108 protein-coding genes and 2 tRNA genes (2 of these 110 running past the window's edge) are annotated in these 115,343 nt (G+C 44.0%); 46 read left to right on the top strand and 64 right to left on the bottom strand.

From position 1 onward, the window contains the following. Together CLV25_RS02320 and CLV25_RS02315 are read left to right on the top strand one after the other, a co-directional pair. Window positions 1-1,204 carry the end of a T9SS type A sorting domain-containing protein gene (locus CLV25_RS02320; protein ID WP_131838021.1) on the top strand. 7,502 nt of this gene lie to the left of the window's left edge, so the window shows 1,204 of its 8,706 coding nt (coding positions 7,503-8,706); the start codon falls outside the window, past its left edge; its stop codon occupies window positions 1,202-1,204. 353 nt (window positions 1,205-1,557) lie between these two features. Beyond that, the gene (locus CLV25_RS02315; protein ID WP_131838020.1) at window positions 1,558-2,136 is read left to right on the top strand and encodes a shikimate kinase; all 579 of its coding nucleotides are present in this window, start codon (window positions 1,558-1,560) and stop codon (window positions 2,134-2,136) included. A gap of 10 nt (window positions 2,137-2,146) precedes the next feature. Here the strand turns inward: CLV25_RS02315 and CLV25_RS02310 are convergent, their stop codons facing one another. Further along, on the bottom strand, window positions 2,147-2,872 hold the full coding sequence (locus CLV25_RS02310) for an outer membrane beta-barrel protein (RefSeq protein WP_131838019.1): 726 nt from the start codon (window positions 2,870-2,872) through the stop codon (window positions 2,147-2,149). A gap of 193 nt (window positions 2,873-3,065) precedes the next feature. On the opposite strand from CLV25_RS02310, the gene CLV25_RS02305 reads away from it, so the two are divergent. From CLV25_RS02305 to CLV25_RS02260, 10 genes are all read left to right on the top strand, one after another. After that, a complete protein-coding gene (locus tag CLV25_RS02305; protein WP_131838018.1) occupies window positions 3,066-3,665 on the top strand; it encodes a TetR/AcrR family transcriptional regulator in 600 nt (199 codons plus the stop codon). A 13-nt stretch (window positions 3,666-3,678) separates the two neighbouring features. Continuing rightward, window positions 3,679-4,929 carry a TolC family protein gene (locus CLV25_RS02300; protein ID WP_207895570.1) on the top strand — a complete coding sequence of 417 codons (1,251 nt, stop codon included), beginning with the start codon at window positions 3,679-3,681 and terminating at the stop codon, window positions 4,927-4,929. A 9-nt stretch (window positions 4,930-4,938) separates the two neighbouring features. Further along, complete coding sequence (locus tag CLV25_RS02295) at window positions 4,939-5,820, top strand: HlyD family secretion protein (RefSeq protein ID WP_131838016.1); 882 nt, start codon at window positions 4,939-4,941, stop codon at window positions 5,818-5,820. Between the two features lie 33 nt (window positions 5,821-5,853). Continuing rightward, window positions 5,854-6,774, top strand: a complete 921-nt coding sequence (locus CLV25_RS02290) for an ABC transporter ATP-binding protein (protein WP_131838015.1) — start codon at window positions 5,854-5,856, stop codon at window positions 6,772-6,774. A 20-nt stretch (window positions 6,775-6,794) separates the two neighbouring features. Beyond that, window positions 6,795-7,523, top strand: coding sequence for an ABC transporter ATP-binding protein (locus tag CLV25_RS02285; protein WP_131838014.1), 729 nt, complete (start codon window positions 6,795-6,797; stop codon window positions 7,521-7,523). A gap of 208 nt (window positions 7,524-7,731) precedes the next feature. Next, window positions 7,732-8,841, top strand: coding sequence for an ABC transporter permease (locus CLV25_RS02280; protein ID WP_131838013.1), 1,110 nt, complete (start codon window positions 7,732-7,734; stop codon window positions 8,839-8,841). 153 nt (window positions 8,842-8,994) lie between these two features. Next, window positions 8,995-10,104, top strand: coding sequence for an ABC transporter permease (locus tag CLV25_RS02275; RefSeq protein WP_131838012.1), 1,110 nt, complete (start codon window positions 8,995-8,997; stop codon window positions 10,102-10,104). A 24-nt stretch (window positions 10,105-10,128) separates the two neighbouring features. After that, entirely contained in the window at window positions 10,129-10,749 is a 621-nt protein-coding gene (locus tag CLV25_RS02270) for a TetR/AcrR family transcriptional regulator (protein WP_131838011.1), read from the top strand. Between the two features lie 66 nt (window positions 10,750-10,815). After that, window positions 10,816-11,091: a LysO family transporter gene (locus tag CLV25_RS02265; RefSeq protein ID WP_131838010.1), complete on the top strand. Its 276-nt coding sequence runs from the start codon at window positions 10,816-10,818 to the stop codon at window positions 11,089-11,091. A 3-nt stretch (window positions 11,092-11,094) separates the two neighbouring features. After that, complete coding sequence (locus CLV25_RS02260; protein ID WP_131838009.1) at window positions 11,095-11,697, top strand: lysine exporter LysO family protein; 603 nt, start codon at window positions 11,095-11,097, stop codon at window positions 11,695-11,697. 113 nt (window positions 11,698-11,810) lie between these two features. Here the strand turns inward: CLV25_RS02260 and CLV25_RS02255 are convergent, their stop codons facing one another. The 9 genes from CLV25_RS02255 to CLV25_RS02215 all read right to left on the bottom strand — a co-directional run bounded on the left by CLV25_RS02255 (window position 11,811) and on the right by CLV25_RS02215 (window position 23,805). After that, complete coding sequence (locus CLV25_RS02255) at window positions 11,811-12,080, bottom strand: endonuclease domain-containing protein (RefSeq protein WP_207895569.1); 270 nt, start codon at window positions 12,078-12,080, stop codon at window positions 11,811-11,813. 520 nt (window positions 12,081-12,600) lie between these two features. After that, window positions 12,601-12,951: a helix-turn-helix domain-containing protein gene (locus CLV25_RS02250; protein ID WP_131838008.1), complete on the bottom strand. Its 351-nt coding sequence runs from the start codon at window positions 12,949-12,951 to the stop codon at window positions 12,601-12,603. A gap of 559 nt (window positions 12,952-13,510) precedes the next feature. Continuing rightward, a complete protein-coding gene (locus tag CLV25_RS02245) occupies window positions 13,511-16,465 on the bottom strand; it encodes a PD-(D/E)XK nuclease family protein (protein WP_131838007.1) in 2,955 nt (984 codons plus the stop codon). 172 nt (window positions 16,466-16,637) lie between these two features. Then, window positions 16,638-18,278, bottom strand: a complete 1,641-nt coding sequence (locus tag CLV25_RS02240) for an NAD+ synthase (protein ID WP_131838006.1) — start codon at window positions 18,276-18,278, stop codon at window positions 16,638-16,640. 113 nt (window positions 18,279-18,391) lie between these two features. After that, window positions 18,392-19,177, bottom strand: a complete 786-nt coding sequence (gene ccsA, locus CLV25_RS02235) for a cytochrome c biogenesis protein CcsA (RefSeq protein WP_131838005.1) — start codon at window positions 19,175-19,177, stop codon at window positions 18,392-18,394. Then, a complete protein-coding gene (locus CLV25_RS02230) occupies window positions 19,167-20,426 on the bottom strand; it encodes a cytochrome c biogenesis protein ResB (protein WP_131838004.1) in 1,260 nt (419 codons plus the stop codon). Before CLV25_RS02230 ends, ccsA begins: the two co-directional genes overlap by 11 nt. 106 nt (window positions 20,427-20,532) lie before the next feature. Continuing rightward, window positions 20,533-22,029, bottom strand: a complete 1,497-nt coding sequence (nrfA, locus tag CLV25_RS02225) for an ammonia-forming cytochrome c nitrite reductase (RefSeq protein ID WP_131838003.1) — start codon at window positions 22,027-22,029, stop codon at window positions 20,533-20,535. Window positions 22,030-22,037: 8 nt separating this feature from the next. Beyond that, window positions 22,038-22,631 (bottom strand): cytochrome c nitrite reductase small subunit, encoded by a 594-nt coding sequence (gene nrfH, locus CLV25_RS02220; protein WP_131838002.1) that lies wholly within the window; start codon window positions 22,629-22,631, stop codon window positions 22,038-22,040. Window positions 22,632-23,112: 481 nt separating this feature from the next. After that, a complete protein-coding gene (locus tag CLV25_RS02215) occupies window positions 23,113-23,805 on the bottom strand; it encodes a porin family protein (RefSeq protein ID WP_131838001.1) in 693 nt (230 codons plus the stop codon). 210 nt (window positions 23,806-24,015) lie between these two features. On the opposite strand from CLV25_RS02215, the gene gldB reads away from it, so the two are divergent. Both gldB and CLV25_RS02205 read left to right on the top strand, forming a co-directional pair. Beyond that, window positions 24,016-25,050, top strand: coding sequence for a gliding motility lipoprotein GldB (gldB, locus tag CLV25_RS02210; RefSeq protein ID WP_131838000.1), 1,035 nt, complete (start codon window positions 24,016-24,018; stop codon window positions 25,048-25,050). Between the two features lie 40 nt (window positions 25,051-25,090). Next, on the top strand, window positions 25,091-26,761 hold the full coding sequence (locus tag CLV25_RS02205; protein ID WP_131837999.1) for a formate--tetrahydrofolate ligase: 1,671 nt from the start codon (window positions 25,091-25,093) through the stop codon (window positions 26,759-26,761). A 92-nt stretch (window positions 26,762-26,853) separates the two neighbouring features. Here the strand turns inward: CLV25_RS02205 and CLV25_RS02200 are convergent, their stop codons facing one another. Next, on the bottom strand, window positions 26,854-28,389 hold the full coding sequence (locus CLV25_RS02200; protein WP_131837998.1) for an AbgT family transporter: 1,536 nt from the start codon (window positions 28,387-28,389) through the stop codon (window positions 26,854-26,856). A gap of 320 nt (window positions 28,390-28,709) precedes the next feature. Between CLV25_RS02200 and CLV25_RS02195 the strand changes: the two genes are divergently transcribed. Beyond that, entirely contained in the window at window positions 28,710-30,002 is a 1,293-nt protein-coding gene (locus CLV25_RS02195; RefSeq protein WP_131837997.1) for an L-cysteine desulfidase family protein, read from the top strand. Between the two features lie 59 nt (window positions 30,003-30,061). Here the strand turns inward: CLV25_RS02195 and CLV25_RS02190 are convergent, their stop codons facing one another. Further along, window positions 30,062-30,829: a hypothetical protein gene (locus tag CLV25_RS02190; protein ID WP_131837996.1), complete on the bottom strand. Its 768-nt coding sequence runs from the start codon at window positions 30,827-30,829 to the stop codon at window positions 30,062-30,064. A 169-nt stretch (window positions 30,830-30,998) separates the two neighbouring features. Here CLV25_RS02190 and CLV25_RS02185 point away from each other — a divergent pair, with 169 nt between their 5' ends. Together CLV25_RS02185 and CLV25_RS02180 are read left to right on the top strand one after the other, a co-directional pair. Beyond that, window positions 30,999-32,030 (top strand): AAA family ATPase, encoded by a 1,032-nt coding sequence (locus CLV25_RS02185; RefSeq protein ID WP_131837995.1) that lies wholly within the window; start codon window positions 30,999-31,001, stop codon window positions 32,028-32,030. 15 nt (window positions 32,031-32,045) lie between these two features. Continuing rightward, a complete protein-coding gene (locus CLV25_RS02180) occupies window positions 32,046-32,672 on the top strand; it encodes a DUF3226 domain-containing protein (protein WP_131837994.1) in 627 nt (208 codons plus the stop codon). Between the two features lie 140 nt (window positions 32,673-32,812). Here CLV25_RS02180 and ahcY read toward each other — a convergent pair whose 3' ends face one another. Further along, window positions 32,813-34,234 carry an adenosylhomocysteinase gene (ahcY, locus tag CLV25_RS02175; RefSeq protein ID WP_131837993.1) on the bottom strand — a complete coding sequence of 474 codons (1,422 nt, stop codon included), beginning with the start codon at window positions 34,232-34,234 and terminating at the stop codon, window positions 32,813-32,815. Window positions 34,235-34,412: 178 nt separating this feature from the next. Here ahcY and CLV25_RS02170 point away from each other — a divergent pair, with 178 nt between their 5' ends. Continuing rightward, window positions 34,413-35,036 (top strand): hypothetical protein, encoded by a 624-nt coding sequence (locus CLV25_RS02170; RefSeq protein WP_131837992.1) that lies wholly within the window; start codon window positions 34,413-34,415, stop codon window positions 35,034-35,036. Here the strand turns inward: CLV25_RS02170 and trxA are convergent. Then, window positions 35,031-35,348, bottom strand: a complete 318-nt coding sequence (trxA, locus tag CLV25_RS02165) for a thioredoxin (protein ID WP_131837991.1) — start codon at window positions 35,346-35,348, stop codon at window positions 35,031-35,033. The two genes, CLV25_RS02170 and trxA, sit on opposite strands and share 6 nt — an antisense overlap. Window positions 35,349-35,447: 99 nt before the next feature. Further along, window positions 35,448-38,942, bottom strand: coding sequence for a DNA polymerase III subunit alpha (gene dnaE, locus CLV25_RS02160; RefSeq protein WP_131837990.1), 3,495 nt, complete (start codon window positions 38,940-38,942; stop codon window positions 35,448-35,450). Between the two features lie 346 nt (window positions 38,943-39,288). Here dnaE and CLV25_RS02155 point away from each other — a divergent pair, with 346 nt between their 5' ends. The 3 genes from CLV25_RS02155 to CLV25_RS02145 are packed head-to-tail and all read left to right on the top strand — an operon-like array spanning window position 39,289 to window position 41,116. Then, the gene (locus tag CLV25_RS02155) at window positions 39,289-39,822 is read left to right on the top strand and encodes a 30S ribosomal protein S16 (RefSeq protein WP_131837989.1); all 534 of its coding nucleotides are present in this window, start codon (window positions 39,289-39,291) and stop codon (window positions 39,820-39,822) included. Between the two features lie 12 nt (window positions 39,823-39,834). Further along, entirely contained in the window at window positions 39,835-40,365 is a 531-nt protein-coding gene (gene rimM, locus CLV25_RS02150; RefSeq protein ID WP_131837988.1) for a ribosome maturation factor RimM, read from the top strand. A 49-nt stretch (window positions 40,366-40,414) separates the two neighbouring features. After that, window positions 40,415-41,116, top strand: a complete 702-nt coding sequence (locus tag CLV25_RS02145; protein WP_131837987.1) for a head GIN domain-containing protein — start codon at window positions 40,415-40,417, stop codon at window positions 41,114-41,116. A 50-nt stretch (window positions 41,117-41,166) separates the two neighbouring features. Here the strand turns inward: CLV25_RS02145 and CLV25_RS02140 are convergent, their stop codons facing one another. From CLV25_RS02140 to CLV25_RS02105, 8 genes are all read right to left on the bottom strand, one after another. Then, complete coding sequence (locus CLV25_RS02140) at window positions 41,167-42,312, bottom strand: glycosyltransferase family 4 protein (RefSeq protein ID WP_131837986.1); 1,146 nt, start codon at window positions 42,310-42,312, stop codon at window positions 41,167-41,169. Window positions 42,313-42,319: 7 nt separating this feature from the next. After that, on the bottom strand, window positions 42,320-42,886 hold the full coding sequence (locus CLV25_RS02135; protein WP_131837985.1) for a Sua5/YciO/YrdC/YwlC family protein: 567 nt from the start codon (window positions 42,884-42,886) through the stop codon (window positions 42,320-42,322). Window positions 42,887-43,055: 169 nt separating this feature from the next. Further along, complete coding sequence (locus CLV25_RS02130; protein ID WP_131837984.1) at window positions 43,056-43,877, bottom strand: 2,3,4,5-tetrahydropyridine-2,6-dicarboxylate N-succinyltransferase; 822 nt, start codon at window positions 43,875-43,877, stop codon at window positions 43,056-43,058. An 84-nt stretch (window positions 43,878-43,961) separates the two neighbouring features. Continuing rightward, a complete protein-coding gene (locus CLV25_RS02125; protein WP_131837983.1) occupies window positions 43,962-45,080 on the bottom strand; it encodes an endonuclease/exonuclease/phosphatase family protein in 1,119 nt (372 codons plus the stop codon). Then, window positions 45,077-45,949 carry a rhomboid family protein gene (locus CLV25_RS02120; RefSeq protein ID WP_131837982.1) on the bottom strand — a complete coding sequence of 291 codons (873 nt, stop codon included), beginning with the start codon at window positions 45,947-45,949 and terminating at the stop codon, window positions 45,077-45,079. Before CLV25_RS02120 ends, CLV25_RS02125 begins: the two co-directional genes overlap by 4 nt. After that, entirely contained in the window at window positions 45,949-46,758 is an 810-nt protein-coding gene (locus tag CLV25_RS02115; RefSeq protein ID WP_131837981.1) for a rhomboid family intramembrane serine protease, read from the bottom strand. Before CLV25_RS02115 ends, CLV25_RS02120 begins: the two co-directional genes overlap by 1 nt. Before the next feature lie 11 nt (window positions 46,759-46,769). Then, the gene (mutL, locus tag CLV25_RS02110) at window positions 46,770-48,635 is read right to left on the bottom strand and encodes a DNA mismatch repair endonuclease MutL (protein WP_131837980.1); all 1,866 of its coding nucleotides are present in this window, start codon (window positions 48,633-48,635) and stop codon (window positions 46,770-46,772) included. Window positions 48,636-48,649: 14 nt separating this feature from the next. Beyond that, complete coding sequence (locus CLV25_RS02105; RefSeq protein ID WP_131837979.1) at window positions 48,650-48,940, bottom strand: hypothetical protein; 291 nt, start codon at window positions 48,938-48,940, stop codon at window positions 48,650-48,652. Window positions 48,941-49,180: 240 nt separating this feature from the next. Here CLV25_RS02105 and CLV25_RS02100 point away from each other — a divergent pair, with 240 nt between their 5' ends. After that, the gene (locus tag CLV25_RS02100; RefSeq protein WP_131837978.1) at window positions 49,181-50,719 is read left to right on the top strand and encodes a YifB family Mg chelatase-like AAA ATPase; all 1,539 of its coding nucleotides are present in this window, start codon (window positions 49,181-49,183) and stop codon (window positions 50,717-50,719) included. Between the two features lie 206 nt (window positions 50,720-50,925). Then, window positions 50,926-52,248, top strand: coding sequence for a peptide MFS transporter (locus CLV25_RS02095; protein WP_131837977.1), 1,323 nt, complete (start codon window positions 50,926-50,928; stop codon window positions 52,246-52,248). Between the two features lie 53 nt (window positions 52,249-52,301). Here the strand turns inward: CLV25_RS02095 and CLV25_RS02090 are convergent, their stop codons facing one another. Further along, entirely contained in the window at window positions 52,302-52,727 is a 426-nt protein-coding gene (locus CLV25_RS02090) for a Rieske (2Fe-2S) protein (protein ID WP_131837976.1), read from the bottom strand. A gap of 259 nt (window positions 52,728-52,986) precedes the next feature. Between CLV25_RS02090 and greA the strand changes: the two genes are divergently transcribed. Next, a complete protein-coding gene (greA, locus tag CLV25_RS02085; RefSeq protein ID WP_131837975.1) occupies window positions 52,987-53,460 on the top strand; it encodes a transcription elongation factor GreA in 474 nt (157 codons plus the stop codon). A 12-nt stretch (window positions 53,461-53,472) separates the two neighbouring features. Then, complete coding sequence (locus CLV25_RS02080; RefSeq protein ID WP_131837974.1) at window positions 53,473-53,868, top strand: HIT family protein; 396 nt, start codon at window positions 53,473-53,475, stop codon at window positions 53,866-53,868. 692 nt (window positions 53,869-54,560) lie between these two features. Here the strand turns inward: CLV25_RS02080 and CLV25_RS02075 are convergent. From CLV25_RS02075 to rplU, 8 genes are all read right to left on the bottom strand, one after another. Beyond that, window positions 54,561-55,598 carry a glycosyltransferase family 9 protein gene (locus CLV25_RS02075; protein ID WP_131837973.1) on the bottom strand — a complete coding sequence of 346 codons (1,038 nt, stop codon included), beginning with the start codon at window positions 55,596-55,598 and terminating at the stop codon, window positions 54,561-54,563. Between the two features lie 181 nt (window positions 55,599-55,779). Next, window positions 55,780-56,385: a DUF4254 domain-containing protein gene (locus tag CLV25_RS02070; RefSeq protein WP_131837972.1), complete on the bottom strand. Its 606-nt coding sequence runs from the start codon at window positions 56,383-56,385 to the stop codon at window positions 55,780-55,782. 116 nt (window positions 56,386-56,501) lie between these two features. Beyond that, window positions 56,502-57,068, bottom strand: a complete 567-nt coding sequence (gene ruvC / locus CLV25_RS02065; protein ID WP_131837971.1) for a crossover junction endodeoxyribonuclease RuvC — start codon at window positions 57,066-57,068, stop codon at window positions 56,502-56,504. After that, complete coding sequence (locus CLV25_RS02060) at window positions 57,069-57,956, bottom strand: DMT family transporter (protein ID WP_131837970.1); 888 nt, start codon at window positions 57,954-57,956, stop codon at window positions 57,069-57,071. 6 nt (window positions 57,957-57,962) lie between these two features. Further along, the gene (locus CLV25_RS02055; protein ID WP_131837969.1) at window positions 57,963-58,274 is read right to left on the bottom strand and encodes a DUF4286 family protein; all 312 of its coding nucleotides are present in this window, start codon (window positions 58,272-58,274) and stop codon (window positions 57,963-57,965) included. Between the two features lie 81 nt (window positions 58,275-58,355). Beyond that, window positions 58,356-59,633, bottom strand: a complete 1,278-nt coding sequence (serS, locus tag CLV25_RS02050; RefSeq protein WP_131837968.1) for a serine--tRNA ligase — start codon at window positions 59,631-59,633, stop codon at window positions 58,356-58,358. 98 nt (window positions 59,634-59,731) lie between these two features. Continuing rightward, window positions 59,732-59,992 (bottom strand): 50S ribosomal protein L27, encoded by a 261-nt coding sequence (rpmA, locus tag CLV25_RS02045; RefSeq protein ID WP_131837967.1) that lies wholly within the window; start codon window positions 59,990-59,992, stop codon window positions 59,732-59,734. Between the two features lie 19 nt (window positions 59,993-60,011). Further along, a complete protein-coding gene (rplU, locus tag CLV25_RS02040) occupies window positions 60,012-60,323 on the bottom strand; it encodes a 50S ribosomal protein L21 (RefSeq protein WP_047449184.1) in 312 nt (103 codons plus the stop codon). A 201-nt stretch (window positions 60,324-60,524) separates the two neighbouring features. Between rplU and CLV25_RS02035 the strand changes: the two genes are divergently transcribed. Then, window positions 60,525-61,136: a bifunctional nuclease family protein gene (locus tag CLV25_RS02035; protein ID WP_131837966.1), complete on the top strand. Its 612-nt coding sequence runs from the start codon at window positions 60,525-60,527 to the stop codon at window positions 61,134-61,136. 69 nt (window positions 61,137-61,205) lie between these two features. Here CLV25_RS02035 and CLV25_RS02030 read toward each other — a convergent pair whose 3' ends face one another. The 3 genes from CLV25_RS02030 to ribF all read right to left on the bottom strand — a co-directional run bounded on the left by CLV25_RS02030 (window position 61,206) and on the right by ribF (window position 63,942). Next, entirely contained in the window at window positions 61,206-62,207 is a 1,002-nt protein-coding gene (locus CLV25_RS02030; RefSeq protein WP_131837965.1) for a hypothetical protein, read from the bottom strand. 77 nt (window positions 62,208-62,284) lie between these two features. Then, a complete protein-coding gene (locus tag CLV25_RS02025) occupies window positions 62,285-62,932 on the bottom strand; it encodes an HAD family hydrolase (RefSeq protein WP_131837964.1) in 648 nt (215 codons plus the stop codon). 71 nt (window positions 62,933-63,003) lie between these two features. Then, window positions 63,004-63,942, bottom strand: a complete 939-nt coding sequence (ribF, locus tag CLV25_RS02020) for a riboflavin biosynthesis protein RibF (protein ID WP_131837963.1) — start codon at window positions 63,940-63,942, stop codon at window positions 63,004-63,006. 127 nt (window positions 63,943-64,069) lie between these two features. Between ribF and CLV25_RS02015 the strand changes: the two genes are divergently transcribed. From CLV25_RS02015 to CLV25_RS01980, 8 genes are all read left to right on the top strand, one after another. Further along, complete coding sequence (locus CLV25_RS02015) at window positions 64,070-65,308, top strand: TlpA family protein disulfide reductase (RefSeq protein ID WP_131837962.1); 1,239 nt, start codon at window positions 64,070-64,072, stop codon at window positions 65,306-65,308. A 14-nt stretch (window positions 65,309-65,322) separates the two neighbouring features. Further along, window positions 65,323-66,456, top strand: coding sequence for a TlpA disulfide reductase family protein (locus CLV25_RS02010; protein ID WP_131837961.1), 1,134 nt, complete (start codon window positions 65,323-65,325; stop codon window positions 66,454-66,456). Between the two features lie 3 nt (window positions 66,457-66,459). Further along, window positions 66,460-67,209: a UDP-2,3-diacylglucosamine diphosphatase gene (locus tag CLV25_RS02005; RefSeq protein WP_131837960.1), complete on the top strand. Its 750-nt coding sequence runs from the start codon at window positions 66,460-66,462 to the stop codon at window positions 67,207-67,209. Then, window positions 67,209-68,147 carry a nucleoside recognition protein gene (locus CLV25_RS02000; protein WP_131837959.1) on the top strand — a complete coding sequence of 313 codons (939 nt, stop codon included), beginning with the start codon at window positions 67,209-67,211 and terminating at the stop codon, window positions 68,145-68,147. Before CLV25_RS02005 ends, CLV25_RS02000 begins: the two co-directional genes overlap by 1 nt. Then, window positions 68,144-68,938 carry a thymidylate synthase gene (locus tag CLV25_RS01995; RefSeq protein ID WP_131837958.1) on the top strand — a complete coding sequence of 265 codons (795 nt, stop codon included), beginning with the start codon at window positions 68,144-68,146 and terminating at the stop codon, window positions 68,936-68,938. The genes CLV25_RS02000 and CLV25_RS01995 overlap by 4 nt, the downstream gene beginning before the upstream one ends. Beyond that, the gene (locus CLV25_RS01990) at window positions 68,935-69,420 is read left to right on the top strand and encodes a dihydrofolate reductase (RefSeq protein WP_131837957.1); all 486 of its coding nucleotides are present in this window, start codon (window positions 68,935-68,937) and stop codon (window positions 69,418-69,420) included. The genes CLV25_RS01995 and CLV25_RS01990 overlap by 4 nt, the downstream gene beginning before the upstream one ends. A 51-nt stretch (window positions 69,421-69,471) precedes the next feature. Beyond that, entirely contained in the window at window positions 69,472-70,260 is a 789-nt protein-coding gene (locus CLV25_RS01985) for a hypothetical protein (protein WP_131837956.1), read from the top strand. Window positions 70,261-70,859: 599 nt separating this feature from the next. Next, complete coding sequence (locus CLV25_RS01980; RefSeq protein WP_131837955.1) at window positions 70,860-71,630, top strand: DUF6261 family protein; 771 nt, start codon at window positions 70,860-70,862, stop codon at window positions 71,628-71,630. Between the two features lie 68 nt (window positions 71,631-71,698). Here the strand turns inward: CLV25_RS01980 and clpX are convergent, their stop codons facing one another. The 8 genes from clpX to CLV25_RS01940 all read right to left on the bottom strand — a co-directional run bounded on the left by clpX (window position 71,699) and on the right by CLV25_RS01940 (window position 80,198). Continuing rightward, a complete protein-coding gene (clpX, locus tag CLV25_RS01975; protein ID WP_131837954.1) occupies window positions 71,699-72,922 on the bottom strand; it encodes an ATP-dependent Clp protease ATP-binding subunit ClpX in 1,224 nt (407 codons plus the stop codon). Between the two features lie 82 nt (window positions 72,923-73,004). After that, the gene (clpP, locus tag CLV25_RS01970; protein WP_131837953.1) at window positions 73,005-73,682 is read right to left on the bottom strand and encodes an ATP-dependent Clp endopeptidase proteolytic subunit ClpP; all 678 of its coding nucleotides are present in this window, start codon (window positions 73,680-73,682) and stop codon (window positions 73,005-73,007) included. 39 nt (window positions 73,683-73,721) lie between these two features. Next, entirely contained in the window at window positions 73,722-75,053 is a 1,332-nt protein-coding gene (gene tig, locus CLV25_RS01965) for a trigger factor (protein ID WP_131837952.1), read from the bottom strand. Window positions 75,054-75,276: 223 nt separating this feature from the next. Next, window positions 75,277-75,358, bottom strand: a tRNA-Leu gene (locus CLV25_RS01960). Window positions 75,359-75,571: 213 nt separating this feature from the next. Continuing rightward, window positions 75,572-75,653, bottom strand: a tRNA-Leu gene (locus CLV25_RS01955). 117 nt (window positions 75,654-75,770) lie between these two features. Further along, window positions 75,771-76,496, bottom strand: a complete 726-nt coding sequence (gene lptB / locus CLV25_RS01950; protein ID WP_131837951.1) for an LPS export ABC transporter ATP-binding protein — start codon at window positions 76,494-76,496, stop codon at window positions 75,771-75,773. Between the two features lie 26 nt (window positions 76,497-76,522). Further along, entirely contained in the window at window positions 76,523-78,988 is a 2,466-nt protein-coding gene (locus tag CLV25_RS01945) for a DUF5686 and carboxypeptidase-like regulatory domain-containing protein (protein WP_131837950.1), read from the bottom strand. A 244-nt stretch (window positions 78,989-79,232) separates the two neighbouring features. Beyond that, window positions 79,233-80,198, bottom strand: a complete 966-nt coding sequence (locus tag CLV25_RS01940) for a KpsF/GutQ family sugar-phosphate isomerase (RefSeq protein ID WP_131837949.1) — start codon at window positions 80,196-80,198, stop codon at window positions 79,233-79,235. Window positions 80,199-80,424: 226 nt separating this feature from the next. On the opposite strand from CLV25_RS01940, the gene recQ reads away from it, so the two are divergent. Then, the gene (gene recQ / locus CLV25_RS01935; protein ID WP_131837948.1) at window positions 80,425-82,623 is read left to right on the top strand and encodes a DNA helicase RecQ; all 2,199 of its coding nucleotides are present in this window, start codon (window positions 80,425-80,427) and stop codon (window positions 82,621-82,623) included. A 701-nt stretch (window positions 82,624-83,324) separates the two neighbouring features. On the opposite strand, the gene CLV25_RS01925 is transcribed toward recQ, so the two are convergent. The 9 genes from CLV25_RS01925 to CLV25_RS01885 form a co-directional block, all read right to left on the bottom strand. Then, the gene (locus CLV25_RS01925; protein WP_243649581.1) at window positions 83,325-84,479 is read right to left on the bottom strand and encodes an ABC transporter permease; all 1,155 of its coding nucleotides are present in this window, start codon (window positions 84,477-84,479) and stop codon (window positions 83,325-83,327) included. 17 nt (window positions 84,480-84,496) lie between these two features. Next, complete coding sequence (locus CLV25_RS01920; RefSeq protein WP_131837945.1) at window positions 84,497-85,633, bottom strand: glycosyltransferase; 1,137 nt, start codon at window positions 85,631-85,633, stop codon at window positions 84,497-84,499. Between the two features lie 52 nt (window positions 85,634-85,685). Next, entirely contained in the window at window positions 85,686-86,402 is a 717-nt protein-coding gene (gene aat, locus CLV25_RS01915) for a leucyl/phenylalanyl-tRNA--protein transferase (RefSeq protein ID WP_131837944.1), read from the bottom strand. A 40-nt stretch (window positions 86,403-86,442) separates the two neighbouring features. After that, on the bottom strand, window positions 86,443-87,342 hold the full coding sequence (locus CLV25_RS01910) for a DMT family transporter (RefSeq protein ID WP_131837943.1): 900 nt from the start codon (window positions 87,340-87,342) through the stop codon (window positions 86,443-86,445). A gap of 23 nt (window positions 87,343-87,365) precedes the next feature. After that, window positions 87,366-88,238, bottom strand: a complete 873-nt coding sequence (locus tag CLV25_RS01905; RefSeq protein WP_165876961.1) for a diacylglycerol/lipid kinase family protein — start codon at window positions 88,236-88,238, stop codon at window positions 87,366-87,368. Between the two features lie 253 nt (window positions 88,239-88,491). Continuing rightward, a complete protein-coding gene (locus CLV25_RS01900) occupies window positions 88,492-90,135 on the bottom strand; it encodes a lytic transglycosylase domain-containing protein (RefSeq protein ID WP_131837941.1) in 1,644 nt (547 codons plus the stop codon). Window positions 90,136-90,159: 24 nt separating this feature from the next. Beyond that, window positions 90,160-91,110: a DUF5683 domain-containing protein gene (locus CLV25_RS01895; protein WP_131837940.1), complete on the bottom strand. Its 951-nt coding sequence runs from the start codon at window positions 91,108-91,110 to the stop codon at window positions 90,160-90,162. A gap of 17 nt (window positions 91,111-91,127) precedes the next feature. After that, a complete protein-coding gene (locus tag CLV25_RS01890; protein WP_131837939.1) occupies window positions 91,128-92,039 on the bottom strand; it encodes a ParB/RepB/Spo0J family partition protein in 912 nt (303 codons plus the stop codon). Window positions 92,040-92,066: 27 nt separating this feature from the next. Next, window positions 92,067-92,864, bottom strand: a complete 798-nt coding sequence (locus CLV25_RS01885; RefSeq protein WP_131837938.1) for a ParA family protein — start codon at window positions 92,862-92,864, stop codon at window positions 92,067-92,069. A 207-nt stretch (window positions 92,865-93,071) separates the two neighbouring features. Between CLV25_RS01885 and CLV25_RS01880 the strand changes: the two genes are divergently transcribed. Then, the gene (locus CLV25_RS01880) at window positions 93,072-94,019 is read left to right on the top strand and encodes a diacylglycerol/lipid kinase family protein (RefSeq protein WP_131837937.1); all 948 of its coding nucleotides are present in this window, start codon (window positions 93,072-93,074) and stop codon (window positions 94,017-94,019) included. Here CLV25_RS01880 and CLV25_RS01875 read toward each other — a convergent pair whose 3' ends face one another. Then, complete coding sequence (locus CLV25_RS01875) at window positions 94,020-94,997, bottom strand: lysylphosphatidylglycerol synthase transmembrane domain-containing protein (protein ID WP_131837936.1); 978 nt, start codon at window positions 94,995-94,997, stop codon at window positions 94,020-94,022. Between the two features lie 59 nt (window positions 94,998-95,056). Here CLV25_RS01875 and rsmA point away from each other — a divergent pair, with 59 nt between their 5' ends. Further along, on the top strand, window positions 95,057-95,842 hold the full coding sequence (rsmA, locus tag CLV25_RS01870; protein WP_131837935.1) for a 16S rRNA (adenine(1518)-N(6)/adenine(1519)-N(6))-dimethyltransferase RsmA: 786 nt from the start codon (window positions 95,057-95,059) through the stop codon (window positions 95,840-95,842). A 55-nt stretch (window positions 95,843-95,897) separates the two neighbouring features. Here rsmA and CLV25_RS01865 read toward each other — a convergent pair whose 3' ends face one another. Beyond that, entirely contained in the window at window positions 95,898-97,169 is a 1,272-nt protein-coding gene (locus CLV25_RS01865; protein WP_131837934.1) for an ABC transporter permease, read from the bottom strand. A gap of 200 nt (window positions 97,170-97,369) precedes the next feature. Here CLV25_RS01865 and purH point away from each other — a divergent pair, with 200 nt between their 5' ends. The 8 genes from purH to CLV25_RS01825 all read left to right on the top strand — a co-directional run bounded on the left by purH (window position 97,370) and on the right by CLV25_RS01825 (window position 107,181). After that, entirely contained in the window at window positions 97,370-98,893 is a 1,524-nt protein-coding gene (gene purH, locus CLV25_RS01860; protein ID WP_131838110.1) for a bifunctional phosphoribosylaminoimidazolecarboxamide formyltransferase/IMP cyclohydrolase, read from the top strand. A gap of 26 nt (window positions 98,894-98,919) precedes the next feature. Further along, on the top strand, window positions 98,920-99,942 hold the full coding sequence (locus CLV25_RS01855; RefSeq protein ID WP_131837933.1) for a rod shape-determining protein: 1,023 nt from the start codon (window positions 98,920-98,922) through the stop codon (window positions 99,940-99,942). 15 nt (window positions 99,943-99,957) lie between these two features. After that, window positions 99,958-100,788 (top strand): rod shape-determining protein MreC, encoded by an 831-nt coding sequence (mreC, locus tag CLV25_RS01850; RefSeq protein ID WP_131837932.1) that lies wholly within the window; start codon window positions 99,958-99,960, stop codon window positions 100,786-100,788. Continuing rightward, complete coding sequence (gene mreD, locus CLV25_RS01845) at window positions 100,778-101,287, top strand: rod shape-determining protein MreD (RefSeq protein WP_131837931.1); 510 nt, start codon at window positions 100,778-100,780, stop codon at window positions 101,285-101,287. The genes mreC and mreD overlap by 11 nt, the downstream gene beginning before the upstream one ends. A 14-nt stretch (window positions 101,288-101,301) precedes the next feature. Next, on the top strand, window positions 101,302-103,311 hold the full coding sequence (mrdA, locus tag CLV25_RS01840; protein ID WP_131837930.1) for a penicillin-binding protein 2: 2,010 nt from the start codon (window positions 101,302-101,304) through the stop codon (window positions 103,309-103,311). A gap of 4 nt (window positions 103,312-103,315) precedes the next feature. After that, window positions 103,316-104,734, top strand: coding sequence for a rod shape-determining protein RodA (rodA, locus tag CLV25_RS01835; protein ID WP_131837929.1), 1,419 nt, complete (start codon window positions 103,316-103,318; stop codon window positions 104,732-104,734). 413 nt (window positions 104,735-105,147) lie between these two features. Beyond that, window positions 105,148-106,503, top strand: a complete 1,356-nt coding sequence (locus tag CLV25_RS01830) for a cyclic 2,3-diphosphoglycerate synthase (protein ID WP_131837928.1) — start codon at window positions 105,148-105,150, stop codon at window positions 106,501-106,503. A gap of 108 nt (window positions 106,504-106,611) precedes the next feature. Continuing rightward, on the top strand, window positions 106,612-107,181 hold the full coding sequence (locus CLV25_RS01825; RefSeq protein WP_131837927.1) for a hypothetical protein: 570 nt from the start codon (window positions 106,612-106,614) through the stop codon (window positions 107,179-107,181). Window positions 107,182-107,323: 142 nt separating this feature from the next. Here the strand turns inward: CLV25_RS01825 and CLV25_RS01820 are convergent, their stop codons facing one another. Genes CLV25_RS01820 through CLV25_RS01810 form a run of 3 tightly spaced genes read right to left on the bottom strand, consistent with a single transcriptional unit; the run spans window position 107,324 to window position 110,279 of the window. Continuing rightward, window positions 107,324-108,478 (bottom strand): cytochrome d ubiquinol oxidase subunit II, encoded by a 1,155-nt coding sequence (locus CLV25_RS01820; RefSeq protein ID WP_131837926.1) that lies wholly within the window; start codon window positions 108,476-108,478, stop codon window positions 107,324-107,326. A gap of 1 nt (window position 108,479) precedes the next feature. After that, window positions 108,480-110,039: a cytochrome ubiquinol oxidase subunit I gene (locus CLV25_RS01815; protein ID WP_131837925.1), complete on the bottom strand. Its 1,560-nt coding sequence runs from the start codon at window positions 110,037-110,039 to the stop codon at window positions 108,480-108,482. A 6-nt stretch (window positions 110,040-110,045) separates the two neighbouring features. Then, window positions 110,046-110,279: a DUF4492 domain-containing protein gene (locus CLV25_RS01810; RefSeq protein ID WP_131837924.1), complete on the bottom strand. Its 234-nt coding sequence runs from the start codon at window positions 110,277-110,279 to the stop codon at window positions 110,046-110,048. A 175-nt stretch (window positions 110,280-110,454) separates the two neighbouring features. On the opposite strand from CLV25_RS01810, the gene CLV25_RS01805 reads away from it, so the two are divergent. Next, the gene (locus CLV25_RS01805) at window positions 110,455-110,754 is read left to right on the top strand and encodes a hypothetical protein (protein WP_131837923.1); all 300 of its coding nucleotides are present in this window, start codon (window positions 110,455-110,457) and stop codon (window positions 110,752-110,754) included. A gap of 83 nt (window positions 110,755-110,837) precedes the next feature. Here the strand turns inward: CLV25_RS01805 and CLV25_RS01800 are convergent, their stop codons facing one another. The 7 genes from CLV25_RS01800 to ftsH all read right to left on the bottom strand — a co-directional run. Next, entirely contained in the window at window positions 110,838-111,368 is a 531-nt protein-coding gene (locus CLV25_RS01800; RefSeq protein ID WP_131837922.1) for a methylated-DNA--[protein]-cysteine S-methyltransferase, read from the bottom strand. A 46-nt stretch (window positions 111,369-111,414) separates the two neighbouring features. Continuing rightward, a complete protein-coding gene (locus CLV25_RS01795) occupies window positions 111,415-111,954 on the bottom strand; it encodes an O-acetyl-ADP-ribose deacetylase (protein ID WP_131837921.1) in 540 nt (179 codons plus the stop codon). 10 nt (window positions 111,955-111,964) lie between these two features. Continuing rightward, window positions 111,965-112,315: a T9SS type B sorting domain-containing protein gene (locus CLV25_RS01790; protein ID WP_131837920.1), complete on the bottom strand. Its 351-nt coding sequence runs from the start codon at window positions 112,313-112,315 to the stop codon at window positions 111,965-111,967. Between the two features lie 20 nt (window positions 112,316-112,335). Next, a complete protein-coding gene (locus CLV25_RS01785; protein ID WP_165876959.1) occupies window positions 112,336-113,436 on the bottom strand; it encodes an AI-2E family transporter in 1,101 nt (366 codons plus the stop codon). Between the two features lie 108 nt (window positions 113,437-113,544). After that, complete coding sequence (locus CLV25_RS01780) at window positions 113,545-114,195, bottom strand: phosphatidylserine decarboxylase family protein (RefSeq protein ID WP_131837918.1); 651 nt, start codon at window positions 114,193-114,195, stop codon at window positions 113,545-113,547. A gap of 17 nt (window positions 114,196-114,212) precedes the next feature. Next, window positions 114,213-115,085 (bottom strand): phosphatidate cytidylyltransferase, encoded by an 873-nt coding sequence (locus CLV25_RS01775; RefSeq protein WP_131837917.1) that lies wholly within the window; start codon window positions 115,083-115,085, stop codon window positions 114,213-114,215. Window positions 115,086-115,161: 76 nt separating this feature from the next. Further along, on the bottom strand, window positions 115,162-115,343 hold the 3' portion of the coding sequence (gene ftsH / locus CLV25_RS01770; protein ID WP_131838109.1) for an ATP-dependent zinc metalloprotease FtsH. It continues 1,873 nt past the right edge of the window; the window shows 182 of its 2,055 coding nt (coding positions 1,874-2,055); its start codon lies off the right edge, out of view; it ends in the stop codon at window positions 115,162-115,164.

Below are 115,343 nucleotides of genomic sequence, written 5' to 3'. Positions count from 1 at the left end.
TCAATCTTCAATGGCTGTAGGTCATGCTAAGCAGGAGGGGAACGATGTTAAGTATTCCATTTATGCAGAAGAACCATTGGACTTAAGTAGCGAACTTAACGTTGGTGGAAATGTGACGGCATTCGTTTGGAAGAAAGCAGATGGAACTGTTGTTCTACCAACTTCTTCGGATAACGGAGTGTTTGCTTTCTCGACAGGCTTAATTGGCGAAACTCTTTATGGGGAACTGTCAAACGCTTCCTTCCCTGACTTTGCTGGCGATAAAGTATTTAAAACCGTAAAATTTACAGTCTTGTCTCCTTATAATGAAGAGGAGGTTTCTAAGTTGATTGGCTTCTTTGGACGTCCATCTATGAATGGAATAAATAACGGTGACTGCATTGGTATTTCTAAAATGAACGATCCTAGTTCTTGGCGAGGGGTAGAATGGACAAGTGGGGTTTCCGATAGGCGAGTGAAGTCCATTAGTTGGGCTAGCCTTGGGATCGCAGATACTCTTAATATTTTCAACTTTGTTAAGTTAACCTCAATTGATGTTGCTGATAACAAACTTGACAAGATAATATCGGCTAATACGCCACTTCTTAAAAGAGGCTTATTTGGTAGCAATCAGCTTAAGTTTTCTACCATGCCAACAAGTACATCTTTCGATGAGTATAGTTGCTTCCCACAAGCAAAATTGGAAATAGGGAAGAAGGCTGAAAGTGGCAGTTATACTCTAATGGCAGGTGAATATGTAGATTTGAGTAGTGAAGTTACAGTCGAAGGTCAAGCAACTAACTTTACATGGAAGGATGAAGCAGGAAACACGATTACTCCAACGAAGGGTGAGAATGGAAGGTTTGCCTTTAATAGTGATTTTATTGGTAGAAAGCTATACTGCGGCCTTTCAAATTCTAAGTTCCCAAATGGAAGTATTCAAACAGTGATTATTGCGATTCCTGGTTCAAAGTTTGAAAGTAAGTTTGGGAAAGAGGTGAACATTGCTGTTTACCCAAATCCAGCATCCTCAATTCTTAAGGTCGAAATTGATGAGGTAATTCGTGAGTATCGTATTTATTCGGTAAGCGGAGTATTGATGAAATCAGGAACTATAAACGACTTTAAGGCAGAAATTAAAGTAGAAACCCTAACGTCAGGAACATACTTGCTCGAGTTAACTGATGGCGCTAAGGTTTACCGTTCAAAATTTATAAAGCAGTAGCGATGTTGATATTGAAAGCCCTGCAACTTGAGCAGGGCTTTCTAATAACCATAAAAAAGAGGCAGCATTCACATGCGGCCTCTTCTTTCCATTTGGGAATAATAAATGGTTACTTTACTTAAAAAAATAAAGCTGGCTGTTGGAATATAAGGGATAAATTGTTGTTCATTGCCAAAATTCTCATCTTTGAGATTTGCTTCTTTATTTGACTTCGGCTCTTCAAATTTTTCTTTCGCAAACAATTATCAAGCAAAATCTACAAGTAAAACGAAGAATAGCAGCAATTTGTTTGCTTTACGCACTAAAAAAAGACGAAACAATGTTAAATAGGGGAAGGCTCCTTTGGGGTAGAGGTGGTAACATTCCCAAAATTATGGCTATTTTACACAAAAATCCAGCGCGGTATTATTCTTTTTGCTATGCGAATTTTCTTGATAGGCTATATGGGGTGTGGTAAATCCACCGTAGGGAAGCGTTTAGCTAGTAAACTTGGCTTACATTTTATTGATTTGGATAGATATATAGAATCAAAATATGGGAGAACAATTCCCGAACAGTTCGAAGATGTTGGAGAAGCGGGCTTTCGAGAGCGGGAGCACGAAGCTGTTAACGATGTTTGTACTCTATATGATAACGTTCTTGTTTCAACAGGCGGTGGTGCTCCTTGTTTTTTCGATAATATGAAAAAGATGATGGATGCTGGTGTTACGGTCTATTTAAAGATGACGCCAATGGCCCTAGCAAGTCGCTTAAAAGGAGCTCGAAAAAGCCGTCCTCTTCTAAAGGATAAGACACAAGAGGAACTTGTTGAGTTTATTGAGAAAACTTTAGAAGGAAGAGAACCGTACTACGAACTGGCCCGTATAGTGGTTTCGGCATTAAGCATCGATGTTGATGGCTTGGTTAATCGCATTTACCATACGGTAAAGTAGCAAGGCTATTCTAGAAAACAACACCTACACCTACCTTTAGAAATTTAGAGTTAAATCCGTTGTTGGCGGCAATGTTATTTGCGCTAAGGTCCGTAATGCCGTAGTGGAATGTTATATCTAACAGAATTGATAGATTTCCTAGGGGAATTGAGGTTCCACATCCTACAACACCACAGGCTTGCAGGTTTTGTACTTTCTTTGTTACATCAACATAGGTAGTATTGGAGGAGTACATTCCACCTACCGATGTTTCTTTATTTAGTGCTGCTTGTGCTTTTAGGATGTATGTTCCAGATAATCCAAGATTTACGTAGAATTCAGGGGAGAACTCCGTAAAGTGATACTTCGCAGTTAGCGGGACGTCTATTCCATAAATTGACAGATCTATAGACTTAACGTCATAAAGAAAAATTGAATTTGGACTAAAAAGTAGGGTTGTAGGAATCTTTTCGCCTCCTAGTTGAATAAAGTTGACATTAATCTGTCCTCCTATCTTTTCTGTGAACCGGTATTCAAAGAAACCTCCGCCGAAGAATCCAAGCATATTGTTTGAATTGCTGCCATTCTCAGGTGCTAAACTAGAGATGTTAAATCCTGCAGTTGCTCCATAGCTGTATGTAGCATTAGATTGTGATGATCTATAAGAGCGTCGTCGTTGAGCAGTACTCTGAAACGGGATTTCAGCTATTAGGGTGAGTAGGACTAGGAGTTGTATTGTATGTTTGAGTGATTTCATCGTCTTAAAAGATTGAGGTTCGACATTAAACCGTTCATTTATAACATTAAAAATGTCGGGGGCTAAGATAGCTTATTTTAAAAAGGTTTAAAAACGCATCAAAAAATATTTCTATTTAGAGATATGAATAAAAATCGGCTACCTTTGACCATGTGGTTAAACCAAATAATCAAACCAAATAGTTATTGATAGTATGGAACAGTCACCAGAAGAAAAAATACTAGCCGCTGCGAAGAAGGTTTTTTTGGAAAAAGGCCTTGATGGTGCTCGTATGCAAGAGATTGCGGATGAAGCAGGCATGAGCAAAGCTTCACTTCATTACTATTATCGATCTAAACAGCATCTGTTTGATGGAATTTACATGCAGGTGTTTAGTGATGTTCTTCCTCGCATATTTGGGATATTTATGTCAGACTTGCCCCTTTGCGAAATCATTCGAAATTTCTTTGAAATGCACATCGAATTCCTAAAGCAAAATCCTTCTATATCGATGTTTGTGATGAAGGAGATAAACCGGGTTCCTCATTTGTTGGAGAAGATTTTGGCAGAGAAAGATGTGGATATGCTAGGTGCCGTTAATGCTAAAGTTCAGGAGGCCGTTGACAGAGGCGAGGTAAGACCGATTAGAGGCGAAGAACTTATGTTGAATATGGTTTCACTTAGCATCTTTCAGTTTGCAGGTGCTCCTATTTTTAAAACAATAGGAGGAATTTCTGATGAGGATTTCGATAAGCTTATAGAGGAGCGTAAGAAGACGCTGGCAGAGTTTGTTATTAGTGCAATTAAAAGATAAACCATAAAATATGATGCGATTAATACTAGTACTTGTTTTGGGTGGAGCCATTACTGTCAATGCTCAGGAGGTAAGATTATCCGATTGTTGGCAAAAAGCAGAGCAAACCTACCCACGAGCAAAGGATAGGCAGGATTACGAGCAGATTGCCAATTTGAAGATTTCTAACCTGAAAACGGCTTATCTGCCCAAAGTTGATGCTAATGCGCAGGCTACCTACCAATCGGATGTTACCCACATGGATTTGAGTAACCTTCCAATTAAGGGCTTTTCGATTGCTTCGCCCGACAAGGATCAGTATAAGCTTACAGTGGATTTAAGCCAGCTGATATGGGATGGAGGTCAGGTAAGCGCTTCTAGAAAGTTGGAGTTGGCTGGATTGACTGCAGATAACATGCAGGTTGCAGTTGATTTGTATACGCTGAAGGGGCGTGTTTCCCAACTTTTCTATGGAATTGTTCTTAAAAAGCAGCAACTTAAGATACAGGAGGCTCTTAAAGCCGATTTGATGCAGAAGTTAAGCAAAACATCGTCGGGTGTACGCAATGGTGCGGTACTTAAGGCAAACGAACTGCTGCTTAAGGCTGAAATTGTTAAGCTTAATCAGGAAATGGCATCAACGGAAAGCGATAGGAATGGGCTAATTGATGCGTTGGCAGTACTTGTTGGATCAACAATCTCCTATTCGTCCGATTTTATTTGGGATGAGGCTCCATCGGCAGGTGGATTGCGACCTGAGTTTGAACTGTTCAAGTCGCAGAAGGCTAGGCTCGATGCGGCCAACGAACTCTATACGGCAAAGCGAATGCCTAAGGTTTCCGCATTTGGTCAGGTTGGATACGGTAAGCCTGCGCTGAACATGTTCAACAACAGCTTCGATTCTTTCTACTACGTTGGGGTGAAAGCAACTTGGAACATCTTTGATTGGAATAGCACTAAGCGAGATCGACAGATCTTAAGGTTTCAACAGAACATAGTAGACACCCGTCAGGCGATGTTTGAGCAATCGCAGAAGATGGAGTTGGCACAGGAGTCTAAGTCATTATCGAAGTATGAGAACCTTTTGAAAACTGACGAGGAGGTGATTGCTGCTCGTGAAGAGGTAGCTAAATTGTACTCGGTGATGTACGATAATGGTGCCATTGATGCGGCTGATTATGTAGGTCGTCAAACAGAACTGAAGCAGGCAGAGCTTAATCGCGAGATGCATAAGGTTATGCTTGCGTTTAGTAGGGTAAATGTCAATATTATTAATGGTAAATAGTAGAATTATATGAAAGCTTATATAGTGGTAGCCGCAATGGCGATAGCAGCATTGACCAGCTGCAATGGCGGAAAAGAGAAAAATGATGCTTACGGTAATTTTGAGGCTGTAGAGGTGGTTGTTTCTTCGGAGGTTAACGGACTAATAACTTCGGCTTCGGCTGTAGAAGGTAACGAAGTGGGCGTAGGTCAGGTTCTTTGCACCATAGACTCGTTGCAGAATAGGTTAAGGATCGATCAAATGCAAGGAATGAAGGAGGCAACCCAATCGAAGGTTGGGACAATTGAAGCGCAGATTGCCGTACTTCAAGCACAGAAGCAGACAGCTGATAAAGATTACGCCAGAATCTCTGCAATGCTAAAGGATGGAGCCGCAACTCAGCGCGATTACGATAATGTTAGCGGGCAATTGAACGTAATCAACCGACAAATTGCACAAGCCAAGAGCCAATTGGTAGGAATACAAGGTGAACTTAAGAGTCTTACCTCGCAGGAGTCGCAGGTTACCGATTTGGTTAATAAGTCGGTGGTTAAATCGCCAATTGCAGGAACGATTCTCGATAAGTACATCGAAAAGGGAGAGTTGGCTGTTCCGGGTAAGCAACTCTATAAGATTGCAGATACCAAGACGCTGGTGCTAAAGGTGTACGTTTCAGGCTCGCTTCTTCCAAAGGTGGTGGTTGGTAAGAAGGTTGCGGTCTACATCGATAAGGACAAGAAATCGGACCAAAAGCTGGAGGGCGTTGTAACCTGGGTTTCGCCACAGGCTGAGTTTACGCCAAAGATCATCCAAACCAAGGAGGAAAGGGTTGATTTGGTTTACGCCGTAAAGGTTAACGTGCCTAACGATGGTCGATTAAAGATTGGAATGCCAGGTAGCGTGGTTTTCTAGTAGTGAGTAGTGAGAAGTGAATAGAAAAAAGTGATGATAGCACTCAGCATAGAGAATATCAGAAAGCATTTTGGCGAAGTGGAGGCGCTGAAAGGCGTTTCGTTGAGCATCGAACAGGGAGAACTATTTGGCATAATTGGTCCAGATGGTGCCGGCAAGACAACCTTGTTTCGGTTAATTGCCTCGCTTCTGCTTCCTTCGTCGGGGAAGATAACCGCACTAGGGCTCGATTCGGTGAAGGACTACAAGCAGATTCGAAAGATGGTGGGCTATATGCCCGGAAAGTTCTCGCTTTATCCCGACCTGACGGTTGAGGAGAATCTCAACTTCTTCGCATCGGTTTTCGGGACAACGATAAAGGAAAACTACGACCTGATTAAGCCTGTGTTTAAGATGCTGGAGCCATTTAAGGACAGACCAGCAGGAAAACTCTCAGGAGGAATGAAGCAGAAGCTAGCCCTCTCCTGTGCGCTGATCCACAAACCTGAATTGCTGCTGCTCGATGAGCCTACAACGGGCGTCGATGCTGTATCGCGAAAGGAGTTTTGGGAAATGCTTAAAATGCTCGAGCAGCATGGAATCACCATTGTAGTTTCGACGCCGTACATGGACGAGGCAAGCCTTTGCGATAGGGTTGCGCTCATTCAGTCGGGCGAAATTCTTAAGGTCGATAGTCCATCTGCCATAATAAAAGACTTTAGTAAGCCGCTCTACGCTCTTCCAACGGCAAACATATACGCATCGATTAAAGCATTACGAGTTATGCCCGAGGTGGAAAGCGCATTTGCTTTTGGACAGAACGTACACGTTGTGCTGAAAAGAGAAGATGCTAGAGTGAGTGTTGAGCAGAAGCTGTCGGAATGCGGAATTGCTCAAACCTTACAGCCAACAGAGGCAACCATCGAGGACTGCTTTATGGATTTGATGGTTGCAAGTAGCGGCGCAGGTCTATAACCTTTTTCATCTTTAAAATTATGATTACCGATAGCAAGATAATAGAGGTTAAAGATCTGGTAAAGAAGTTCGGCAGCTTTGTTGCCAACGACCATTTGACCTTCGACGTTTACCAAGGCGAGATATTCGGATTCCTAGGGGCAAATGGTGCCGGGAAAACCACCGCCATTAAGATCCTTTGCGGACTATCCTCGCCCACATCGGGGAAAATTTCGGTGGCAGGCTTTGATGCCTTTACGCAAACCGAGTTGATTAAGCGCAATATCGGCTACATGAGCCAGAAGTTCTCGCTATACGAGGACCTAACGGTTGCCGAGAACATCCGATTCTACGGAGGCATCTACGGAATGGCGATGAAGGAGATCAAGCAGAAGTCGGAGGACCTGCTCCGGCGGTTAGGTCTTTACGAGGAGCGTAATACCCTTGTTGCATCGCTTCCGCTTGGCTGGAAGCAGAAGCTAGCCTTCTCCGTTGCCATATTCCACGACCCCAAAATCGTATTCCTTGACGAGCCAACGGGCGGCGTTGATCCCATAACGCGCCGACAGTTCTGGGAGTTGATATACGAGGCTACCGAACGCGGGATAACCGTGTTCGTAACCACCCACTACATGGACGAAGCGGAGTACTGCAACCGCGTTACCATTATGGTAAACGGCAAAATTGAGGCGCTCGATACCCCAACGATGCTTAAGGATGCCTATAAGGCAGAAACCATGGACGAGGTCTTCCTAAAGCTTGCCCGATAGGGAGTAGGGAGTGGGGAATAGAGATTAGGTTGAAAGGAATAGTGAGTGGGGAGAAGTGAATAGAGAAATTGGAGAATTAAGCGATGTTTTAGAAAAGAGATTCGTTATCCCCTCCTTAGGAGGGGTAGGGGTGGGTAAAGGACTTATAAATAAGGTTATCCCTCAATCTCGAAAACTCGGCACTTACATCAAACTAATGAAGTAGAATATGAAACAAAATAGGCTTAGTAGCTTTTTGTCGAAGGAGTTTAAGCATATCTTCAGGGATAAACGCTCGATGCTCATCCTTTTTGGTATGCCGATTGTGCAGTTGCTGCTGTTCGGATACGTTATTACCAACGAGCTGAAGAACGCTAACGTTGCGGTGCTCGACAAAAGCAAGGATGCTACCACCAAAAAGATAATTGGCGCGTTGGATGCTTCCAACTACTTCCAGTGTACGGATTTCCTGACGGACGAATCGCAGGTGCACGAGGCGCTACGCTCGGGGAAGGTGAAGATGGTTGTGGTGTTCGACGCTAACTTTGAAAGAAACCTGGTGGATCGAAAAAAGGCGCTGGTGCAGGTTGTTGCCGACGCCGCCGAGCCTAACGTTGCCAACGCATCGGTAGGTTACACCTCGCAGATCGTTAACAAGGCGGTGAACGATATCTTTCACCAGGATATGAATAGAGGCGTGATCGTTCAACCACGAATGGTGTACAACGAGGAACAGCAAAACGTCTTCATGTTTGTTCCGGGAACCATGGCGCTTATCCTAATGCTGATCTCCGCCATGATGACCTCCATAACCATTGCTCGCGAGAAGGAGCGCGGAACGATGGAGATCCTGCTGGTATCGCCTTTACGTCCGTCGCAGATAATAATGGGCAAGGTGCTTCCTTACTTCTTCCTGTCGTTTATTAATGCGGTTGTCATCCTGCTGCTAAGCCAGTACGTGTTTGGGCTTCCGATACGCGGCAGCTACGTTCTGCTGCTGGCGGAAAGCATGCTCTTCATCCTGATGGCGCTTTCGCTGGGCATCCTTATCTCTACGGTTTCGGCAAGCGAGCAGCAGGCGATGTTCATATCGATGTTTGCGCTGCTGATGCCAACCATGCTGCTCTCGGGTTTCATCTACCCCGTCGAGAATATGCCCTCGTGGCTTCAGGTTATCTGCAACATCATTCCTGCACGTTGGTTCATCGTCATCGTTAAAGGAATAATGCTGAAGGGAAGCGATCTGGTGGGGGTGTGGAAGGAAACGCTCGTCGTTGTTGGCTTCACCGCCATCTTTATCATTGGTAGTATTAAGAAATTTAAGGTAAGGCTGGAGTAAAATATATGAAGTTATACGGAGTTATTTCAGAAGTTAAAGGAAGTTATACGAATGGCTTGCGTTCTAGGAAACCAATTCGTGAGATTACTCCTTCTTCTTTTAACTTCATCTAACTTCGTCTAACTCCTGAAATAACTTCTTCAAACAAAAGCTATGCGAACCGTTCTATTTATACTTCAGAAAGAGTTTAGGCAGATATTCCGAAACAGGAGTATGCTTCCCATTATATTTATTTTACCAGTGGTTCAGCTGCTGGTACTAATCCACGCGGTTACCTTCGATGTGACGTCGTTGAATTTAGTGGTGGTGGATAACAGTAGAAGTTCCGACTCGCGCGAATTGGTAAATAAGTTCGTCGGATCATCCTTCTTCCTGCTGAAGGATTATCCGCAGAGCAGCCAACAGGCAATGGACCTCATCAATAGCGGTAAGGCGGACTTGGCGCTGATTATCCCCGAAAGGTTTAGCCTAAACCAGGTGAGGGATGGAAAGGTGGACGTGCAGCTGCTGGTTAACGCCATCAACACTACGCAGGCAACGCTGGCAAATGCTTACGCGAACTCGATTATCGGCGATTTCAACCGCACCAAGCTACCTCCGGGCGCCATCGATAACGTTTACGCCGCCGACGTTCGTCCGCAGTTCTGGTTTAATCCAACGCTCGACTTCAAGATTTACATGTTCCCCGGAATCCTGGTGATACTGGTTACCGCCATTGGGCTTTTCCTTTCGGGGATGAACCTGGTGCGCGAGAAGGAGATCGGTACCATCGAGCAGCTAAACGTTACGCCCATCAAGAAATGGCAATTCATTGTGGGGAAGGTGCTGCCGTTCCTCATCATTGGGCTTTTCGAGATAGGTTTGGGTGTTCTCCTAGGAAGGATTGCTTTCGGAATTCCGTTCGTAGGCTCTGTGGGGACGCTTTTGTTAACCACCATCACCTACCTTCTTGTGGTGATTGCGCTCGGAACGCTAATCTCCAACCAATCGAGCACTCAGCAGCAGTCGATGTTCGTTAGCTGGTTCTTCATGATGCTTTTCCTGATGATGAGCGGGCTTTTCAACATCGTCGAGAGCATGCCGCAGTGGGCAATATGGATTAACAAGCTCAACCCGATCTCCTACTTCATCCTGATTATTCGAATGGTGATGCTGAAGGGGGCTACGCTTTCGGACATTGCCGTTCCGCTGGGCTCGTTGGCTGTTTACGCCGTTGTTGCTATGACGTTAGCCATCGCCCTATACCAAAAGAAAACAGCTTAAGTAAAATCATCTTTAGCATAAAGTATGAGGTCTAAAAAGCTTTACTATATAGATTTAGTCTCGAAGGTAATTCTCGATTCTACAAGCGTTAATCTTAAGGTTGAAGAAATTGCAGCTTCGATTGGCGTTTCCAAGAAGACGCTTTACAACCATTTCGACAGCAAGCAGCAGCTAATGGAGTGCGTTATGGATAGCTTCCTGAAGCGCCGCATTGATAAAATTCGCTTGGATGCATCGAAAGCTGCAAGCCCAATAGCTGCGCTGGTGGTAATTGGGCGAAATGTAAGCACCCTACTTCGCGATTTCTCGAGTCATCCTGCTATTAAGGGAGCGATGATTGATGCTGCTGCGGCGCAGCGCATCACGGACGAGCGCCGTGGGGAAATCCTCGATCTGGTTGTTCATCTTTTTACGAAGGGAATTCGTACTGGCGTCTTCGAGTCTGATATTGATGCCGCTTTGGCAAGCAAGCTCTACCTTTCGAGCATAGAGATGTTCTCGCATAGGCATGAAGCTAACGCGGAAGGTCTTCTTGCCGGAAGCCGGCTTAATAAGGTGATGTACTACATGCTAAAGGGAAACTGCTCGTCAATCGGGTTAGGAGGCTTACGCGAAGTCCTCGATCTTCGAGTCGTTGCCTGTTAGACCTTTCCTTTACTCGTCCTTGAATAATAAAACGCTATCTTTGCCTCTACTATAAACGTGGAGGCTATGCTTGCTGTTATTATACTTTTTACGGTTGGATTCCTAGTCGGATTTCTTGTAAAGCGTTGGATTAAATCTACCAAGCCCATCGAGAGGCTAGTGACAATCGCCATTTGGCTTCTGATCTTTATTCTTGGAACCAATGTTGGCTTTAATACTGTTGTGATGAGCAACCTGCATACCTTGGGCTTGTGGGCGTTGATTATTGCTGCAGGATCTATTGCCGGAAGTATCGCCGTTGTTGCCATTATTCAGCGCTACATTTATAAGGGGAGGAGCTAAGCGATGAAGGGAAGCGCTATTGTTCTATCCGTTTTCGTTGTGGGGATGCTGCTCGCCTACTTTGGGGTTCTTCCTGCTATCATGGCTCAGTACGACCTGAGCACCATCGCTCTCTACTTCCTGATGTTTATGGTGGGCGTAAGCATTGGTGCCGACGAGCATGTGGTTGCCATACTTAGGTCGGTCAGCTTTAAGATTGTTCTCGTTCCCATTGGTGTGGTGGTGGGCACAACCATCGGAGCCCTGCTGGTATCCTTTATTGTTAAAGGGATTGATACCAAGAACGTGCTGGCGATAGGTTCGGGCTTCGGCTACTACAGCCTGTCGAGCATTTTTATTGGTAAGATTAGCGGCAATCAAATGGGGGTTGTGGCCTTACTGGCTAACATGATCCGCGAGCTCTCTACGCTTATGCTTGCACCTCTCTACGTTCGCCTCTTTGGACGATTGGCTCCCGTTGCAGCAGCCGGGGCTACCTCTATGGATACCTGCCTTCCGGTTATCATGAGGTACTCGGGAAAGGAGGTTGCCATTATCGCCCTCTTTAGCGGTATTGCGCTAACCATAGTGGTTCCGTTTCTGGTGGTGTTTATTTTGTCGCTGTAGGGGAGGCTTTTCAAGGAGTGTTTTTAGCAGTAGAAGCCTGCTTAGCTTGCAGAAACATTGAATTGAAACGCTTTATCCCCTCCTTAGGAGGGGTAGGGGTGGGTTTTAGGACGTTAATCAGCGATAGAACTTAATTCTATAACGGTATTCTCAATTACCTGCAGAACACCTTTAGTATTTTGAAACACCTCAACATCTTGAAAGCGGAGTAGCTTAATTCCAAGTTCCTCTAAACGTCTACTATTTTCGACATCCTTTGCATATACCTCTTCCAACTGATGCGAGTACCCGTCAATTTCTATGGCGAGCATGAGCTTACTACAGAAGAAATCGACGATATAGCTATCAATGGGCTTTTGCCGAGTAAAATCGAAGCCTAACATCTTTTACCCCTTAAGATAATTCCAAAGAATGACCTCCGATTTGGTTGAGTGGTTGCGCAGGTGTTTGGTAAGCTCGACTAGTTTTGGATTATAGGGAATGACTTTGGGTTTATTCATGGCTTAAATAGTTAAGGTTGGTTTTTACCCACCCCTGCCCCTCCAGAGGAGGGGATAAAGAGCGATTAATCAGCATTGTTGGGTTATTAATTAGGTCTACATCTGTATCAAAAAACTAATTCATTTCTTCTTTAGTGTTTAGCAGCTATCCTAGTCTGCAATAGCCTTAATTCGAAGCACGTTATCCCCTCCTTAGGAGGGGTAGGGGTGGGTTTTCGTCGAAAAGAGTAGAACAAAAGTCTAAAAGAACCCAGTTTTGCTTGAATTGAAACTCGTCTATATTAATAATGCCAGCCCAACCCACCCCTTGCCCCTCCCGAGGAGGGGATAAAGAGCGATTAATCAGCATTATCTGTAAATAATTGATGATCTGCCCAACAGAAAAGAATATTTTGCTACCATTTTACTTCCCATCCTTCTCAAGTATATACCTCTCCAGCTCCTCCAGTCTATCGGGAGGCAGAGTTTCGATGATTTTGTAGATGGATACAGGCATTTTGCTGCGGCGTAGTGGTTGTAGGGGATGGCTTTCGTTGTTCTCGTTCTTCTTAGATGGAGTCCACTCGAGCAAATCGTTGGGAGTACAGCCGTAAGCTTCGCATAGGTACTCGAGCTCTTCGAGATTGACGGTTGCATTTTTCCCTTGCATGAGGTTGGTAATCTTATGGCGCTGGTATCCTTTGCTTCGAAGATGGCTATACGGATTCTCTATGCCCCGTAGCGTAAGAATGCGATGAAGATTCAGCTTTAGCATAGCGCTGATGGTTAGATGTTAAACATGCAATTAAGGTACGAATAAATTTTGATTAGAAGCATGCTTTTCTTTATTGGTATTTCTTCGAGTTATCTTCTTTTCCTTGAAGGTAGGTTTGATTTCATGATGGCAATAGTAGAGTTGCTGCTCGTACTTGGTGTATAGATGCACCAAGTTGGTGCTTACGTTGCCGCATTTGGTGTGTGGATAAACGTATTTGGTGTATATCTCGAAGGAAATATTGATTATGCTTTAACCTAATCGATATAGGTTAAAGCATATATTGATTAGGTTGAGGCGTAATGGCATTTTGCCAGAACTTTATGGCTTATTTCGAAGACCTAAGTTTATTAAGTATGAGATTAGCTTACTTCGAAGGTGGTTATCCTCCCGTTAAAACGGGAGGTAGGGGATTATCGACGAATAAAACTAATATTTGGTTTAGGCTAAATGGTATTGTTTGTATAAGTTCGAGTACAACCCACCCCTCCATCCCGTGCAACGGGAGGATAACGAGCGTTTAATATGCCTTACTGCTAACTATTAGTGACGGATTATTTTATCGCTTACATATTACGTTATACGGGCAGTACTTTTGGCACATCTGTGCCGGGTCGCCGGTCTGATCGAAGGGCTGAGACGAACCAAAGAGCTCCGCGAGGGCATTATCCAGGAACGAAACGTATTCGTCCTTGTAGTCGAAGAAGTTTTCGATTATGGTTGGCTTATTCTTCCCCTCCTTTAGGGCTAGCGATGGCTCGAAATCGTTGGTTTGGATGCCGCGAACGAAGTAGAGCGCTGGCTTAATGTTCTTAACCTCGCCCTTTTTGCTGATGTCGTACATCAGCGAGTATAAAAACGTCTGCATAGAGCCCGAATACTTGGAGGTATCCTTGCCGACGAACATCTTTTCGAATCCGGCAAACTCGTTTTTGCCCTTATACGCTCCCGTTTTGTAGTCTACAATGCGGGTAATGCCGTTAAGCCGATCCACTCGGTCCAATCGTCCTTTTAGGAAGATGCTTCGCGTTTGTCCATCGACGGTAAATGGATGCATTGCCGCCATTGGCTCTTCCAATGATACCATTGCCAGCGACGAACCCTGCTTAATCAGCTCCAAATCGTACTTAAGTATTCCCCGAATGTAGGTGGTAACGACCCTTTTCACCAAAAGGAACTTGCCATTCATCTTAAGCAGCGACTTACCCTCTTCGCTTCGGATGAATTCTTTAGCAAATGCATCATCAATTACCTTTTCGATGCGCGGTTGGTCGTTAAGCAGCGCCTCCAGCTCGTTGGCTGCGATGCTTTCCTTACCAAGCTGCTGGTAGATGACATCCATCGCTTCGTGAAGGATCTTACCGAAGATCTGATTGCTGATATCCTCCTCCACATCCTCCTGTTCCTTTACGTCGGCGATGTAGTTGAAGTAGAACTTCAGCCTACAGGTGAGGTACGACGATATGGCGCTTGGCGAAAGCCCTCTACGGCGGCTTCCATCGACGTACTGGTTGAGGATTTCCATTACTTCCGGCGTCTTTTCGATGGTAATAGCGGGCGATGTCTTAAATCCTAACGAGTAGCCGATTGTTTGTTCGGTGATATCGAGACCGCTTTCGAACTTAAGCTGCTGCAGGAAGCGGCTCATCTCGCCGGTGCTTCGCTCATCGGCTTTAGTGTTGTACAAAAGGTGAATATTGCCGGCCCTTTGCAGCAAACGGTAGAAGTAGTAGGCGTACATCGCCTCCTGTTGCTCGTAGGTTGGCATGCCAAAGGCTCTTTTGATGTTGTAGGGGACAAAAGATGGCTGCTGAGCTACTGCCGGGAAGCGGTCATCGTTTAAAGATAGGATGATAACGTTCTCGAAGTCGAGGTTACGCGTTTCTAGGATCCCCATAAGCTGCAATCCTGCTACCGGAAAGCCTTCGAACGGAATGCGAATGCCGCTAAGCGCCTTCCTAACCAAGCTAACGTACACCTGTAGCGATATATCCATCGCCTCGCGCACCAAAGCCGTGTGCAATTTGCGTAGGGCTACCAGCGTAGTGTTGATAAACTCGACGTAGTGCTCCGATTGCTCGTCGCTTTTGGCGTTCTCCCGGTCCAAAAGTTGCTCCAGTATGTCTATAAGGGCTGCCGATAGCCGCTGGTAGCTTACTTTTCCCTCCTTTTGCTTGTTAGATGATGCCTCTATCGAAAAAATAGGTCCGATAAGCGGCAGCTGGCAGAGCCTACTTTGCGAAAGGAATATCTGATTCTCCTCCTTGATCTGCTTACGGACGTTTTCGAACTCCTCTATGCCCAAACCTTTAAGCAGCTGGTGGCTAACAATCGCCGAAACGTCCTTATGGTAGAAGAAAACGCCATCATCGTTCGACTTAAGCGTTCTGTACAGCGACAAAACGTGCTCGATAAGCGAGTAAACGGGCGTAATCGTTAGCGGATAGCCCATCGTAACGTTCACCGTTTCGATTTGTGGCGATGTAGAGCCCTCGTCGCTGTACGAAATGGCAGAAAGTACCGGGGTAAGTAGCGTTTCGTCGGTGAAAACGATGGCAGTTTGCTCCGCTTTGCCTCCGCGTGCAACGATATCCATTGCCAGCTGCGCCGCATACTTCGCTTGTATCGTGTCCGACGGTGTAGCAACAATGGCAACCTCCTTTTTCCCCTTGCTAAATAGATTCTTTGGGTTGAGATTCTTTGCCTCCGGGAACATTTCGAGGTTCTTACGAAGGAAAAGCCCTGCCTCCTGCTCCTTACTCTTAACGTAGTACGAGTCGTAGTCGTAGTAGAACTCCGCATTGCGCTTACGCATGTAGTCGAACAGCACCTGCTCGCACCTATTCAATGCGTTGAAGCCCGCAAACACGGTATGCTCGGCATCAGCGAATAGCTCCTCTCCGTTTCTTAGATTTTGCGCCATGTCGCGGTATATCATCCCCGAGTAGGCAAGCCCCTGCTCGCGCAAACGCTGATTAAACTGTCGGTAGATGGGCAAAAGCGCCTCCCAAACCGATAAAAACTGGCTCTGATACTCGTTCTGCTGGCTCTCTTTCGCCTCAAACGCCTTCCAAAACGAAGCAATGATCTCGCGTTGCTCGTCGGTAAGGAACGAAAGGTCGTCGGTAAGCTCCTTTTCGGCGGCAAGGTTGCGGAAAAGCTGATCGGGCTCCACCATATACTTATCTATGGCGTCGAAATCGTTGAGCAGCGCCTCGCCCCAGAAGTAAAACTGATCGAAAGTCTCATTAGTCTTCTTCACATCGGCAAAAGCACGGTACAGCTCGATGATAAGCCGGTAGCTATCGGCAACTCGCAGCGACGTATGTCCATGAATAAACTCGTCGATGCCAACATACCGCGGCTGCCACGTTGGTTGCTTTATCAGCTGGGCTAAAGCCCGCGAGAAGTAGTAACGAGCCCTTCGCGAAGGGAACACAATGGTTAGCTTATGGATGTTATCTCCATGCTTTTGGTAAAGCGTGCGAGCCAAATCGGAGAGGAACGAGGTCATAATGTCAATATGTTTGCTTGAAGATAGAATAAATTATAGTGAAAACCTTGTTCGGGATAGCTTTATGTCTATCAATTTCCTTGTTTGCTGATATGATTAGGGCTTTCATTCCATCGGTAAGAGGATTGAAAGCCCTTGCTATCTATTTTATTAAGATGATCGAACTCTTCTTTTAAAACCTGAACACCAGTGGCATCTTTCTTCCAAAGCCAAAAGCTTTCGACGAAACGCGAAGGACTGGGGCAAACTGGAATCGCTTATACTCGTTCATGTTTACCAATCGAACCACCTTGCGAACGACTTCGGGGCTGTATCCAGCAGCCGCAATTGCCTGCTCATCGTCCTGTCTTTCGATATATCTAAATAGGATGTCGTCGAGAACGTCGTAGTCGGGCAGCGAATCTGTATCCTTTTGGTCGGGACGAAGCTCTGCCGAAGGCGCTTTAGTTAGTACGTTAACTGGAATAATCTCCTTGTCCTTGTTGATAAGCTTTGCCAGCTCGTAAACCTGTGTCTTGTAAACATCACCAAGAATCGACATCGATCCGTTCATATCGCCGTAAAGCGTACCGTATCCAACGGCAGCCTCGCTTTTATTGGTGGTGTTGAGTAGAAGATTGCCGAACTTGTTGGATACTCCCATGAGCAGCGTTCCTCTAATGCGCGCTTGGATATTCTCTTCGGCAACGTTTAATGGAAGATCGCCAAAGATCGGAGCTAGCATGCTTTCGAACGCCTTAAATCCTTCCTCGATGGTAACGATATCGTACTTAACGCCCATTCGTTTTGCCTGCTCCACAGCATCATTTACCGAGTGATCGGAAGAGTATCTCGAAGGCATCATTAGCACGCGAACGTTTTCTGCTCCTATGGCTTCGGCGGCAAGGGCAAGCACAAGCGCCGAATCGATTCCCCCCGAAAGACCAAGAACTGCGGTCTTAAAGTTCATCTTAGCGAAGTAGTCGCGTATGCCTAGCACAAGGGCTTGACGAATTCGCTCGATGGAAGATGTCTTTTCGAAGTGATCTGGCTTAAGATTATTGGTGTTGATAACCCTATAGTCCTCTTCAAATGACTTTAGGGCTTCGCATAGCTCGCCATCGGAAGAGAGAACCATCGATGAGCCGTCGAATATCAAGTCGGTGTTGGCGCCTACCTGGTTTACGTAAACAACCGGAAGCCCGTAGCGACGAACGTTGCCAAGAAATACGGAGAGCCGTTCCTCTACCTTGTCGTGCGAGAAGGGCGAGGCGGCAATGTTGATAACAATGTCGGGGTTTAGCTTCGAAAGATTCTCCATTGGAGAGGTTCGGTAGAGCTGATTTTTACCAAAACGGTTGCTGATGGGCTGATCGTCCCACAAATCTTCGCAAATGGTAATGGCTAAACGCTTTCCCTTGTACTCTACAATGTTAAACTCGCAGTTTGGCTCAAAGTAGCGGTACTCGTCGAAGATATCGTAGGTAGGTAGAAGCGTTTTGTGAGCGATGTGCTTGATTTCGCCGTCGGCAATAAAGTAGGCGCTGTTGAAGAGCATCTTCCCCTTCTCGTAGGGGTTAACGCTGGGCGCACCAACAATCACTGCGATGCCAAAAGAGTTGGCAACGATCTGCATAATAGCAATCTCGCAGCGCTCTACAAACTCGCGGCGCTCTAGTAAATCGTGTGGAGGGTAACCGCACACGGCTAGCTCAGAGAAAACAACCAAATCGGCACCATCGGCTTTCGCTTTGGCGATGTTCTCTAAAATCTTGGTTGTATTTGCTTCGAAATTATTTACGTGATAGTTGAGCTGGGCAAGTGCTATCTTCATCTCCTTATCGTTTAGCATTTCTAATTGCCTGCTAAATTACGTATTTGTTTTGGAAGACCGCACTTTGTAACAGTGTATCTGCTGTTGCTCTATGGTGGGGTTGTTTAGTTTACTTATTGGTTATAGATATGGATGCTGTTTTGTGCCGATGGTAGGTAGCTTATGCCAAACCAGCAAATCAGAAGGATAACAAATGCAGCCGCGAGCGACCAAAGCGCGGCATCAACTCTATTACGATGCTGGTAACGAAGATGGATGTAGGTTAGATATCCGAGCCATGTAATAAAAGCCCACGTTTCTTTGGGATCCCAAGTCCAGTAGTGGCCCCATGCCTCTTTTGCCCAAAGTGCGCCGAAAATCAAGCCCATGGTTAAAAACGAGTATCCTACGTAAACAAGGTTGTCGGCAACGTAAAGCAGCTTCTCGTCAAACTGCTGTCTATATCGAGCGTATATGCCGTACAATGCCACAAGTGATGAGGCTCCAAGCAGGGCATACGAAAAGATGTAGACAACCACGTGAGGTATAAACCACGGGCTTTGAAGCGCTGGCATCAGCTCCTTGCTATGCGTTTCGGGCTTTGCAAGATTAATGATGATAAATACAACCGCCATCATGGTGCTGTAGGAGAGTATCCATCGGTAGCCCCATCGGAAGTAGATGATTGCACCAATAAGCGGGGCGAATAGGGTGTACAATAAGCGGGTTTCTCCTAAGGTGCGCATCGGGGGACGTTCCAGTTCCATCCAAAGGGTTACGATGAAAAGGCCAATCGTAAGTGTCCCGATGGTGTAAATCAGGGTTGAGGCTGTTGTTCTCTTTTGTTTGTAGGAGAAGAGGATTCCTAAAAGCCAAAAGGCTATTGCTGCTGAAGCAAAGTATATAAAACTATTCCACATGTTTTGCCCTATTTTGCTTGTTTGCATTCCAGAACATGGTTAGCGAACCGAGGAGTAGAAGCACGATTCCCGAATAAACAACAGGGAGCCATGGATCTTTAACTAGTTCAATGGTGCTGTACGAAGACCACTTTCCTTCCTTGTCGTTATATCCCAGCTGGTAAAGCTTCCATCCGTTAACAGAAAAAGGCTTATTAACCTCGATTATTGTGCTAAACTGCTTCCCGTCTTTGGTGAAAATGGTGACGTTCGATTCAAACTTTTTGGGTTCTGGGCTTTTAAGTACCAGCCCCACGGTATCGTTCAGGTATAATGCTTTATGGGGAAATGCAAAGCTGCCGCTGCTCACCCATCCCGATTTTTCGGTGTTGGAATTCTCCGTTTTTGCCTTGATGAATGCTGCAGGTGAGGTTCCGGGCATGTAAACGTGCTCGAACTTGTCGACTTTAACGGGTGCTGCATCTGCAATGTACCGCTGCGTTTCGATAGCGTAGCGGCCAATCATTCCTTTGGCGTTCTTCCCTTCAATTGCGATGAATTGAGGTTTACTCAAAGGAAGCGCATCGCCCGTTCGGGTGTCAATGGCGTATAGTTTTGGGGGATATTCCTCTATCTTGAAATCGTTTAATTGGATGGCGATGGGCATTTCGTAAATCACGCCCATAGCATCGCTTGCTCGCCATTCTACCTTTCCCTCGTATATGGTCATCTTCAGCCTTGCTATATCACCGCTACCTAAAACGCCGGCAACAAGCACTACCCATAGGCCAAGATGGTTGAGCACAAATCCAATATTCTTTGCTTTTAGGGGGATGCCTCTTTTTAGAATCGTAACGGTTAGAATGGTAAGTAGGAATAAATAAAGAAATGCAAAGTACCAGGTTTGGGTGATGTTGTCGAGCCCAATTAGGCTCAGCATTTCCGAAGATTCTTGTCGCGGAGTATCGTGTTGAGGCGTTAGCCCCATTAGAATTACAATAAAGCCGAATGCTAGGATGGTGGTTATGGCGGTTGGCGTTGCCGATAACCAGCGAACCATGCCGCTTTTGTTGGCGAAGATAAATGCCATCCCGATTAGAGCAATGAAAAAAATGCTTAAGTAGATGTTGTACGGGAAGGCAAAGATGGCTCGGCTTATCGGCCCTACTGCGATTTGAAGGAACAGCCCTATAGCTAAGAGTCCGATGCAAAATGCTGCTGCTTCCTTGTATGCCCAAGGGGCTTGCCATATCTTTCTTTTGGTAGGCATAGATGTGGTTTGCTAGAATGGTTGTGGTTTGTGTATTTCGGTTTATGCCGATTTAGTTAAGGGAACCTTGAAGATGCTGCATGGTTCCCTTGTTAATCAATGTCGGTTAGTTTACCGACACTAGCCGTTTCTTAGCCTTAGCCTCCTTGATCCAATGAGGAACGGTTTGCTCGAGAAACTGCTTTTTTGCTTCCTTCTCCTTCTTAATGTCTAGCCCGATGTATTTCTGGGCTTTCTCCTTAGTCGATAGGTCGGGAAGAGGAACATCACCAGAAAAGCCTAGCGCGGCAAGTACTTTGCTAACCGATAATCGGGCCTGCATGGCCTTGTCGAGCCCATGGCTAAGGATGCGCTGGATCTCAATGGGGGCATGGAACGCGGCACCATGCGATGCAACGGCAAAATCCCAGCGCCATTGTGCCTGTCGGAGCAGCTTTAGCGTTTTCTCCATTTGCTTTTCGTTTGCCCCTTTGTCCCAGGCAAACTTTGCTTCGAGATGGGCCTTAGAGAGCTCTTCCTCGAGCCTATTGCGTATTTCGTTTGCCTTACGCTGCCGCTCGTAAACGTTGTTGCGCAGCGTCTCCTCCGACTCGCGGTGGCAGTTCTGGCAGGTGTTGTTGATCTTTGCCAGCGGGCTCATTACATGGTGATCGGTGAACTTAACGCCGCCCTCCGTTTTGTAGGGCATGTGGCAATCGGCGCACGAAACGCCGCGTTGGGCATGAATCCCCAGCTGGTAGATTTCAAAATCGGGGTGCTGCGCCTTTAGCATTGGTGCTTTGCTTACGGCATGTGTCCAATCCGAGAACTTTACCTCGTCGTAGTACTTCTCAATCTCCTCGGCGGTTGTTCCTTCATCCCAAGGGAACGTGAGGTACTTACCCTCTCCTTTAAAGTAGTACTCTACGTGGCATTGCGCACAAACCAGCGAGCGCATCTCCTGGTGGCTGGTCTTGGTTATATCCTTTCCCATCCTTCCGAACGCCTCGACAAGCGCAGGTCGGGTAATGGTGAGGTTCATCGTATTTGGGTCGTGGCAATCGGCGCAGCCAATTGGGTTCACAACTTCGCTTCCCCATGCCGCCCATTTCGCCTTATAGAACTTTTCGATTCCAACGGAGTCCATCAGCCGGGGAACATCCGGACTTTTACAGGTCCAGCATGTGCCGGGTTGAGGTCCATCCTCTGAGGTTTTTGGAGTACCGGTTCTTAGGGTGTTTGTTATATCTTCAACTGCATGCATGTGTCCTCGTGGCGAGGCGTAATCTTTGGAGAAGGCGTAACCTGCCCAAAGGATTACCATGTTTGGCCTTTCCGCTAAAACATCCTTTTGCGTATTCCCGTTAAACTCGCTTTCGAAGTTGTCCTCTGCCGTTCGTTCCCAGCTTTGGTATTCCGATGGGTACACCTCTCCCCAGAGCGGATTCCTCGATTCCAACTTCTTTATCTTACCTTTGGCAATCTGTACGATTCTGGCCTCCGCCCGTCGCTCCACAAGCGACGATGCCAGCAAGCCCAATAGGAACACAACCACCATGGTGCCTAGGAACAAGGCCCAGCCAATCCAAGGTTTTTCTTTTATCTTTTCGTTAATGCTTTTCATGGGGTGCTTTATTTTTTGTTTTTCGTTTCGATCAGTTCGTTAAGCCATTCGGGAACCGGCGATTCGGGTAGCGGCACAATGGCGTTTTCGGTGGAGGAGGTGTTGTGAACGGTTCCATGGGCTATTTCGCGGTGGCAATTCCAGCAAACCTTGCCTTCGCCTCGTTTGGCCATCTCGTTGGTTACGGTAGAAAGGCGTACGTTCTCGTTAAGCATCGTATGGCATCGGATGCAGTTTTCCTGCACCACGGTTCGGCTAGGGTCGGTAATGATAATGGTTTGAGGTTCCATCCGCATCGTGAAGATGGCGGCGTGGCGCATCCCATCTTTAGCCTTGAAAAAGTACTTGCGAGCAACGTTATCGTGCGGTACGTGGCAGTCGTTGCAGGTTGCCCGCTCGCGGTGCGAGCTGTGGAACCAGGTGGCGTACTGCGTACCCATTAGGTGGCAGTTAACGCAAACCTCGGGTTTGTTGGAGAGGTAGGAGTGCGCCTTGGAGATGTAGAAGGCGTAGGACGATAGCCCGGCAAAGATGCCGAGCGCAACAACCACCGTAAGCCTCCATTCCTTTGGGGGTGTAATCAGCTTGATTAATCTATACACGGCGTATAAATTGTTGATGACTGGTTAAATATAGCAATATTTATTATCCAAGTAAATGGTTGGTTAATAGTTTTGGGATGGTAGCGAAAAGAAAGCCTCTAAGAGATTCTTGGGCGGTGTCGGGGGGCGTTCTGTTTTGCAGGAAGGTTGTTTAGCTCTAGACAGACGCTATGCGGCTTGCAGGGAGGTTATCTAGTTCTAGACAGACGCTATGCGGCTTGCAGGGAGGTTGTCTAACGCTAGACAGGCGCTATGCAGCCTGCAGGAAGGTTGTCTAGTCTTAGACAGAGGCTATGCACCTTGCAGGGAAGTCGTCTCGTTCTAGATAGAGGCTGTGCACCTTTTGGGGAGGTTTTCTATCCGTAGGTTGGAGCTACGCGCCTTGTACAAAGGCGTCTGCCCGTGAAGCAAAAAGAAGGTATAGCTGCAAGAATGGCGATCCCGTTGCCGAAATCGCCATTCCTTGGTTATGTGTTCGTGATTAGAACATCACCCCAACCTTAAACGAAACGTTGTTGAGGTTGATGTGCAGCGACGAGTCGTTAACCGTATTGGTAAGCCCGTTGTTGTAGGTAACCCCTAGTATTAGCGCAACGTTCCCCCCAAGCGAATATTCCGTTCCTATGCCAATTTGATAGCCTAGGTTTAGGAAGTTTATTTCGCCATCGAGCGTTTCACCATCAAGGGCAGATTGTCCTCCTATTGTGGCGTTGTGCCCTGAACCTGAAAACCCTTTAGACTTTAGAAGTACCGACGTTTTAAAGCCTAGGTTGGCGTAAAAGGTGTTGTACCCTATAGGGTTTGTTTTAAGTTTTATACCTATGGGTGCGGTGAGATACTGAAGGCGATACTTCATGCTCTCGCCAGGTGTAATTTTGTACTTCTGATCCTTGGTGTCGAGGGTGTAGGTTGTACTAGGATCTAGGTTGTACTTTAGGTATCCTCCGGTGCTTTCAATAAATACCCCCGAATAAACGGCATAGCGGTCGGCAAAGTACCTCTCAATGTTTAATCCAAATGCGATACCAGGAATTGATCCATCTCCTTCCGCCTTTTTGCGGTCCGATCCGAACCAGGATACTTGAGGATCTAAGGTTACCCCAAAACGGACTTGAGCGTGTGCCGGTAGAAGGAACGAAAGTGCAAACAGAGCAGTTATTGCAATCTTCTTCATTGGTAAATGCTATTTTTAGAAAGTTAAATGCTGCGTAAACGTTATTGGCGCTTTTGCGCTTGGACAAAGTTAGTGAAAGAAATTGCCCATTCCATATGTAGGCCGTTTAAAGTTGAACGAATGGCTCGCGGCTTGCTGCAAATGCTATTTAATGTAAAAGAATTTCGTGCGTAAAGTTGTAGTTGTACATTTGCAAAAACCTTTAAATAAATGAGAAGAAAGTTGGTTTTACTCACCATGGTAGCGGCTGCAATTATGGGGGTAAGCTGCAATAAGAGTAAAACAGGCGCCCCCCAAGCTGCCGATGTAAAGCCTGCCGCAAAGGCTGTAGATGTTAAGATACTTCGATTTGATAAGGATTTAGCCGCATTAGATGTAAATAATCTCGCTCCATCAATTCCAACCCTAAGGAAAAGGTACGGAGGCTTTATAGACTTATACTCCGATGGAATTCTTGGAATCGGTAAAACGTCTGATCCTCGCTACATAGAGGGGTTGCATGCATTTTTAACCTATCCGGTTGTTCGAGAGGCCTTCTCCGCAAGCTCTAAGGCGCTTACGCCCGAAGTCGTTGAGATCTTAGAAAAAGAGCTTTCGGCAGCCTTTACCCTTTATAAGGGCACCTTCCCCTCCAAGGCAATCCCCCAAACATTTTTCACCTACGTAGCAGGTTTTAACCAGTCGGTAATGATTACAGATGATGCACTGGGCATTGGAGTCGACAAGTACCTAGGCGCTGGCTATGTTAACTACCCAAGTTTAGGCTTTCCTCGTTACCTTACCCTAAAGATGGTCAAGGAAAGGATTCCCGTTGACATGATGTATGCTTGGGCAAATAGCGATTTCCCCATCCGAAAGGAGAGTGAACCTTTGCTATCGCACATTGTTTATCAGGGCAAATTAGAGTATCTGGTTAGTCAAATGCTTCCTGAGGCTGCCGACACCTTGGTTTTTGGGTTTACGCAGAATCAGATGAAGTGGTGTAAAAAAAACGAAAAGATGATGTGGGAATATTTGGTAGCCCAAAATCTGCTGTTTAACTCAGAAAGCTTCGTGCGAACTAAATTTATCGAGGAAGCTCCCTTCACCAACGTTTTTTCCACCGATTCTCCTGGCAAAGCCGCCGTCTGGTTAGGTTTTCGTATTGTTTCGAACTATATGAGAAATACCAAGTCGACCTTAACAGACTTAATGAAGGAGGATGATTACCAAAAGATACTCGCTGCAGCAAAGTACCGACCATAGCTTTAGCTGAATGTCGCTGATAATTTTAAAAAATAGCATAATGAAGAGAGACATTGAAATAGCCCAGGAGGCGGCAATCGAACCGATTGTTGAGATTGCAAAGAGGCTTAACGTGTCGGCTGACGATCTTGAACTTTACGGGAAGTATAAGGCAAAGCTTCCGCTTAGCTTGATAGACGAGGATAAGGTAAAGAAGGCAAAGCTTATTCTTGTTTCAGCAATCTCGCCAACTCCCGCAGGTGAGGGAAAGACAACCACCTCTATTGGTTTGGCAATGGCGATGAATAAAATCGGAAAGCAAACTGCTGTGGTGCTTCGTGAGCCTTCGCTTGGTCCTGTATTTGGAATTAAGGGCGGTGCAACTGGTGGCGGATACTCGCAGGTTATCCCAATGGAAGATATCAACCTACACTTTACTGGTGATTTTGCGGCTGTTGAAAAGGCGCACAACCTGCTTGCTGCTTTAATCGACAACAATCTTCAGAGTAAAAAGCATAACCTGAACCTCGATCCCCGAACCATAGCGTGGAAGCGTGTTATGGACATGAACGACCGCTCGCTTCGCGATACCGTAATCGGATTGGGTGGCACCGCAAATGGGGTTCCCCGCGAAACCGGATTCGACATTACAGCTGCATCGGAGGTTATGGCAATACTTTGCCTATCAAAGAATATCGCCGATTTAAAGGAAAAGTTAGGTAACATCTTTGTGGGGTTTACCTTCGATGGTAAGCCTATTTATGCGCGCGATCTTAACGCACATGGGGCTATGGCGGCCCTTCTTAAGGATGCCATTAAGCCAAACCTGGTTCAAACCCTCGAAGGAACACCTGCGCTTATCCATGGAGGTCCTTTTGCCAATATTGCCCAAGGAACCAACACGCTGGTGGCAACCAAAATGGGAATGTCGCTATCCGACTATGTTGTCACTGAGGCAGGGTTTGGTTTCGATCTTGGTGGCGAAAAGTTTCTAGATATAAAGGCTAAGTATGCAGGGTTATCTCCTGTTGCAGTGGTGCTAGTCGCTACTACACGTGCGCTTAAGTATCATGGAGGCTTATCGCTTAAGGAGGTTGGTAGTTCAAATGTTGAAGCGCTGAAGAAGGGGCTAGAGAACCTTGAGAAGCATATCGAGAATGCAAAACTCTTCAATATAACTCCGGTTGTAGCCATCAACAAGTTTACCAACGATACGCCCGAAGATATGGCCGCTATTGTTGAGGTATGCAAGCGTCATGGTGTTATGGCCTACGAGGCTAACGTGTGGGCTGAGGGTGGCAATGGTGCGTTGGAGTTGGCTAAGGCTGTTGTCGAAATAGCAGAAGCATGCAACACGCAATTTCAGCCTCTATACGATTGGAACGAAAGCATCGAAAATAAAATATCGACTATTTCGACTCGAATATACGGTGCTGATGGCGTCGACTACCAGCCAAAAGCGAAGTCAGCCCTAAAGAAGATTGCTTCTCTAGGATTGAACCATCTGCCTGTTTGTATGGCTAAAACGCAAAAATCGCTTTCTGACAATCCAAACATGCTTGGTAGACCAAAGAATTTTACCATCACCGTTAGAGATATCGAAATTGCCGCTGGTGCAGGTTTCGTTGTACCAATTACAGGCGAAATGATGCGTATGCCAGGCTTACCCGAAGAGCCTGCGTCTAATAATATCGACATTGATAGCAATGGCAATATCTCTGGACTATTTTAGATCGTCCTTATAGAAAAAGTAAATAGGCTGCCTCAAGTGCAGCCTATTTCTTTTATGATTGTTCGGACTTTTAATACGATTTTATAGTACGACTAAATTCCTGCTTTTAGGTAGATTGGTCCATCAAGGCCAAGAGGGAAACCTGTTAAATACCAAATAGATATTATAACAATCCACACCAACAAGAAAATTATTGTGAATGGTAGCATCATCGATATTATGGTGCCTATTCCGTATCGTTCATCGTATTTCTGCGAGAATGTAACAATAAGGGCAAAGTAGCTCATCATTGGAGTAATTACGTTTGTTACCGAGTCTCCAATTCGGAAGGCTGCTTGTGCAACACCTGGATGGTAGTTGAGCAACATAAACATTGGCACAAACACAGGGGCCATGATTGCCCACTTTGCAGAGGCGCTACCCATGAATAGGTTGATGAAGGCCGATAGCAGCACAAACCCAATAATCAGAGGAATTCCAGTGAGTCCTATTGATTTTAGCCATGCGGCGCCATTAATTGCCAATACTATGCCGAGGTTGCTCTCTTTGAAGAAGTATACAAACTGCGCAGCAAAAAATACCAATACAATGTAACCACCCATGCCTTTCATAGAGTGGGTCATGTGCTTAACTACATCCTTGTCGTTTTTGATACTACCTGTAATGATTCCGTAGATGAGTCCTGGAACAAAGAAGATTAGGAAGATAGCGACCACAATACCTTTGAAGAAAGGGGAGTGTAGTATTCCTCCTGTTTCAGGATCGCGTAAAAGACCATCTTCAGGAATGATAGACCAAGCAAGCAGTCCGCATATTGCTAATGCTCCCCATCCAGCCCAGCGTAGCCCTTTCTTCTCGCGTTCGCTGAGTTTTTCAATTTCGAGCGGTTGAAGCTCTCCTGTGTAAGTTCCTAAACGAGGTTCAACAATCTTTTCGGTAACAAAAGTACCAACTACAACAACCATGATAGCAGATGCTACCATGAAGAAGTAGTTTACCATTGGGTTTACCATTATGGAAGGGTCAATGATGTTGGCTGCTGAGGTAGAAAGTCCTGCAAGAATAGGGTCGACAGAGCCAATTAGGAAGTTAGACCCGAATCCTGCACTTACACCGCAAAAGGCTGCCGCAAAACCTGCCATAGGATGGCGTCCGATGGCATGAAATATCATGGCACCAAGGGGAATTAGTATTACGTAGCCGGCTTCTGAAGCAAGGTGTGAGAATATTCCCGCTACGATAATGGCTGCTGTAATCAAACGCTTAGGCGCTCCCAATACTAGCTGCCGAACCAGAACTGTAAATAGCCCAGATCCCTCGGATACCCCGATACCAACCATTACTACTAGTACTAATCCTAATGGAGGAAAATCAACAAAGTTCTTTTCTACATTAGTCCAAATCCATCGGATTCCATCGCTGGTGAGAAGGTTCTTTACCTTTACAATCTCTCCGGTTACAGGATGTTCTGCTGTAAGCCCCAATGTGGCAGCTACGGCCGATAGAAGTACAATTAAAAGGGCCATTAAGGCAAACAATGTTGCCGGGTGGGGGAGTTTGTTTCCCACTCTTTCTACGCTATCCAAGAATCGGTTGAATAGCGAAGCTTTTTGAACAGAGGTACTCATTAAAAGTGCTTGTTTTAGTTGTTAAATGGTCCAAACGTGCAATCATTTATGGGCGCAAAGAAAAGGAAAACTGCTACTTTGCAATCGCTTGATGAACGCGATATGTGAAAAACATGTTAAATATGGAAACTATTTAGTGATTATTCGCTTGTGTAGCCTTTGTTGTAATGTGATTATTTTTTGTAAATGTTTAATTATCTATTACATATAACGTCTTAAACTTGTATGGGCGTTCCCTTTGAGTAGTCATATTTTCATACCTATATGAAGGTAACAATCACTATATTTGGTGCGACTTATTTGACTCTAAAACTAAAACCATGGAAAAAACTGTAAGGGAGCATCTTCTCTGCTTGTTGAAGACGGAAGTAGTTCCTGCTCTCGGATGTACAGAACCAATTGCAGTTTCGCTTGCTGTTGCTAAGGCTAGGGAGGCTTTAGGTGAACTCCCTGATGCTGTTGAAGTATTCGTTAGTCCTAATATCCTTAAAAATGGAATGGGGGTTGGCGTTCCTGGAACAGGAATGGTTGGGTTACATATAGCTGCTGCATTGGGTGCGCACTATGGCAATTCTTCTATGCTGCTGGAACTACTTGTTGGCTTAACCCCAGATATCGTAGAAACTGCAAAGACCTATGTTGGTTCGAAGCATGTCACTATAGGCGTTAAGGATGGTATCGATAAACTGTACGTAGAGGCCATCTGTCGTAAAGGCGATCAGACGGGTAGCGCATACATTAAGGGCGCACATAGCAATATTGTGTTGGTAAAGCGTAATGAAGAACTTCTTGAGGGTAGTTTGGAGACTATTCTTCCATCCCAAATAAATTCTGATGCCGTTTCTCTTGCTCCTGCAATTTCTGTAAAACTGATCCACGAATATGCTACTACGGCACCTCTGGAAGAGATTGAGTTCATATTGGAAGGAGGAGTGATGAACAAGCGTATTTCCGACGAGGGATTGCGCGGCGATTATGGCCTTAAGGTTGGTAAGTGCATGAAGAGTAAGATGGATGCAAACATGCTAAAGGACGACCTGCTTACCCATGCCATTGCGGTAACTACGGCCGCCTCGGATGCCCGAATGGCCGGAAATCAGCTTCCTGCAATGAGCAATTCGGGTAGCGGAAATCAAGGAATAACCGTTATGCTTCCGGTGGTTGCTACTGCCGAAAAGTTGAATTCGTCTAGAGATGAGTTGGCTCGTGCTTTAGTGATTAGCAACCTTGTTTCTATTCATATTAAGTCGAAACTTGGGCGTCTCTCGGCGCTTTGTGGTGTTTCTGTAGCGGCAATGGCCTCGTCGTGCGGTATTGTTTACCTCTTTGGAGGATCGTACGAGCAGATGACCTACGCTATCAAGAATATGATTGGAAACCTAACTGGAATGATTTGCGACGGAGCCAAGGTGGGCTGTTCGCTAAAAGTTTCTTCGGGTGTGTCTGCTGCTGTAAATGCTGCCCTGTTGGCATTGGACAATATCTGCATTCAGGAAACCGATGGAATTGTTACTGATGATGTAGAAACATCCATCGATAATCTTGCAGAGTTGGGTGCCGATGGAATGAGGGAAACCGACAAGATGATTCTTGACTTGATGCTTAAGAAGTAGTAGTACTATGCTTCATATAACAAAAGGGCTTCCGTTTACGGAAGCCCTTTTGTTTGTAATTATATTTCTTGCAGATCAAGATACTTGATGTGGTCGATTAGCAGGCTGGGCCTGTTAAGGTCGCCAGCTTGGCAGTAGTAGTACTCGTGCTCTAGCCGCTTATTCCCATTAACAATGGCACCTGCAGGTAGTATCTGGCCATTATTCTTTAGCTGAATAATCTCCTCCTTGGTAAGATATCCGGTAACCTCGAATTTGAACGAGGGGGCAAAAACAATCTTCTTTATTTGTTCTTTATTGATCTCCTGATTTTTTGAGAGCTTAAAGTTCTCAAAAAGGTGAATTACTCCTGGTTTGATGCGGGTAAGCACAAAGTAGTCGTACTGGATACGATGCTTCTTTCCATTTCCGTAGCTGGCATCCGCATTCCAGAACTCTGTGTCGAGAAGTAGCAGGTTTGAGTAGTATGGAATCGCTTTTACTAAAAGGCGCTTGTTGTGATTTACCAAAAGCTCAAAGTTTTCGTACTTGTCGGCTTCCCACTCTATGCCTTTGGGATGTCGTACAGATACCCCGTTCATGTCTAAGTATTTCTTCATTCCAATCTCACACAGCTTGCCTCTGAATGCTTTCGCAAAATCGGCTACATTTTGCTGTTTGTTGGATCCCCAAAATAACGACGCCAAGTTCTTCTTCTTGCCAACGGTGTGCGCAAAGGCAAATTCAAAGGCTTCGTCTAAGGCGCTTGTCAGAATAAAATCGCTCTTGAATTCTTTCCCTTGGGTTGTTAGGTACGAGATTTCAATATTTTCTTGTTCATTAGTCATATTCGTAGGTATTGGTACTGCCCTAAATTTAGCATAAACAATCCAGTAAACCGATATTTTTACGCATTATTTTGAGTCGTAGCCTCAATCTTTTGCGTTAGGAAATGTGGATTGGAGTACAAAGCGGGATGCAAATGGCTATCTTTGTTATAAACCAAAAATATGTAGCATGCTTTCGTCTATTTTGGTAAGAAACTATAGGTGCCTTAAATTCCTGAAGGTTGACCAGTTTTCGCATGTAAACCTTATTACAGGGGAAAATAATACGGGGAAATCGACATTGCTCGAGGCTATTTCGCTTTTGGTAAGCCAAGGTGAGGTTGGTTGGATATTTAAGCTGCTCTCGGAAAGGGGCGAATACTACCGACCCGAATCCGATAACGATAATACGGCTTTTAACCTGAAATCGCTGTCGTCGCTTTTTTACGATAGGTTGGTTGCTGTTGACGATGTGGAAAACAGCATTGCCATTTCGGCTAGTGGTAGTGAAGGTGTGGATAGCAGCCTATCCATTCGTGTTGTGGAGATGGGGAATCAGCACGCATTAGGGTTAGAGGTTGCTAATGCAGGTCAAAAGGCAATTATGCCTCTTTTTATCGATCATCCCTCGCGCTTTTACTGTAACATAAAACCATCCTACCCATTTCAGCTGGTGCGAACCAGCACCAACTATAGGCTCAACGAGCAGCTATGGGATCAGATTATCCTTACCGAAAAGGAGAATTTTACCATAGAGGCGCTCCGAATTGTTGATCCAAACATAGAGCGTTTGGCCTTTATTCAGATAGATGCCTCGGGCTACCGAAAGCCTGTCGTAAAGCTAAAAGGACGCGATGGTATAGTCCCTTTGTCGGGGATGGGAGATGGAATTAACCGGGTGCTTTCTATTGTGCTGGCGCTGGTAAACTGCATTAATGGAGTTCTACTTGTTGACGAGTTTGAGAATGGGCTTCACTATCGCGTTCAGCATAAGCTGTGGGAGGTGATATTTAGCATGGCCAACAAGCTCGATGTGCAGGTGTTTGCAACAACTCATAGCAACGACTGCATAAATACCTTTGAGCAGCTGCTTAACGACGATGTGCACATTAACGATGGAAAGCTCATTCGTCTCGACAATAAGGATGGAAAGATTGTTCAGGTGGAGTTTGACCCCGAAGAGATGCGAATTGCCACCGAGCAGCGTATCAACCTTCGTTAGAAAAGTTTTGCTGGTATGGATACTAGGACAAAGGCAAGTAGAAAGCTGCTCGTTGAGGGAAGCGACGATCAGCACGTTATCTTGGCGTTGTGCAGCAAGCACCATCTTCCTGTAACCTTCGAGGTGGTTGACAATCGTGGTGTAAGCAATCTTTTAAAGAGCATTGGCGTTTGGCTTAAGACTTCATCTTTAGAAACGTTGGGGATGATTCTTGATGCGGATGAGGAGATTGACAGGCGCTGGAGCGAGGTTCGAGGAAGACTGGAGAAGGCTGGCTACGAACTTCCCGATAAGCCGATGAGGGGAGGTACTATTCTTCGTCAGAGAGGGCTGCCTGTTGTTGGCATCTGGCTAATGCCCGATAATGCCTCTAGCGGGATGCTCGAGGATTTTCTGAAGTACCTGATTCCCGAAGGAGATTTGCTCCTGCCCGAGGCCGAGCGTACCCTCGATAGGCTCGAGATGGAGCGCATTAACGGCTACAAGCATGTGCATCGGGCAAAGTCGTTGCTGCATACCTGGCTGGCATGGCAGGATAGCCCAGGCATGCCCATCGGGGTTGCCATTACGCACAGCTACCTCGATACCAACTCAGACCTTGGCTACGAATTTGTGGAGTGGCTAAGGGAACTGTTTGGATAGGATGATTTAGGATAAGTATATAAATATAAGTATATAAATAAAAGAAGAGGCTCCATTATAATAGAGCCTCTTTCTTATTATCGTGCGATTCGGTATAACTTCCGTTTAACTTCAGAATAAATTCCGAATAACTTCTGTTCCTAGTAGCGGTAGTGCTCGGGCTTGTAAGGGCCTTCCACCTTAACGCCTATATAGTCGGCCTGCTTTTTCGAAAGCGTGGTAAGCTTAACGCCCAGCTGCTCGAGGTGTAGGCGAGCAACCTCTTCGTCGAGATGCTTTGGTAGGCGGTAAACGTCAACCTTAAGATCTTTCTCCCAAAGCTCGATTTGAGCAAGGGTTTGGTTGGTGAACGAGTTGCTCATCACGAACGATGGGTGACCAGTAGCACAGCCTAGGTTAACCAAGCGGCCTTCTGCCAATAGGAAGATAGCGTGCCCATCGGGGTAAACATACTTGTCAACCTGTGGCTTGATGTTAATCTTTTGGATGCCTTCCCAGCTGTTGAGGCGATCTACTTGGATTTCGTTATCGAAGTGACCAATGTTGCAAACGATGGTCTGATCCTTCATGCCAGCCATGTGCTCGGCAGTAATGATGTCGCGGTTACCGGTGGTGGTAACGTAGATGTTTCCTTCTGCAAGGGTATCCTCGGTAGTTTTTACCTCGAAGCCTTCCATTGCAGCCTGAAGAGCACAAATTGGGTCAATCTCGGTAACGATTACGCGGGCACCGTATGCACGCATAGAGCGAGCACAACCCTTACCCACGTCGCCGTATCCGCAAACAACCACAACCTTACCGGCAATCATCACGTCGGTAGCACGCTTAATACCATCAGCAAGCGATTCGCGGCAACCGTAAAGGTTGTCGAACTTGCTCTTGGTAACCGAGTCGTTTACGTTGATGGCAGGGATCAGCAGCTCGCCGCGCTCCATCATCTGGTATAGGCGGTGAACGCCGGTGGTGGTTTCTTCCGAAACGCCCTTCCACTCGGCAACGGTGCGGTGCCACTTGCCGTGGTCATCCTTTAGGATTTGCTTAAGCGCATCGAGGATAACGCTCTCCTCGTGGCTACCTGGGGTATAGTCGAGCACCTTGGCGTCGTTTTCGGCAGCGTATCCCTTGTGGATAAGCAGGGTTGCATCGCCACCATCGTCTACGATGAGGTTTGGACCCTTACCACCGGGGAACGATAGCGCCTGTGCGGTGCACCACCAGTACTCCTCGAGGCTCTCGCCCTTCCATGCAAATACAGGAACGCCAGCAGCGGCAATGGCAGCAGCGGCGTGGTCTTGAGTCGAGAAGATGTTGCAGCTGCACCAGCGTACATCGGCACCTAGGTCAACTAGGGTTTCGATAAGCACGGCGGTTTGGATGGTCATGTGCAACGATCCCATTACGCGGGCTCCCTTTAAAGGCTTTTTACCTTCGTATTTTTTGCGGATAGCCATCAATCCTGGCATTTCCTTTTCGGCAATTTCAATCTCCTTACGGCCAAAATCGGCTAGCGATAGGTCGGCCACCTTGTAGGGAAGCTTTTCGTCAATTGTATATGAAAACATACGGATGAATTTTTGCCGCTAAGGTAGCGATTTATAATTAATAGGATGCCGCTTTGTTTGATGTTACGTTAAAAGGGATGGGGCATGATTCCCTGGCAGATTAATCTTCCGAAGCGGTAGCTGGCATCCCTTCCTTTAGTGGATGCTCGACGCAAGAGGGCAATGCTCGAGATGGAGGATGCAAGGAGAGGGTTCTCTTCCTCGAAAAAGAAATGCTGCTATCTGGTGCTTGTCACGGAACCGAGCATGGCAGGTTCGGCGTAGCCTCGCTAGAATAGCCCTATGGGCTTCTTCGGATGAACGCGAGATTCCGGTAACCTCAATCTATCCCTATTTTGATATTCGTAGCTCTACGGAAGAGCTGATCGGTACCTGTTTTGAGATCCGTAGTTCTACGGAAGAGCTGATCGGTACCTATTTTGATATCCGTAGTTTTACGGAAGAGCTGATCGGTATCTATTATGATATCCGTAGTTCTACGGAAGAACTAATAGGTGCCAGTTTTGATATCCGTAGTTCTGTAGATAAACTAAATGGTACTAGTTTTGATATTAGTAGTTCTGTGGATAAGCTAAATGGTGCCAATTTTGATATCCGTAGTTCTGCGGAAGAAATCATCGGTATCTGCTTTAGAACCCCTAATACAGCGGAGGTGCTAGCTGGTGTGGGTGGGGAAATTCGTGGTGGAGTGTCCGGTTGGGGCATAAATGGCTTCGGCCCCTCTAGCGATGAGTGCTACACCTCCAACAAGAAAGGCATCCTGCATAGGATGCCTTTTCTTTTTTACGGCCTGCGATTATAGCAGCGCGTTAAGCTTTTCAACCAGCTTGGCCTTTGGAACAGCGCCTACCTGCTTGTCCTTCACCTCGCCGTTAACGATGAACAGCACGGTTGGGATGTTGCGGATGCCGTACTTAGCCGAGATGGAAGGGTTGTCGTCTACGTTCACCTTTCCGATAACGGCCTTGCCGTCGAACTCGCCGTGCATCTCCTCGATGATGGGAGTTAGCATGCGGCAAGGTCCACACCATTCTGCCCAAAAGTCTAGTACTACAGGCTTGTCAGCCTTTGCTACCAATTCTTCGAAGTTGCCTTCGTTAATTTCTAGTGCCATATTGTGTTGTTTTTAATTGTTTCGTCCGCGCTACAAATGTACCAATTTGCGGTATATGGTGTTTCGCAAAGTGCAAAATATTGCGTCTACATAACAGGGCTAGTCCACCAGCTTAAAGTTGATGCTGTTGTGCTGCAGGTAGTCGATAAACTCGTGGCTAAGCCCTACCCTAAAGGTGCGCGAGTGCATCTCTACGGATAGCTTATCGGCTGGGTCGACCAGCTTCACCTTAAGGGCGATGTTGCCCTTGCAGGTTTCGGCGTAGGTTCGGATCTCGGCGGCGATCTCGTCGGTGATGCTGAAGATGGGCAGGGTAATCTGGATGCCCTTCACCATCTCGTCCTTTACGTTGGGCAGCTGGCGGATGACCTTAATCTTGGCCTCGAACTCGCCTGGGCGGAAAGGGTGCGGGTTCACCGATCCGCGGATCAGCAGCGAGTAGCCCTCGTAGAAGAAGCTGCGGAACTGCTCGTAGTCCTTCCCGAAGAGGGTAAACTGGTAGCTGTCCTGGTAGTCCTCCACGGTTATCGATCCGTAGGGTTTGCCCGTTTTGGTCATCAGGTTTCTGGCCGTGGTTACCATGCCGGCCACCGAGAAGTCGCGGCCCACCATCGAGGGGAGGTCGTTGAGGTCGGTTAGCGTGCAGTTGGTGAAGTTGTCGATCTCAATCCGATACTCATCTAGCGGATGCGACGAGAGGTAGATGCCCACCACCTCTCGCTCCTTGTTCAGCGTCTCGAGCTTATTCCACTCGGGAGCGTTGGCCGGAGGCTCGGGTTTCTGTATGATTTCTGCCGATGCGATGGCCCCAAAGAGGCTGTTCATGGCGTTGTTCTTCTCGTTTTGCAGGCGGTTGCCGTAGCGGATCAGGTTTTCGATGAAGGTTACATCCTTGTTGTCCGTAGCAAAGTAGGCCGAGCGGGGTAGGGGACTCAGGCTGTCGAATCCGCCGGCAAGAATCAGCGTTTCAAGGTTCTTACGGTTGGCAGCGCTCAGGTTAACCCTTTCCACCACGTCGTAGATGTCCTTAAACGGACCGCCCTGTTTGCGGGCCTCTATGATGGCGTTTACGGCGCCCTCGCCAAGTCCCTTCACGGCGCCTAGCCCAAAGCGAACGTGTCCCTGGCTATTCACCGAGAACTTGTAGCTACTCTCGTTGACATCAGGACCCAGTACCGATATGCCCATACGCTTGCACTCGTCCATGAAGGTGGTAATCTTCTTGATGTCCGAGAGGTTGCGGCTCAGCACCGCCGCCATAAACTCCGAAGGGTAGTGTGCCTTCAGGTAGGCGGTTTGGTACGATACGTAGGCGTAGCAGGTAGAGTGCGACTTGTTGAAGGCGTACTGCGCAAAGGCCTCCCAGTCGGTCCATACCTTTTCCAGAATCTTGGCGTCGTGGCCGCGCTCGGTTGCTCCCTTGATGAAGTCGGCCTTGAGCTTGTCCATCACGTCCTTCATCTTTTTTCCCATCGCCTTACGCAGCGTATCGGCCTGTCCCTTGGTAAAGCCGGCCAGCTTCTGCGACAGGAGCATCACCTGCTCCTGGTACACCGTAATACCGTAGGTGTCCTTCAGGAATTCCTCCATCTCGGCAATGTCGTACTCGATCTTCTTTCGGCCGTGCTTACGGTCGATAAAGTCGGGGATGTACTCCAGTGGGCCCGGACGGTAGAGGGCATTCATGGCGATAAGGTCCTCGAAGCGGTTGGGCTTAAGGGCGCGCAGGTACTTCTTCATACCCGGCGACTCGAACTGGAACAGTGCGGTGGTATCGCCACGGGCGTACAGCTCGTAGGTCTCCGCGTCATCCAGCGGTATCTTATCTATATCGATGATCTCTCCCTTGCTGCCCTCGATGTACTCAAGCGCATCCTTTATAATGGATAGCGTTTTAAGTCCAAGGAAGTCCATTTTTAGAAGACCAACGTCCTCCACGTGCTTGCCGTCGTACTGGGTAACCAGCAGGCTGGCATCCTTGTGGGTGCTTACGGGTATGTAGTTTTCTAGGTCGTCTCTGGCGATGATGATACCACAGGCGTGGATCCCCGTTTGGCGAACAGAGCCCTCTAGGGTTTCGGCAAAACCAAGGGTTTTGGCGATAAGCGGATTGGGCGAGGTGCGCTCCTGGTTTAGCTCGGGAACCTCGTCGAAGGCTTTTGCCAGCGTGGTTCCTGGTTTTTCGGGAACCATCTTGGCGAGCCTGTCGGCTTCGGGTAGCGGTAACTTCTGTACGCGCGCTACGTCCTTGATGGCCATCTTGGCCGCCATGGTACCAAAGGTGATGATGTGGGCAACGCGCTTTTCGCCGTACTTGCGCACCACCCACTTGAGCACCTCCTCGCGGCCATCTTCGTCGAAGTCGATATCGATATCGGGCATCGAGATACGGTCGGGGTTAAGGAAACGCTCAAACAGCAGATCGTACTTCACCGGATCGATATTGGTAATCTTTAGGCAGTAGGCCACGGCCGATCCTGCCGCCGATCCACGGCCTGGGCCAACCGAAACACCCATCTCGCGTGCTGCACGAATAAAGTCCCATACAATAAGGAAGTAGGATGGGAATCCCATCTTCTCCATGGTGTCGAGCTCAAAGTCGACGCGTTCTTTTATCTCGCCAGCGAAATCGTCACCCCAGCGCTCTTTGGCACCTTCGTAGGTAACGTGGCGCAGGTACTTCATGTCGTCGTTGAAGCTTTCGGGGAGCGGGAATACCGGCATAAAGGGCTTTTGGTTTAGGTCAAAGGCCTCGATCTTGTCGGCAATCTCCTGTGTTGTTGCAATGGCTTCCGGGTAGTCCTTAAATAGTTCAGCCATCTCCTCAGGCGACTTAAGGTACTCCTGCTTGGTGTAGCGCATGCGGGTCGGGTCGTCGATGTCCTTTCCCGTATTTAGGCAGATGAGCAGGTCGTGTGCATCCGCATCCTCGGCATTGGTAAAGTGCACGTCGTTGGAGGCAATGTACTTTATCCCCGTTTCCTGCGATATCTTTTTGATAACCTCGTTAACCTTTTTCTGGTTTTCGAAGATCTCTGCGTTAATTTTAGGGTCGCCCGATTGGTGTAGCTGCAGTTCCATGTAGTAGTCGTCGCCAAAAATGCTTTGGAACCACTTGGCTACTTTTAAGCCAGCCTCATATCCGTCTGACATGATAGCCTGTGGTAGCTCGCCACCAAGGCAGGCCGAGCAGGCAACAATCCCCTCGTGGTAGCGTTCCAGCAAATCCTTGTCGATACGGGGCTTGTAGTAGTAACCCTCCGTCCACGAGTAGGAAACAATCTTCATGAGGTTCTTGTAGCCCTCGTAGTTTTTGGCTAGCAGGATAAGGTGATCTCCACTTCGGTCGTCCTTGTCGCTCTTATCGAAACGGCTGTTTTTGGCAACGTAGGCCTCTACGCCAAGGATCGGCTTAATGCCCACATCCTTCGCCTTTTTATGGAAAAGCTTTACCCCAAACATGTTTCCATGGTCGGTAATGGCAATTGATTTCATTCCCCTTTTTGCAGCAGCCTTTAGAATTCCGGCAATGCTCGCCGCTCCATCGAGGATTGAGTATTGAGTATGTACGTGCAGGTGCGTAAAATCGGCCATATCAGTGTTGTTGATGTTGGCTGTGTAAACAGCCTTTGGGCAATAAAGTTAGCGATATTTTTTTGTTGGCCGTGGCGACAAATTTTTGGAACGACGTTGAATGTTTTAGAACTCTTCTATTTTGCTGATTGCTAGATGTGCAAAATTCTAAACTCTTTTCTCTTCTTTGAAGTTTGTTGCTCGGAAGCCGATTGTTGATATGTAAGCATAGAAGTTGATAATTCGTTGAAACGCTATCCGTTAAACATTGCTTAAAAAGAAAAGGTTGATAATCGGAATATTATAGGAAAGTAGTATCTTTGCCCCGCAAATAACGTAGGTTGTTTAACTTTAAAATTTTTAGAAAATGCCTGTAAAAATTCGTTTGGCACGTCATGGTAAGAAAGATTACGCTTTCTATCACATTGTCGTTGCAGATAGCAGGGCGCCACGTGATGGTAGATTTATCGAAAGGATTGGTTCTTACAATCCCAACACTAATCCTGCTACAATCGAGCTCAAGTTCGAAAAAGCACTTGACTGGATGTTTAAAGGCGCCCAACCTACCGACACTGTAAGGTCAATTCTTTCAAAGAAAGGCGTTCTTATGAAGAAGCACCTTCTTGAAGGTGTTAAGAAAGGCGCTTTTACTGCTGAAGTTGCAGAAGAGAAGTTCAACGCATGGGCTGCAGATAAGTCTAACAAGACTACTGCTGAGCTTAACCAGCTAACTCAGGCTAAGAACGACGCTAAGCGCGCACGTCTTGCTGAAGAGGCTAAGCAAAAGGAAGCAAAGGCTGCTAAGGTTGCCGAAAAACTTGCTGCTGCCGCTGCCGCTGCTGCTCCAGAAGCTGCTGCTGAAGAAACTACCGAAGAGGCTGCTGAATCTACTGAAGCTTAATCTTTGGATCTTATGCATTCAGGAAAGAGCAGTGTTGCAGAAGTTATTAAGACCTTTGGTGTAAACGGAGAATTAGTACTTAAGCTATATAGTAGCTTTCCTGAAGAGATTGACTTAGAGGAACCGGTTTTCATCGACATCGATGGAATCCCGGTTCCTTTCTATTTTAAAGCATTCCGTTTTAACGGAAAAAGCAAGGCTGTCGTTGTATTCGATGATTTTGAGTCGGAGCTGCTTGCCGAAGAGCTAATCGGAAAAATTGTTTTGTACGATGACGAACTCTTGGAAGATGAAAATGATGAGCCTTCGCCTTTCGATTTTGTAGGGTACAAGGTGCTAACCCACTGCGATACACCGCAAATGATTGGTACGGTTGAAGATTACTACGACTACCCAAACAACCCCCTGTTTCAAGTTCTTACTGCCGACGATCAGGAAATACTCCTTCCTGTAAACGAAGACTTTATTGTCGCTATTGACGATGAGCAAGAGGCTCTTTACGTCGAACTTCCCGAAGGCTTTCTTGATATTTTTGAAGAGTAGCATGTAACTTTTTTGTTACAGTTGTCGTCTTAGGTAAAAAACTACAGCTATGACAAAAAAGTTACTATTCTCATTAGGATTTTTGTTGATGTCCAGTGCCTTTTCTTTTGCACAGAAAGGACGAGTATATGTTGCGAATGATTTCGATGGAATTAATTTCTCATTACCAGTAGAGCTTAACGTCTCTATTGGGAGTAAGTACGAAGTAAAAGCTATTGGAACTTCCGATGATATAGATTGGATCGTAATCGAAAAGAATGGCAGTTCCTTAAGCATTAAGTCTAAGTCAAAGTTTGGACATCATCGTTTTGATCGAGAAACAAAACTTTACGTAACGCTTCCTCGATTGGAGAACCTATCATTGGCTGGTTCTGGTGATATTTACGTTAAGGGTGAGGTTGCTGTGAATACCTTACGGATTAATGTAGCAGGTTCTGGAGATGTTACAATTGAAAAAGTTTCGGTTGATAATTTTGATGTAAATGTTTCAGGCTCTGGGAATGTGAAAATTTCTAATCGTTCGTCAGCCAATAGTGCAGAGTATAAAATCGCGGGGTCGGGATCAATCTCGTCTCGTAACGTTGTGGCAAAAAGCGTAGAGGTTAACATTGCTGGAAGTGGCGATGTTAATACTTATGCTTCAGAGAATTTGTCTGTGAAAATTGCCGGGAGCGGTAATGTAGAATGCTTGGGAAATCCGAAAAATGTCGAAAAGGTTAAGTTTGGATCAGGAAGTATTTCAGTAAAATAGGTTTATAAGCCACATGAACTAAAATAGGCGAGCAATATTGCTCGCCTATTTTAGTTCATGTGCTCAAAGATTTTATTTTTGAGATCTTTCAGTTGATCTATTTCTTCAATTTTCTGCGGTTTGGCAATGTTTTCCTTGGTATTGCTATGTGTATATTTCTGACTTAACCTCCATAATAGCCCTATCAGTAAGAAAACAATGCTGGATAATACTAGTATTTGGTAGTTCATGGGTAATGATTGCAGCGCAAAGCATGTCGCAATTAACGCTACATTCGTGGCAAGGAGTATTGATGTTGAAGCCTTATGCGAAAAGCCTAAACGTAGCATAAGGTGGTGAATGTGTCTTTTGTCTGGATGAAAAGGTGATTGCCCATTTGCAATTCGTATAGAGAATACCCTAAGCGTATCAAAAATGGGGAGTACGAGGACGGACAAGGCTAGAACTGGAGCAAAATCAATGCTGAAAGGTCCATTACTTACCGAATTAATGTTGATAAATTTCAGCATTGCTGTAGTAATGAATAAGCCTAATACAAGAGATCCTGTATCGCCCATAAATATCTTGTTCGTATTCCCAAAGACATTGTAAAGGAAGAATGCCATTAAGGATCCAGCCATTGCGAAGCATAGCATTGCCCATGCAAAATGTCCAAGTAGGTAAAAGTCCACACCAAAAAATGTAGCAGCCAAGATTCCAAAGCCAGAAGCCAATCCATCAATCCCATCAATTAGGTTTACGGCATTGATTAATGCTATAAATATGAACATCGTGGATAGTACACTTGGCCAGTATGGGATGTCGTAGATGCCTAGAATCCCATCAAAGGATGTTAGCCTTACATCTCCCAAAAAGGTAATAAAGAAGGCTACAATAACTTGTCCTACAAGTTTTTTCTTGGCAGAGAGTACTAGAATGTCATCTTTTATTCCCAAGAAGAAAAGTATTAACATACCGAGGAGCAAGGAGTTAAACTCTGGAACAAAGTAGTATGATGCGAGCAATAGCGACGCCACTGCAAATCCGATGAAAATGCCTACGCCTCCTAATGTTGGTATTGCTTTTTTATGAGAAGTTCTGTTGTTTGGTTCGTCAACAAGATTCTTAAGTCGAGCTATTCGAATAACGACTGGAATAATTTTGTAGCTTGTGTAAAAAGCAATTAGGATGCTTATAAAGGGTGTAATATTTTTCATATTTGGTTTAATTCTTTATGATTTTAACTTCTCCTCCAAGTCCTAGTTCAATAATCGAAGGGGACTTGCAGTCGTATTGAATTGTTGCTATTGAAATTGGAATTTTTGATACAATTTCGTTGGGTACAGAGTCTAACGAAGTGGTAATTCTGCTATAATCTCCTGATGTAGGTAGAGCAAGCAATGGGAATTGCAGCTTTTGTAGAATATTAGATATGATACCTTCGGCAATAACCCTAAAGGGTGCTTTCCCCGTATTTGAAATAACCGCTTGAGGCAATCCGCATGCTGAAGGAAGTACTAAGATTAGAGGTGATATTGCTACGTTTAGTAGTTCCTCCGCAATTTCAGGAATTTCTTTGGTATACCTACCTATTTGGTCTATGTGTTTTACGATTATCGAATAGTTATGCGCTTTTGGTAGGTCGATCAGAGAGAAGGCTCTAATTACTGCATTCTCATTTGTCGCATCACAGACTATTTCGTAACCAGAATCGGTAGGAAGTAAACAAGTCTCCCCCTCTTTTAAGGCTTTTGTAATTGTATGAATATGTTCTTGATCTAGATTTTTCATGAATGGTTTGCTTCTTTGTGTATAAATCAATGTTAACGTAGATTTATAATTAGCAAATATATGGTTTTCTTGTCTAAAAGTCGATAGTAGTTAGGGTAGATTAAATCTAAACAGAGAATGCCCCGCCTTAAGGCGGGGCATTCTCTGTTTAACGAATATTTGGGTCTTTCTATACCGCTACATTAAAGTCCCTTAGTGCATCGTTAAGAGATGTCTTTAGGTCGGTGGTGGCTTTGCGCTTACCAATGATTAGTGCACAGGGTACGTGGTATTCGCCTGCAGGAAATTTTTTGGGATAGGTTCCTGGGATTACTACAGAGCGTGGAGGTACGTATCCTTTATACTCAACGGGATTTTCTCCTGAGACATCTATGATTTTTGTCGATCCAGTGATAACTACATTTGCCCCTAGAACCGCTTCTTTTCCTATATGAGCACCTTCAACAACAATGCAACGTGAACCAATAAAACAGCCATCTTCAACAATTACAGGAGCAGCCTGAACTGGTTCAAGAACTCCACCGAGTCCTACGCCTCCGCTAAGGTGAACGTGCTTCCCAACCTGAGCGCAAGATCCTACTGTAGCCCAGGTGTCAACCATTGTACCTTCATCAACATAAGCACCTATGTTTACATATGATGGCATCATTATGACGCCTTTAGCTAGGTAAGAACCGTGACGAGCAATGCCATGAGGTACAACGCGTACTCCAAGTTGTTCGAAGTTTTTCTTTAACGGAATTTTATCGTAAAATTCAAATGGCCCAACTTCGATAGTTTCCATTTGGGCTATAGGAAAATACATTAGAACGGCTTTCTTTACCCATTGATTAACAATCCAATTGTCTCCATCTTGTTGGGCAACACGGATTTCACCCTTGTCTAGATGCTCAATTACGGTGATAATTGCTTTTTTAGTACTTTCTTCACGGAGACGATCTCTGTTCTCCCAAGCATTTTCTACAATTTGCTGTAGCTCTTCAAAAGCCATGGCTGTAAAGTATTTGGTTTTTACGCTTTTTTCGGTGTGTAAGATACCGAATTTGGGCGATGTGTAAAATTCAAAAAAAGCTAGCTATTCCGAATAATCGCTTTCTGGAGTTTCTCTTTTTTTTATATAGAAGTCTACTATAACAGGATAGTGATCGGAGTACTTTACTCTTGGAGATGAGTATTTGTAGGCGGTAATCCTATTGTCCGAGAAAATGAAATCGATGCGCATGGTGGGGAGTAATCCGCTATGTGTAGATGCAAAGCCGTGCCCAACCTGGGTGAACGAATCTATCATGCGCCCTTTTATTGTATTGTAAGTGTACGAGTTGGGAAGATCGTTGAAATCGCCACAAAAAATTATTGGGTGAGTCGTGCTTTCAACTATTTGTTTTAAAGTATCTACTTGGTGTGCTCGTTTTATATAAGCACGACGTAGTTTTTGTGCTATAGTTTTTATGCTGTTTGTACTTAAAGTATTTCTTGCTATTCGTTCTCCTAGTTTGTGAGGCTTGTCGTCTTTTTTCAGTTTTATCGATTCGAGGTGGCTACAGAACACTCTTATAGTGTCGTTGCCAACATGTAAGTCTGCGTAAATTGTTGAGTTATAGGTGTCCTCTTTAAAGAAGATCTTTCGAGTTTTTATAATGGGGTATTTGCTAAATATGGCAACACCGAATTTGGCATTACGTTCTTTTCTCTTAGTTGTGTAGCGGATGTAGGTATAAGGATAGTTGCTTAGGTGTTTCTTAATTTTTCTTTCCGAAAGAGTTGGGGATAAGGTGAAAAACTCCTGAAAGCAAATGACATCAGCCTCTTTACTTTTGATGTATTCGAACATTTCTTTAAAGTTCCCGTTCTCTGATTCGTACAAGTTGAAAAGGTGGACGTTGTATGTCATAACTCGTATCTTCTCTACTCCATTAGGAGGCGTTCCCTTTTCGTTGAAACCAATGAATTTTGGGATATGCCAAATGGTGAAGAGCAGGGCTAGTATTGATATGGCAGCTTCTTTTTTCCAAAGAATAATCCAAAGAAGCATGAAGGCCATATTCAAAACTACGAGTAGCGGGAATGCCATTCCGACTAGTGCAATGGGCCAAAATGCTGCAGGGCTAATATAGCCAGCTATGCTGGCAAAAATAAGCGCAATTGCAGCAGTAAAATTGAAGATAAGAAGCAGTATAGCTATGAACTTTCTCAACTATTCGGGTCGTTTTTGAACTTAAAAAGTTTCTGCTTTTCCGCCTCTGTTAGGCTATCTAATCCTTTCTGAGATATTTTATCTAGCAATTCGTCGAGTTCTTTGCTGTTCGTTTTCTTTCTAGGTTGTATCTGAGGATTCTTGTAGGCGACTTTTATCCTACTTCGCTTTACTGGAATTTTTTTTATTCCACTGAGTATGCTCTCAAGCCATCCTAGTACGTTTTTGCCATTTCTACGGTAGGTGTATCCCCACAATGCACCTACGAATGCTCCTCCTAGATGCGCTATGTGTCCTCCTGCATTCCCAAAAGGAATCTGAATTAAGTCTATTACTAGATAGACGAGAGCTAGGTATTTAAGCTTTACCTCACCAATAAACATCAGCCATATTCTGTGGTTTGGTGAAAAGGATGCTGATCCAAAGGTAATAGCCATAATTGCGGCAGAGGCACCTAGTAGAATTGACGTTCCCTCATCGTAAAATACGGGAAGGCTGTTGTAGGCAAGTAGGTAGAATAACCCTCCAGAAATACCTCCTGCGATATACATCGAGGTAAGCTTTAGATTGCCGAAGAAATCTACAAATATTACTCCAAACCAGTATAGTACCAAGAGGTTGAATAGCGCATGTAAAAAGTCTAAGTGGTAGAACATGTAGGTGATTATCGTCCATGGATGTTTTGCTACGGCAATAGGATCAGATGATAGAGCCAGCATCTTGTCGAAAAATAGCGGCGTATGATCCGTAATGAGGTAGAATATTGCATTGTAAATACCTACAACAATAAATATGGCTATATTGATGTATATTAACCCTGCTAGGGCGCCATCTTTTGTGAGCGATAATCGAAGTCTGTTCCTAGACATTAGTACATTATGTTATGTTTTTTCCAGTAGCGTATAATAAAGAAACCTACAAGCATACCGCCTAGGTGAGCAAAATGAGCAATGCCTGGTTGCTTGCCGCTAAATCCAAAGTATAACTCTATTGCGGCAAAAATCATTACCATATACTTTGCTTTAATTGGAATAGGTGGAATTAGGAGCAGAAGCATCATGTTTGGGAAGAGCATACCGAATGCAAGTAGTACGCCGTATACAGAACCAGAGGCCCCAATGGTTATGCTGTTCTCGCGGGTTTCCATAATTGCGTAAACCGCCTTTTTTGCTTCATTAATATATGTAGTATCTTTAGGATGGTTGTACCAGCCATCTAAAAAAGCGGATATTTCTGATTTAGCACCAGGAGCATACGACTTTACAAAGTCAAAGAAAGTGTCGGGGCTCATGTTCGCGATTGCCTGTTCTGCACTGCTGCGCATCCATTCTATTTCGGCAATGGTAACAACAGAGTTCAGTAAAGAGGCTCCAATACCTGTAACAAGATAGTAAAACAGGAATTTCTTACCACCCCAAACTTGCTCAAGTATGCGGCCAAACATCCATAGCGAAAACATGTTGAAGAAGAGGTGTGTAATGTCGCCATGGAGGAAAATGTTGGTTACAGGCTGCCAAATGCGGAATGAACTTGAGTAGAATGAGTGCAACCCAAGTGCATCTATAATGTCGATGTTCATATTACCCAAAAACCAGGTAAGCAAGAGCATCAGAGCATTTATGATTATAAGATTCAGTACTACGGGAGGCGTACTTCCAATTCGATTCTGTTGAAACATGTTTTCCTTTTTTACTTAAAACGATTTTCTAATTCATCGAGCCCGAGGATGAACAACGTAGGTTTTCCTAATGGGCTAATGTTGGGGGACGAGCAGGCAAATAGCTTATCAAACATATCCTGCATTTCCAAAGCGTTCATTTGTTGTCCTGGCTTAATAGCTGATGCTATGGCCATCGATCTAGCTATTTTTGTTTTTGTGGATTCTTGTAGTTCTGCTTCTTCATTCTTCATCTCTTGAATTAAGTTCTCGAGAACTTGCCTAAAATTCTGATTTGAAAGCGATGCTGGGCTACCATGTATTGCAACAGTTTGGCTACCATTAGGTCTGATGTCCCATCCGATGCATTGTAGTTCGCTCACCATGCCTACTAGTAGCACGAAGTCGGATGGGTTTAGCTCTACAATTTGAGGGAAAAGTTCTTGTTGTACAATTCCAGTATGGTACTCGATTGCTGATAGGTAGTACTCAAATAGAATACGCTGGTGTGCTTTCGACTGGTCTATTATCATAACGCCAGATTTTACCGGAGTTAAAATATACCGTCCTTTAATCTGGAAAAAAATCTGATCGGTGCTACCTATATCTATTGTTTTTTGTTCTACTTCGGGCTCATCGTCGAATTCTATGAACGATGGAGATTTGTAGGTTTCAAAAGGATGGTTCTCGCTCGATGGAAATCCCTCGTATAGCTTTTGCCATCCTTTTGGGGCAGTATCTTTCCTAAACGAACTCCCATTTAGTGTTGGCACGCTATGGTTGTTGCTTTCTTCGAAGGGGTTGAACGAAGGGTTAATGTCTATTTCGGGCATTGTTACCGGATCGTTTTTCGAGAAAACAGGAATATCTATTACACCGTATGTGTCGAAGTCTATGGATGGTGATACAGAGAATTTGCCGATAGACTCTCTTACGGATGCGTTTAGAATTTGCCAGATGGCGCTTTCATCTTCAAACTTAATCTCCGTTTTTGTTGGATGAATGTTGATGTCGATAGCCGAAGGATCAACCTCGAGGTAAATGAAGAATGAGGGGTAGTAATCGTTTGGGGTTAGCTGTGCGTAGGCTTTAAATACGGCTTTTTGGAGGTATGAACTTTTAAAGAAGCGTCCATTGGCAAAAAAGAACTGTTCTCCAAGCGTTTTTTTTGCATGTTCTGGCTTGCCAATATACCCTGAAACCTTTACAATAGAAGTTTCAGTATTGATGTCTATAAGATTGTTGGTTATTGATTTGCCCATCAATCCAACAATTCGTTGCTTTAGGTTCGTTGCCGGAAGGTTGTAAACTTCGGTTCCGTTATTGATTAACGAAAAGGCTATCTCTGGGTGACAGAGCGCTACGCGCTGGAACTCATTGATGATGTGGCGCAGCTCAACGCTATTTGATTTTAGAAACTTACGGCGAGCTGGTACGTTGAAAAATATATTTTTTATCGAAAAAACAGATCCAACAGGACAGCTAATTGACTCTTGGGTTATTAGTTCTGATCCTGATATGACAATATGAGTGCCGAGTTCTGATTCTTCTTTCCGCGTCTTGAGATCTACCTCTGCAATTGATGCTACAGATGCAAGAGCCTCGCCTCTGAACCCAAATGTACTAATGCCAAATATGTCGTGAACCGACCGAATTTTCGACGTCGCGTGCCGTTCGAAAGCTAGGCGAGCATCTGTTTCGCTCATGCCAGAGCCGTTGTCTATTATTTGAATGAGCGTTTTCCCGGCATCCTTTATGATGACGGTTATGGCGCTACTTCCTGCATCAACGGCATTTTCTATAAGTTCTTTGATTGCTGACGCCGGTCGTTGAATTACCTCTCCTGCCGCAATTTGATTGGCGACGGAATCGGGTAGCAGCTCGATAATGTCAGACATTCTTTAGCGGTTTGTTAGAGATATTTTTGAATGAAATAGAGCACTAGGAATATTATAATCATCAGCACTAATCTGATGATTAATGTTTGCATCTTGTTCTTTTTTACATCCTTTCTTGAACTTTGAAACTGACGCTTCATGTTCCCTCGTATGGATGATCCTGGAACATAGCTTTCTTTGTCGGCATTCATTTCTTGTTCAATTAGCTTCACTCTCTCTTGCACTTCGTCTTTAATAGGATCGTAGTAGCGAGGCTTATAGTTAAAAGAGCGATGTTTTGGCAGCTTGAAAAATCTAAGTATCATCTTTTTCTTTGTTTATTGCAAAACTACCTAAAAATAACGATTCTTCCTTTTGTATGCTTAATATAGTATTAATAGATGTTGGATTTTGGCGCATTTTTGGAAACTGACGAGTAAAGAAAGATGCTATATGAGAGGATGGCTCTTTTCCAATACAACGTTGTTGTTAAAAAATATGTATGTATTTTTTGTTCAATATCAAAAAATACATACATTTATAGGGGTAACCATATTGTAATAAGTATGTTGGTAAAAGTATTTGGAAGTGCTGTGTATGGAATAAAGGCAACCACCATCACTGTTGAGGTTAATGTAACTTCGGGCGTTAACTTTTTTTTGGTAGGCCTGCCTGATAGTGCCGTAAAGGAGAGTCAGCAGAGGATAACGTCTGCGTTAATGACCAATGGCTTTAAAATGCCAGGGCATAAGATAATCATCAACATGGCACCTGCTGATATTCGGAAAGAAGGCTCGGCTTACGACTTGCCAATTGCCATTGGAATTCTAGCAGGATCGGAACAGATTGTGTCTGATAAACTCCATGAATATATTATAATGGGAGAGCTTTCTCTCGATGGAGGATTGCAACCAGTCAAGGGGGTACTCCCTATTGCGCTTCAGGCTGCTGCCGAAGGCTATAAAGGGCTTATTCTTCCTGTTCAGAATGCAAAGGAGGCTTCCATAGTTAAGGAACTGGACGTGTATGGAATGGCTAACATTCGGGAGGTTGTCGATTTTTTGTGCGGTAAGGGCAACTTTACTCCGGAAAAGTGCAATGTTGATGAAATGTTTTCCGAAACAGTAAACCACTACAGCGTCGATTTTTCGGATGTTAAAGGGCAAGAGAACGTAAAGCGTGCTCTCGAAATAGCGGCAGCTGGAGGGCATAATATTATAATGATTGGAGCTCCTGGTTCTGGAAAGACAATGTTAGCCAAGCGGCTACCTACAATTATTCCCCCTCTTTCGCTAGAAGAGGCCTTGGAAACCACAAAAATTCATTCAGTGGCTGGGAAGGTCGAGAAAAATGGAGGCCTCATTACGCATCGACCGTTTCGTGCGCCACATCATACCGTTTCAGACGTGGCATTGGTAGGCGGAGGTACATACCCTCAGCCTGGAGAGATTAGCCTAGCGCATAATGGAGTTCTGTTTCTTGATGAGCTGCCAGAGTTTAAGCGTGCTGTGCTAGAAGTTATGCGACAACCCTTAGAAGATCGGCAGATTACTATTTCGCGTGCAAAGTTTTCTATAGAATATCCAGCCAACTTTATGCTGGTTGCTTCCATGAATCCTTGTCCATGTGGTTTTCACAATCATCCCGAGAAAGAATGTGTTTGTCCTCCGGGGATGGTACAGCGTTATCTGAGCCGAATTTCGGGTCCTCTATTGGATCGGATAGACATTCAAATAGAAGTGGTGCCTGTTCCATTTGATAAACTTTCGGAACAGAGGTTGGCTGAATCTAGTGACGTAGTGAGGGAGCGAGTTATAAAAGCAAGGCTGATACAGCAAGATCGATTTTTCGGAGAACAGAATGTACATTGCAATGCAATGATGAGCAGCAGGTTAATTCGGAAGTACTGTAAACTCTCAGATGCTGGAATGGCCATTCTTAAAAATGCCATGGAAAAATTGGGACTCTCGGCTCGAGCCTACGACCGAATCCTTAAGGTTTCTCGAACGATTGCCGATCTCGAAGGATCCTTGGATATTAAGACGCACCATATTGCTGAGGCAATCAACTACCGCAGTCTAGATAGAAACGATTGGGCTGGATAGCTTACTGGTAGGTATCCCTTTTTCGTGCATTAATAAATTGTAAGGAAATGTGTGGACGCTGTGTGTGGTTTTATCATTAATCTCGTTGAGAAAAAGGGAAAAAGATCCGACTCAAGATGTCTCCAATTTTGGTGTAAATCTTTTTTGTTGATCGAGGGTTGAATCATTTTATCAATATCTTCGCAACCTAAACTAAAATTTACCTAATGAGTTTGAATACGAATAAGCAGCCTGCTGCTCTTTACCTTATTGCGGCTGCTGGTGCTGGAGAACGCTTTGCCTACTATGGTATGCGTGCTATTCTAATGCTGTATATGATTGCTGGTGTATCAGGACAGCTTACGGGAATGAACTTTTCTCAACATTCAGCAGGCATTATCTATGGTGTGTTTAATGCGCTGTGCTATGGTCTGCCATTTTTTGGAGGAATGCTTGCCGATAGGGTTATTGGTAGCCGTAAGTCGGTTTCTATAGGGGGCGTGTTTATCATATTGGGACTGATAGTTTTATCGCTAGATAACGCAATGGTTCCTTTTGTGGGCGGTCTAACTCTTATTGCTATTGGAAATGGCTTTTTTAAACCAACTGTAGTATCAATGATTGGTGCACTTTACGAACAAGGCGATCCTCGTCGTGATGGTGCTTTTACGTTGTACTACCAGCTGTTTAATGTTGGTGCTTTTGTTGCACCTCTACTTTGTGGCATTGTTGCAACCCAATGGGGGTATCTTGCAGGGTTTCTTGTTGCTTCGGGTGCTGTCTTTGTGAGTATGCTGATATACTGGGTTTTTGCGCCTAAGTATCTTAAAGAGATAGGTAAGCTTAAAAAGACTAATAAGGCTAAGTTGGAAGATGGAAACGCTGTAAAGGCAACGCTGACCAAAGAAGAAAAGGATAGGCTTACGGTTATTTATGTGCTTCTCTTCTTTGTTACTTTTTTCTGGACCGGTTTTGAGCAGGCTGGAAGTTCGATGACGGTTTTCACGGAGCAGAATGTTGATAAAGCTGTAGGTGGATGGTCTATTCCAACAGCATGGTTTCAGGGTATTAATCCCTTCTTTGTTTTTGTATTGGGATTTGCTATTTCGGCTCTATGGCTGCGCTTGCATAAGATTGGAAAGAATCCATCAATCCCAGTAAAAATGGGGATGGGTATGGTTTTCCTCGGATTGGGATTCATTGTTATGCTAGGAGCGGTGCATCAGTATAGCACTTTAGGGGTAAAAGCAGGAATGATGTGGATTATTGCAGCCTACTTCTTGCAGACGATTGGGGAACTTATGCTTTCGCCTATTGGCCTGTCGATGATTACTAAACTTGCTCCCGAACGAATGGTTTCGATGTTTATGGGGATTTGGTTCCTTCCTACATTCTTAGCCCATTTAATGGGAGGCTTCATTGCCGGCTACTCGAAAGATTGGGGCTATGGTGTAACTTTTGGGGCTATTGCTCTCTTTGTGATTGTGCTAGGGTTAGGGGTTATCCTTCTTCGTGGAAAACTTGTTAAGCTGATGCACGGTCGTGGATAGGACTTCATCGTACTAGATAAAAAGGAGGCTCAGCATAGCGCTGGGCCTCTTTTTTAGTTGTGCACGTATAGGGTGTTGCCATTTGGCGTAACGTTATACCGTTGCAGATGTAGGTTGCCTTTGCCTTCGGCGTAACCATTAAGCAGGTTGTAGCGCGTTTTGCAAACAGGGCACTCTCCAAAAAACTGATCGACGATGGTGATACTTTTGCGGTCTTGGTTGGTACATGTGGCATCAAAGGCATTGTAGCCGGTTCCAGTATTGACGATGATCACGCCATTGCCAAGATAGCCAACGGGCAGTGCGTTAAAGTAGCTTACCTTTGCTGCGGTTAAAGGATTCTGTAGCAGTATGTAGCTTGGGTCGGTAAGCGAAATTGCTAAATTAACCATCGTTTGGGGGAGTACTGGCTTCTCTTCTTTGGCGCATCCCAAAAAGGAAAGTACAGCGATTGCGATTATTGCCGATCTTGTTTTCATCCGAATTTCTTTGAGCGCAATTATAGCGATTAAACATCAACATTTCTGCTTTGCATGGATATTTCTGCAGCGTATTCGTTTTCTTAGAAGGATTAACCTTGATGGTATTCCTATGATGTTGAGCTTGATGGTAAGCATGTCGTCAATTTAGATTGTTAAAGAATGGCGGAAGAATTAAAATATGTATATATTTGTGGTACGAAAGAGTTCCAGCTTGCTGGAATTCTTTCTTTTTTATTTAAACCTTAAAACAAGAGCTATGTCTAAAGTGATATATCTTACAGAAGAAGGTTACAACAAGCTAAAAACAGAGCTTGAGCACCTAAAGAATGTAGAGCGCCCTGCCATAGCCCGCCAGATAGCAGAGGCTCGAGATAAAGGTGACCTTTCTGAAAATGCCGAATATGATGCCGCTAAAGAGGCTCAAGGCTTGCTCGAGATGCGTATTGCAAAGCTTGAGGATACCGTTGCCAACGGCCGTATTATCGACGAATCAAAAATAGATACCAGCACCGTACAAATACTGAATAAGGTCAAGATTAAAAATGTGAAGACCAACGCTACGATGCAGTACACCTTGGTATCGGAAAACGAGGCAAATATAAAGGAGGGTAAAATTTCTACGGGAACTCCCATCGCCAAAGCGCTGCTAGGAAAAAAGGTGGGCGATTTGGTTGAGGTGCAAATCCCTGCGGGTTTGGTTAGCTTCGAAGTTCTAGAAATTTCACGATAAAGCTCTAAGAAGATGGCATCAATTTTTACTAGAATTATCAATGGCGAGATTCCTTGCTACAAGGTTGCCGAGGATGATCGTTACTATGCGTTCCTTGATATCTCGCCAATGGCTAAGGGGCATACGCTGGTAGTGCCTAAGGTGGAGGTTGACTATCTTTTCGACCTAGATCCCCAGGTTTTAGCGGGGATGGCCATTTTTGCTCAAAAGGTGGCGAAAGGTATTGAAGCTGCAATTCCTTGCAAACGGGTAGGTGTGGCGGTTTTAGGAATGGAGGTTCCTCATGCGCATATACACCTAGTACCGCTTAACAAGGAGTCCGATCTCGATTTTCGAAGAGAGAAGCTGAAGCTTTCTCCCGAAGAATTTCAGGAGATTGCCAAATCAATTGCTGAAAGTATTAAGTAAAAGAGGGCTATAAGCCCTCTTTTTTATTGAGTTCCCCCTGCAAAATACGCTATCCGCATCCGTCGATTTAGCAAGCCTCCCTCTTCTTTTCCGTTAACGGGATTTCTTCCACAAGGCTTTAGCTGCCTAATCGGCGTTGCTTGGTGGAATTGAAGATAGGCTTCGCCGTAGAGCCTTAGAGCCTCGATGCTATGCCCTTTAGCCGTCGCTTATTCGGCTTAGCCTTTAGCTTATATCGAATTCGTTTAAGGAAAGCCTCCTTCGACGTTGAGCTGTACACCAAAGGCGTTCGCTTAACCTCCTAGTGTGAACATATATACACCAAATGCGTTCGTTGAAGCACCAAGGGCAATCACTTATACACCAAACCCGTTCGCTTATGCACCAAAATGGTGCACGAAAGCACCAAATGCGTACACCTTTACCGATCTTGTCAGCGCCAATTTGGCGTTTGCTTCAGGCAAAAGCGCAACGGTAGGAGAGGTGTTGGGGTGGGTGAACTCGAAATAGAAGAGGGCTATACCTATGCTCGGATCGCGGTTGTACTATCAAGAATTTGGATGGGCATACCTCTTTAGGGGTATGCCAAAACGGTTTGCATCCTAACTTGTAGGCCTTTTTGCTGCTCGGAGGTTTCGTTGTTAGCCATCAAAAAGGGGAAGGCGTTGTGGATCGATGGGGCTCCAGTTGCATCAGCCAATTACCTCTTCGATCTTCTTGATTATACTTTCGGGGGTTATGCTGTTCATGCAGCGGTAGTCGCCCCACATGCACTCCTTATTGCCGTATACCGAGCAGGGACGACAGTCAAGGTCGAGCTGAATGATGTTTTTTATCGGTTGCTTCCATCCGTAGAAGCCTGCATAGGGGTGCGTTGCTCCCCATATCGAAACAACGGGGGTTGCGGTAAGCGAAGCTAGGTGCATGTTGGCCGAGTCCATGGATACCATTACGTCTAGCTTGTCCATGACCAATAGCTCTTGGCCAAGCTTAATTTTGCCAGCTACCGAGACGGCATTCTCATACTTATCTTCCCATTCTTTTAGAGCGGCAACTTCGGCCTTTCCTCCTCCAAAGAGGATGACCTTAACGTCATTTCGTTGGCTGAAGTACTGAACAACCTGTTCCATTTTTTCGGGAGGGTAAACCTTCCCCTTGTGCTGGGCAAATGGGGCAATTCCAATCCATTTGGCTTCCTTGTTGCCGAGTATGTCTGCAATATCCTTAGTGAGGGGGATGCTTGTTGGGAAAATGGTGTCGAACTCAACCTTTACCGGAAGGTTTGCCCGCTTTAGCGTGTCCGAGTAGCGCTCAAACGTGGTTGGTAGCTGCCTGAACTTCTTGTTAGGGTACATAACCAGCTCCTTCTTATCTTGACGCCCCTTGTCGATCGTAACAACCGGGGTTCCGCATAGGCGGAATAGCTTTCGGAGCAGCTTCGAGAAGATAACATCGTGTAGGTCGACAACGATATCCCAATTCTCCATTCTGCGCAGCATGAAAAAGAAGCGGAAGAAATCTGCGACTCCTTTTCTACCTTTACGAATGTCGGCGCCTACGAACCTGACGTCAAGCGTCTCGAAGAGGGGCCTAACCCAAGGTTTTGAGATAACGGTAACCTCGACATTGGGGTGCTGCTTTACAAGAGAGTGAATAACAGGTATTGTCATTGCAACATCGCCAAGTGCCGATAGGCGGATTACAAGGATTTTTGCAGGTTTACTATTCATATATGCAGGCAGTGTATTCGGTAGAGCAAAGGTACTAAATGCCTCGGTTTTACTAAAACTAAATTGGTTGTTAGGCGATGTTTTTTTACGCCTAACGTGCTTGCACTGGAGGCTATGGGGTATTTGGGAAGCAAAAAGCCCTTTTGTAAAAAGGGCTTTGGCTTATTTTAAGGGTTGGCGGCTACTTCTTTCCGTAAAGAACTGGGTTAAGCGAAGGGTCGTTGTACATCTTCATTTGCTTGTAAACCTTCATGTAGCGTCGGCCTGCTTCGATATCGTCAATAAGCTGGTCGATAGCGGTTGAGAGGTCTACTCTTTGCTCGAGTAGTATTCTCAGCTTATTGGAGCATTGCTCTAGGTGTGCCGCATCGGTATCGGTACGGTTTACCTCTTGCTGCATGTGGTAAATCTTAAGTGCAAGAATCGATAGGCGGTCGATGGCCCAAGCAGGGCTTTCTGTATTGATTACTGCATCTTGGAGCGGTTTGATGTGGGCGTACTTCTCAAGGAAATAGCTGTCGATCATTTCAACCAAATCGGTACGATCCTGGTTCGACTTGTCAATTCTGCGTTTTAAGGCAAGGGCTTCTACGGGATCAATGTTAGGATCACGGATAATATCCTCCAAGTGCCACTGCACCGCATCAATTCTATTCTTTAGGTATAGGATGTTTTCGATAGTCTGAGGCTCATACGGGTTTTCAAAAACGCTATCAACATGGTCTGCAATGTGGTAGTTTTCAACGCACTGGTCGAATAACTTGTTACATAAAGCGCTAAATTTCATACGAGTAAATTTGTAGTTTGTCAGCAAAAGTAGCGTATTATGCTATAAATACAAACCTGTAGCTGTTTTTATCTCTTTAGGGTGCCCTAGATGTGCTATACGGGAGTTTCTTCTGCTTACTTTTTCAATCGTGCTGGATTTTTGCTGATGAAATCGGCCCAGCTGTTGAATGATTTTTCGCTATCGGGTTTGTTCGATTGGAAAAAGTGGCATACGGCAATTCCAAGGGCGTCGGTTGCGTCGAACGTCGATTGTGGTAGCTCCTTTTCTTTGAGGATGTTTTTTAGCATTGCAGCAACCTGCTCCTTCGACGATGCACCTTGCCCTGTAATGGCCATCTTAACTTTTCGGGGCGAATACTCAAAAATAGGAATTTGACGAGCAAGGCAAGCCGCCATCGCAACCCCTTGCGCTCTTCCCAGCTTAAGCATAGATTGAACATTCTTGCCGAAAAAGGGAGCCTCAATGGCAAGCTCATCTGGATGGTACTGGTCTATTATTGCGGTTACCTTTTCAAATATTTTTGCCAGCTTTATGTAGTGATCGCCCAACTTTTTCAGATCGATTATGCCCATGCATACCAACCGTACATTTTGGCCTTTTACCGAAATGACTCCGTAACCCATCAGATTTGTTCCAGGGTCAATCCCGAGTATTATTTTTTCTTCCTTATTCACCAAGATTTACTCCTTTTTTAATAGTTGGTCCTTTTGCTGGTATAGCAACCCTAAAACGACAATGCTTAATCCTACTAGTGTTGTTGTTCTTATTTGTTCTCCTACAATGAGGTGTATGAAAATAAGAGAAATAAACGGCACGAGGTAAACCATTAAGCCAATTTTTGCTGCAGATTTGGCTAACTCTAGGGCTTTCATCCAGAATAAAAAGCTAATTCCCATTTCAAAAACACCTATGTAGATGCTGCTGAATATGCCCTCGATGCTGAAGGTGTAAAAGTCTTTTTGAAAGGAAGATAGTATTAGCAAATATGCTGTCGAGAACCCAAAATTGGTGAAAAGCTTAACGGCAAAGTGTCGGTTATCTTTTACGTTAACTAGCCAGTAGAGCGACCAAACAATAGAACTCGATAACGCTAGTGCTACTCCCCATGGGTTAGACTGGTTGAATATGCGAACTTCTCCCTGTGAAGCTATGATTACGACTCCAGTAAAGCATACAATTAGGCTGGTGAGAGTCGACTTTGGAAGTTTTTGGTTGAGGATAGGAACGGCGAGAAAGGCTAAAGTTAAAGGCCATATCTGGTTAAGAGGCTGTGCTACTTGAGCAGGAAGCAGGGAGTAGGCCTTAAATAGAATGATGTAGTAGGCGAACGGGTTGAGGAATCCTAGAACTGCTGATCGTAGTAAATCCTGACGAGATTGTTTTAGCACTTTTTTAAATCCGAGGAATGGGAGTATTAATCCAAGGATAATGAACGAGGTTGCTGAAGCAATAAACAAAACTTGAGGTATTGTTGCTTGCTTTAGTGCTATTTTAAAGGCAGAGGCTACGGTGCTCCAAAACAAAATGGTGAGCACCGCAAAAAGATAGCTCTTGCTGTGGTTGTGCATTCGAAACTACTCGATGATTTTTAAAACAGTTTTAAAGTAGTAGACTGTGTTAGGGAACATTTCAGGGAGTTGCTTTTCGAGTGCAGTATGGCAGAGTGAGTCGTATAGAAGGCTTTGTTGAGGATCGCTTATTCTAACTTGGAGGGAATAGGTGTAATCTTCTTCTCCACCTTGGAGCATTACCCTACTAAGTAGATGGCTTTTGCAGATTCCAGAGTTCTGTACAAAAGGGATAAAATCTTTCTGAATCCATTCGAGCCACGGCTGATTGACAGATTTGTCGACGCTAAAGGTTGTGTTAATGATGAATCCTGGCATGTTTGGTGGTTGTTATGTGTCGATAAAAAGGGCACATCAACTTTTTTGATGTGCCCACATATTTAGCAAATAAAATGCTTATTAGCAAATGTACTCAAATCCAGTATATGGTTGAAGCACTTCAGGGATATGAATTCCTTTTTCAGTTTGGTTGTTCTCGAGTAGCGCCGCAACAATACGGGGTAAGGCTAGCGAACTGCCATTGAGAGTGTGCGCAAGCTGTGTCTTCTTTTCTCCATCCTCCTTAAAGCGAAGCTTAAGACGATTGGCTTGAAACCCTTCGAAGTTTGAAACGGATGAAACTTCTAGCCAACGCTCTTGTGCTGCAGAGTAAACCTCGAAGTCGTAGGTTAGGGCGGAGGTAAAGCTCATGTCTCCACCGCAAAGCCTAAGAATGCGGTAAGGTAGGCCTAGTTTCTTTACAATGTTTTCCACGTGGGCAACCATTCCGTCGAGTGTTTTGTACGACTCGTTGGGGTGGGCAATCTGAACGATCTCAACCTTGTCGAATTGGTGAAGACGGTTAAGTCCTCGGACGTCTTTGCCGTAAGATCCTGCTTCGCGACGGAAGCAGGGTGTGTAAGCCGTCATCTTTATAGGCAGCTCCTTGCTGTTTAGGATTACGTCGCGAAAAATATTCGTTACAGGAACCTCTGCGGTTGGGATGAGGTAGAAGTTGTCAACAGTGGCGTGGTACATTTGCCCTTCTTTGTCGGGAAGTTGACCCGTCCCAAAGCCTGATGCTTCATTTACCATAAGCGGAGGCATTACTTCGGTGTATCCTGCTGAGGTATTCTCGTCAAGGAAGAAGGATATTAGCGCTCTTTGTAGTCTTGCTCCTTGACCTTTGTATACAGGGAATCCTGCTCCAGTTAGCTTAACACCGAGTTCAAAATCGATGATGTCGTATTTTTTTGCAAGTTCCCAGTGAGGTAGTGCCGTAGCCTTATCTAGATTAGGGATGTTGTCGCTTTGGCGTACTACAACATTGTCTGATGCCGATTTGCCTTCGGGTACCAGTTCGCTAGGGAAGTTGGGTAATAGCACAATCTTCTGTTCTAGTAGTTGCTCTACTTCCGATAGCCTTACCTGCAAAACTTTGGTAGCCTCTTTCATGTCAAGGGTTTTCTGTTTAAGGGTGTTGGCTTCTAGCTGTTTACCTTGACTGAACATTACCCCAATTTGGCGCGATATGTTGTTCATCTCAGCAAGGTCGGCATCAACCTTTGCCTGAATGGCCTTGCGTTCATCGTCCAGTGCAATAATCTCATCGATAATTGCAGAAGAATCAAAGCCTTTAACGGCAAGGCGTTTAATGGCTAGATCCTTATCTTCTCTAATTTGCTTGAGGGTTAGCATGTGAGATGTATTTTGTATAAATTAAAATCTCCTGTCTCGCAACAGCAAAGTTGCAAAAAAGACAGGAGATCGTAATACGTTATTGACGTAAATTTTACCTACTCGGCTGAAATAGGCTCTACGTTTACAAAAGACTTGTTGTTCTTCTTTCTGAAAGAAACAACACCATCAACAAGCGCAAATAGGGTGTGATCCTTACCCATACCTACGTTAAGGCCTGGGTTGTGCTTGGTGCCTCTTTGACGCACGATGATGTTTCCAGCCTTTGCAGTTTGACCTCCGAAAAGTTTAAGACCTAGTCGTTTACTTTCCGATTCTCTACCGTTCTTGGAACTACCGACACCTTTTTTGTGAGCCATTGTTCTACTTCTTTAAAAATTACGCAATAATGTCTTCTACTAAAATCTGAGAAAGGTATGAACGGTGGCCGTTGCATTTTTTGTAACCTTTTCTTCTCTTTTTCTTAAATACGATAACCTTATCGCCCTTAAGGTGAGAGAGAATTTTAGCGTTTACTTTGGCGCCTTCTACTGCAGGTGCACCAATCTTAACCTGTCCGTCATTGTCGACTAGCAGTACACGATCGAAGCTAACTTGGGTTCCTTCGTCACCCTTTAGACGGTTTACATAAAGCTTCTGATCTTTTTGTACTTTGAACTGCTGTCCTGCGATTTCTACGATTGCGTACATCGGTTCTGTTTAATTTGTACAATTCGATTCGAACGGCAAATTTAGGAAAATCAGTTTATATACACAACGAATCGTGAATAAATACGGCAAGTTTTCTTGGAAAATCTTTTTTTGCAAAAAAGAGGATGGGGCGCTAAAACTATGGACAAAATATATAACTTAGGCTTTTAAATTTATGACCACCCGTTTATCTAGCAAAGGATGCAGAAGGTAAGGCTAAATGTACTCGGCATATCCTATAGTCAAACGCAATCAGGCGCTTATGCTTTGGTGCTTTCGGAGGAAGGCGGTCAGAGGCGCATTCCTATTATTATTGGAGGATTCGAGGCGCAGTCTATTGCAATTCATTTGGAAGGTCTAACACCACCACGTCCGCTTACCCATGATTTGTTTCTATCCTTTTCAAAATCATTCAACATAGAACTTCTTGAGGTAAACATATACCGTCTTGAAGATGGTGTGTTTTACTCGCAGCTGGTTTGCTTTAATGGCGAAAGGGAGGTTGTTATAGACTCTAGAACAAGTGATGCTATTGCTCTTGCTCTTCGCTTTAAATGCCCAATATTTACGACATCTGATATTGTTGATAGAGCTGGAGTATATATTGAGGAAGAGGATGTGGAGTCTGAAGAATCTTCTGAAGATGGAGGTGCCTTTTTTGAAGAACATTCAAGTTATGATGAGACCGAATTTGAGGCTCTGAATCTTGAATCTTTGAATAGTATGCTAAAGGAGGCCATAGAACTAGAAGATTATGAGAGAGCGTCTCATATTCGTGATGAAATCCAACGTAGGAAAAACGAAGAAAAGTAAAATAAAATAAAGAAAACCTTTAGTGAAGGAATGCGAAGGAGGGGGCATTATACCCCCTCCTTCGCATTTTTAGTTTGGCTTGCTTTTAACGAGGATGGAATCTAGGTCGTTTGTGCTATAATAGTTAAAGGTGAGCTTGTACCTTGGCGTTTTTACTTTTTCTTTACGATCGTATATCGTGACTTCTTCTATTTTATTTTGCTTGTTTAAGTTGTACTGCTCCTCTATTATCGAGTTATCCTTGGTAATAATGATTCTGCCTACAGGTTTGTTTTCTTGATAGGTGTAGGTTATGGTTTCTTTTTTTTGTGTTCGTGGATATAGTTTTATAATTTTTTCAATGCTTCCATCGTTGTTTAGCGACGTGCTGCTTATCATTCGAGGACTGTTAAGGTCGTTGTACTCGCGCACAATGAGGTTTTTGCTACGTGTGCTTTCTTTCCAATTAGGGGACTTGTCGTAGGTTAGGAAGAAACTTGAGTATGATTTTAGATCTTGAAAGTCTGGGTTCTTTTGATTGCCAGATACGATTTGGTTGTCGAACGAGAATCTGTAGATGTCAACCAGTTTGTAGTTTTTGCTTTTAGTGTCGTACTTATACATCAGCATATTCTTTACTATTTGGTCAACATTGTTAAGATTCTTTCTGAACTTTATCGCAAGAAAAGTAATTTCGGTATTCTTTAGGTTGCTGTAGTAGTCTGTTACTTTTCGATGGTTTAAGATGTTGATAACTTCATCGCCAAGATTGTATTTGGAGGCAACTTTTGTACCATCTTCGTTGATGCCTAGAATAAGTATCCCATCAGCTCCGTATTGCTGTGCTATGCGTTTTAGGATAGGGATTTGCTTGTCAATGTTGGCAGAGTTGGTCGTTTGCTGAAAGATGCCAACTTTGATGTAGGTTCGGGGATCAGGAAACTTATCCGCGTTATAGTACGCCTCCACATTGTTGTGGTGGCTTGGGAAAGGATAAGCCATAAGTAGATCAACTTTAGGCTGATTGTACGATTTCATGCACCCTGAAGCATAGATTGCTGCAGCAACAAGGAGTAAAAGTGGCTTCTTCATTTTTCTTCCAATTATAATTACTTAACAAGTAACAAATTGAAAGGAAGAAGTGTTGTTTTTTTTATTCTTTTTTTGTGCTAAGCAAGCAATTCTGGAATCTCTTGTATGTTATTGACGATTTTATCCGCTAGACTTAGGTTTTGGTTTCCCGAATTGGGGTTGCGAAAAGCAACACAGTACATGCCAGCCATTTTTGCTGCTTTTACTCCATTAGATGAGTCCTCAATTACAAGGCATTCGTTTGTATGTAGTTTTAGTAGTTCGGCTGTTTTTATGAAGATGTCGGGATAGGGCTTTGTTCGTGGCATATCGTCGCCACTAACAATAATGTCCATATCCGTGAAGATGCCTATAGCCTTGGTTACTATGTTGATGTTTTCTGTAGATGATGACGAGGCTACAGCGAGCTTTAAACCTGCTTTTTTTGCAATCTTAACCAACTCTACAACACCTTCGATAGGTTTAATAGGTCTTGATGTTAGCTGTCCTAAGTAGCGTTTTCGTTTTTCAACGTGCAACTCTTCTTCGCTTATGTCCCTATTATATCCGTATTGTTCTTTGAGTATGGTCCACATTTCTTTGCCAACGCCTGCAAACTTGATATGCTCTTCATGTGGAAGATTTACGCCTAGTTCTTTGAGCATTTCTTGCTCTATTTGCTTATGCAGAGGTTCACTATCAATTAGCACACCATCCATGTCGAAAACGACAGCTTTATACTTCATTCTTGATCCTATATTTTTGGCGGCGCAAAGTAGCGTAGGAAAAAAATGTTGTGCTAATTATTTAATACACTTTAAATGCTATTGGATAGTAGGATTTGCTTTGCTTTTAGTCTGTCTTGTTCTAGTTGCTGCTTGAGTTCGTTAATCCCGCTAAATTTCATTTCATTACGAATTCTACTTACGAACTGAAGGGTAATGGTGCTACCGTAAATAGAACTGCTAAAGTCGAAAATATTTACTTCTATTGTTTTGTGTTGATCTTTACTGATGGTTGGGCGGTATCCTATGTTAAGCATTCCGTTAAGAATCAGTCCGTTTATTAGTACTTTTACAGCGTAAACACCATCGGCAGGGATTAACTTATGCTTTTCGAGAACCTTAATGTTAGCTGTTGGAAAGCCAATCTTTCGCCCTAACTGAAAACCTTTTTCGACTATTCCAGATAAAAAGTAGTTGTAACCAAGGTATTTGTGGGCTTTGTTGACGTCGCCAAGCGATAGAAGATTTCTGATTTTTGTTGAACTGATACTGATATCTTCGTGTGTTTGTGCTTCAATTTTTTCGACTAATACCCCATACCGATTGCCTAACCTTAGCATGGTTTCAAAATCTCCAGAGCCATTTTTCCCTATATGATGATCGTATCCTACAACTAGTTTTTTGATTTTTAGCCACTCAACAAAGTAGGATTTGAAAAAGTCCTCTGCCGATAGTTCTGCTAGCTGAAAGGTGAAGGGTATTACAACAAAATGCTCTAAGCCATTATGGGCAATGAGGCTGGTTTTTTCATCAAGCGTGTTAATGAGTAATAGCTGGTCGGCATTTTTTCCTAGTACGATCCGAGGATGTGGCCATAGCGTTAGTACTAGTGGTTCTACATTTAGGGTTTTGGCCTCTTCTTTTACCTTTTGTAGTATTGTTTGATGACCAATATGTACACCATCGAAAAAGCCTAAAGTAGCAACACCTTCGGTAGGTACTTCTTTTTCAAATGGCCTATATATCTTCATTCTATTTTTTTGTGCAAATATAACGACCTTTTTAATGATTTGTTTAAGCCGTGCAAATTGGCATTTAGGCACGTGTTTGTTTTAATCGTTTTTTTTTCGACTTTTATCCTGTTATATCAGAAGAGAAATGTACAAGCATATTTTATATGTCTTTACCGCGTTGTTGCTATTAACGTCATGTAGTAGCAAGGATAAGGCCAATACTATAGTAAGTGGATTAGCAGTTGATTACTCTGGTAAGACAATATACCTTTCGAAGGTTCTACCTTCGAAACGAGTGCTCGTAGATTCGGCTTTGGTGGATACGTTGGGTAATTTTGCTTTTAGGCTTACGCTTGTTAATCCCGATTTTTTTGAGGTCTCTGATAGGCCAACTAAGGAGGGGGTAGTCATTATTGCTTCTCCCAGCGAACAAATTGACATAACCTTGCCAAGAGGCGCAAGTTGGCGTTCCGCAGAGGTTAAAGGCTCCAGCGGATTTGGACAACTTAAAATGCTCAATGATTCCCTTTTGAATTTTCGGAGGCGTCTGCACCTTATTCAAATCCAATTTGATACTTTAAAGTACAACTATCGGTATGATAGTTTGAGACGAGTCTTGAAGCAGTCTTTTAATGATCAGATTACCCAATACAGAAGTTTTTTGAGGAACTACGTTGTTCAAAACAAAGGCTCCTTGTCTTCCATTCCGGCTCTTTATCAAAGGTTCGATTCCGTTTCGTATATGCTTAACGCGAAGGCTGATTTGCGATACTTTTTGCTGGTAGATTCGATACTCTTTAGAAAGTATCCAGAAAGTTCAATCGTAAAAGCTTTTCATATGCGGATGCAGACAGTTCGCTATCAGTTAAATAATCAAAAATTAAATAAAGAGTCGGTTGTAGAAGGTAGTTTAGCACCTGATTTTAGGTTAAAATCGCTGGGTGGAGATACAGTCTCGTTATCGAAGCTTAAGGGGCGATACGTGCTTTTGAACTTTTGGGCATCATGGGCTAAAACGTCTGCGAATGAGAATAGCCAGCTGGTGGAGGTTTACAAGAAGTATAAGCCGTATGGTTTTGAGATAGTACAGGTGTCATTGGATCGAAATTTAAGGGAACTAAATGGTGCTTTAACGCCCGATATGCGCCAATGGAAGCATTGTTCTGAATTTAGAATGTGGAACTCTTCCATAGTTAAAGAATATCGGGTTGCCTGTATTCCTTCTAATTTTATAATAAATAGGCAGGGTGTTGTTGTTGCTAAAAATGTGCTGGGGAAAAGTCTTTACGATACCCTTCGGTGGTATTTAGTTAGGCCCTATCTTATGCGACGTGATACGGCCTCTGCTCAAACGACTGTTTTAGAAAACACTTCAGACCAATAAACGAATATTACTTTATGAGAAAATTAGTTTTTCTAATTGCTGCAGTTATCGCATTAACCTCTTGCTCACGGAATAGTGCTAAGATTAAAGGGGAGTTTACCAACTTTGGAAGTAAAACCGTCTATCTCGAAAAGTTGGGGGTTGGTACTTCGGAGGTTATAGATTCTGCTGTGGCTACCAAAGATGGTACTTTTAAGTTTAAAATTAAGTTTGATAAAGATCAGGAGCCCACGTTCTATTTGGTGAAAGTTGATGGGAATAACTTTGTTACCCTTTTTCTTGAACGAGGTGAAACGGTTAGGCTATCAGGTGATGCAACCCGACTTGAACGATCGTATACTGTAAATGGATCAAAAACTTCTGAGGATATTCGTACAATATCGAATCTGTTGAACTCAACAATTTCATCGTTAGACTCTTTAAACCAGCTGCATGCCAGTCCTGCAGATTCTATAGAGTATAAAATGGGGAAGGTGTTTGTAAACTGTAAGCGAGAGTTTATTAAGTTTATTATTACCAACCCCAAGAGTATGGCAAGCTTGTTTGCAATTTATTCTCAGCTACCAGGTAGCACTAATGTCTTTGGATCTCTTGATGATTTGAACTATTTTAAACTACTTTCTGATTCATTGGCTGTAAGTTATCCTAAGTCTGCCTACGTAATTTCGCTCAAGAAGCATTACAAGCAAATGGAGAACGATGTGCTTCTTGGCGATATAATTTCCTCGAAAAAGGTGGAAACAGTAGGTATTCCAGAAATATCATTAAGAAATCAGTACGGAAAACTTATTAAACTCTCATCGCTAAAGGGTAAAGTGGTGCTACTCGATTTTTGGGATCCTGCAAATCAGGAGTCGCTGGAAGGAAACCTTGGCTTGGTTAAGGTTTACGATAAGTATAAATCAAAAGGTTTCGAAGTTTACCAAGTGTCGTTAGCAACAAAGGCTCCTTGGATTGCAGCCGTTCAGCGTCAAAAGCTTCAATGGATCTGTGTTTCCGATTTTCTTGGTTCAAACTCACCAGCAGCCACGGTGTATAATGTAAAGTCAATTCCCGCAAACTTCCTTATCAGTAAGAACGGCGATTTGATAGGGCGCGACTTGTTTGGGAATGACCTTGAATCGCAAATTCTCAAAGCTTTAAAATAGCGAATGCAAAAGGGCAAAAAGGTATACTTTGCCTCCGATGTTCACTTGGGATTACCAGGAATAGAGCCTCCAATAGAGCGCGAAAAACGTTTTGTGAGGTGGTTAGATATGGCTAAGCAGGATGCGGAAGAGATCATCCTGCTTGGCGATATCTTTGATTTTTGGTATGAGTATAAGAAAGTGGTACCTCGGGGCTTTTCTCGTTTTTTAGGCAAACTGTCGGAAATTACGGATAGTGGAATTACCGTACGCTTCTTTACGGGAAACCATGATATTTGGGCTTACGATTATTTGCATACCGAGTGTGGCGTTATCCTGCATTCCAAACCATTTGTTTGCGAGTTTGGCGGTAAGCGCTTTTTCTTGCATCATGGTGATGGGCTTGGGAATATGGATTGGAGCTATAAGCTTATGAAGTGGTTTTTTACGTGGAAAGTCTCTCAATTCCTTTTTTCGAATCTGGTTCATCCGAACTTGGCGTTTTGGCTTGCCCATAAGTGGTCGTATAAGAGCCGGTATTCTAAAGGTATTGCTGAAGTTTACCGTGGCGAGAAGGAGTATATCTACCGTTTTTCGGTAAAGGAAGCCTCTGTTAATATGTACGATTACATGGTATTCGGGCATCGGCATACTCCTGTAGAGATCGATTTGAATGGTAAAACTCAAATGTTTATTCTTGGAGACTGGATTGTTTCTAGCGTATACGGAGTTTTTGACGGAGAGCGCATGCACCTTGTAAAATTTGAAGGATAATGGAGATTCTACTCAATAAAGTTGTTGCTATCGTAAAGGGGTGCTTTACACCTTCGCTAAAATCCGCTGTTTGGATACTTCGTTTGATGATTCCGATATCGTTAGGAGTGGTACTGTTGCAGTATCTTGGGGTAATCGATTTTATATCGCATTACACCTCGCCGCTGTTTAAGCTGGTGGGACTACCCGGAGAGGCTGCTCTTGTTTACATTACGGCTGCATTGGTAAACATCTATTCGGCAATAGCCGTTATGTCTACCTTTACCTTTGACGATAGGGCCATTACGATACTGGCAATTTCGAGCTTGATAGCGCACAACCTGATTGTGGAAACTGCGGTACAGCGTAAAACGGGCTCGTCGGCGATGGCTATGGTGGCTACGAGGCTGGGGTTGTCCATTCTTTCGTTAGTTGTTATGAATTTTCTTGTTCCTGCAGCTACCCTGTCGGTAGTGACAAGCAGCAGCACAGGACCAAATGTTGGCTTAACCGATGTTCTTTATAGTTGGCTAGAGTCCTCAATTCTACTCTCTATTAAGGTGGTAGTGCTGGTGTTTGCCCTTAACCTATTGCAGCAGGTGATGCGGCAGCTTGGCATAATAGAGGTGCTCTCGAAGGTTCTTCGTCCGCTTTTGGCCATCTTTGGGTTGCCAAGTCGGACTTCATTTCTGTGGATTGTTGCCAATACGCTTGGTTTGGCGTACGGATCGGCAGTGATGATTTCGGAGGTGGAGGCTGGCAATATCTCCAAGGAAGAGGCTGATTTATTGAATTACCATGTTGCCGTCTCGCACAGCAATCTCGAAGATTTGCTGCTGTTTGCTGCAATTGGCGCGTCTGTTTTTTGGATGCTTTCCATTCGTTTGGCCTTTGCTGCGCTGATTGTTTGGATTGTAAGATTTTCGTTGTATCGTAATCACAAGTTTGTAACTGCATGAAGCAATATCACGATTTGCTAAAGACAATTCTCGATGAAGGCGTTGTAAAAAGCGACAGAACTGGAGTAGGTACTAAGAGCATTTTTGGCTACCAAATGCGCTTTAACCTTGCCGATGGCTTTCCCTTGCTTACCACAAAGAAACTGCACCTGCGCTCGATTATACACGAGCTGCTCTGGTTTATTAATGGTGATACCAACATAAAATACCTTCACGATAATAAGGTAACCATTTGGGACGAGTGGGCCGACGAAAACGGCGATCTTGGTCCTATTTACGGTTACCAGTGGCGCAACTGGAAGAACCCCGATGGCTCTACAACCGATCAGCTTGCTCAGGTGGTGGAATCGATAAAGAATAATCCCGACTCGCGCAGGCATATTGTTAGCGCGTGGAATGTTTCGGATATCGACAAGATGAAGCTGCCTCCTTGCCACGTGATGTTTCAGTTTTACGTTGCTGATGGCAAGCTCTCGTGCCAGCTCTACCAGCGCAGCGCCGATGTCTTTCTTGGCGTACCATTTAATATTGCCTCGTATGCGCTGCTAACGCTGATGATGGCGCAGGTAACCGGTCTTAAGCCAGGAACCTTTGTCCACACGTTAGGCGATGCGCACATCTACCTAAACCATATGGAGCAGGTAAACCTGCAGCTGAGCCGCACTCCGCTGCCGCTGCCAACCATGCGCCTAAACCCTCAGGTAGCATCAATTTTCGACTTCAAGTACGAAGATTTTACGCTCGAGGGGTACAATTCGCATCCATCCATTAAAGCCGATATCGCCGTATGATTGCAATTGTAGTAGCCATGGCGAGCAACAATGCCATCGGGAAGGACAACCAGCTGCTTTGGCACATCACCGAGGACCTGAAGTTCTTTAAGGCGCTTACGCAGGGGGGGACCGTTATCATGGGGCGGAAGACCTACGAGTCCATTGGACGCCCGCTGCCCAACCGCCGGAATATTGTGGTGTCGCGGTCGATTAGCCAGCTGGACGATCGTGTTGAACTTTACCATTCGCTCGAAGATGCCGTAAAGGCTGCTTCATCGGACGAGCGCGTCTTTATCATTGGAGGGGGAGAGATCTACCGCCAATCGTTGCCGATGGCCGATACGCTCTACATCACCCATGTCGACTACCCCTACGAGGGCGATACCTTTTTCCCAGAGGTTAACTACGATGAGTGGAGCGTAGCTGAACGAGTTGATCATGAGCGCGGCGCTGCATTTGAGCATCCCTTTTCGTTTGTGACCTATAAAAAGATTGGGTAAAACCGGGAAATGGTATAAAAATTGTAAAAGAGATCCTAAAAATAACTATCTATGAAGAATCTATTTCTTGCAGTAGCTCTAGCCCTAATTGGGTTAACCTCGTGCGATTTCAACACGCCTCAAGTCGATCCTATTCCACAGGAAATTACCTATTATAGCCAGCATCACTACAGCCAGCTCGTGTTTAACGATGTTGTCTCGAAGGTGCTGGAGTACACAAAGCTAAAAGTGAACAATCCAACAGGAACGGCTGACCCTAGTGGTGTGGTTATCTCGGCTATCGAAGATGGGGTAATGACCATCGAGTTTGTAGAAACCATTTCGGGGAATGCGCGCCTCGGAAAAATTAAGGTAACCTTTACCGGTGATCCCCTTGCCGTAGGTTCGTCGATGCGGATTCAACCTGATGGGCTTACCTATTCGAGCATGAAGGTGAACGGCGAGATTAAAATCGACATCCTAGATAAGGGTACCGCTAAGGCAAAACAGGCGGTAGCCGTTATAGGTGGAACCATAACCGACATCTATACGAATGTCCTATCGTATAGCTGCAACCTTACCCGCACCCAGAACGAAGGCGAAAGCAATGCGGTGGATACCGACGATACCTTTACCTATACCGGAACTGCAAATGGAAGCTTTGGCGATAAAACCAGCTATTTCATGACCATCGACGAGCCTCTTGTGCTGCCTTCGGGGGCTTCCTACTTTAAGAGCGGAAAGGTTTCGATGACTCCAGCTCTATATAGCGAGCCTTTCGTCATCACCTTTGGTAAGGGTCAGTATGCAAATCAGGTGCTGCTGACATACAAAGGTCAATCGAAGCTCTACAATATTTAGCAACAGATTGTAGCTTACTATACGAAAGGGCAGCCATAGGCTGCCCTTTTTTCGTTTTGAAAAATGGCTCAAACTCGGTGCTCTGAATAAAAACATAGCTGCAGTAATGATCATGTATTGCAGCATATAACATGATGCATCTGTAAAAAGTAGTATGTACCACTACATAGTTAATAATACACCTACAAAAAGGATTGCGTTAAGCTCCACGATAAAAAATGCAGCTGCAAAACATGCCATGCAATGGCACAGTATATTTTGCAGCTGTAAAAAGAGCTCTGTCGAAGAGCATGAACAAAAATCTACAATGATATACAAGCAGCATTAGTTGCATAGTCGCTGCTGCTACTCGTATTTATCCTGCTGCTTTATGCTATTTTCTACTGAAATGCCGCATAGATATATAATCTTTAATCAAAGCCTACATAACTTTTATGTAAGCATTGCTATCTATTAGCTGCTGCATATTTGCTAGTAGGTAAAGGGATACTTTTGGCAAATAGTTGCCTAATCGGTAGAAATATTTGAAAAAAATATTTTGAATTAAAATTTATAGCTAAATTTACGTTAGTGTGATAACCAATATTAATGTTTCTACTATGAAAAGAACCCTTCTGTTTAAAAATCCAGCTCGCGATTTAGGCAATGTAAGCTTCTACCAATTTGTTTTTAGCCAAGCAAGTCGTATCAACGAGATTGATGCTAGCGTTCTAACCGATGCCGATCTTCGACAAATCTTAGCCATCCTTCTTACCTTATCCGAAGAGTTTAATAAGGTAATCCTACAGGTTCAAAAAAGTATAAAAACGGAAGAAATACTTGCCGCCAAGCAGGTTCGCGATAGGTGCTTTTCGGCTCTTAAGGTCGGCATTAAAAATGCGCAGTATTCAACCGATACAGAAGTGCTACAAGCCGCTGCTGGACTTACTATCCTGATTAATACCTGTGGAAATATTGCACGAATGGCCTTGGAAAAGGGAAGCGGAACGGCCGAAAAGCTGGTCGAGGAGCTCGAAGGCCCTGCCTATAAGCCTATGATCGAGAAGCTGACGCTTTCGCCTGTAGTCATTCGGTTAAAAAAGGAAAATGAGAGCTTAGTTGATCTCTACGAAAGCCGGCGGGACGACTATTTAGGTAAGAATAGCGTTAAGAGCGTAGATTTGCGCAAGGACGTAATCCGACAGTACCAGCTGCTCTGCAGCTACATCGTATTAAAGGTTCAGCTCTCGAAGGATGCACAGTACCACGAGGCGCTTCAGATTATAAATACTATAAGGAAGGAGTTTGCGGAGGTGGTCGCAAGGCATAAGGCCGCCCGAAAAAATGGAAAGAAGAAGGTCCAAGATCAGTCTGCTCCCGAAGAAAGCTAACGCCTTAGATGCACCTTATTGCCATAGCTATAAAAGAAAAGGCTACCGTTTTGGGGTAGCCTTTTGTGCTATGCCTTTAGCATATGCGAGTTGATCTTTTCTATCTTTTCCTTTGCGAATTCGAGCGTGATCTTTAGGCTATCGGTTTCCATTGATGGGAACTCGAACATCGGGTCGATCATTATCGCCTCGCAGATGGAGCGAAGGCCGCGGGCGCCGAGCTTAAACTCTACCGCCTTGTCTACGATGTACTCCAGCGCTTCTTCGTCGAATTCCAGCTTAATGCCATCCATCTCGAACATCCGTACGTACTGCTTGATAATGGAGTTCTTTGGCTCGGTAAGGATCGAGCGAAGAGCATCCCTGTCGAGCGGACGTAGGTAGGTGAGCACGGGTAGGCGACCGATGATCTCGGGGATCAGACCGAACGACTTTAGGTCCTGCGGAGCAATGTACTGTAGCAGGTTGGCCTTGTTGATGGTTTCCGCCTTCTTGGAGGTGCCGTAGCCCACCACCTTGGTGTTCATGCGCTGGGCAATCTTCTTCTCGATGCCGTCGAAAGCGCCGCCACAAACGAAGAGGATGTTCTTGGTGTTCACCTGAATCATCTTCTGCTCGGGGTGCTTCCTTCCGCCCTGTGGTGGAACGTTAACCACAGCCCCCTCAAGCAGCTTTAGCAGGGCCTGCTGAACGCCTTCGCCCGATACGTCGCGGGTGATGGATGGGTTATCGCTCTTGCGGGCAATCTTGTCGATCTCGTCGATAAATACGATGCCCTTCTCGGCCATTTCCACGTTGTAGTCGGCCACCTGCAGCAGGCGCGAGAGGATGCTCTCAACGTCTTCGCCCACGTAGCCGGCTTCGGTGAGCACGGTGGCATCCACGATGGTAAATGGCACGTGGAGCAGCTTAGCGATGGTACGAGCAAGTAGCGTCTTGCCGGTTCCTGTTTCGCCAACAAGGATGATGTTCGACTTTTCGATCTCCACATCCTCGTCGTCGGAGATGGTGGCGTGCTTCAGCCTCTTGTAGTGGTTGTAGACGGCAACCGAAAGAAACTTCTTGGCTTCATCTTGCCCTATGACGTACTGGTCTAGGAACGCTTTTATCTCGTTGGGCTTGCGGAGCTGCAGGTCGGAGAAGTTAAACGACCCCTTCTTTTTGAGCTCCTCCCTGACGATCTGTGAGGCTTGCTCCACGCAGCTCTCGCATATGTGGCCAGAGATTCCCGCCAGAAGCAGGCTTACCTCTTTTTCTTCCCTTCCGCAAAATGAACATTTTTTACCGGCCATTTCTGTAATGTTTAGGCGTTACCTCAATGTATAAACCAAAAGAACCGCAGGGTTGGTGCGGTTCTTTGGTATCTGGCTTTTGTTACTTACTACTCTTAACAAGCACCTCGTCGATCATCCCGTACTCTTTGGCCTCGAAAGAATTCATCCAGTGATCTCTGTCCGAATCCTTCTCGATCTTTTCGAGCGGTTGGTGGGAGTGGAGCGAGATAATCTCGTACAGCTCCTTTTTTAGCTTGACGATTTCTCTAGCAGTAATCTCTATATCGGATGCCTGCCCCTCTGCGCCGCCCATTGGCTGATGAATCATCACGCGCGAGTGGGTTAGGGCCGAGCGCTTGCCTGCGGCTCCTGCGGTGAGCAGTACAGCACCCATGGATGCTGCCATTCCCGTGCAGATGGTAGCAACGTCCGAGTTGATGATCTGCATGGTGTCGTAGATGCCGAGTCCTGCGTAAACCGATCCTCCTGGGGTGTTCAGGTAGATTTGAACATCCTTCGTGCTGTCGGTAGAGTCGAGGAAAAGCAGTTGCGCCTGAATGATGTTGGCCACGTCGTCGTTAATGGGTACCCCAAGAAAGATGATGCGATCCATCATTAATCTCGAAAATACGTCCATCGAGGCAACGTTTAGCTGGCGCTCTTCGATAATCGTTGGGTTGATATAGCCGCTGTAGATGTTGTGCATCCGGTTATACTGATGCAGCTTAAGGCTACCAATCCCCATGTGCTTTGTTGCGTACTTGTTGAATTCGTTCATAAAGCCTCCAACTGTTGAGTGTGATGATTAAAGATACAACTATTTTTCGAATAGTTTGTCAAAATCTTTAGCGCTCACCTCTTTGTCTTCAACCTTAACTAGCTCCTTTGCAGCAGCAACTACCTTGTCTTCGAACTTCTTCTCAACAATACGTCTTCTCTCTTCCTTGTTCTGAAGGATGTCGCTAGCGTATTTGGTGAGGTACTCTTGTGGAAGATTTCTCATTCCGTATTGAGCGAACTGGTACCCAGCATACTCCTCGGCAGCAGCCTGAAGCTCTTCTTCGCTAACTTCGATGTTGTTGGTCGTTACAAAGAATTCCTTAATAAGCTGCCACTTCATGTCTTCGGCAAATGCTGGGAATTCCTTCTCGATGGCTTCTTTGGTGAACTTGCCTTCATTAATAACGTAAATCCATCGTTTTAGGAACTCTTCAGGAAGCTGAAGGTCTGCCTTGTCGATAAGCTTTTCGCGTAGGTCTACAAGCAGCTTATAGTCGCCTTCTTTGGCAAGATTTACGCGGATTTCTTCGTCAACCTTGGCAACGAACTCTTCGTAGCTCTTTACGTTCCCTTCTCCAAACGCCTTGTCGTAAAGCTCTTGGTTAACCTCAGCCTTCTCGAAGTTTTTAATTTCGGTAATGGTGAAGCTGAATATTGGATTGATGGCTCCAAGTTCTTCCTTCTTTACGTTAAGAAGGGCCGCCCTGTCGGTTTCGTTTTCGAAAGCCTCGTTTACGTTGAACTCAACGGTGTCTCCATCTTTTTTGCCTGCGAATTGAGCCTTGATCTCGTCCTTAGCAACCTGACGAAGCGAGAATGCTGCGTTTTCGATGCTTAGGCCGTCGGCTTGCGATAGGTTACCGCGAAGGAAATCCTCTTTGCCTTCAGCAACATCAACATCCGACATCTTTCCGAAACGGCTTTGGTAGCTGGTGATATAGCTGTTGCGCATTTCATCGTCGATGGCAATGTTGTAGTAGTTTACCTTATCTCTCTTGGTCAACTTAATGTCAACAGCAGGAGCGATGCCTAAGTCGAAGCAGAATTCGAAAGCCTTGTCGTTATCCCAGTCGATAGCCTTTTGAGACTCGCTTGGAAGGGGCTCGCCTAAAATCTTGGTGTCGCTTTCCTTTAGGAAGTTCGAAATCGAATCTGAAACAAGCTTGTTGATCTCGTCAACGAGAGCAGGCTTGCGGTACATCTTGTTGATAATCCCAGCAGGTACTTTGCCAGGACGGAAGCCGTCGATTCGTGCGTTTCTACGGTAGTTGGCAAGTGCCTTGTCGAGATTTCCTTCGTAGTCGCTTGGCTCGATGTTAATCTTAAGCACTGCGTTTAGAGCATCAACGTTCTCCTTTGCAATATTCATTTGTTGACAGTTTAATGATGAGCAATTTTATTTCCCCAGTGCTTCTGACCTTCTTAAAAACATCTGCCAAGAGGTAGGTTTTTGATAATCAGAATGTCTTTTACGCACTAAATGGGAGCACAAAGGTATGAAAAAGGGGTAATAGTTACAAACATACTTTGGGCTGATGTTTGGCTAATGAGCGGGATAAAAAAAGAAAAGCCCCAATTTCTTGGGGCTTTAGTGCGGATGAAGGGACTCGAACCCCCACGCCTCACGGCACTAGATCCTAAGTCTAGCGCGGCTACCAATTACGCCACATCCGCATTGTGCTACCGTGTTCGTTTTTTGGTTTAGCGATGCAAAGGTAAGCCAAAATTTTATATCTGCAATACTCTTGTTGACTATGAGCGAAAAAAAGTGCAGTAGGTGCTGGATGGAGGTTTTAAGAAGCAGTGCGAAGCTTATTCGTATTGGAAATAGGAGGAGGAGTGTTGGTGGGGTGTAAATAAAAAAGCCCCAATTTCTTGGGGCTTTAGTGCGGATGAAGGGACTCGAACCCCCACGCCTCACGGCACTAGATCCTAAGTCTAGCGCGGCTACCAATTACGCCACATCCGCATTGTGCTACCGTGTTCGTTTTTTGGTTTAGCGATGCAAAGGTAAACCAAAAAACGTTTTCTACAATAGCTATATTGGGAATCTAGGTAGATTTCCGCAAATTTTTAGGTCTTATAGCTACTTGCGAAGCTCGAAGTTTTGTCCGAGGTATAGTCTTCTAACGGTCTCGTCGTTGGCAAGAACCTCTGCTGTTCCGCTTCTAAGTATTTCACCGTCATATAGAAGGTACGCTCGGTCGGTAATTGAAAGGGTTTCGTGCACGTTGTGGTCGGTTATAATTATGCCGATATTTTTATCAACCAATTTTTTTACAATACCCTGAATGTCTTCTACTGCAATGGGGTCTACTCCTGCGAATGGTTCGTCGAGTAGAATAAACTTAGGGTCGATGGCCAAGCAGCGGGCAATCTCTGTTCTGCGACGCTCACCTCCTGACAGCTGAATCCCCAAACTCTTACGAATCTTTTGAAGGCTAAATTCGTTAAGAAGAGACTCTAACTTGTCCTTTTGTTCCGAAGCGCTTAGCTTGGTTAGCTCTAGTACGGTCTTGATGTTATCTTCCACGCTTAAAGTGCGAAAGACGGACGCTTCTTGAGCTAGATAGCCGATTCCTTTTTGGGCACGCATGTACATCGGCATGTTGGTGATATTTTCATCATCAAGAAATATCTCGCCTTCGTTAGGGCGAATTAAGCCAACAATCATATAAAAGCTGGTTGTTTTACCTGCTCCGTTAGGACCAAGTAATCCTACGATTTCACCTTGGTTTACCTCTATGGATACGCCTTTAACTACGGTGCGTGTTTTATATCGTTTTACTAAGTTATTGCTGTGTAATTTCATTGTCTATGGTTTTGCAACGTGCAAATTTAGAAAATAATCTGAAGACCTGCTCTTATGCCAAATTTATCGATGTTAGGATTGCTTAAATGGCTAAGCCTCCATATTGCATCAATGCGGATTATCTTGAAGATATTCTCAACCCCAACGCCAACTTCATAGTATGGCTTGCTAACGTCTGATAAGCCACTGGGGAATATGAATTCACCTGTTTTGTTGGCATTGGAGAGAGAGCCTATAAGGCCTTTCCCGTAGGCAACTTCTCTCCATTTTAGTTTCCTCATTAGAGGTATGTGGTTTAGAAAGAATCCGTTGAAGTGATGTTCTAGAGTTAGACTTACCCACTGGTCGCTGGCAAATTCGTAGTAGTTCATCATGTTAAAAGAAAACTTGTTGAGCGCATAAGTCTCATTCCCCTCATGCAGTTTAAGCAGTGGGTAAGGAACTGTACCAAATAGTTTGCCCCCTTCTATTATATAGCGAAGATATCCGAATGGATTTAAAGGTACCTTATGGACGTAGTTAGCATCTAGCAGGGTATAACTATACTTCGATCCAAAGATGCTCTTTATACCAAAGGTGGCGGTTACGTTAATAATAGGGTTATCACTGCCTAGCGATATGCGCTCAAATTCTCCAGCAACAAACTTCTCTCCTTTAGCGATACGAGTGCTTAAAACGATGTTTGTTATAGGCATGTGTGTTTCTCCTGTTCCGTCCAAACGGTTCATGGTTACGAATTCAGAAGCATTGATGTTCTTGTAGTTGATTTCAATGCCACTGGAGATGCCTGGTACCCATTCGTAGTCGAACTTGAATTTTGTTTGCTCGATTAAGTTAAGCTTATAGTTGGGATTACGGCGGAGTACTGATGTTAGGATATTATCTTCGGCGAGGGAGAATGGGCTAAGCCCCATCTGTTCCATGTCCTTTTTGTATGATGCATATCCTGTTATTCGAGGTTCCTTGCTAAACATGTAAAGCACATCGCCTCCGTACTTAAATTTTTCATCCTTAAAACCATAAGCAGCAAAACCTCCAACCATAATTTTAGTGGAAACCTTGTTGGAGGTTCGACCTCCAAATTTGAGCCTATCTCCTTCTATCCTGTTGTTGCTGTAGGTTTGATAGTAAGGTCCATATTCGAAGTATCCTATTGGATAGTAGTAGTTAACAAGAAGGTTGGTGATGTTTGTTGCAGTTTTGAATAAGGGAACCTCCTTAACCCTATCAACCATTGTGTAGATGCCTTTTTCTTGAGCAGAGAGCTCTACTGGGCGGTTTTGAGCCCAGTAGCTGGTGTCTTTATTAATAGCTTCGTCGCTAAGTATTACGTCTGGAGAAGTTTTTTTTGTGGAGTCGGGAAATTCTGCTTTTAGTTTCACATTGGAGATGACGCTTGTGTTACGTCCAAAAAAGCCGACGGTTCCTTTGGTTATCTTAAAGTCGATGAAAAGGTTGCTGCTTTTGGGAAACCATACAGAATCGTTTACGGGCTGGAAAACCTGTTCGGCCGCCATTGCGTTTACCCAGTTGATGTTGGCACCCTTGTTGAGCTGCAGGACCACTTTGACAACGGCGTAAGTAGTATCGTGTACCCACATCTCGCCTGTGAAAGTAGGCTCTTGCTTTCGCTTCGGAACGAAGTTCATTCTTATGCATTGCTTGCCATCTATAAGTGCGGTGTCCTGAAGATAGTACTTATAGTAGGAAAGCCCGTTGTTATTGAGGGGGCTTATTAAGCCTTGGTCGAAGAAATCTATAAAGTTGTCGTAAATGTTGATGTTTTGGTACATTCTTCCAGTAAATTGAGCAACACTCTTGTTGTCGATCCCAGAAGTCTTGCTAGCCTTAATAACTTCTTTCTCTCTTTTTGGGGAGTTGGAGTAGTAGTAGTCTGATAGTGATTCAGAGATAAGTATGGGAATGTAGGTTTTTCCCGTCATCTTATTTGTATCTAGGTAGTCGAAGACGAACTTAAACTGCTTAAGAAGTTTTTTGTCCTTGAGCTCATTTTTGATGTTGTTTACATCGATTTGCATTTTTGTGTATGCGTTGTAGCTGTATGATGGCAGATTGGTTACGCTATTTCTACTCTTATTTGCAACAATTTTTCTAAAAAAGGCATGAGCAGGATTTTCACCAGGCCTTACAACCACTTCTTGTAACGCGTAGTTTTGCGGAATAAGCTCTATCGTGTAGTTATTCGTTGTGTTCTTTTTTACTGGGAAAGATCTTCGATTGTAACCAACGTATTGCACTGAAATCGAGTCAGTGGCCTGCTTGGCATCAATTGAGAAAAATCCATTTTGATCTGTGATTGTTCCAACTGTTGATTTTATGAAGGATATATTACAAAAGGGAAGCGCTTCTTTGGTGTTTGCGTCGATAACCCTGCCTTTTACTTTGGTGGTTTGAGCAGCGCAGAGAATAGGGGCTCCAAAAATAACAATGAAGGAGAAAAACTTTAGAAGTGTAAAAGTACGCCTTTGCATATTATTTTGTTTAGAAAATATAAAAGTAGCATGCCGCCTTGTAAGGTGTTATAATGGAGTGTTAATTGTACTTAAGATGTTACGATGTTTGTTACATTTTTGGTCAAGTAAAGTAAAGATTGATTTAGTGTCCTTCTTTGTTTCTTGTTTTAAATTAATGGGTTGTGTGATGTGCTGGTTGTAAACGTGAAGGGCATTCTATACGTATAGAATGCCCTTCACGTTTTATGAGTGGAAAAGGTTTTTATGCAATACCTTCTCTCAGAATATCATGGATGTGGACCATTCCTGCGTATTTCCCATTCTGGATTACCGCAAGTTGGGTGATCTTGTTTTTCTCCATTTTATCGAAAGCATTTATGGCTAATTCGTTAATGTCAATGGTTTTAGGGTTGATCGTCATGATATCCTTTGCTTGTAGCTTTTCTACGTTGGTTCCCTTTTCGAGCATTCTTCTTAAATCGCCATCGGTGATTATGCCCGCAAGAGATTGGTCTTCGTTTACAACGGCAGTTGCGCCTAACCGTTTTGACGAGATTTCCATTATTATGGAACGGATTTTTTCATCAAGAGAAACCTTGGGTACCTCTGGTGATATTACATCTGCAACTCGCATGTATAACTTTTTCCCTAAAGATCCTCCTGGGTGGAACCTTGCGAAGTCGTTCGAGGTAAATCCTCTGAGCTTTATTAGCGTCATGGCAAGTGCATCGCCAAGAACCAGCTGTGCTGTAGTAGATGAGGTTGGCGCAAGATTGTTTGGACAAGCCTCCTTTTCGACTGTTGCTTTTAAAACATAGTCGGCGTTCAGCGCAAGATAAGAGTCCGTGCTCGAAACTAGCGCTATGATTTTGTTTCCGAGATTGCGAATAAGGGGAACAAGAACCTTTATCTCTGGAGTATTGCCGCTCTTAGATAGTATGATTATGATGTCGTTTGGCTGAATTAGGCCAAGATCTCCATGAATGGCATCTGCTGCATGCATAAAAATAGATGGCGTTCCGGTCGAATTCATAGTAGCCACAATTTTGCTAGCAATTATGGCGCTTTTCCCTATGCCCGAAACGATAACTCGCCCTTTGCAGCTGTAGAGTAGCATGGCTATGTCGGCAAACTCATCGTCGATGTAGTTGGCTATTTGTTCTACTGCTTTTGCCTCTTCGAGGATGGTTTTTCTTGCAAATGATTTTATGTCGAAGTTATTCTCCATAACTCTTGTTTTTAAATTTTCTCTTGAGTACTTTAGATACGCAAAGTTATTGGTTTTGCTCAATAAACTTAGCACCTGTTGGAGTCTGATTTTTACAAGCGTTAACTTTTGCAAACTCAAAAAAACTTTAATTGTTAGATGAGATTTCTTTGGTTAACTTTGTTATGTCAGTGTGCAAAAAAGGACTTTTTAATCAAAGAAAGCAGTATTAAGAGGGTTAATAATTATGGCCGAAGAGGTTCATGCATCTTTAACGGAGTACTTAAAAAAGTATTTCGGTTTTTCTAGTTTCAAAGGAAATCAGGAAGCAATAATTCAAAACGTTCTAGAGGGGAAGGATACCTTTGTTCTTATGCCTACAGGCGGGGGAAAGTCGTTGTGCTATCAGCTACCCGCCCTTAAAATGGAAGGTACAGCAATTGTAATATCTCCTCTTATAGCCTTGATGAAGAATCAGGTTGATGCGATGCGCAGCTTTATAGAGGGCGATGGAATTGCACACTTCCTGAATTCTTCGTTGTCGAAAACTGCTGTTGCAAAGGTAAAGCAGGATATCTTAGAAGGGCGTACGAAACTTCTCTATGTTGCACCAGAATCACTTACCAAAGAAGATAATATTCAGTTTCTAAAACAGATAAATATATCTTTTTACGCAATTGATGAGGCGCATTGTATCTCGGAATGGGGACACGATTTTCGTCCGGAGTATAGGCGAATTCGTCCAATTATTACCGAAATAGGGAAGGCCCCATTAATAGCGCTTACTGCAACAGCAACGCCCAAGGTTCAGCATGATATCCAAAAAAACCTTGGAATGCTCGATGCAACGGTATTTAAATCGTCGTTCAATCGTGCCAATCTCTACTACGAGGTTCGCCCCAAGCAGGATGCAACTAAGGAGATCATAAAGTTCATCAAAGCGAATAGCGGGAAATCGGGCATCATTTACTGCTTAAGCCGTAAAAAAGTAGAAGAACTGGCCGATGCGCTAAAGGTTAACGGCATAAAGGCAGTCCCTTACCATGCTGGGCTTGATTCTAACTCTCGCTCTGAAAATCAGGACAAGTTTTTGATGGAGGAAACGGATGTTGTAGTGGCAACTATTGCGTTTGGTATGGGAATCGACAAACCCGATGTTCGCTATGTTATACACTACGATATTCCTAAAAGCTTAGAGGGTTACTATCAAGAAACGGGGCGTGCTGGGCGCGATGGCGGCGAAGGAAACTGCATTGCTTTCTACAGCTACAAGGATATCCAAAAGCTGGAGAAGTTTATGCATGGCAAGCCTATTGCTGAGCAGGAAATCGGGAAACAGCTTCTTCAGGATACCGTTTCTTACGCGGAATCTTCGGTATGCCGTCGAAAAACGCTGCTTCTGTACTTCGGAGAAGATTATACCCAAGAAAACTGCGGAAACTGCGACAATTGCTTGAATCCAAAGGAACTTTTCGATGGTAAGGATGCAATTCTAAAAACTCTGGATGTTATTGTTGAGCTTCAAGAAAAGTTTAAGGCCGACCATGTCGTGAACTTCTTGGTTGGGAATGCGACATCGGGTATCAAAACCTATAAGCATCACACCAATGAGCTCTTTGGAATTGGCAAGGAAAAGGATGAAAAGTACTGGAATGGCATCATCCGACAGATGCTAATTCATCATCTACTTACAAAGGATATTGAGAACTATGGGCTTCTGAAGATATCTCCCCGAGGTCGGGCGTTTATGGAAGAGCCCTACTCTATAATGATGGCAAAAGACCATGATTATGGCGATTCCGATGACGATGAAGCAGCAGGAACTGGCGCAGGTAAAGGGGGAGGAGCCGCCGATGAGGCGCTATTCTCCTTGCTGAAAGATTTGAGGAAATCAATGTCGAAAAAGCTCGGACTTCCTCCATTTGTGCTATTCCAGGATCCATCTCTCGAAGATATGTCGATACAGTATCCGATCTCGATGGAAGAGCTGCAGAATATCACCGGGGTTGGGGTCGGAAAGGCGAAGAAGTACGGCAAGGAGTTCATCGAGCTCATTAAAAAGTATGTTGAGGAGAATGAGATTGAGCGGCCTCAGGATATGGTCGTGAAATCGGTTGTTAACAAGTCGGGGAATAAGGTCTTTATTATCCAGAGCATTGATAAGCGGATGGATCTCGAAGATATCGCAAATGCTAAAGGAATGGACATGAAGGATCTGTTGTCCGAAATGGAGGCGATCGTAAACTCGGGTACCCGCATCAACCTTGACTACTACATCAACGAGCATGTTGATGAGGATAAGCTGGACGAGGTGTTCGACTACTTCAAAAATGAAGCAAAGACGGAGTCTATTGAGGAAGCATTGGATTTCCTTGGTGAAGATGATTATACAGAAGAGGAAGTAAGGCTAATCCGGATTAAGTTTATCTCAGAAATGGGCAACTAGCAGGGTGGGCCGATGATAACCGCAACCCTAGACGTTTCGTCTAGGGTTTTTTTGTGCCTGTACCGGCTTCTGAGCTGGCGCCCCATGGCGGGGGCTTTGCCCTTGACGTGAATCGAAGGGTGGCTCCTCCATTTAGCCCGTCCGAAGAGCTAATCCTCCCAAAAATGTATGCATTTATCTCAGCCGTTGGACTGCGGCTCCCCAATGTCCATGCATTTATCTCAGCCGTTGGACTGCGGCTCCCAAATGTCTATGCATTTATCTCTGCCGTTGGACTGCGGCTCCCCAATGTCCATGCATTTATCTCAGCCGTTGGACTGCGGCTCTCAAATATCCATGCATTTTTCCCTGCCGCTGGACTGCGGCTCCCAAATATTCATGCATATTTATCAGCCGTTGAGCTGATCCTCGTAAATGCTCGTGCTGGTTTCCTATTCGCGGAGGCCTAATTTCTAGCTGTAGATAGCCGTTTTTGCACCACCGCTCGTAACATCGGTGGGCAACAGAATTGAAGGACGCCCTGATCCTGTTCCGGCTAATTGGGCGTAAACGTACCGATCGGGGGGGAGTGGCTTGCCGAAAAGCTAAAGAGAGGCCTTTTGGGCGGCAGGCATAGGCCTTCGTTTTAGCCTTTTTTTGTTGTTGCCGGGTGTTCTTTTTTGGAGTTAGCTGGCGTTTTTGGGTCAACCGTCTCGAGGCAGCTACCGTTGGTCTGCATTTCCCTTGCTAACGTCGAACGCCTCCCTGAGCCCATCGCCGAGAAGGGTAAAGGCGAGCACCATGAGCATAATAGCCGTACCTGGGATAAAGGCAAGGTACGATGCGTCGAGGATGATGTAGGCGTAGCTTTCCTTAAGCATAGCTCCCCACGATGGCATGGGCGGTTGAATGCCAACGCCCAGAAAGCTCAACCCCGATTCGATGAGGATGGCCGATGCAAAGTTGGCCGCCGAGATAACGATGATAGGCCCCATGACGTTGGGGAGTATGTGGCGAACGATAATCCTCCAGTTGCTGAATCCGAGCGCACGGGCGGCATCAACATACTCCTTCTCGCGGATGCTGAGCACCTGCCCACGGACAATACGGGCTACCTCTACCCACATGGTGAGGCCAACGGCAATGAAAATCTGCCAGAATCCTTTGCCTAAAACCAGCGTTACGGCAATTACCATTAGGAGGGTAGGTACGCTCCATATTACGTTGATAAACCACATGGTAACGTTGTCGACCCATCCCCTAAAGTAGCCCGCAACAGCGCCTAGGGTTATTCCGATGAGCAGCGATATGGCTACGGCGATGATGCCTACCGACAGGGATACCCTTGCGCCAATTAGCATCCGGCTTAGTAAATCGCGGCCGTAACGGTCGGTTCCGAAGATGAACGACCGCTTGACGATGTGCGCCTCCTCTACGATTTTGGCAAGCGAGGCGTTGTCGGCCGCCATGCGTTTGCCATAGATGGTGGTAAAGTAGGATTTGCCGTTTTGGATGACGATCTTTTGGGGATTCTCGATGGGGTAAACCACCTCTGCAAGGGTTAGACGGTGCTCTAGAGGCTGTTCGTTTTTGTACGCCGTGAACTCTTTAACGTTGATATACCCGCCGCTTATGGAGTAGCCGCAGATGGCTAATTCTTTGTGTGCGGACTCTTTTCCGTTGGTGAGCATGGAGATAAAGCCTGCATCGTTGGCGCTTGTTGGCTTTTGCTGCAAAAGGATCTGGGTGCTAAATCCGGGCTTCTGTACGGCAATTTCGAGATGCTGGCTGTTGGAGTTTGGCGTTGAATCTGGAGCAATAAGGTATCCTAAAAAGGCAATGGCGCTTACAAGGGCTATAAACCATAGGGAGATCATTGCCCATCGGTCGCGTTTTAGCTTTCTCCATGATTGTGCCCAGGGTGACTGGCTTTCGGATCGTTGTATCGCCTCTCTTTCCATGTAAATTTTGATGTCGTGCTGCCAATGGCCGTAAAGGTAATGTAGATTGGGTAAAGAGCCGCGCAAAGGAGGAAATATTTGGACCACTTTTTTATGCCATTGGCCCTGAAATGAACCGAAAGAAGGGCATAGTCGAGAATTACTTTTGATGAGAGCAGAGCTATTGCTAATCTCGAATAGGAGTGGTTGAGTATGGCAGCAATCGCACAGGCAAGAATGGCTAGGTTGGCTAAGAATACAATGATGGCTACTAAAATGGTGGCTGCATCCGTGTAGTGCTTGGCCTTAGATCCCCAGCGCTTGCGACGGTTAAGGAAGTCGATAAAGTTCTTGTCGGCATTGGTAGTTACAAGGCAATCTCTTCCTGTTATGAATTTGATGGTCTTGTGGCATTGCTTAGCGTAGTGGAGTAGAAAAACGTCGTCGCCCGATGGTGTTTGCTCCTGATTCAGGTTGGCATTGGTAAATATTTCTTTCCGAAAAGCCATATTTGCGGCATTGCAAAAAATGGGCTTGTTGATTCCTGCTGCTCCAATTCCTGCTGCAACCAAACTGCCAAATTCGACCGCAGCTAAACGTTCGAAAAAAGTTGTGGAACGATAGGCCACAGGGCCGCATACCATGTCGGCCTTAGAGCCAATCATGTTGTTGATGCTTGTTAACCAGCTTTGAGGTAGGCAGCAGTCGGCATCGGTAATGGCAATGATGTTCCCTTTTGCAGCAGCAACTCCTGCGGCTAGCGCCGCTTTTTTCCCTTCGAATCTCAGCGGGAGGTTTACTATGCGAAGGTTGCTGTGCTCCTGTTGGAGGGATAGCTCTAACGCTGTATTGTCGGTTGAGTGATCGTTGACGGCAACAATTTCGAAGAACTCTTTGGGGTAATCTAATGCTCTAATTGATTTGAATAAGTCGTCAATGTTTCGCTCTTCGTTGCGAAAGCATATTACTATTGATATGAAGCTGGATCGTTGGTTTGTTATTGGCTTACGTTCTAGAATGTGGTAGTACCCTACAATAAATGCGGCAACCAATGCTAAATAAAGAACTACTAAAGCTATAGGTAATACCATATTCCCAACCTTTTTCGAAAGTTAGCAATTAAAAAGGATTTGAGCCCTTGGGCTAGAATTCAAAGTCTGTTCTGAATTTATCTGTCCAACCCTCTTTCTTTAAATCGGAGATGTTGGCTTTTAGCTGTTCAATAAAGGCTGGGCGAGGTATCTCTTCTGCACCAAGCGAAAGAAGGTGATCTGAGTATATTTGGCAGTCTACTAGTTTAAACCCTTGTTCCTCTAAATTTTTAACAAGCATGATGAAGCCAAATTTGGAGGCGTTGCTTGCTTTCGCAAACATTGATTCTCCAAAGAAGCATCGGCCCAATACGCCTCCGTAGAGCCCTCCAACGAGGTTTCCTTCGTTGTTCCACACCTCTACCGAGTGCATAAAACCAATTTGGTGCAGCGTGTGGCAGGTGGCCATCATCTCGTCCGAAATCCAGGTGTTATAAGGATCTTCTTGGCCCTCGCGGGCTATAGATCCGCAACTCTTTACCACGTCGTCGAAACAGGTGTCAAATGTTACGGAATACTTTTTCGCCCTAAGAAGTTGTCGCATGCTCTTAGAAACCTTTAGCTTGTGGGGGTAGAGCACAAATCGGGGGTTGGGGCAATACCATACCGGAATATCGGTAGGGTCGTACCAAGGGAAAATACCCTCAGAATAGGCAACAAGCATTCTTTCCGGCGAAATATCTCCACCAACGGCTATCATTCCATCCTCTTCCGCATCCTCTACTGGAGGGAAGTTTAAGTATTCGGCATTAAGAATGTAAACTGGCATCTTATTGGAGTAGTCTTTTAAAATTGACCTACACGTAGGTCTAGCTGTTTACTTGTAAGGTTTTTTGCGCATTTAGGTTTACTTGGGAAACGTATAGTCCCGCTAAGGTAACTGCAATCCCAACTAGGTTAATAGTGCTGAATCTATCTCCCTGGAGAAAGTATGCTGCAATAGCCGTAAATACAGGAATGAGATTAAGAAACACGTTTATTTTGGCAATCGAAAAGTGCCTCAACGAGTAGGCGTATAGTAAAAACGCTATTATTGATGCAAAGATTGTCAGTTTGAGGATTGGGATGAGTGCCTCGCTCGTAAACATTGATGGTGTGAGCCTATCGGTTGCAAAAAAAACAGGGAGCATTAGAAGTGCAGCCAGAATGCTTTGATAGGTAACAATGCTGAACGAATTATACCGTTGGGTTAGCTTCTTTAGGCTGATAACGTAGCCAATAGCAGCAACTACCGCTCCAAACATTAGTAGGATTCCAAGAATAGAGCCCGTCGCTTGATTACCCGATTGGTAGGCTACAAGAACGACACCAACTACAGATAGTAAAATACCAATAGCATTTTGGATGCTGATTTTTTCTTTGAAAAACAGAAAAGCACCAAGTGGTGTGAATAAAGGTATTGTTGCTACTATAACTGCCGCTAGGGTTGATGATACCATTGTTAACCCATTTGCTTCGCATAGGCTATAAATGAATGGCTCAAAGAACGTCATTGTAAGGAAAAGCTTGAAATCTCTGATTTTAAGCTTCTGTATTTGACGTATGAGTAAGCCTATTGTCAATAGTATTATTGAAGATAGCGATAGGCGAAAGATGATTATTCCTGTGGGGCTAAAGTAAAGTAGTGCCGTTTTGTACCATACAAAAGAAAGGCTCCAAAATATAATTGCACCTATGATTGACGTATAAACTAGAAGGTTGTTCCGCATAAACTCATTCCCTTTTTTTGATGCTAAAAAACTACTCTTAAGCTTGATGGCAGAATGGATAGTTTCAATTCTTTTCCCATTTTACCAGGTTCTCCGTCAAAGTGTACGTAGTCTTCTTCGTTGCGCTTAATTTTGATGCTCTTTCCCTTCAAAACTTCCACGTATTGACTTGTTTCTATTTTTTTTAGAAACATTCTGGCTGCGAACAGAGGTCCAAAAATAAGAGGTGGCTTGGCGACTATGACCACATCTAGAATACCATCTTGGAGATCGGCCTGTGGAGCAATATAGGCGTTGTTGCCATACTGCGATGCATTGGCTATTGTTATAAGAAAGGCGCTGCGGTTATACACTATGCCATCTATGGTTATGGAATATTCTTTAGACTTGTAGTTTAGAAATTCTTTTGTTGCAATGGTGGCATATGTGCTAAATCCACGCGATCCGGATTCGGCAAATCGATTACCAATAAGAGCATCAAAGCCAACTCCTGCCGTACAGAAAAAGGGCACATTGTTAATTGTTGCAGTGTCAATAAGCTCCGAAGAGTTGCAAAGGGCTACGTTAACAGCTTTTTGAACTGCTAAAGGAATGCCTAAGTGGCGAGCCAACCCATTTCCTGACCCTTGAGGTATAATTGCCAGCTCTACATCTTTCCCTACCAGTTCGCGAGCAATTTCGTTGATGGTTCCATCTCCTCCGACAGCAACTATTCGGCTGTAGCTATTTGCCACAAGTTCTCTTACGAGTTCTGATGCGTGATTGGGTCGGGCTGTGTGAAAAATATCAACCTGAACATTTTTTTCTATAGCAGTGCTGTTTATTATGTCAGGAAGTTTAGCCTTATCCTTAGCTCCGGATATTGGGTTTATGATGAATGCAACTTTTTTATTCACGCTTTGCTTATTAAAACGGTAGCAAATATAGTAGGTCTATTCGAGTTTCTTCGATTAGTGGTGCTTTGTGCTGTTAAAAAGATGGGGAAACTACCGATGAGTCTTGTTTGGAGAATAATGTTATCTGCGATTTTTTATATCTGTAATGTATAATAAAAGAGGGGAAGGCTAGAATAGGAAAGCCCCCTTGGCTCTTTTTCTCTATTGTGAAAAGTGCCAAGAGGGCTTTCCTATGTTTTTCCGTTCGCTTGTATTAGTCTATGGTTATCTTAAGAATCTGCCCGACCTTGAGATCTTTTGGAGAATGTAGCCTGTTTTCTTTCTGGATGTCTTTAGGCGTTACACCTTTATATTTTTGAGCTATAGTCCAAAGATTGTCGTTCTTCTTAACGGTATACTGTATTACAGTTCCTTTCTCGTGCTGTGCTGAGCCTAAGTAAGGTTTTGCAGGTTCATTCGGACTAATATTTAAATCTTTAACGGTTTCAATTTTTATCGAGTCCGATGGCGAACTGGTGCTTTTTTTTGATCCTAGGCTTTCGCCTGTTAAGGGCTTTTCATTCTTTTGTGCTAGAAGTGGAGATGCTTGGTATACGGTTAATCTCATCCCTTTTTGTAGCTTTTTTTTCTTTTTTGAAGAAAATCCGTTCCATTCTTTAAGGGCGGCTACTTCAATGCCATATTTTTTTGCAATAGAAGAAAAGGTTTCGTTCTTTCTTACTTTATGGAAAACTTTCTTTGTTCCTAGGTCGGATGTCTGAGATGTGCTGCTGTTTGCAGCCATTAGTTTTGGAAAGTTATTCTGTACAAAGTACAGGGAATCTTTGGCATAGATTTCTTCCTCTTTAGCAATGTAGTTTGGCGCAAAGCCCATAGGAAGGGTTAACGTGTATGGCCTCTCGATGCCCGGAATAATATCCTTTTTGTACTGTGGATTAAGTTCGCGAAGCTCATCGACTGAAATCCCAAGTACTTCCGATACTTGTTGGAAGTGGAGCATACGGTTAACGTGGATGGAGTCGGTGCTTTGGGGCAGTGGCATGCTTCGAGGTGTAAGCTTATGCTCCTTGTAGAATTTTACTAGATATGCTGCAGCAATAAAGTTAGGAACGTATCCTCGGGTTTCTTTGGGAAGGTAGTTGTATATCTCCCAGTAGTTTTTGCTTCCTCCTGCTCTGCGGATTGCTTTGTTTACGTTGCGGGGGCCACAGTTATACGCTGCAATTACAAGCGTCCAGTCGTTGTATATTTTATAGAGATCCTTCAGGAATTTTGCTGCTGCTTCGCTTGCTGCAAGAGGATCTCTTCTTTCATCAACAAAAGAGGTGATGTTGAGCTTGTATTGTTTTCCGGTTCCGTACATGAACTGCCAGAGCCCAGTCGCTCCTACTCTCGATACGGCAACTGGATTCAATGCCGATTCTATTATTGGCAAATATCTAAGTTCTAATGGGAGGTCGTGCTTGTCAAGTGTTTGTTCAATTATAGGGAAGTAGTATCCGGTAAGTCCAAGAATTTTTTCCGATATATTTTTTTTCCGAATGACATACCACAATATGGAGGCACGAACAACATTGTTGTATGGCAAGTCGATTAGTGACGGAATGCTTGACAATCGTTTGATAAATACAGAGTCAGGGATGTCTGATTTAACCATTTCTTCGTTGTCAAGGAGGTCTATGGCTAAATTAGTTGTATCTAGCGCTTGCGATTTTGCTCTTTCGAGCAGTAAACTATCAACCTTTTTTTCGTATAGTCTTAGTTTTCCTTCCTCGAGGGTAGCATGCTTATCGTCTTTGTCTTGAGTAGAGGCTGCAAACGTTGTTTTTGATGTCAAGCCTCCGAGTAGGATTGTTGTGGTGGCGATGAGTAGTGCTGCGCTCTTAATGCTTGGCATAGGAAAAGTTGTTTTGGGGTTAGATTAAAAATTCAGTGACATTGACAGTCCAGGAGCAAATGGGCTGCCTTTTTGAGCGAATAGGTAGTTGTCATTTATGATCGTAGGAACTACCCTTAGCGATAGGTTGTCGTCTATCTCATAGTCGTATAAGGTGGCATCTACGTGTGCATCAATAATGTTAAGAGCATAAAGAGCAACAGTTCCTAATATTGCATAATCACGATTTCTTCGGTAGTAATCGCGTGCGGACTTTAGTTCATCTGCCGATCGTTTACCCTCAAACTCATCTACAGTTTCTGGTTTTCTGTCTGTAAATTGGTTGTAGGCCAGTTTGTAGCGCTGGTATTCCTTGCTTTGAAAGGATATAGCATAGCCTAGGGCTGCAAATCCTCCGTAAAGAATTGGCACCTTCCAGTATTTTTTATTGTAAACTTGCCCCAGCCCTGGGAAAACAGCCGAAAGAATGGTTGCCTTTTGCGGAGAGTGTTCCTGATGATCATTATAGTTAACAACAGCATCAGCAATGCTTAGCAGGTATACGGCTGTCGCAGCCATGTAGCTAACATTCCGAAACTGCTTAAAACGAGAGTAGCTCTGCTCTATATCGGCAAGGTTATTCAGGTAAAGAGCCCTTTCTGGAATAGCATTTAAATTTCCATCAATCGAAAAATCTTTTGAAAGATCTACCCGCGCAATTCTATACCTATTGTAGGATTCGTGGTAAAGCAGGTTGCTTTTGTAGCCAATATACCCAAAGGCAGCAACACCCCCATAGAATACTGGTATTTTATAGTACTGCTTGTTGATTACTTGGCCAGAACCTGGCAAAAAGGTTGCAAGTCCCCATACTTTTACGAGGGATAGCGAATCTTTTTTCTGCCGTTGTTCTACTTTCACTTTTTTCTGCGAAACTCCTACGAGAGGAAGCAAAAAAGTAGCAAAGCCAACAAGTAGTAAAGCACTTTTTTTCAATGTACGTGTTTTAATCCTTAAAGCAAACCTTCGAGTTGTTCAAATTTGGAAAGGATTGAGTTTATTTCCTTGTCCGATTTGAAGCCAATTATAATTTTGCCGTTACCTTTAGCCGTTCTCTTAATATTGATATCCGAAGAGAACATTTTTTCGAGATGCTCTACAAGCTTAAAGTATGGCTCTGGCATATCTTCGTCCTGATCCTTTTTCTCTTCCTTTTCGTTGCCTTCTGCGAGCTTCTTAACCAGCTGTTCTACCTGACGAACCGATAGGTCTTCCTCAATTATTTTTCGAAGTATGTCAAGTTGTAACTCTTGATCTTCAATGTTTACAAGAGCTCGAGCATGCCCCATAGATAGTAATCGACGGCGAATGGCAAGCTGAAGTTCGGCTGGTAGCTTTAGTAGGCGTAAGTAGTTTGTTACAGTACTGCGTTTTTTTCCAACGCGCTCGCCAAGCATTTCTTGTGTAAGCGAGCACTCATCTACAAGTCGTTGGTAGCTTATGGCAACTTCAATAGCATCAAGATCTTCGCGCTGAATGTTTTCAACCAGTGCCATTTCGAGCATTCCTTGGTCGTCGGCAGTGCGAACGTATGCAGGAATGGTTTTTAAGCCAGCTAGTTTTGATGCTCTAAAACGGCGTTCTCCACTAATAATTTGATACTGGTCGTTTTCAACTTTACGAACGGTAATGGGTTGTATAATGCCAAGTTCTCTGATCGAAGCCGCTAACTCTGCAAGCGCTTCTTCATCGAAATGGGTACGTGGTTGCAGCGGATTGGGCACGATTTTTTCGATCTCAATCTCATTAATAAGTTCAGATTTTGGTAAAACGCTTTCAGCCGTTGGAGTTGGTGCACTGTTGGTGGTTGATGCCTCTTCGATAAGTGCTCCTAAACCTCGGCCTAATGCCATTTTCTTGCTCATGCTATTATCCCTGTAGATATTGTGTTTTTAAACTTTCTCTTTTTCGTGTGCCTCTGTTGCTACTTCGTTCTTCTGAAGAAGTTCCTTTGCAAGATTTAAGTAGTTGGTGGTTCCTGTAGAAGATGCATCGTATAACAGAACGGGTTTGCCGTAGCTTGGCGCCTCGCTTAGCTTAATGTTACGCTGAATGATGGTATCGAATACCATTTGTTGAAAGTGCTTCTTAACTTCATCAACAACTTGATTCGAAAGCCTTAGACGGGCATCGTACATGGTTAAAAGGAATCCTTCTATTGCTAGTTGAGGGTTTAGCCTGCTTTGGATTATTTTGATGGTATTAAGCAACTTTCCAAGACCTTCTAGCGCAAAGTATTCGCACTGAACGGGGATTATTACAGAATCAGCAGCTGTTAGTGCGTTAACGGTTATGAGGCCAAGTGATGGTGAGCAGTCAATAAGGATGTAGTCGTACTGATCTCGAATCTTTTCGATGACAGATTTTAGCATCTTTTCCCTATTAGGGAGGTTGAGCATTTCAATCTCAGCTCCAACTAAGTCGATGTGAGATGGAATAAGGTCCAACCCGTTGATCTCGCAGTGCAGAATGATGTCTTTTGCGTCCACTTCATCAACTAAGCACTCGTAAATGCTAGTCTTAATGGTACGTAGGTCAAAACCATTCCCCGAGGTGGCATTTGCCTGAGGATCTGCATCAATCAACAAGACCTTCTTCTCAAGTACAGCAAGGCTCGCGGCGAGGTTGATCGCAGAGGTTGTTTTACCAACCCCTCCTTTTTGATTTGCTAACGCAATAACTTTAGCCATTCCCTAATAATTTTATATTATTGACTGCAATTATAGCAATAAAACTCTAATATAGGTGTGATGCCATATCCGCATTGCTATTTTTCGATCAAGAATTCCGGTTGCAAAGGTATTACTTTTTTCGACCCTTTAATCGGGTGTTGATTTTGTGTTGATAACTCATCTTTTATTTTAACTTTGTTCGGTTCGTTTAAAGATAATTTGAGAATGGCGGATGGCAAATGGTTTGCAATCGTAAATCCCAAAGCAGGTAAAGGTCGTGCAGTAGTTGATTGGCCACGAATTTCGTGGATGTTAACAGATGCTGGTGTTGAGTTCGACCATGTGTTTACTCAAAAAAAGTATCATGCTGTAGAGCTCACGGTTAGGGCTATACGGAATGGTTATCGGAAGATTATTTCGGTGGGCGGCGATGGTACGCTTAACGAAATTGTTAATGGCATATTTATTCAGAAGGAGGTGGCAACTACGGATGTGCTGCTTGCTATGATGCCGCTTGGTATCGGGAATGACTGGATAAGAATGTACGGCATTCCTCGGACATATGCAGATGCCATTGATGCCATTAAGTACGGTCGTTCGTTTCTTCAGGATGTTGGTCTTGTGAAGTTTTATGAGTCAAAGGTGCATCACGAACGTTACTTTGCAAATGCTGTTGGTATAGGGTTTGACGGCTATGTCGCCATTGGCTTTAACCGATTAAAGGATGCTGGTAAAAAGAGTAAGTGGCTGTATGTCATAAGTATGATAAAGTCGGTGCTTGCCTATAAGGCTACAAAAGTTGCGATGCGTATCGACGACAACTCTATATCTGATGATATTTATAGTATAACGTTGGGAGTTGGTAAGTATAATGGGGGTGGAATGATACAGCTGCCTAATGCGATTGCTAACGACGGCTTGCTTGATATTACTGTTATTCGTAAAATTGGAGGGCTAAATGTTTTATGGAACATGCCCATACTTTACAATGGACATATTCATAAGCATTCGCGGATATCGGCACATAGGGGAAGCGATATATCAATTCACTCATTACCCCAAATTCCAATAGAGGTAGATGGCGAAAGCGTCGGGTATTCTCCTTTTGATATATCGGTTATTTCTAAAGGAATTAACGTTATTGTAGGTAAGGGCTTTAACGAAATGGAGTAGCTAAAAATTATCATCTTCGCCTTTGGGCATTACTTTCTCAACAGCTTCTTTTTTAAAAATTCGCAAATCGTTTAGCGATACCCCATGTGCAGAGAGCAACATTATGCCGGGTAAAGAAGGTATGGCTATGTTTACCACCCAAAGTAGAACTGTGGCCATTGCGGCAATGCTGGCATCAATACCAAACATGGGGAAAAAAACGGATGCACCTGCAGCTCTAACTCCTAATTCGGTGAATGAAAACGAAGGTATTATGGAGTTGGCAAGAAAGGTTAGGGCTATGGCAAAAAACATTGACTCAAATCTCACCTCTCGCGAGAAAACTAAAAATATCAACCACAGTTCCGTGCAGAATACGAAATAGCGCATCAGTGATATGATAACCGAAAGCAATGCTTTTGAAAATCGAATCTTCCCAATGCGATTTTCAAAAAAGCGCATGGCAATCCAAATCAGAACAACCACCAAGAAAACAAGGATTAGTTGGGTGATGACCAGTTTGGGAACCCCTGGAAGAGATTTCCAGCTCATATTAATAAGCGCAATAGAACCGAAGATTGCGGTGGCAAGAAGTTGAGAAAAGGTGCAGAATGTCGCTGGAAGTAAACCTCGTACGCGAAATTTTTTTGGGAGTAAAAAGCTTCTTATGATAGGGTCTCCAATTCGATTTGGGGAAACAATACCTCCTGCAATACCCCCAAGAACTTGCTTAAACGCACTAAAGTACGAAACTCCAAAAGGGGCAACAAACAAGTGCCATTTGTATGTTTCGAGCGAGAGGTTTACGCCTAAAAGTAAGATGATAGCTATAAATAAAAGGCTTAATGCAAGAGGGTTACTGTATTGTATTTGGATAAGGGCGTTTGCTACGTTTGCTGCGCTGATTTTTGTTACCAAAAGGTAGATGCACAACGCTGCAATGCCAATTTTAAGAATAGTCCCTATAAGCTGCTTTTTTTTTATAAATCTATCGAGCATGTGTGCTACTTGTTCTTTAATTGCCGTAATTTGTGCCTAAATTAAGTAAAAGAATTCAGATGAACTATGTGCGTCCAAAAAAGAACCTAGGTCAGCATTTTCTTACAGACTTGGGGATTGCACAAGCGATTGTTAATGGATTGAAGGTTGCATCGTATAGAAAGGTTCTAGAAATAGGGCCAGGAATGGGGGTGTTAACTGATATCCTTATTAAGCGGGATGATATAGAACTTTTTGCGGCAGAGGTTGATGGAGAATCGGTGGAGTATTTGACTGCAAAACATCCCGAGTTTGCGAAAGAGCATTTAATCTTTGGGGATTTCCTTAAGATGAAGATTGGGGAACTTTTTGCTGAAAAGTTTGGAGTTATAGGAAATTTCCCTTACAACATTTCTTCTCAGATCTTCTTTAAGATACTGGATCATAAAGATCAGGTTGATGAGGTGGTGTGCATGTTGCAAAAGGAAGTTGCTGAACGCTTGGCTGAACCTCCTGGTACAAAAACATATGGAATTCTCAGCGTTCTTCTTCAAGCATACTACGATATCGAGTATCTTTTTACGGTGCACGAACATGTGTTTAACCCTCCTCCCAAGGTTAAAAGCGCGGTAATACGCCTTACTCGAAATTCGGTGGTCAAGTTAGGCTGTGATGAGAAGTTGTTTAAACAGGTTGTTAAGGCAACCTTCAACCATCGCCGTAAAACAATTCGAAATACGGTAAAACCATTTGTGGCAAGTGGAAGCCCTGAACATCCATTGTACAGCGAGCGTCCCGAACAACTTTCGGTTGCTCAATTTGTCGAACTAACCAATCACGTTGGTAAATATTTGGCTCAAGGTTGATTGATGGTAAAAGAATAGACTAAGAACAAAGGCTCTAACGTTAGAGCCTTTGTTCTTATTTTGTATTGATTGCAACTACGGGGTCTAGATTTGCCGCTCTGATGGCAGGGAGTAGCCCAGAAAAGAATCCTATAACTCCAGAAATCAGCAGTCCTCTTATGATGTTGAATAAAGTGAGTTTTATCGGGAAATCGGGAAATGCATTGTTGAAGAAAAATGTGCCAGAGAACACAATTAGTAATCCAATGGCTCCTCCAATTACAGCAAGCAATACCGATTCATAAACAAACTGGAGGAGAATAAATGCTTTTTTCGCGCCTAGGGCTTTTTGTATACCTATAATGTTGGTGCGTTCGCGAACCGAAACAAACATGATATTGGCAATGCCAAATCCTCCTACAATTATAGAAAGTCCTCCAATAACCATCCCCGCAAGGTTTATAGTGGTGAATATTCCCTCCGTTGATTGAGTTATCGAAGCCATTTCGTTTATGGCAAAGTCATCTTTCTTGGACGGTGGGGTTTTGCGAATCTTCCGGAGCAGCATTCTAACTTCGTCTTTTAGTTCTGTAAGTTTAACGTCTGGTTTTCCCTTTATGATTATGTTGAGTCCGCCTTCGTAGGTTTTAAAGTTGACTAATTTTTGGGCAAACGATGCTGGTACGATGATCTCGTCATCAATCGAAGAGTCGTTCATTGGCATTTTGCCTTCTCGCTTAAAAAGCCCGACAACAGTGGCTTTTAACGAGCCTATCTTTATGGTTTCTCCAATCGGAGAACCGATGTCAAAGAGTTCTTTTGCTATGTTGGTTCCTATTATTGCTGAGCCATTCCCATTTCGGGTCTCTAGTTCGGTAAAATATCTACCCTCTTGGATGTCGAAGGCTCTAACTTTATTGTACGGGAATGTTACTCCAGTAATTCTAGCCTTATTCGTTGATTTTGATCCTCTTTTGACAGTGAATGTTAGGCTGGCCGAGTAGGCAACCGCCTCGGCAGTTTGAGACATTTCCTCGAGTTTTTTAGCCTCCTCTAGTTTAGGTAAAGGTCTTTTCATGTATTCCCACCAAGGGTAATCCATACCTCCAATCCATTCCCACTTATCTATGTAGAGCGTATTTTCGCCTAGAGATGCTATCGAATTTTTGACATTTGACTCCAAGGCATCTATAACGGTGTAAACTGAAATTATGGCAAAAATTCCAATAGTAATCCCGAAAAGAGATAGAAAAGTTCGTAACTTATTTACTGAAACGGACGAAAGCGCAAAAAGAAAGCTCTCTTTTATGAGGTTTAACTGCTTGTTTAGTATAGATTTGATCAGCATATAGAATGAGTTGTGAATTATTCCTCCAATTTAATGTAAAACTTTTAATAATTAACGATGTATGCTCCATAATTCTAGATAATTCGAATCGTTTTGTTTTCCTTATAAAAGTTTGAATTACATGGTAAAAATTATGAAAAAAGCTCGTCTGATTTCGTTTAGAATTGTTCAGAACATTATCTTTGCGAAAAAATAGCATAATCGTGGAACCTAAGAAAATCCGAAGCGCTCTCATTTCCGTTTACTATAAGGATAATCTTGACAAAGTTGTAACAGAGTTGTCGAAACTGGGGGTTAAGATCTATTCGACTGGAGGTACTCTCTCTTTTATTACAGAGTTGGGTGTTGAAGCACAATCTGTAGAATCTCTTACAACCTATCCTTCTATTTTAGGGGGACGGGTTAAAACCCTTCATCCTAAGGTTTTTGGCGGAATTTTAGCTCGTCGTGATAATCCAACCGATGTTGAACAATTAGCCGAGTATCAAATACCTGAAGTAGATCTTGTTATTGTAGATCTTTATCCCTTCGAGGAAACGGTTGCTTCTGGAGCTCCCGATCAGGATATTATTGAGAAAATAGACATAGGAGGTATTTCCCTTATTCGTGCTGCTGCTAAAAATCATAAGGATGTAGTTATAGTTGCATCTCGTAATCAATATGAGGAGTTGCATGAAATTCTGGTGAATGGAGGAGAAACCACCTACGAGCAGCGCCGTAAGTTTGCTGCTATGGCTTTTAATGTGTCTTCTCATTATGATACGGCTATTTTCTCTTATTTCAATGGTGAGTTTGGCTTACCTGTGTTTACGCAGACCCTAGAGCAGGGAAAACCACTTCGTTACGGAGAAAACCCACATCAAAAAGCAGCTTTCTTTGGTAGTTTTGCTGATATGTTCGAGCAGCTTAATGGCAAAGAGGTGTCGTATAATAATATGCTCGATATTGATGCTGCTATAGGTTTGATTAACGAGTTCTCTGAGCCAACTTTTGCTATTCTGAAGCACAATAATGCATGTGGATTGGCAACTCGTGATTCCGTTGAAAAGGCTTACGTGGATGCATTGGCATGCGATCCTGTTTCTGCATATGGAGGGGTGCTCATTGCAAATAGAGGTATTTCATTGGCATGTGCTGACGAAATAAACAAGCTCTTTTTTGAGGTTATAATTGCTCCAAGTTTTGATTCGGAGGCGATTAACCTTTTAAAATCGAAGAAAAATAGAATAATCCTTGTCGCCAAATCGTTTGATTTACCAAAACTTCAGTATCGTTCGTTGCTAAATGGGGCAGTCGCTCAGCAGCGCGATACCGCAATTGAAGAAAAGGAGGACCTAAAGGTTGTAACTCGTGTTGCGCCTTCGAATAAAGATATTGACGATTTAATCTTTGCAAATAAAATTGTTAAGCACTCTAAGTCGAATGCTATTGTGTTGGCTAAGGATGGGCAGCTGCTAGCATCTGGAGTTGGTCAAACTTCTCGTGTTGATGCTCTAAAACAAGCTGTAGAAAAAGCTAAAACATTTGGTTTTTCGTTAGAAGGAGCTGTACTTGCATCAGATGCATTCTTCCCGTTTGCGGATAGTGTTGAAATAGCACATAAGGAAGGAATTGTTTCGATTATTCAACCGGGTGGTTCAGTTCGCGATAGCGATTCTATAGAATACTGTGATGCTAACGGACTTGCTATGGTATTTACCGGAGTACGCCATTTCAAACATTAATTTGAACAATATAAAGAAAGTAAAATATGGGTTTGTTTTCATTTCTAACACCTGAAATCGCTATAGACCTAGGTACTGCTAATACCATTATCTACTATAACGATAAGATCGTGGTAGACGAGCCTTCGATTGTTGCCATTGATCAGAATACTGGTCGATTGGTGGGGATTGGGGAGTCTGCCCGACAAATGCATGGTAAAACCCACGAAAACATTAAGACAATCCGCCCTCTGCGCGATGGTGTGATCGCAGACTTTAAGGCTGCAGAAATGATGATTCGTGGGATGATCAAGATGATCAACCATCGTAGTAAGCTATTCCCCAACAATCTTCGTATTGTGGTTTGTATCCCTTCGGGATCAACCGAGGTGGAGGTTCGTGCTGTGCGCGACTCTGCTGAGCATGCTGGTGGTCGCGATGTGTACATGATCTATGAGCCAATGGCGGCCGCAATTGGTATTGGATTAGACGTCGAAGCACCAGAAGGATGTATGGTTGTAGATATCGGAGGCGGAACAACCGAGATAGCCGTTATTGCCCTTGGTGGTATTGTATGTAACAAGAGTATTCGTGTTGCTGGTGATGGATTTACTTCGGATATTCAGGCTTACATGCGCTATCAGCATAATATTAAGGTGGGAGAACGTACTGCAGAAGACATCAAGATTGCTGTTGGGTCGGCGCTGCCTGAACTCGAAAAGGCTCCCGAGGATTTTATCGTTCGTGGTCCAAATATTATGACTGCTCTTCCTATTGAAGTGCCAGTTTCATACCAAGAAATAGCACATTGTCTTGATAAGTCTATTATGAAGATTGAAACTGCAATTCTAGAAGTATTGGAGAAAACCCCACCTGAACTCTACGCAGACATTGTAAACCGTGGAATATACTTGGCGGGTGGAGGTGCACTACTTAAAGGCTTAGACAAGCGTCTTACCGATAAGATAAACATTCCATTCCATGTTGCAGATGATCCTCTTCATGCAGTAGCAAGAGGTACTAGCGTTGCACTAAAGAACGTTACAAGATTCTCATTCTTGATGAGATAGATCTTCTACTGAGCTATGGGTAATTTGCTGAGGTTCTTAATAAAGTATCAAGTAATATTTCTTTTTTTGCTATTTGAGGTTTTATCTTTTTCCTTGTTGGTAAATGGATCCTACTTTCAAAGAGCAAAAGTTGTAAGCTATACTAGTGATATGACCAACGTTATTAATGGTCATATCACTAGTTTTTTGCAGTACCTTCATCTTAAGGAGATAAACGCCTCTTTGGCAGAAGAGAACGCACGGCTTAAAAATCAGTTAGACTGGTATCTGTCAAAAGATACTTTGGTTAAGAAGTCCAGCATTGACTCTACACGTGGACTTAGGTATAGTTACATAATGGCTGATGTTGTTAACAACTCCACTAGCAAGCAGCACAACTACATTACTCTAAATAGGGGGAGGGGGCAAGGCGTTCGTCCAGAGATGGGGGTTCTTTCAAGCGATGGTATAGTTGGGGTTGTTTTATCGACTTCTAAGAATTATGCGACTGTAGTGTCTATGCTTAACCTAAACTTTAAGGTTAGTGCTAGGCTTAAGCGTTCGGGCTATTTTGGATCTCTTTCTTGGGATGGCAAAGATGCTCGGTTTATGAATCTTTCCGACATACCCCAGCAGGCAAAGATCAAAATAGGCGATACGATTGAAACCACAGGCTACTCCACGATATTTCCAGAAGGAGTCTTCATTGGAGTTGTTGATTCTTATAAAGTTCAGGGAGGGAACTTCTTTCAGCTGAAGGTGCGTTTGAAATGCGACTTTAAAAGATTGCGCTATGTTCATGTAATCTCAGACTTTAGAAAGACCGAAAAAGAAACAATAGAAAGCGCTATTTCCAATGAAGAATAATCTTTTAAAGTATACTTTTATTTTTATTGCGCTTGTTCTTGTGCAGCAGTTCGTTTTTAATAATATCGAGCTTAATACGTACATGAACCCCTATGTTTACGTTCTTTTTATTCTGATACTACCTTTTACCCTCAACAAGTCATTGCTGCTGTTGCTTTCGTTTGTTTTAGGCGCTACAATAGACCTGTTGTCAGGAACGTTGGGACTGCATTCAGCAGCATGTACGTTAATAGGCTACCTTCGACCTTATGTTCTTTCGATTTTTACCTCGCGCGAAGACTTTGAGCAAGAACTTGTTCCCACTATAGCAACCTATGGGCTGGCTTGGTTTGTTCGCTATTCCGGTTTTTTGATCGTTATTCACCATTGGGTTTTATTTACGCTGGAGTCCTTCACTTTCGAAAATTACGGAACAACTATTATAAGGATTTTACTTAGCAGCGTGCTAACCTTGTTCTTTGTTATACTTACCGAATACGCATTTTCAAAACAGAAATAGGAGTTTTTTAAGTAATGATTATCGGTGGCTTCAACAGGAAGTACGTACTTGCAATTATGATTGTCGTAGTGTCAGTTGTAATTACCCTTCGTCTTTTTTATATACAAGTTTTAGATCCCTCATATAAGGTAACAGCATCCAATAACGTGCTGCGTTACATTACTCAATACCCATCTCGAGGGCTAATCTATGACCGGAATGGAGAACTCTTAGTTTGTAATGAAGCGGCATACGATTTGATGGTAATTTCTCAGCAGTTAAAGGCGTTTGATACTACAGAGTTGTCTGCAATCTTAAATGTTCCGATTGAGCAGATTAGGGAAACCTTAAAATTAGCAAAGCAAGATTCTTACTATCGTCCATATGTGTTTGCAAAGCAGATTTCTGCTTTTACCTATGCAAAACTTCAAGAGCGTTTGTATAAGTATCCTGGGTTTTATGTTCAGCCCCGTACTTTGAGAACCTATCCATTGAAGATTGCTGGTAATTTATTGGGGTATGTAGGAGAAGTTAACGATAAGATTATTTCGAAAGATCCTTACTATAAAATGGGCGATTATATTGGAATCGCTGGTCTTGAGAAGGCTTATGAAGAAGTTTTACGAGGACGTAAGGGGGTTACCATTTCGCTGGTAGATGTGCATAATCGCATTAAGGGCTCATACCAAAATGGGCGCTTTGATACTTTAGCAATACTTGGTAAAAATATTGTTGCCACGATTGATGCCAAATTGCAAGCGTATGGAGAGAGGTTGATGTCTAATAAGGTGGGGAGTATTGTTGCTATTGAACCATCTTCTGGAGAAATATTGGCAATGGTGTCGGGTCCAGATTATGATCCTACCGATCTGACGGGGCGCAACCGAAGAAAAAATTGGGCAAGACTTGCGCTCGATCCGCTTAACCCGATGTTTAATCGTGCAACTCAAGCAATGTATCCTCCTGGATCAACCTTTAAGCTGGTTAATGCATTAATAGGTTTGCAGGAAGGTATTATAGATGAGCACACCGCTTATGGCTGCGGTGGTGGATTTGCCTATGGTGGGCGTGTATTAAAATGTCACCCTCATGCATCTCCAGTTAATGTGTATGGTGCCATTCAGGTTTCATGTAATACTTTTTTTAGTAGAGAGTACGTAAATATTATCAATAGCCCCAAGTATGGTTCGCCGCATAAAGCTTACGAGGTGTGGAAAAACTACCTAACCCAGTTTGGATTTGGAAGGCATCTCAATACGGACCTAAACTACGAGAAAACGGGGATAGTGAAAAAGCCCGAATATTTCGATAAACTCCATAACGGGAGATGGAATGGCTATACAATTGTTTCGATGGGAATTGGACAGGGCGAGTTAGGGACAACTCCTATTCAAATTGCTAATATGGTGGCAACAATTGCTAATAGGGGATACTACATCATTCCTCATGCTGTGAAAGATATAGAAGGGCAGCAGATTGATAAGAGGTTTAGAACAAAAAACTATATAGGGATAAGCCCATCTTACTTTAATGTAGCTGTTGAAGGGATGCGAATGTCTGTTACAGGAGGGACCTCTCGTATAGCCGACATCCCAGGTATTGAGGTTTGTGGAAAGACAGGAACTGCACAGAACCCTACAGGAACAAAGAAGGATCACTCTGTTTTTGTTGCATTTGCTCCAAAAGATAATCCTAAAATTGCAATTGCAGTGTATGTAGAGAATGCCGGTTTTGGGGCAACCTATGCTGCGCCTATCGCGAGCCTTATGATTGAAAAGTATTTAAAGGATTCCGTTACACGAAAACCTCTAGAGGATCGTATAGTGAATATGGATCTTACAACTGAACTAAAATACGTATTTGCAGCACAAAAGGCGGCCAAGGAGGCAAAGGAAAGGGCGAAGAAGGCAAAGTCCGATTCGCTGAAAAATGCGGCGAGGCCTGCAGCCTCGTCTTCAGAGGATCGTCGAAAAATGCCCAAAGGTGAATCGAAAAAGCCTGGAGTGTTTCCTAGCATAAAGCGTACATCAACTAATAATAAGTAGAAGCGTGAGAAATAGTGGTAATACAACAACTGGAAAGCTTGATTGGGTAACGATACTGATATACCTTTTCCTTGTTTTCTTTGGGTGGATTAACATCTATGCTGCTGTTTATAACGAGGAGCATGCAAGTATTTTTGACTTCTCGCAAAAGTACGGTATGCAGCTTTTATGGATTGCTGCTGCGCTTGTTATTGCTTCGGTGATAATGTTGCTCGATACTCGCTTATTCTACGCATTCTCGGAAATATTTTATGGGTTTACTATATTCTTGCTGATTCTGGTTCTTGTTGCGGGTAAGGAGGTGAATGGCCAGCGATGCTGGTTCGAGTTGGGGGGATTGCGAATCCAACCAGCAGAGTTTGCCAAGGTTTCTACCGTGCTTCTACTTGCTCGGGTGATGTGCTCGTACAACTTTGTTCTGAATACGTTTAGAGGCTACTTGAAGGCTGCTGCAGTAGTGCTTCCTCCCGTACTGCTCATCATGCTTCAGCACGATACGGGGTCGATGCTGGTTTACTGCTCGTTAATTCTGCTATTCTATAAGGAGGGTATGCCGGGTTGGGTGCTCGCCGTTACTATATCTGCTGCCGTACTTTTTATCTTTTCGCTGCTTTTCGACAAGGTGTACGTGGTGATGGCGCTTGCCGTAACGGCGCTAGCCATTGCGGGCTATGCCTATCGCCGAATGAAAACTGCGGTTTTCCTTGGGTTAATTGTTGCCGGATTGTCTGCCTTGGGGTACACTTTAGCGCTTCAGGTTGGCGCTGAGGTTGATCTCTACTACTTTATAGCAGGTTCGACAGTTCTGGTTGCTCTGGTAATGCTTGTGGTAGGCTTTGCTAGGCATATCAAGCGCTTGTGGGTTATTGTAGTGATATTACTCGGTTCCATAGGTATTAACTATTCTGTCGATTACGTCTTTAATAAGGTGCTGGCAATTCACCAGCAAAAACGCATCAATGACCTGTTGGGCATCGAAAGCGATCCGTTGGGATGGGGGTACAATGTAAATCAAAGTAAGATAGCCATTGGTTCGGGCGGCTTTGTTGGAAAGGGATTCTTGCAGGGTACCCAAACTAAGTACAACTTTGTTCCAGAGCAAAGCACCGACTTTATTTTTTGCACCATTGGAGAGGAGTGGGGCTTTGTCGGATCTGCCGTTATTGTGGGGCTATTTACGTTGCTGCTTTTCCGGATTATGCTTATTGCCGATCGGCAGCGCGAATCGTTTGCCCGAATATTTGGCTACGGAGTTCTTTCCATCTTTTTCTTTCACTTTGCCATTAATGTGGGCATGACAATTGGTCTGGCGCCTGTAATCGGGATTCCGTTACCTTTTATTAGCTATGGGGGATCGTCGCTGTGGTCGTTCTCCATGCTCCTATTTATTCTTCTAAAGTTCGATTCCTCTCGATTCGAGTAAAACGTTCCTTTTTCTGAACCTATTCGTCAATGGGCAATTTCTTGTTGCACTCTGATGTTTGCTGCTTGTAGGCGCTGGTGTCGCATCCTTTCATACGGCTTGATATAGGGGGAATTTGCTGGTTTATGCTGTCTTCGGCTCAACCTCATGTCTTGACACCTCTCCTTTGGAGGAACGGTCTTTACTTTACGTATGCAATCGAACTATAATACGGAGAAGCAAGTATAGCGGTAGAGGTCGAATTAGGGAACGCAGTGGCAGGATACCCCTTCTATCTAACGTCATTGTGGCGAAAAAATGGATAAGTTTGCCGTTTGATCAAAAAAAAATAGTAAAAAACATTTTTAAAGTTAAAAAAGATTATATTTAAGCTTAGTTTAAAACTTACATCAAAAGAAAAGGAGGTCTTAACCATGATCAAACGAAATGCAGTAATTATCGGCGCCGCCGGTAGAGACTTTCATAACTTCAACACATTCTTTCGCGAAAACGAGCAGTATAATGTAGTTGCTTTTACTGCTGCTCAAATTCCAGACATTGATGGTCGAATGTATCCATCTGAATTGGCAGGGAGACTTTATCCTAACGGAATTCCTATTTATCAAGAGCAGGATCTTCCTTCGCTAATCAAGGATTTAAAGGTAGACGATTGCGTGTTCTCCTATAGCGATGTTCCCTATTTGAGAGTGATGGCCATGAGCGCCCTTGTTAACGCAAATGGGGCAAACTTTATGCTTTTAGGACCAAAGGATACGATGATTAAAAGTACAAAGCCGGTTATTGCAGTAGTTGCCACGCGTACGGGATGCGGAAAATCTCAAACATCGAGGAAGGTAGTTGAGTACCTAATGGCTAAAGGCTTGAAGGTTGTTGCTGTTCGTCACCCAATGCCCTATGGAAATCTTGTGGAGCAAAAGGTTCAGCGTTTTGCTAAGGTTGAAGATCTGAAAAAGCACAAGTGTACCGTAGAGGAAATGGAGGAGTATGAACCTCATGTTGTACGTGGTAATGTTATCTACGCAGGGGTAGACTACGAGGCCATACTTCGCGCGGCCGAGAATGATCCTGATGGTTGCGACGTTATACTCTGGGATGGTGGCAATAACGACTTTGCCTTCTACAAGCCCGACCTTACGATAACTGTGGCCGATCCCCACCGTCCTGGGAACGAGCTGAGCTACTATCCTGGTGAGGTAAACCTTAGGATGGCGGATGCTGTAGTTATAAACAAGATGGATTCGGCATCTCCCGAAGGAATTCAGACGGTACGAGAGAGCATCCGTAAGGTAAACCCTAACGCTATTGTGGTAGATGCTGCATCTCCTATTCAGGTTGATAAACCAGAATTAATCCGCGGAAAGCGTTGCCTTATCGTAGAAGATGGTCCAACGCTAACTCATGGCGAGATGAAGATTGGAGCGGGAACTGTGGCTGCACGTAAGTTTGGGGCTTCGCAGGAAGTTGACGCTCGTCCCTACTTGGTTGGTAAGCTTAAAGAAACCTACGAGATCTATCCGAATATAGGCTGTGTGTTGCCAGCAATGGGGTATGGCGAGCAGCAGCTGCACGACCTCGAGAAAACGATCAATAGTACAGATTGCGATACCGTGATTATTGGTACTCCTATAGATCTACAGCGCATTATTGACATTAAAAAGCCTTGTGCTCGCGTATTCTACGATTTGGCAGAAATTGGTAAGCCCGACCTAGATGGCGTGCTTAGCGAGTTTGTTGCCAGCAGGGTGGGCGTAAAGATGGCCAGCAAGTAGGAGCATTCTTATTTTGTATCAATAGGAGGAGCAGCCGTTGGTTGCTCCTTTTTTGAAAACAAGAATGTTTTTACCTAATATTTTCTATTTTTATGCAAATTTCTTCGTATGCATACCCTGTTACGCTTAGCGCTTTTGGCCGCTTTCTTGCTTACCGGACTTCTACTCAAAGGGCAGAACTCTGTAGATGCTGCTGCGCCTAAATACGTCGATTCTGATATGATTGCGACAGTAATGGGCGATACGCTTAAGGTTAGTATCCGTAAGGTCGATAGAAAGTACGTTGTATTCAGCCTTAAGGGAGAACGAATGAAGCAGAAGCTTGAGAAAAGCGAGGTGGCTGCAATTCTATATAAGGATGGGCGCATCGAAAATTTCTCGAACCCCATTGTGGCTAAAAAGGAGAGCGAAGGAGCCTCAAAAATAAGGGTAACCTATTCTGAAGAAGATGTTCAGGTGTACCGCCAGTTTGCAATTGTTGAAGGTTACTACACCGGCTCTCTGCGGCAAGTTTATTCCAACGAGTTCCTTCAACGGATGGCCATTATTGACTTAAAGGAGCGGGCCTACAAAAACGATCCACGAGTAAAGATTCTTCTTATTAAAAAGGTTAGCTTTACCCGTGGATATGGTGACGATCCATCGGCTACCGTAGTTGCCGAGGCTTATACCCGATAAAATCAAAAATCGGAGGTTATTCTTTTTCTATCTTCTTATGCTTCTTTATTGCAAGCTCGCTTAGCTTGTAGCTTATGTAGATAAGCAGCGGTAGGCTAAGTAGCCAAAGTATTTCATTTAAGTACTTCATGGTTGTTTGATTTTAGTAGGTGTGCGTTTCCTTGCTCATCTCCTCTAATGTTACCTTTTTCCTATTCATAGCTCGCCAAGCATACCAAATGTAGGCAAGAACAAACGGGATGAGTATTGACACAACGCTCATAACCGTAAGCGTGTAGGTGCTTGATGAGCTGTTTACAATCGTTAGCGAGCTCTGGAGGTCTATTTGAGAAGGATAGTAGGCTGTGTTATTGTAGCCAAGGCTCAATAACAGCGATAGAACCGTTAGAATAGTACCCGATCCACAGAACCAAATCCCTTTTGTGCTTCGTTTTGCGCTCAACGTTGTTGAGGTTATGCCCCAAATAACAAGACAAACACCTGCTAGTAGAAGTGCAAGTAGTACAGGCATCTCGATGAGGTTTGTAAAGAGCTTGTACTTTAGCAGGTATACCTTGCTTGTTGCAGGGTTTATGGCAAAACCATCGCTTAGGAAGATGGAGATGAGAAATCCTACAAATGTGAGTAGGAAGGGAACCGCATTGTGTAGTACGAGCTTTTGCGCTCTTGTAAAGATTGTCTCGTGCTCTATGCTATTTATAATATAAAGAGCCCCAAGAATGCGGGCCAGAAAGAAAACCGCCAATCCTAGTAGAATATTCCGGTAATCGGCAACGGCCTCTAGTCCATGCCACGGATTAGCCCAACTCGATATGATGGGATTTCCTGCCGAAGCAAGGTTCATTTTATTGACGTAAAAGTTGCCCCCTGTAAATAGGGTTGCTACTGCTGTCCCTAGTAGGAATGTCCCTCCAAATCCGTTTAAAAATAGAAACACCTCGTACGTTTTGGACCCTAATAGATTCCCTGGCTTTTTTCGGTACTCGTACGATACTGCCTGTACTATAAATAGGAATAGGATTGCCATCCAAACCCAGTATGCTCCTCCAAAGCTGGTGGAGTAGAAGAGTGGAAACGAAGCGAAGAATGCGCCTCCAAACGTTACCAGGGTTGTAAAGGTAAACTCCCATTTACGTCCTAGGGAGTTAATGATCATCGTTTTTTCTTCTGCTGTTTTCCCTATTCTAAATAGGAGCATTTGTCCTCCTTGGACAAAAAGTAGAAATACGAGCAAGCTACCTAGTAGCGAAACTATAAACCACCAGTATTCCTGTAGTAGTGTAGGTGTGTATTCCATATTAATGTTCTCCTTCGGGACCTTTTTTGATTTGTTTTAGCATGATACCGATCTCTGCAATGAGGAGCATCGTGAATATTAGGACAAATAGCATAAACGTTACCATAACCGAGCTGGTATCTATTCTCGATACTGCCGCTACCGATGGCATTATGTCTTGTATTACCCACGGTTGGCGGCCGACTTCAGCAACGATCCATCCGGTTTGCCCTGCAAGGTAAACCAAGGGGGTGCTCAATAGCGAGATCCATAGGAACCAGCGATGTTTTGTGAGCATATCGTTGAAGGCAAAGAAGAGCGAAGCCACAAAAAGGGCAATAAAGAAGAACCCTAGGGTAACCATTATGTGGAAGCTGTAGAAGGTTAGCGGTACGTTGGGGATGATATCTTTTGGATGGGTTAGATACCCGTATCCAAAGCTTTTAAAGTTGTCGTTAAGCACGCCAAGATGCTGCGATGCTTCGGTACGATTCCCCGCTTTAGCTGCTGTTTGGTAGCTCCCAAATGCGGCGATTGCCTTTTTCCCATCGCTAATTCTGGCAGCCGTTGGCTTTGCAATTTCACTTTTGCCATCTGTATTTGTGTACATGTATCCTCCTTTAAGGATGTCATTTATACCTGGAACATAGGCGCTCGAGCTTCCAAAGCTAAGAATGGATAGAGCGCTCGGAATTTCAACCTTGAATAGGAATGCCGGCCGCTTGTCTCCAGCCTCTTTTTGAGGGTTAAGAACGCCCAAGGCTACAAGACCAGCATTGGTCGTTCCATCGTAGAGGCCCTCCATGGCCGCTAGCTTCATAGGCTGCTTCTCGGCCACTTGTTTAGCAGAGCTATCGCCTGTCATAACAAGGAAAAGGGATGACAATAGACCAAAAACGGAGGCTATAACGATGCTGCGCTTGGCGAGTAGGGTTTCTCTCTTTTTTAGAAGGTACCAGCTGCTTACGCCTAGTACAAAAACAGCAGCAGTTACGTAGCCCGATGTTACGGTGTGGAGAAACTTGTTGATGGCAACGGGCGAGAAGAGCACATCCCAAAAGTTTTCCATTTCGTTTCGTGCCGTGTCGGGGTTAAAGCGCATCCCTGTTGGGTACTGCATCCATGCATTGGCAACTAGAATCCATAGTGCCGATAGGTTGGCTCCAATGGCGGTAAGCCAGCTCGCAGCAAGGTGTGCCTTCTTGCTTACCTTATTCCAGCCAAAGAACATGATGGCAATAAAGGTCGACTCCATAAAGAATGCCATTATGCCTTCGATGGCGAGAGGCGCTCCAAATATATCCCCAACAAACCACGAGTAGTTGGACCAGTTGGTGCCGAACTCAAATTCTAGGATGATGCCCGTAGCAACCCCAATGGCAAAGTTGATTCCAAAGAGGGTCATCCAGAACTTAGTTGTCTTCTTCCAAAATTCATCGCCGGTTTTAACGTAGAAGGTTTCCATAATGGCAATCAAAAACGCCAATCCAAGCGTGAGCGGTACAAAAATCCAATGGTACATAGCGGTAAGGGCAAATTGTGCCCGCGACCAGTCTACAAGGGACAAGTCCATCTGCTCCATAGCATTCTATTTTTTAGGTGTGGTTAGTTGTTCTATTACGTATTCGCTGCGTTCTTTGTCGGAGTCGAAGTTCTTTTTGAGAAAGTTAGGAAAGAAGAACACCCTGAGAATGGCGAACATGATAAACAGCTTTATGAGTATAATCGCCCAAAGCGTTCGTCCAAGTCTCATTCTTTTAAAGCCTTCGTAGTAGAATTGGAAAACTTTATGCAGCACCGTCTTCCTTTGCTTGTCTTCCATTTTGGCAGCGTTAAGTTTCTTTTGGTTAAATATAGTATAATGGATCTATTTCTATGGCACATTTTATAGAATATTTGTAGGCGGGCAAAGACGCTAGGCATCTGTTGAATCCGTATTTCCCTTGAATGCTCCGCTCTTTGGGGATACCTTGCTGTTTGAGGTGTAATGGTGCACAATGCAATCTATTTCTACGGTAGAAACAGCCATTTCTGTTCCCAAAAGAGTTCTTTTTAGCGTAGAAAGAGATTATAATGGATCGGAAAAGGCTCTTTCTAGTGTAGAAAAGGGTTTTTCTAGCGTAGAAAAGGTTCTTTCTAGCGCAGAAAAGGTTCTTTCTAGTGTAGAAAAGGGTTTTTCTAGCGTAGAAAAGGTTCTTTCTAGCGCAGAAAAGGTTTTTTCTAGCGTAGAAACGGTTCTTTCTAGCGTAGAAAAGGTTCTTTTTAGAGTAGAAAGAACCATGTTTGATCTAGCCTAGGTTCTTTCTGTTGTCAGCATAACCCTTTTTTGAGCGAAAAATGCTGTGTATTTGGAGGGATACCGTTTGGGCATTGGACTACGCTAAAAGAGCTGTCCATGGTAGCCCTTGGAGGGATACTCTAAGGTAAGAAGAGCCCGCTTGGCAAGGATTCCTCCGGCATAGCCAACCAGTTCGCCTTTTGATCCTACTACTCTATGGCAAGGAATGAGGATGGAAATCGCATTCGCCCCATTGGCGGCAGCTACCGCTCTTATAGCCTTTTCGCTACCTATTCTTCTAGAAAGCTCTAAATAGCTTTCTGTTGTTCCATATGGGATCTGGAGCAGGGCATTCCATACCTTTTTTTGGAAGCTGGTTCCGATTAGCAGTAGCGGTATGCTAAATGCATCTCTTTTGCTGTTGAAGTATTCGGTTAGCTGGAGTTTTGCAGCTGCAATTACTTCCGATTCGGCCAGGGTATAGCTGGCTCCTAGGGCATGCATAATCCTAGCGTCAACTTGCTTTCGCTGCTTTCTATACCTCCAGTCGCAAAGGCATAGCCGATTCTCGAACGAGCCAAGAATTAGCTCCCCAATCGAGGTTTCGTAGTGTTGAATTTCGATTAACGGCATTGCTGTGGGATTGTACAAAAAGAGGGAGGTATGGTATTGTGATATGCTATATGGAGTCTAGAATCCGATCGTATATTCGTTTGCTTTCATCGTCAAAGCAAACAAAGAGTACTTGCTCTATGCTATCGTTCTCCTGTAGAAGCGTTAGAACCTCATTGATGGCAATAGCGGCTGCTTTTTCCTTAGGGTAGCCGTAAACCCCTGTGCTAATGTTGGGAAACGCAATTGTTTTGCAGCCGTACGCTACGGCAAGATTGAGCGAATTCCTATAACAGTTGGCTAGCTTTTCTGGCTCTCCTTTAGTGCCATCATTCCAAACTGGACCAACGGTGTGGACTACGTACCTGGCAGGAAGATTCCCTCCAGGAGTTATTACCGCTTCGCCGGTAGGGCAGGGGCCTTGTCTTGCAACAATTTTTTTGCACTCCTCAAGGATGGTTGGTCCTCCTGTTCGGTGAATGGCGCCATCAACGCCACCACCTCCTAGCAACGACGAGTTGGCTGCATTGACAATAGCATCGGCAACAACCGTTGTGATATCACCTCGGATAGCATTGATCCTAGCCTTTGCTGCAACCTTTTCCATGATGAGGGGGCTACTTTTTGCTCAGAACGTAGAAGAAGCCGTCCTGATTTACCGTTTTGTCAGCGTTCTTAATGATATAGGTGTACATTCCATCGGCAACCGCATTGCCGTCAGAGGTTTTCCCATTCCAGCCGTACTTTAGTCCTGTAAAGCTGGTGGTAAATACAGGGCTCCCGCTTTTGCTGAATATCTTTAGCTCAAAAGAGGTGTTCGATGGTACTGGCGATATGGCTGATAGATCAAATGTATATATCAGGGTTGTTGCATCTCGCGATACCGTTACGTTATGCTGAGTTTCCTCTTCTTTGGAGCAGGCAAAGAGGATCGTGCTAAGTAGCAGGGCAAGGAACGCTCTTTTCATAAATCCTGTTGTTTAAGGTTTTAAATGTTTTCTGTGAGCTTTTGTACGACTCTAAAGTTATTGAAAAATTCTTTTGCAAATACGCGCAGCACCGTGTACGTGGGGATGGCTAGTAGCATTCCCATGATTCCAGCAATGCTTCCTGCAATTAGAATTACTAGGAATATTTCTAAAGGATGGGCATTGACGCTATTGGAGTAGATTAGCGGTTGAAAAACAATGTTGTCGATAAGGTGTACAACTCCAAACACAATGGCTATATAAATGATTAGATGGCTAATTTGCGCCATCGATAGCACGTCAATATTGGTTGTAACGGTAAGGAAAATACCAACAAAGGTGCCAACAAGAGGGCCTATGTAGGGAACCACATTTAGTATCCCAGCTATAAGGCCAATCACTAGCCCTTGTCCGATAGGAACTCCTATAATTCGTAGGCCGATGGTTAGCAGTATCATTATCAGGATAGACTCCGTAACAATACCAATGAAGTAGCGCATAAGGAGCTTGGTAATGGCATCTAAGGCGCGGTTTACGTTATGTTCGTACCGAGATGGGAATATTAGCAGAACCCCTTCAAAGAATAAGCTTTCGTCTTTAAGGAAGAAGAAGGTTATGAACGATATGGAAAAGGCCGCAATGAAAACGTTTCCAATAAATTCGGTGAATCGGCTAAAAATGCTAGATATCGAACCAATGCTTACTGCCGATTTAACCTGATCGGTTAGCGATTGCTCTAGGTTAAGCTCTTTTGCTTCTGGTAGGTATTTGGATAATCCGTCTTCGAAGCTCGAAAGGGTTGGTGACAGCTCGTTTACCAACGAGGTGACGTTTACGTTTGCAAGCTTGTTGGCTTCGTTAACAACGAGTGGTACAAACGTTTTAAAGAAGATGACAACAAGCAGCCATATAAGGATGAGGGTTGTTCCTGCGCAAAGCCATTTCGGAACCTTAAACTTGCCAATTTTGATTTTCATTAACAGGTTAACCATCGGCTTCCCTATAATTGAAAGAACCGCAGATATGAGGATGTAGGCAACAATCGATTTAAAATACCAAAGTAGGAATACAACGATTGAAGCAACTGCGACAATGAGAATATACCTGGCAAGCTTGTTCATCAGAAATAATTTTAAGCTAATATACGAATTAACCTGTGTTCTTAGGGATTGCATGTATACATAAAAAGGGAGCATTTGCCCCCTTTTTATGCTTATCTTAGGATTTGCTTACTTAAGTCTTGCAATAACGGTTTGGCTACCAACTGTTTTTTGGTTGAGGGATACCTCAACCTTGGTTCCTACAGGTAGAAAGATGTCAACTCGTGATCCAAACTTTATGAAGCCCATTTGCTGGTTTTGCTCTATCTTTTCGCCCTCTTTTGCGTAGCAAACTATACGACGAGCAAGTAACCCTGCAATTTGTCGAAGAAGAATCTTGGTTGATCCATTGTTAATTACAACTGTAGTTCGCTCGTTTTCGGTAGAAGATTTGGGATGCCATGCCACCATGAACTTACCGTGGTGGTGCCTAAAGTACTCTACTATCCCTTTTATAGGATACCAGTTGATGTGCACATTCCAAACCGACATGAAGATTGAAACTTGTATTCGTTCGTCTTTAAAGAATTCGTCTTCGAACGTTTTTTCAATTACGACAACCGTTCCATCGGCAGGTGCGTAAAGAACTCCATCATCAGCTAGTTGTGGACGATGAGGAAACCGGAAGAAACGAAGAAGGAATATATAAAGTAGACCGAATACGATAATGCTTGCTCCGTAAACGTAAAGCGGTGTAAAAAAGAATAGAATGGCTAAAACGGCAACCATCAACAGTAGCGTTTTAGTGAGCATTGAATGTCCTTCTTTGTGAATGCGCATGTAAGTGCTTGTAATTATTAAACAATGATAAACATCAGGTAAACAAATGCAGCAGGTGCTGCCAGTAGTATTGCATCAAAACGGTCGAGCATACCCCCGTGTCCTGGGATGATATTGCCTGAATCTTTGATGTTTAGACTACGCTTTAGCATCGACTCCACTAGGTCTCCAAGATCTGCAAATATAGAAACAACTAGTGCAAGTCCAATCCATTCTGTTAAAGTTAGCCCCGAAAAGCCTAATTTACCAAGTGGAGCGATGTAAGGATACAGAAAGTAGAGCCCTACGCTCATTGCACAAGTAAAGAATATGCCTCCAATAATTCCTTCCCATGTCTTCTTTGGCGAAATTCTTTCGAAGAATTTGTGCTTACCTATAGCCATACCTGTTAGGTATGCAAAGGTGTCATTTGTCCAAACTAGTATGAAAAGGGCTAGAATGTAGTACCAGTCAAAAATTACTCCATCGAGATTTGAGAATTGAAGGAATACAAGAAAGTTGAGTATGGCAAATGGAAGGGCTATGTAAAACACTCCAAGTAGCGTCATCGAAACGTTTAGGAAGGGGTTTGGCTTATCCCTAAATAGCTCAGAAATAAATATCCCAACATAAATTAGTAGGGGAAACGCTAAATAAACCACATCTTGATATCCTCCAAATGCAAAGATGAAAAAGGATATAAAAGTACCCAATCCGGCAATTAGCCCAAATGAGAAGTTGGGTGCTATGCCTCCTTTTTTTACGTTGATGTAAAACTCGTTTAGGGTAAGGCCTATAATAATGAGCATTAAGAGCAAGAACGTCTCATACCCAATAATGATACCTGATACAAGAATTGCAACGAATATGGCTCCACTAAGAGCTCTGGTTGTAAAGTTGTTAAGATTCAAAACGTTTAACTATTTTCTTTTTACTTGTTCTACATATTCCTCTTGGAGCTACAGCTGTATGCCCTAAAAGAGCGAACTATGCGTTTGATTCTTTGTTTAAAGACTCTGCGTCTGTCTCGGATTCCGTTTTTGATTCGTTCTCATTAGCAGCAGAGCTAATATCTCCGAGTGAATTTTTATCTTCAACGGGTTTTACGCTAAGGAGTTCTTCTTTTGCTCCTTTTCTTTTTCCAAAGATTGCTTCTAGATCTTCGCTAA

Source organism: Acetobacteroides hydrogenigenes, assembly GCF_004340205.1.
GTDB lineage: Bacteria > Bacteroidota > Bacteroidia > Bacteroidales > ZOR0009 > Acetobacteroides > Acetobacteroides hydrogenigenes.
Note: the sequence above shows the minus strand (reverse complement) of the source record. Positions and strands in the feature narration are given on the sequence as shown.

Excerpts from the sequence above, each read along its gene's own strand:
- CLV25_RS01855 (WP_131837933.1), top strand. The coding sequence starts at position 98,920 with ATGGGTTTGTTTTCATTTCTAACACCTGAAATCGCTATAGACCTAGGT.
- CLV25_RS02290 (WP_131838015.1), top strand. The coding sequence starts at position 5,854 with ATGATAGCACTCAGCATAGAGAATATCAGAAAGCATTTTGGCGAAGTG.
- CLV25_RS01880 (WP_131837937.1), top strand. The coding sequence starts at position 93,072 with ATGGCGGATGGCAAATGGTTTGCAATCGTAAATCCCAAAGCAGGTAAA.
- CLV25_RS02275 (WP_131838012.1), top strand. The coding sequence starts at position 8,995 with ATGCGAACCGTTCTATTTATACTTCAGAAAGAGTTTAGGCAGATATTC.
- CLV25_RS02130 (WP_131837984.1), bottom strand. The coding sequence starts at position 43,877 with ATGGCTTTTGAAGAGCTACAGCAAATTGTAGAAAATGCTTGGGAGAAC.
- mrdA (WP_131837930.1), top strand. The coding sequence starts at position 101,302 with ATGATTATCGGTGGCTTCAACAGGAAGTACGTACTTGCAATTATGATT.
- CLV25_RS02105 (WP_131837979.1), bottom strand. The coding sequence starts at position 48,940 with ATGATACTTAGATTTTTCAAGCTGCCAAAACATCGCTCTTTTAACTAT.
- CLV25_RS02080 (WP_131837974.1), top strand. The coding sequence starts at position 53,473 with ATGGCATCAATTTTTACTAGAATTATCAATGGCGAGATTCCTTGCTAC.
- CLV25_RS02010 (WP_131837961.1), top strand. The coding sequence starts at position 65,323 with ATGAGAAAATTAGTTTTTCTAATTGCTGCAGTTATCGCATTAACCTCT.
- mreC (WP_131837932.1), top strand. The coding sequence starts at position 99,958 with ATGGGTAATTTGCTGAGGTTCTTAATAAAGTATCAAGTAATATTTCTT.
- CLV25_RS02005 (WP_131837960.1), top strand. The coding sequence starts at position 66,460 with ATGCAAAAGGGCAAAAAGGTATACTTTGCCTCCGATGTTCACTTGGGA.
- CLV25_RS01875 (WP_131837936.1), bottom strand. The coding sequence starts at position 94,997 with ATGCTCGATAGATTTATAAAAAAAAAGCAGCTTATAGGGACTATTCTT.
- CLV25_RS01825 (WP_131837927.1), top strand. The coding sequence starts at position 106,612 with ATGCATACCCTGTTACGCTTAGCGCTTTTGGCCGCTTTCTTGCTTACC.
- CLV25_RS01865 (WP_131837934.1), bottom strand. The coding sequence starts at position 97,169 with ATGCTGATCAAATCTATACTAAACAAGCAGTTAAACCTCATAAAAGAG.
- CLV25_RS02070 (WP_131837972.1), bottom strand. The coding sequence starts at position 56,385 with ATGAAATTTAGCGCTTTATGTAACAAGTTATTCGACCAGTGCGTTGAA.
- CLV25_RS01945 (WP_131837950.1), bottom strand. The coding sequence starts at position 78,988 with ATGCAAAGGCGTACTTTTACACTTCTAAAGTTTTTCTCCTTCATTGTT.
- clpX (WP_131837954.1), bottom strand. The coding sequence starts at position 72,922 with ATGGCCGGTAAAAAATGTTCATTTTGCGGAAGGGAAGAAAAAGAGGTA.
- CLV25_RS01920 (WP_131837945.1), bottom strand. The coding sequence starts at position 85,633 with ATGGTATTACCTATAGCTTTAGTAGTTCTTTATTTAGCATTGGTTGCC.
- CLV25_RS02190 (WP_131837996.1), bottom strand. The coding sequence starts at position 30,829 with ATGACTAATGAACAAGAAAATATTGAAATCTCGTACCTAACAACCCAA.
- CLV25_RS02000 (WP_131837959.1), top strand. The coding sequence starts at position 67,209 with ATGGAGATTCTACTCAATAAAGTTGTTGCTATCGTAAAGGGGTGCTTT.
- CLV25_RS02305 (WP_131838018.1), top strand. The coding sequence starts at position 3,066 with ATGGAACAGTCACCAGAAGAAAAAATACTAGCCGCTGCGAAGAAGGTT.
- CLV25_RS02300 (WP_207895570.1), top strand. The coding sequence starts at position 3,679 with ATGCGATTAATACTAGTACTTGTTTTGGGTGGAGCCATTACTGTCAAT.
- serS (WP_131837968.1), bottom strand. The coding sequence starts at position 59,633 with ATGCTAACCCTCAAGCAAATTAGAGAAGATAAGGATCTAGCCATTAAA.
- CLV25_RS02200 (WP_131837998.1), bottom strand. The coding sequence starts at position 28,389 with ATGAGTACCTCTGTTCAAAAAGCTTCGCTATTCAACCGATTCTTGGAT.
- CLV25_RS01940 (WP_131837949.1), bottom strand. The coding sequence starts at position 80,198 with ATGGAGAATAACTTCGACATAAAATCATTTGCAAGAAAAACCATCCTC.
- clpP (WP_131837953.1), bottom strand. The coding sequence starts at position 73,682 with ATGAACGAATTCAACAAGTACGCAACAAAGCACATGGGGATTGGTAGC.
- CLV25_RS02015 (WP_131837962.1), top strand. The coding sequence starts at position 64,070 with ATGTACAAGCATATTTTATATGTCTTTACCGCGTTGTTGCTATTAACG.
- rplU (WP_047449184.1), bottom strand. The coding sequence starts at position 60,323 with ATGTACGCAATCGTAGAAATCGCAGGACAGCAGTTCAAAGTACAAAAA.
- CLV25_RS01785 (WP_165876959.1), bottom strand. The coding sequence starts at position 113,436 with ATGAACAAGCTTGCCAGGTATATTCTCATTGTCGCAGTTGCTTCAATC.
- ribF (WP_131837963.1), bottom strand. The coding sequence starts at position 63,942 with ATGAAGATATATAGGCCATTTGAAAAAGAAGTACCTACCGAAGGTGTT.
- CLV25_RS02195 (WP_131837997.1), top strand. The coding sequence starts at position 28,710 with ATGGAAAAAACTGTAAGGGAGCATCTTCTCTGCTTGTTGAAGACGGAA.
- trxA (WP_131837991.1), bottom strand. The coding sequence starts at position 35,348 with ATGGCACTAGAAATTAACGAAGGCAACTTCGAAGAATTGGTAGCAAAG.
- CLV25_RS02090 (WP_131837976.1), bottom strand. The coding sequence starts at position 52,727 with ATGAAAACAAGATCGGCAATAATCGCAATCGCTGTACTTTCCTTTTTG.
- lptB (WP_131837951.1), bottom strand. The coding sequence starts at position 76,496 with ATGAAATTACACAGCAATAACTTAGTAAAACGATATAAAACACGCACC.
- mreD (WP_131837931.1), top strand. The coding sequence starts at position 100,778 with ATGAAGAATAATCTTTTAAAGTATACTTTTATTTTTATTGCGCTTGTT.
- CLV25_RS01815 (WP_131837925.1), bottom strand. The coding sequence starts at position 110,039 with ATGGAGCAGATGGACTTGTCCCTTGTAGACTGGTCGCGGGCACAATTT.
- CLV25_RS02180 (WP_131837994.1), top strand. The coding sequence starts at position 32,046 with ATGGATACTAGGACAAAGGCAAGTAGAAAGCTGCTCGTTGAGGGAAGC.
- CLV25_RS02055 (WP_131837969.1), bottom strand. The coding sequence starts at position 58,274 with ATGCCAGGATTCATCATTAACACAACCTTTAGCGTCGACAAATCTGTC.
- CLV25_RS02245 (WP_131838007.1), bottom strand. The coding sequence starts at position 16,465 with ATGACCTCGTTCCTCTCCGATTTGGCTCGCACGCTTTACCAAAAGCAT.
- dnaE (WP_131837990.1), bottom strand. The coding sequence starts at position 38,942 with ATGGCCGATTTTACGCACCTGCACGTACATACTCAATACTCAATCCTC.
- CLV25_RS02060 (WP_131837970.1), bottom strand. The coding sequence starts at position 57,956 with ATGCACAACCACAGCAAGAGCTATCTTTTTGCGGTGCTCACCATTTTG.
- greA (WP_131837975.1), top strand. The coding sequence starts at position 52,987 with ATGTCTAAAGTGATATATCTTACAGAAGAAGGTTACAACAAGCTAAAA.
- CLV25_RS01995 (WP_131837958.1), top strand. The coding sequence starts at position 68,144 with ATGAAGCAATATCACGATTTGCTAAAGACAATTCTCGATGAAGGCGTT.
- CLV25_RS01820 (WP_131837926.1), bottom strand. The coding sequence starts at position 108,478 with ATGGAATACACACCTACACTACTACAGGAATACTGGTGGTTTATAGTT.
- rimM (WP_131837988.1), top strand. The coding sequence starts at position 39,835 with ATGCATTCAGGAAAGAGCAGTGTTGCAGAAGTTATTAAGACCTTTGGT.
- CLV25_RS01925 (WP_243649581.1), bottom strand. The coding sequence starts at position 84,479 with ATGATCTCCCTATGGTTTATAGCCCTTGTAAGCGCCATTGCCTTTTTA.
- CLV25_RS01795 (WP_131837921.1), bottom strand. The coding sequence starts at position 111,954 with ATGGAAAAGGTTGCAGCAAAGGCTAGGATCAATGCTATCCGAGGTGAT.
- CLV25_RS02285 (WP_131838014.1), top strand. The coding sequence starts at position 6,795 with ATGATTACCGATAGCAAGATAATAGAGGTTAAAGATCTGGTAAAGAAG.
- ahcY (WP_131837993.1), bottom strand. The coding sequence starts at position 34,234 with ATGTTTTCATATACAATTGACGAAAAGCTTCCCTACAAGGTGGCCGAC.
- nrfA (WP_131838003.1), bottom strand. The coding sequence starts at position 22,029 with ATGAAAAGCATTAACGAAAAGATAAAAGAAAAACCTTGGATTGGCTGG.
- recQ (WP_131837948.1), top strand. The coding sequence starts at position 80,425 with ATGGCCGAAGAGGTTCATGCATCTTTAACGGAGTACTTAAAAAAGTAT.
- CLV25_RS02095 (WP_131837977.1), top strand. The coding sequence starts at position 50,926 with ATGAGTTTGAATACGAATAAGCAGCCTGCTGCTCTTTACCTTATTGCG.
- CLV25_RS02230 (WP_131838004.1), bottom strand. The coding sequence starts at position 20,426 with ATGCCTACCAAAAGAAAGATATGGCAAGCCCCTTGGGCATACAAGGAA.
- CLV25_RS02155 (WP_131837989.1), top strand. The coding sequence starts at position 39,289 with ATGCCTGTAAAAATTCGTTTGGCACGTCATGGTAAGAAAGATTACGCT.
- CLV25_RS02100 (WP_131837978.1), top strand. The coding sequence starts at position 49,181 with ATGTTGGTAAAAGTATTTGGAAGTGCTGTGTATGGAATAAAGGCAACC.
- CLV25_RS01885 (WP_131837938.1), bottom strand. The coding sequence starts at position 92,864 with ATGGCTAAAGTTATTGCGTTAGCAAATCAAAAAGGAGGGGTTGGTAAA.
- CLV25_RS02250 (WP_131838008.1), bottom strand. The coding sequence starts at position 12,951 with ATGCTAAAGCTGAATCTTCATCGCATTCTTACGCTACGGGGCATAGAG.
- CLV25_RS01910 (WP_131837943.1), bottom strand. The coding sequence starts at position 87,342 with ATGCGGAACAACCTTCTAGTTTATACGTCAATCATAGGTGCAATTATA.
- CLV25_RS01810 (WP_131837924.1), bottom strand. The coding sequence starts at position 110,279 with ATGGAAGACAAGCAAAGGAAGACGGTGCTGCATAAAGTTTTCCAATTC.
- CLV25_RS01790 (WP_131837920.1), bottom strand. The coding sequence starts at position 112,315 with ATGAAAAGAGCGTTCCTTGCCCTGCTACTTAGCACGATCCTCTTTGCC.
- CLV25_RS02030 (WP_131837965.1), bottom strand. The coding sequence starts at position 62,207 with ATGAAGAAGCCACTTTTACTCCTTGTTGCTGCAGCAATCTATGCTTCA.
- CLV25_RS01990 (WP_131837957.1), top strand. The coding sequence starts at position 68,935 with ATGATTGCAATTGTAGTAGCCATGGCGAGCAACAATGCCATCGGGAAG.
- CLV25_RS02310 (WP_131838019.1), bottom strand. The coding sequence starts at position 2,872 with ATGAAATCACTCAAACATACAATACAACTCCTAGTCCTACTCACCCTA.
- CLV25_RS01890 (WP_131837939.1), bottom strand. The coding sequence starts at position 92,039 with ATGAGCAAGAAAATGGCATTAGGCCGAGGTTTAGGAGCACTTATCGAA.
- CLV25_RS02135 (WP_131837985.1), bottom strand. The coding sequence starts at position 42,886 with ATGAAAAATCTAGATCAAGAACATATTCATACAATTACAAAAGCCTTA.
- CLV25_RS02140 (WP_131837986.1), bottom strand. The coding sequence starts at position 42,312 with ATGAAAAATATTACACCCTTTATAAGCATCCTAATTGCTTTTTACACA.
- aat (WP_131837944.1), bottom strand. The coding sequence starts at position 86,402 with ATGCCAGTTTACATTCTTAATGCCGAATACTTAAACTTCCCTCCAGTA.
- CLV25_RS01805 (WP_131837923.1), top strand. The coding sequence starts at position 110,455 with ATGCAATCTATTTCTACGGTAGAAACAGCCATTTCTGTTCCCAAAAGA.
- rpmA (WP_131837967.1), bottom strand. The coding sequence starts at position 59,992 with ATGGCTCACAAAAAAGGTGTCGGTAGTTCCAAGAACGGTAGAGAATCG.
- CLV25_RS02145 (WP_131837987.1), top strand. The coding sequence starts at position 40,415 with ATGACAAAAAAGTTACTATTCTCATTAGGATTTTTGTTGATGTCCAGT.
- CLV25_RS02265 (WP_131838010.1), top strand. The coding sequence starts at position 10,816 with ATGCTTGCTGTTATTATACTTTTTACGGTTGGATTCCTAGTCGGATTT.
- CLV25_RS02120 (WP_131837982.1), bottom strand. The coding sequence starts at position 45,949 with ATGTCTAGGAACAGACTTCGATTATCGCTCACAAAAGATGGCGCCCTA.
- CLV25_RS02240 (WP_131838006.1), bottom strand. The coding sequence starts at position 18,278 with ATGAAGATAGCACTTGCCCAGCTCAACTATCACGTAAATAATTTCGAA.
- CLV25_RS02075 (WP_131837973.1), bottom strand. The coding sequence starts at position 55,598 with ATGAATAGTAAACCTGCAAAAATCCTTGTAATCCGCCTATCGGCACTT.
- gldB (WP_131838000.1), top strand. The coding sequence starts at position 24,016 with ATGAGAAGAAAGTTGGTTTTACTCACCATGGTAGCGGCTGCAATTATG.
- CLV25_RS02115 (WP_131837981.1), bottom strand. The coding sequence starts at position 46,758 with ATGTTTCAACAGAATCGAATTGGAAGTACGCCTCCCGTAGTACTGAAT.
- CLV25_RS02215 (WP_131838001.1), bottom strand. The coding sequence starts at position 23,805 with ATGAAGAAGATTGCAATAACTGCTCTGTTTGCACTTTCGTTCCTTCTA.
- CLV25_RS02280 (WP_131838013.1), top strand. The coding sequence starts at position 7,732 with ATGAAACAAAATAGGCTTAGTAGCTTTTTGTCGAAGGAGTTTAAGCAT.
- CLV25_RS02170 (WP_131837992.1), top strand. The coding sequence starts at position 34,413 with ATGCAAGGAGAGGGTTCTCTTCCTCGAAAAAGAAATGCTGCTATCTGG.
- CLV25_RS02185 (WP_131837995.1), top strand. The coding sequence starts at position 30,999 with ATGCTTTCGTCTATTTTGGTAAGAAACTATAGGTGCCTTAAATTCCTG.
- CLV25_RS01780 (WP_131837918.1), bottom strand. The coding sequence starts at position 114,195 with ATGCGCATTCACAAAGAAGGACATTCAATGCTCACTAAAACGCTACTG.
- CLV25_RS02270 (WP_131838011.1), top strand. The coding sequence starts at position 10,129 with ATGAGGTCTAAAAAGCTTTACTATATAGATTTAGTCTCGAAGGTAATT.
- CLV25_RS02205 (WP_131837999.1), top strand. The coding sequence starts at position 25,091 with ATGAAGAGAGACATTGAAATAGCCCAGGAGGCGGCAATCGAACCGATT.
- ccsA (WP_131838005.1), bottom strand. The coding sequence starts at position 19,177 with ATGTGGAATAGTTTTATATACTTTGCTTCAGCAGCAATAGCCTTTTGG.
- CLV25_RS02035 (WP_131837966.1), top strand. The coding sequence starts at position 60,525 with ATGCAGAAGGTAAGGCTAAATGTACTCGGCATATCCTATAGTCAAACG.
- CLV25_RS01900 (WP_131837941.1), bottom strand. The coding sequence starts at position 90,135 with ATGCCAAGCATTAAGAGCGCAGCACTACTCATCGCCACCACAACAATC.
- mutL (WP_131837980.1), bottom strand. The coding sequence starts at position 48,635 with ATGTCTGACATTATCGAGCTGCTACCCGATTCCGTCGCCAATCAAATT.
- rsmA (WP_131837935.1), top strand. The coding sequence starts at position 95,057 with ATGAACTATGTGCGTCCAAAAAAGAACCTAGGTCAGCATTTTCTTACA.
- CLV25_RS01830 (WP_131837928.1), top strand. The coding sequence starts at position 105,148 with ATGATCAAACGAAATGCAGTAATTATCGGCGCCGCCGGTAGAGACTTT.
- CLV25_RS01985 (WP_131837956.1), top strand. The coding sequence starts at position 69,472 with ATGAAGAATCTATTTCTTGCAGTAGCTCTAGCCCTAATTGGGTTAACC.
- CLV25_RS02255 (WP_207895569.1), bottom strand. The coding sequence starts at position 12,080 with ATGTTAGGCTTCGATTTTACTCGGCAAAAGCCCATTGATAGCTATATC.
- CLV25_RS01980 (WP_131837955.1), top strand. The coding sequence starts at position 70,860 with ATGAAAAGAACCCTTCTGTTTAAAAATCCAGCTCGCGATTTAGGCAAT.
- CLV25_RS01800 (WP_131837922.1), bottom strand. The coding sequence starts at position 111,368 with ATGCCGTTAATCGAAATTCAACACTACGAAACCTCGATTGGGGAGCTA.
- CLV25_RS02295 (WP_131838016.1), top strand. The coding sequence starts at position 4,939 with ATGAAAGCTTATATAGTGGTAGCCGCAATGGCGATAGCAGCATTGACC.
- tig (WP_131837952.1), bottom strand. The coding sequence starts at position 75,053 with ATGAATATTGCAAAGGAGAACGTTGATGCTCTAAACGCAGTGCTTAAG.
- CLV25_RS02260 (WP_131838009.1), top strand. The coding sequence starts at position 11,095 with ATGAAGGGAAGCGCTATTGTTCTATCCGTTTTCGTTGTGGGGATGCTG.
- CLV25_RS02025 (WP_131837964.1), bottom strand. The coding sequence starts at position 62,932 with ATGAAGTATAAAGCTGTCGTTTTCGACATGGATGGTGTGCTAATTGAT.